This is a genomic window from Flagellimonas lutimaris (assembly GCF_051494225.1).
GTDB classification, from domain to species: Bacteria; Bacteroidota; Bacteroidia; order Flavobacteriales; family Flavobacteriaceae; genus Flagellimonas; species Flagellimonas lutimaris_A.
In genome coordinates this window covers 403700-519042 of the sequence record NZ_JBNPYE010000001.1, presented here as the reverse complement: position 1 = coordinate 519042, position 115343 = coordinate 403700, and the positions used below count along the sequence as shown (strand labels likewise).

Sequence of the window (115343 nt, the reverse complement as noted above, 5' to 3'; positions counted from 1 at the left end):
TGTAATCGTAGTCTATTTTTGCATCATCCAGAAAAACTGATGAAAACTCAAGATTTACAGCATCAAGATAAACGGAACTCACATCTTCAATTACATCAAATTGATAGACAACACTACCATTTATGCGATTTTCGGATGGTGTGGGTTCAATCAAAACTTTGGCATGCACAAAGTCGACCTTATCCTGAATTTGGGCGGACAAGAACTGTAGGAATAATAAAAAAACGATTACGGGACTCAGCTTCATACCATCATCTTATCAAAAGTCCTTCCAAATTACATATTTTAGTTCGATGAATCCCAATTTTCTGCAAACTCCCATAGCATATCTCAAAGGAGTTGGTCCAAATAGGGCCGATGTCCTAAAGGCCGAATTGGGCATTGAGACCTTTAGGGACCTGCTACATCTCTTTCCCAACCGCTATTTGGACAGAACGAATTATTATAAAATTAATCAACTACAACCCAGCGGTGCCGATGTGCAAGTGGTTGGGAAAATTGTCCATATAAAAATCGTGGAACAAAAGCGGGGCAAGCGTTTGGTGGCCACTTTTGTGGATGAAACAGGACAAATGGACCTAGTTTGGTTTCGAGGGCACAAATGGATCAAGGAAAATTTAAAACTGAACGAGCCCTACGTGGTTTTTGGTAGGGTGAACAAATACGGAAGTACCTTCTCGATGCCACACCCCGAAATGGAGACCTTACAAAAGCATCAACAAGGATTAAAAATGGTGATGCAGCCCATCTACCCTTCTACGGAAAAATTAAGCAATAAAGGTATCACCAATCGGGTCATAAATAAAATGATGCAACAGTTGTTTTTGGAGTGCAAAGGCCAATTTCCCGAATCCTTATCGCAAAACATTTTGGAAGAGTTAAGGTTGATTTCTAAGAGCTCCGCACTTTTCAACATTCACTTTCCGAAGAATCAAGAATTATTGGCAAAAGCTCAATTTCGATTAAAGTTTGAAGAGTTGTTTTTTGTGCAGTTACGATTGATATCCCAAAATTTACAACGGAAACAAAAAATAAAAGGAATGCCCTTTGAGGCCGTGGGCGAAAAGTTTACTGAATTTTTTGAAAACCACCTACCCTTTAAGCTCACAAAAGCGCAAAAAAGGGTAATCAAGGAAATTCGAAACGATTTGGGCAGCAATGCCCAAATGAACCGATTGCTACAGGGTGATGTGGGCTCAGGTAAGACCATTGTGGCCTTAATGTGCATGTTATTAGCTATTGACAATGGTTTCCAAGCCTGTTTAATGGCACCCACAGAAATTTTGGCGGCCCAACATTACAATGGACTCAAAGAGCTGTTGGAAAACATGGATATTAAAATTGCCTTGTTGACGGGCTCCACAAAAAAATCCGAGCGAACCTTACTTCACAATCAACTGGAAAATGGCAATTTGAACATATTGGTCGGCACGCATGCCGTTTTGGAGGACAAAGTACAGTTCAAAAATCTTGGTTTGGCCATTGTGGATGAACAGCACCGGTTTGGTGTGGCACAACGTTCAAAGTTGTGGCATAAGAATCAAACGCCCCCACATATTTTGGTAATGACAGCCACTCCTATCCCGAGAACCCTTGCGATGAGCCTTTATGGTGATTTGGACATCTCGGTGATTGATGAGCTGCCTCCTGGTAGAAAACCAATAAAAACAGTGCATAGGTTCGACAGCAACCGGTTAAAAGTGTTTGGATTCATTAAAGATGAAATCAAAAAAGGGAGACAAATCTACATTGTCTATCCACTGATTCAAGAATCAGAAGCACTCGATTATAAAGATTTGATGGATGGTTACGAAAGCATTGTCCGTGATTTTCCACAACCTGAATACCAGATTTCGATTGTACACGGGAAAATGAAGCCGGCTGACAAAGATTATGAAATGGAGCGGTTTGTTAAGGGCGAAACCCATATCATGATCGCCACTACGGTCATCGAAGTGGGCGTTAACGTTCCCAACGCCTCTGTAATGATCATTGAGAGTGCCGAAAGGTTCGGTCTTTCCCAATTGCACCAGCTACGCGGGCGTGTTGGCCGAGGTGCGGAACAAAGTTTTTGCATTTTAATGACCGGCAACAAACTTTCTGAGGATTCCAAAACCCGACTACAGACCATGGTACGCACCAATGATGGGTTCGAGATTGCCGAGGTCGACCTTAAGCTTCGCGGTCCAGGGGATTTAATGGGGACCCAACAAAGCGGCATGCTGAATCTCAAAATAGCGGACATCGTTAAGGACAATCAAATTTTGAAAACGGCCCGCTATCATGCCATTCAATTGCTCAAACAAGACCCAAGGCTAGAAAAAGCAGAGAATGCTCCCATTCTTAATTCATATTCCAAAATGATGGCCAATAAAACCATTTGGAATTATATTAGTTAACAAAAAACCCGGCTTTCGCCAGGCTTTCTATTAATTATCGTTTTAATTGATATCCTTACCTTCCTGTAGTTTGGTGATGCCTGCAGCAATTGCATCCTTGTTGGGCTGGTTTGGAGCCCTGCCTGCAGCAATCTTGAGATGTTTGAGGGCCGTTTTATAATTTCCAACAGCCGAATATCCTCTGGCCAAACCAAAATCTACAGGCCACGTATTTTTATTATTCTTGGCGTTCCATTTGAATATTTCCAATGCTTTATCTTTCTTGCCCTGTGCAATCAACTGTCTTCCGTAACCGTGCACTTGTAAGACGTTTGCCAATGGCAAAGCTTCTTCCATTACGGCATCGGCCTCTGCCGTTTTACCTTGTTTAGCAAGTATCTGTGATTTTATGCTCAGATTGTTAAAGGTTTTCTTACTAAAGAACTGGCCTTCAATGGCTGCATTGATCCAACCCAATGCCTCATCCAAATCACCTCCATTGTTCAATGCAAAATTAGCGGCCTGTTCCCAGCTCTGGCGGTTGAAACCTGGAGATGTTTGGAGTTGTTGTCGGATTTCAGCTAAAACATTTTGAGTAACATCAACATCAACTTTAAAAGGGATCTGTTTTTTCCCCCATTCCAATGATACAATTGCAGAATTCGCCGTAACATCATCAAAACTATAGGTAAGTTGCTCCACATGCGGAATTTCTTGGGTAGTTACATCAACCCTGAGTGCATCCTCGGATGGCTCATAAAAAAAACTCCCCCACGCCCCATTATTCGTTGAAAAGATAATGGTTGCTGTGTTATCTTCATTAACAATAATGTGCAATCCGTATTTTCCAGCAGGGAGTGTTTTCCCCCCAATATTAAGATCATGGGTGGTCTTGAAAATGGTATTTTCATTTGCTCCTGCTCTCCAAGGTGATTCGGTGGCCGTACCAAATCCCAAATTGTTCATCCCATAAGGCACCAGAGTACCCCATACTTCACGTCCATTAACACTCGGGCGTGAGTAAATAATGGTCACATCCGTATTTCCGATGCGTTGTGAAACTTTTGCTTTTTGACTGCCACGGGGTAAAAAATCAAGTTGCGCAGTAGCCGAGTTTGTAATAAAAAAGGCGACGATGAGAATCGTGACCGAAAAGCTTGAATAAAATTTCTTCATGGTTCGTTTTTTTGATTTAATTAAAGAATAAGGTTTTATTTTTCTACTCCTAAAATAGTCAGCTTCAAGACTAAGTTACGTTACAACAATGTTAAATAGCCAAGGAATAGATTAAAATTCAATTAGTTAACGCCAACACCTTCAAGTTCAGCATCTCTATTTCGTGATATATCAATAATAAGAAAGATTCAATTGTCAACATTCCTTGATTTTGATAAAAGTGAGCGTTGAACATCGTAATTTCATACCAAACGAAAATTAGTTTTACATACAAATTTTAACTTTGTATGCTTACAAATTATTGAAGACACAATGAGCAAGACACTATTTGATAAAGTTTGGGATTCCCACGTGGTGAAGCATATTGAGAATGGTCCCGATGTACTCTTCATCGATAGACATTTGGTCCACGAAGTAACCAGTCCCGTAGCTTTTTTAGGACTAAAGAACAGAGGAATTAAAGTATTGTACCCAGAGCGCACTTTTGCGACTGCAGACCACAATACCCCGACCCGTAATCAACACTTGCCGGTAAAAGACCCATTGTCCGCCAATCAGTTGAGGGCATTGGAAGAAAATGCCAACGCACACGACATTCCATATTGGGGTCTTGGACATAAGAAAAACGGAATTGTACACGTAATTGGCCCAGAAAACGGAATAACCCTACCTGGAGCCACCATTGTTTGTGGAGATTCACACACCTCTACGCATGGAGCCTTTGGCGCCATTGCCTTTGGGATAGGTACTAGCGAGGTAGAAATGGTGCTTTCCACCCAATGCATTATGCAGCCCAAACCCAAGAGTTTGCGCATCAATGTAAATGGGGAATTGAGCGAAGCCGTTACCCCCAAGGATGTAGCACTTTTCATCATTTCCAAATTGTCCACCTCTGGTGCGACTGGATATTTCGTAGAATATGCTGGAGATGTCTTCAAAAATATGTCCATGGAGGGCCGTATGACGGTTTGTAACCTTAGCATTGAAATGGGTGCCCGTGGTGGTATGATCGCTCCGGATGAGAAAACCTTTGATTATATCGAAGGAAGAGAGTACACCCCAAAAGGAAAAGATTGGGATGCCGCAATGGAATACTGGAAAACCCTTTATTCTGATGATGATGCTGAATTTGACAAAGAAATAACTTTTGATGCCAGCGAGATTGAACCCATGATCACCTTCGGCACCAATCCTGGAATGGGAATGGGAATCAGTAGTAGTATTCCGTTGGCCGAAACCATTGATGGTGCTGCCGCTACCTATAAAAAATCATTGGACTACATGGATTATAACGAAGGAGAGCCAATGGTGGGCAAACCTATCGATTTTGTGTTCTTGGGAAGTTGCACCAATGGTAGAATTGAAGATTTTAGAGCCTTTGCCTCCATCATAAAAGGACGAAAAAAGGCCGACAATGTAACCGCTTGGTTAGTTCCTGGCTCCCACAAAGTGGAAGAAGCCATTAAAGAAGAAGGTATCTTGGATATCCTGACCGAAGCTGGTTTTGAATTGAGAGAGCCTGGCTGTTCCGCTTGTTTGGCAATGAACGACGACAAAGTTCCTGCAGGAAAATATGCCGTAAGTACCTCAAACAGAAACTTTGAAGGACGGCAAGGGCCTGGCGCTCGTACATTACTTGCTAGTCCATTAGTGGCTGCTGCTGCTGCTGTTACTGGAAAAGTGACCGACCCAAGGAAGTTAATGAACGAAGAGATATTAGCATAACAATGAACAATTAGCAATGAAACAATCCATTGATAATTGACAACTGAAAATTGAAAAATAATGGCTTACGATAAATTCAACATACTAACAAGTTCAGCGGTACCATTGCCTATCGAAAATGTGGATACCGACCAGATAATCCCAGCAAGATTCCTAAAAGCTACCGAGCGTAAAGGATTTGGCGACAATTTGTTCCGCGATTGGAGATACAATTCAGACGGAACTCCAAAGGAGCAATTCGTACTGAACAACCCAATCTATTCTGGAAAAATTTTAGTGGGTGGTAAAAACTTTGGATCCGGTTCTTCAAGAGAACACGCCGCTTGGGCCGTTTATGATTACGGTTTCCGCTGTGTGGTATCCAGCTTTTTTGCGGATATTTTTAGAAACAACTGTTTGAACATCGGTGTGCTTCCCGTTCAGGTGAGTGCTGAGTTTTTGGACAAAATCTTCAAGGCGATTGAAGCTGACCCAAAAGCTGAGTTGGAAATCAACCTGCCAGAACAAAAGATTACCATTTTGGCAACTGGCGAAAACGAAAGTTTCGAAATCAACGATTACAAAAAAGACAATATGCTCAACGGTTTTGATGATATTGACTACTTGTTGAACATCCAAGATGATATTGAGAAATACGCGGAAAACACACCCCTATAACCTATTGGTCGGAACACTACGGCACTAAAAAATGAAAACACGCACCATAGAAATTATGGACACCACCCTTAGGGATGGTGAACAAACCTCTGGAGTTTCCTTTTCTGCATCGGAAAAGCTAACCTTGGCCAAATTGTTATTGGAAGAACTCCAAGTGGACCGCATTGAGGTGGCTTCTGCCCGTGTTTCAGAAGGGGAATTAGAGGCTGTGAAAAATATAGCCGACTGGGCCAAAACAGAAGGTTACCTATCCAAAGTGGAAGTGTTGACCTTTGTGGACAATGGCGTTTCCCTTAAATGGATGCAAGAAGCAGGCGCCAAGGTACAGAACCTGCTTACCAAAGGTTCGTTGAACCATTTGACCCATCAGCTAAAAAAAACTCCGGAACAGCATTTTGCAGAAATAGGAAAAGTTGTTTCCGAAGCGCAAAAGCTAGGAATTGATACCAATGTGTATCTAGAAGACTGGAGCAACGGAATGCGAAATTCCAAAGATTATGTGTTTCAGTTTTTGGATTTTTTGACGAAGCAGCCCATTAAAAGAGTTTTGTTGCCCGACACCTTAGGAGTACTTACACATACCGAAACAGGGGCTTTCCTAAAAGAAATCATTGAAAGATATCCCAATACCCATTTCGATTTCCATGGGCACAACGACTACGATTTAAGTGTCGCCAATGTAATGGAGGCTTTAAAGGCCGGCGCCCACGGATTGCACCTTACCGTTAATGGAATGGGCGAACGTGCGGGTAATGCACCCCTTGCCAGCGCCGTTGCGGTAATCAACGATTTTTTACCAGAAATCAAGATTGGTGTAAAAGAATCGTCCCTTTACAAAGTTAGTAAATTGGTGTCCGCTTTTACTGGTTTCAGCATACCTGACAACAAACCTATTGTTGGAGACAATGTATTTACTCAAACTGCTGGAATACACGCAGATGGAGATAGTAAAAAGAATCTTTACTTTAATGACTTACTGCCTGAGAGATTTGGTAGAAAACGTAAATATGCATTAGGTAAAACATCAGGAAAGGCCAATATTCAGAAGAATCTGCAAGAGCTTGGATTGACCCTGAACGACGACGAACTGAAAAAGGTTACGGAACGCATCATTGAGCTTGGTGACAAAAAAGAACGCGTCACTAAAGAAGATTTACCATACATCATTTCTGATGTTTTGGATAGTAATCTACATCAGCAAAAGGTATTTGTAAAATCTTACGTGCTCACCCATTCCAAAGGATTAAAACCCTCCACCACCCTTTCCATTGAAATTGAGGGTAAAATCTATGAGGAAAGTTCACAAGGGGATGGACAGTTTGATGCTTTTATCAATGCATTGAAAAAGGTGTACAAAAAAGAAGGACGAGAGTTGCCCAAATTGGTGGACTATGCCGTCCGAATCCCGCCAGGTAGTAACTCCGATGCACTTTGTGAGACCGTCATCACCTGGGAAACCAAGGAAAAAGATTTTACGACTCGTGGGCTGGATTCAGACCAAACGGTATCTGCCATAAAAGCCACGGAAAAAATGCTAAATCTGGTTTAACTAAAACGATTAACCGACAACGATAAAGATGAAATTAAACATAGCACTCCTGGCCGGAGATGGAATTGGCCCCGAAGTAATTGATCAAGCCGTAAAAGTATCTGATGCCGTAGCTGTAAAGTTTGGGCACGAAATTAGCTGGACCCCCGCTCTAACAGGTGCCGCGGCCATTGATGCCGTTGGTGAACCTTACCCCGACGAAACCCACGAAGCCTGTGTTGCTGCCGATGCCGTACTTTTTGGTGCCATTGGTCATCCACGTTTTGATAATGATCCATCTGCCAAGGTACGTCCAGAGCAAGGCTTATTGAAAATGCGTCAGAAATTGGGATTGTTCGCCAATGTACGACCTACGTTTACGTTTCCTTCTTTGATTGATAAGTCACCTTTGAAAAAAGAAAGAATTGAAGGTACCGACCTTGTTTTTCTTCGTGAACTGACAGGCGGAATCTATTTTGGAAAGAGAGGTCGTGAGGACAACGATAACACCGCTTACGATACTTGTACCTATACTCGCGCAGAAGTGGAGCGTTTGGCAAAAAAAGGTTTTGAAATGGCGATGCAGCGTTCCAAAAAGCTTTGCTGTGTGGACAAGGCCAACGTTTTGGAAACTTCTCGTTTGTGGAGAGAAACCGTTCAAAAATTGGAAAAAGACTATCCTGAAGTGGAGGTATCCTATGAATTTGTGGATGCCGTAGCAATGCGTTTGGTGCAATGGCCAAGTGCTTATGATGTGTTGATCACAGAAAACTTGTTCGGAGATATCTTAACCGATGAAGCTTCCGTAATTTCTGGTTCTATGGGATTGATGCCTTCTGCTTCATTAGGGGAAAAGACTTCTTTGTTCGAACCTATTCACGGTTCTTACCCGCAAGCAGCAGGAAAAAATATTGCTAATCCTTTAGCGACAGTTTTATCTGCCGCAATGATGTTCGAAACGGCATTTGGTCTTAAAGATGAAGCCGAAGCGATTCGCGAAGTGGTGAACAAATCATTGGCCGAAGGCGTGGTTACCGAAGACTTGGCCGATGGTGGAAAAGCATACAAAACTAGCGAAGTCGGTGACTGGTTGGTGGAGAACATTTAACCCACCCTGCATAAAACCAAAAAAAGCCCGAGTATATGCTCGGGCTTTTTCTTTATGGTTTATTGCAAAAGCTTTCATTCTACAAAATATAATCCGTGCTCAAGAAATTACTCACTTTAGCTTCCATTAATTGCTCCACAGTCTGAGTATTTAATTCATTGTCTTTAAAAGCAACAAAGGTTCTAATAGAGAAAGACCGCAAAGCATCGTGTACACTCAAGGTCGATTGTGCAGAGTCTTTTCTACCCGTAAATGGATATACGTCTGGTCCCCTTTGGCAGGAACTGTTCAGGTTTACACGGCACACCAAGTTGGCCAAGGTGTCGATTAGCGGAGACAAAGTATAAACATCCTTACCGAACAAACTTACTTGCTGTCCGTAGTTGGATTCTGCCATATCATCCAGAGGCTCTTCAATTTCCTTAAATGAAAGCACTGGAATTATAGGCCCAAATTGCTCCTCTTGATACACCCGCATATCTTTGGTCACAGGGTACAACACGGCGGGCCATATGTAATTATCAAAATGCTTCCCTCCTTTTTTGTTGATGATTTTAGCCCCTTTTGCCAAGGCATCATCCAACAACTCTTGAATATAGGCTGGCTTATCTGGTTCGGGAAGCGGGGTCAAGTTGACGCCGTCATCCCAAGGGTTTCCGAATTTTAATCCATCAACCTTCTCCCCGAAACGCTTCAAAAATTCATTTTTCACCTCATCGTGCACATAAACTACCTTTAATGCAGTACAACGCTGTCCATTGAATGACAAGGTTCCGGAAATACATTCATTAATAGTCAAGTCCAATTCAGCATCAGGCAATACAATGGCCGGGTTTTTTGCTTCCAAGCCTAAAACCAAACGGAGTCTGTTACTTTTTGGGTGCTGTTCTTGCAAGGCGTTGGCCGATTTACTGTTTCCAATCAATGCCAGCACATCAACCTTTCCTGTTTTCATTATGGGTGCTGCTACGGCCCTTCCCCTTCCAAAAAGTATATTTACCACTCCTTTGGGAAAACTACTCTGAAATGCCTCCAAAAGCGGCGTAATCAACAGAACTCCATGCTTTGCAGGCTTAAAAATGGTTGTATTCCCCATTATGATGGCAGGAATCAATAAAGCAAAAGTTTCGTTCAAGGGATAGTTATAAGGTCCAAGACACAACACAACACCCAATGGACCTCTTCGAATATGGGCATAAACGCCATCATGTTTTTGAAACTTGGCAGAATCACGATCCAATTGCTTGTAATCCTCAATGGTATCGTAAATATACTCAACGGTACGGTCAAATTCCTTATAGGAATCTGGTTTGGATTTACCTATTTCCCACATCAAAAGCTTCACCACCTCTTCACGTTTCTCTTCCATTTTCCCCACAAAGGACTCCATACAATCAATACGGTCCTTTACCTTCATAGTAGGCCAAAGCCCTTGCCCTTTGTCATAAGCAGCTAAAGCAGCATCCAATGCATCTATTGCTTCGGGCTCCCCCATGTCGGGTACACTTCCCAAGGTTGTGGGAGCATATTCTTCTGTTGACGAAATTGTGGAAACTACCGGACTGGTATCACCATTCCATTTACGTAGTTCTCCATGCACTAAATAGGTTTTTTGATGGATTTCTTCAGTGATTTGATATTGTTCAGGTATTCCTGTTTTAGTTGTAGCCATTAGTTGTTATTTTAAGCGATTAGTGTTGATTGAAATGGTCTTTCATCCCACACAAAACTAAGATAAAAGCAAATGAAAATAGCTTAGTTTTCGTGCAATTGGTCTTGAAAGGGATGGAAAACCGAGTTTATAATAATGATACCTAAAAATGTTGGTGGCATCACACCAAATATTGGAACAGATCAGGTTTATTGTTGAGATAATCCCCAAAGAAGTTATTCTCTTTCATCCGATGAATCAAGGGCTCCAAATCATCGGGAGATTTAAGCTCCACCCCTACAATGGCTGGTGCATTTTCCCTACTCGATTTTTTGGAGTACTCAAAATGGGTGATGTCATCATTGGGCCCCAAAATATCCGCCACAAATTCTTTCAATGCGCCTGGCCTTTGCGGGAACCTAACAATGAAATAATGCTTCAATTGGCCATATAGCAAGGCCCTTTCCTTTATTTCGGCTGTTCGTGTAATGTCGTTATTGCTTCCGCTGACCACACAGACCACATTCTTTCCCTTTATCTCTTCCTTGAAATAATCCAGAGCAGCGATTGTCAAAGCTCCTGCCGGCTCCACTACAATGGCATCTCTATTGTAAAGATCTAAGATGGTCTGGCAGACTTTACCTTCGGGAACAGTCACCATTTTGTGCAAATACGCCTTGCAAATCGGAAAAGTTAACGAACCTACTTTTTGAACCGCCGCTCCATCAATAAACTTATCTATCTTCTCCAGTTCCACCAATTCTCCCTGCTCAATGGATTTTAGCATGGATGGCGCTCCTTCGGGCTCCACGCCAATGATTTTAGTATTGGGCGACAATGCTTGAAACGTACCGCAAAGGCCCGATGCCAATCCACCACCACCAACGGCCACAAAAACGTAATCGATGGGTTCGCTGGATTGTTGCAAAATCTCCAAACCAACGGTAGCCTGCCCTTCTATGGTTTTTTCATCATCAAAAGGGTGAACAAAGGTTTTTCCTTCTTGCTCACAGAATATTTGGGCAGCTTTTTTGGAATCATCAAAAGTATCTCCTTCCAAGACGATATCAACCCATTCACCACCGAACATTTTGGTCTGGTCTATTTTTTGCTTTGGGGTCACCACTGGCATATAAATGGTTCCTTTTACCTGTAAATGACTACAAGCAAAAGCAACGCCCTGCACATGGTTTCCCGCACTGGCACAGACCACACCGCTGTCCAATTGTTTTTGGCTCAATGAGCTTATCTTGTTGTACGCACCACGAATTTTGTAGCTACGTACCCTGTGAAGGTCTTCCCGTTTGAGAAGAATATTGGCCCCATGCGATTTGGAATAGCGGATACTTTGCTGCAAAGGGGTTTCCTCCGCCACTTGGGCAATAGTCTTTGCTGCCTGATAAATATCCGCTATTTGCGGAAAATAAGTTTCCACAGTTTCACTCATAGGGCCAATGGTTTTGTGTTATCCAATTGGCTTCATGGCCGTCATCGATGCCCGCAATCTGGCACCTACAACTTCTACATCGTGCTCACGGATGGCCTTGTTCACGGCAATCAACCTAACGTTATCCACACCGGTATCTTTGCCTTCACCAAAGTGCTTTCCAATGATATCGGTATCCACTTGCTTCATAAAATCCGTCAAAAGTGGCTTACAAGCATGGTCGAACAAGTAACATCCATACTCTGCAGTATCGGAGATTACGCGGTTCATCTCGAACAATTTCTTTCTTGCAATAGTGTTGGCGATCAATGGGGTCTCGTGCAACGATTCGTAGTAAGCAGACTCGCCAATGATTCCAGATTCGGTCATGGTCTCATAGGCCAATTCCACTCCTGATTTCACAAAAGCGACCATTAACACGCCGTTATCGTAGTATTCCTGCTCAGAGATTTCCATATCTCCTGCCGGTGTTTTTTCAAAAGCAGTCTCTCCCGTGGCAGCCCTCCAATCCAAGAGGTTTTTATCCCCATTGTCCCAGTCTTCCATCATGGTTTTGGAAAAATGTCCACTCATAATATCATCCATGTGCTTTTGGAACAAGGGACGCATGATTACTTTTAATTCTTCTGCCAAATCAAAAGCTTTGATTTTTGCTGGGTTGGACAAACGATCCATCATATTGGTAATACCTCCTTGTTTCAATCCTTCGGTGATGGTTTCCCATCCGTATTGAATCAATTTGGAAGCATAAGCTTTGTCCACTCCCTTTTCAACCATTTTATTGAAAGAAAGAATGGAACCAGTTTGCAACAAACCACAAAGAATGGTCTGTTCTCCCATTAAATCAGATTTTACTTCCGCCACAAATGATGACTCCAAAACACCTGCTTTATCACCACCTGTTCCTGCCGCATACGCTTTGGCCTGTTCCAATCCTTTTCCTTCCGGGTCGTTTTCTGGGTGAACGGCAATCAAGGTAGGTACACCAAAACCTCTTTTGTACTCTTCACGCACCTCGGAACCTGGACTTTTTGGCGCTACCATAATTACGGTAAGGTCCTCGCGAACCTGCATTCCTTCTTCCACGATGTTGAAACCGTGGGAGTAAGACAATGTCGCTCCTTTTTTCATCAAAGGCATAACGGTGCTCACCACATTGGTGTGTTGCTTGTCTGGAGTAAGGTTAATCACCAAATCAGCGGTCGGAATCAACTCGTCATAGGTTCCCACCACAAAATTGTTCTCCTTAGCGTTCTTGAACGATTGTCTTTCCTCTTTGATGGCTGCTGCACGAAGCGCATAAGAAATATCCAATCCCGAATCTCGCATGTTCAACCCTTGGTTCAATCCTTGGGCGCCACACCCAACAATTACAATTTTCTTTCCTTTTAGTGCGGTAACACCATCGGCGAACTCGCTGGAATCCATAAATCTACATTTCCCCAACTGTGTCAGTTGTTCGCGAAGTGATAGTGTGTTAAAGTAATTTGCCATTTTTAATATTTGATTTTATGCTATTTAGTTTTCTTGAAATTCTTGTAATATTTCGCTTATCGGCATAGTTGCCTTTGTTACTGCGATTCTGCCCGAACGCACAAACTGCATAATGCCGTAGGGCAAAAGTGCATCGTGCATTTCGTCTATTTCGTGCCTACGACCTGTTTTGGCCAAGGCAAAAAACTCACGGTTTACAGTTACAATCTGCGCATTGCTTTCTTTGATGATGTTTTGAATCTGACGTTCATCGAACAACAAGTGCGAAGCAATCTTGAACAACGCAGATTCTTGATAAATGGTTTCATCATCGGTATGGTAATATGCCTTGATAACCTCTATTTGCTTTTCTATTTGACCAACAATCTTGCGGGTCCAATCCTCCGTAGTAAAAACTACAATAGTAAATTTTGAAACACCTTCTATCTCTGATTTAGAAACATTTAAGCTTTCTATATTAATGTGTCGCTTTAAGAATATCCCCGATATTCTATTGAGCAACCCCACATGATTTTCGGAATACACCGAGATGGTATACCATTGTTTTTCCATGTTCTCTTCTATTTTTTTACTGCAACTATAAGTCCTGTGGACCAGTTCATCTTTGTAATTGTAATATCATCCCTTTTTTCAAGCACCTTCACCAATGCATTGGCTTTTTCTTCATGTCCTTCTGACCAATTGGACTGCTTTTGCATATCGTCGATTACATAGTAACCTCCTTTGTTCAATAGTGCCAATGTCGTATCCAAATGACTGTATTTCCCAGGCCAAGCATCTGCAAAAATCAAGTCGAAAGAATCTCCCTTGTATTCATTCAGCCACTTGCCGCCATCCACACAAATAAGCTCCAATCTGTCTTTGTCCTCAAAAAACAATTTTGCCACTTCGATTAGTGCTGGGTCATTATCGATACTTGTTATTTTTGAATTCTCATCCATCCCCTGAATCAACCAGGACAAAGACAATCCAATTCCCGTACCCAACTCCAAAAACTTACCTGATGGTTTTGATGCCACCAGTGTTTTCAACAAAGTGCCAATATAAATATCGGAAGGCATGGTAAATCCCATCTCCTTGCTCTTCTCAAGCAAATTTTGATATTGCTTAGGCTTTTCTGTGATAGCGGATTGATCCATTTATTTTAACCTGATATCTGAAACGGATGCCCCTGATGGAATCATCGGAAATACATTATCCTCTTTTTCCACTTTTACCTCCAAAAAATATGGCTCTTTGGATGCCATCATTTCTTGCACCGCTTCTTGAAGATCACCTCGCTCGATTACTCTTCGTGATTTGATATGGTATCCTTCCGCGATTTTTACAAAATCTGGATTTGTCATCACTGTTGAAGCATACCTTCTATCAAAAAAGAGTTCCTGCCACTGACGCACCATTCCCAAGTGGTCATTGTTCAAAACCACAATCTTAACGGGTACGTTGTGTTGAAAGATAACACCGAGTTCTTGAATGGTCATTTGATAACCACCGTCTCCTATAATAGCAACCACTTCGCGATCCATTGCACCCATTTTGGCCCCAATAGCCGCTGGAAGCCCAAATCCCATGGTTCCCAAGCCTCCAGAAGTAATATTACTCTTGGACTGTTTGAACTTGGCATATCGACATGCTATCATTTGATGCTGTCCCACATCGGAAACAATAACAGCTTTTTGACCAGAGGCTATATTGATTTGCTCAATTACCTCACCCATTGTAAGCCCTTCTTTGGTTGGGTGAATATCATTTTTAATAAGGGTGTCGTACTCAATCTGATGCATTTTATCAAATTCAGCCTTCCATTCCTTGTGCTCTTTTTTATCCAATAAAGGCAAAATGGCACTCAACGTTTCTTTGGCATTACCCAAAACGGCAACATCTACTTTTACATTTTTGTTGACTTCTGCCGGATCAATTTCAAAATGAATGACCTTGGCCTGCTTTGCGTAGGTATTCAAATCACCGGTCACACGATCATCAAAACGCATTCCGATGGCAATGAGCAGATCGCACTTGTTGGTAAGCATATTGGGAGCGTAGTTTCCGTGCATTCCTACCATACCAACATTCAGCGGATGGTCGGTATCCATTGCGGATAATCCTAGAATAGTCCATGCCGCAGGAATTCCGGCTTTTTCAACCAAAGCTTTGAGTTCAGCTTCCGCTTCACCCAAAATCACCCCTTGTCCAAATACAATAAATGGCTTTTTGGCGCTATTGATTAGTTCTGCTGCTTTTTCAATACTACTGGGTTCGGGTTTTGGAACAGGCTTGTAGCTCCGTACCGCCGTACATTTTTCGTACACAAAGTCCAACTCATCAAATTGGGCATTTTTGGTGATGTCCACTAATACAGGGCCCGGTCTTCCTGACCTTGCAATATAGAATGCCTTCGCCATTATCTCTGGAATCTCTTCCACTCTGGTAATCTGGTAGTTCCACTTGGTCACCGGTGTAGAAATACCCACGATATCAGTTTCCTGAAATGCGTCAGAACCCAAAAGGCTTCGGGTTACCTGACCCGTGATACACACCATAGGTGTAGAATCTATCTGAGCATCGGCGATTCCTGTTACCAAGTTGGTTGCACCTGGTCCTGAAGTTGCCATAGCTACTCCTACTCTACCCGTAACTCTTGCGTAGCCTTGGGCTGCATGCGTGGCACCTTGTTCATGACGCGTCAGAATATGTGTTAATTTATCTTGAAACTTGTACAGCTCATCATAAACGGGCATAATGGCACCACCAGGGTATCCATAAATCAAATCAACCCCTTCTGCAAGCAAGCAATGGATTATGGCTTCCGCACCTGTTATCCTGATTGCCTTTTGTTTTTTACTATCTTTTTTTTGTGCCTTTAATGTCTCCATAAGCCTGTATTTAGGGAGATACCCCTATCATAATTTTTAGAACAAATCGGTAACACAGCCTTTTGCTGCCGATGATACCGTTTTGGCATATTTGTATAAGCTTCCCGACTTGATTTTTAATTCAGGTTGCTTCCATTCTTTTCTTCTTTGCTCAAACTCTTCGTCCGAAATATTGATATTGATGGTATTGTTTACAGCATCAATAGTAATTTCATCTCCATTTTTCACCAAGGCGATTCCACCACCTACTTGAGCTTCAGGAGAAACGTGACCCACCACAAATCCGTGAGAACCACCTGAGAACCTGCCATCAGTAATCAAAGCCACATCTTTTCCAAGCCCAGCTCCCATAATGGCGGAAGTAGGCTTTAACATTTCGGGCATTCCCGGAGCGCCTTTTGGCCCTTCATAACGAATGACCACTACATCGCCTTTCTGAACCTTACCGGTATGGATACCTTCGTTTACAGCAACCTCGCTATCAAAAACACGCGCTGTCCCCGTAAACTCCAATCCTTCTTTACCTGTGATTTTTGCTACGGCTCCTTCAGAGGCAAGATTTCCATATAAAATACGAATATGTCCTGTTTCCTTTATAGGCTGCTCTTTCTTTCTGATGATATCCTGACCTTCTTGCAAATCTGGGGCATCCAATAGGTTTTCCGCCAAGGTTTTCCCGGTAACGGTCATACAATCGCCGTGAAGCATGCCTTCTTTAAGCATATATTTCAATACCGCTGGAACACCCCCCACTTTGTGAAGGTCTTCCATTAAATATTTTCCACTAGGCTTTAAATCGGCCAATAGAGGTGTTGATTCACTTATTCTTGTAATGTCCTCCAAAGTAAAGTCAACCTCTGCAGCATGTGCTATGGCCATAAAGTGAAGTACTGCATTGGTAGAACCGCCAAGCACGGTCACTAACCTAAAGGCATTTTCCAATGCCTTTTTGGTAACAATATCCCTTGGTTTGATATCTTCCTTCAACAAATGGTACAAAGCAGCACCTGAAGCTTCGCAATCAGCTTGTTTTTTATCGTTTACCGCTGGAATAGAAGAATTAAAAGGCATGGACATTCCCATGGCCTCAATGGCAGATGCCATAGTATTGGCCGTGTACATACCCCCGCAGGCTCCAGCTCCCGGACACGCTTTGTGAATGACTTCCTTATATTCGGTTTCATCTATAGCGCCAGCAACCTTTTGTCCATATGCCTCAAAAGCCGAGATGATATCAAGTTTTTTATTATTGTGACACCCTGGTGCTATAGTTCCCCCATACACCAAAATGGATGGACGGTTCAAGCGCAATTGTGCCATCAAGGCACCCGGCATGTTTTTGTCACATCCTACCACGGTTACCAATCCGTCATAGCTCATAGCATGAATAACGGTTTCAATCGAATCTGCAATGATGTCCCTTGAAGGCAGGGAGTATCGCATACCCGGAGTTCCGTTGGATATTCCGTCGCTTACCCCAATGGTATTAAAGATAAGACCCACCAAATTGGAAGACTCGACCCCTTTTTTTACATCAAGGGCCAAATCATTTAAATGCATATTGCACGGGTTACCCTCGTAGCCAGTACTCGCTATTCCGATTAAAGGTTTTTGAAGATCTTCATCTGTTAATCCAATCGCATGCAACATTGCTTGTGCAGCTGGCAGCGTTGGGTCTTGTGTTACTTTTTTACTAAACTTGTTCAATTCCATTATCAAATTTCATTCAAATACAGTATTCTTCTGAATATATACCGCAATTCAAAGATAAATGTTTAAAAAGCCCTAGATTTTTAACAGTTCCTTGCTGTTTAAATCCACTGGAAACATAATAAACATAAATATCTGTATTTCAGTTTTTTAGGTTAATTAAAAATCCAACATTCAATTAATTTTATTGCAAATAAAAAAGGCCTGTATCGTATGGGATACAGGCCTTTTTAGTCAATAGCAAGTCTGTATCACCCCATTCCTGGGATAATAATGACCTCGATAATGACTAGATTATTTCTTTTCATACTTCAATGGTACGAAAAATAACGGTTCTGTTTTCGGTAAAATGAAAAATTATTTCTAAACAAGTTTAAACAGCAGTTTGTCCCCATACTTTTTCTGGGCCAAAATGGAAATGGATTCTTCCGAAAGTTGCAGGATTCTTGGATAACCTCCCGTGGTTTGACCATCTTTCATTAAAATGATCATACGACCTGCTGGAGTCAACTGGATAGTTCCTGGTAATGTTCCAGAGGTTAACATGGAATGCGAATGCCCAGTGATCAATTCAGAAAGCTGATAGGCCATTCGGTTATTCTCCTTGGAGACGGTAAAAGGTTTTGCAAATATTTCGGTAAGCTGTACGTCAGACAATAAAGAAAACTCAGGACCTTTATATACTTTCAAGGTGTTTTCCTCAAAATGCTCTTCAATCTTCACTTCCGATATTTTGGGCTTATACGTTAAAGTTTCCTTGTAAGGTATCTCTTCACCATCCTTTATCCGTGCTTTGCTGGTAACAGGGTAAAATTGGGAACGGCTATTGAGTAATTTTTCGGATTGAAATCCGCCTTTAACTGCCAAATATCCCCTGAATCCTTGTTCCAAACGCCCGTAGGACAAAATATCGCCTTTTTCCACTTTTACGACCGCATAATTATCAATGGGCTCCTTGTTCAAAGTAGCAGCAATATGCGCTCCTGATAAGCTTATATACGTATCGGCATCAAACTGTAGTGTAGGACCCGTCATAGTAATTTCCAAAACAGCATCATTCTCATCATTCTCCAATAACAGATTGGCTTTTTTAACGGATTCCACATCCATTGCCCCAGCAATAGGCACACCTATATCCCTGTACCCAAATCTACCTAGGTCTTGGATGGTTAAATAAAGGCCTGGTTTCAACACTTTAAGCATTCAACACTACTTTTTCTGGTTTGTAAATGCCCACTTCGCCTTCAATTTTATGAAGTTCGTATTCTGCTTTGGAAATACTCTCGAACTGTATCTTATCCCCCACTTTAACGAAACAAGGGTCTTTTTTGCTGGGATCGAACAAAGCTACAGGGCAATTACCAATAATGTTCCAGCCCCCTGGGGAATCTTGGGGGTAAATACCGGTTTGTTTACTGGCCAACCCCACGGAACCTTTCTGCACTTTCAATCTTGGTTCTGCCCGACGCGGAATCTCCAAAGATGATGGCAGCCCGCCCAAATACATAAAACCGGGCAAAAAACCGATTCCGTAGACTACATATTGATGTGAGGTATGCTGTTTAATCAATTCTTCCAGCGAAATGTTCAAAGTTTTGGCCGCTTCTTCGATGTCCATTCCAAACTCAAGGTCGTAGCAAACGGGAAGTGTCCATAAATGTTGAACTCGTTCTGTTTTTGACTGGGCCTGTTTTTCATGGCAAGCCTGAATCATTTCCTTGGTATCCTCAAAATCCAAATGGTCTTTGTTATAGACCATAGTTAAGGAATTATAGGCAACGGACATTTCCCAATTGGGTATTTTCAGCTCTTTAAAAGCATCCATAAAATCAAGGATATCTGCCAAAATGGATTCACTTACTTCATCGGGCCACTCCACTAAAACGGCTCGTTCTCCAAAGGGTTTGATGCTGATGGGGTAACTTTTCACTTTTGTATTTCTACCTGGTTCTTGGGTAATTCTTTTGAAAGATACATTAATATTTTTAACGCAGAAACCGTATCGCCATGTATACAAAGAGTATTCGCCCGGATATCACACAAATCACCATCCACGGACCGTACCTTTCCGTTTTTAATGATGGGCAATACATGTTTTAACACTACTTCGGGTGCTGTAATTAAAGCATTTTCTTCTTTTCTGGAGACTAGGGATAAATCAGCATTATAGTTTCTATCCGCAAAGGCTTCAAACCAGAGATTGAAACCTTGCTCCTTTGCTTTTCGTGCTATTACCGAGTCAAAAGGAATGTATAGTAGGGCTCTCTGTTTGTAATCGGCAATGGCATCCAAATACACCTCTGCCAACCTCTCATCCTTTGCCGTTTGATTATAAAGTGCTCCGTGGGCTTTGATATGATGCAAGCTGATTTGTTCCTGTTTTAGAATCTCATCAAAATCCGCCAATTGTTTTCTAATACTTTGTATTAGGTCTTGGTCTGAGATATCCATCACTTCCCTTCCAAAATTAGCTTTATCAGGGTATGATGGATGCGAACCGACCTTAAGATTATGTTTCTTGGCGAGAGAGGCAACCTTCAACATGGTTTCCTTGTCTCCCGCATGGCCACCGCAGGCAATGTTACAGGAACTTATGAATGGGAAAATATCCGCTTCATTCCCTACTCCTTCCCCTACATCACAATTAATATCAATCTTAAATTGACCCATCTATAATAATCCAACTACTTTAAAAATACTTTTTGCCCCTAAAAATATAGCGAATGCCACAATGGCAATACCGAATGTATTTTGCAACACTGTATTCTTGTTTTCGCCCATCACAGATTTTTTATTTACTATCCATAATAGCAAGAGTGCCATTACAGGAAGTAAGATTCCATTGGCCACCTGTGCAAATTGAATCACCTCGATGGGTTTTATATCAAAAGAAAGAAACACCACCCCGCATAAAAGTACTATGGCCCAAACCATTTTGAATCTTTTGTTCTGCATGCCTCCTTCCCAACCAAAGCAACTACTTGCCACATAGGCGGCAGCCAAAGGTGCGGTGATTGCAGAGGTGATACCTGCGGCCAAAAGTCCAATTGCCATAAATAAGAACGCCATTTTGCCAAACAAGGGCTCAAGGGCCTTTGCCATATCCAAAGCGTTGTTGATTTCCGAAATTGGTGCTGCCGATGCCGTTATCAGTATTGCCATGGAAACCAATCCTCCCAAACCAATGGATACGGTAGTGTCCCAATTCAGAGCATTTAAATCGGTTATGGAATTCCATTTCTCCTTAACCAAAGAGGCATGCAAAAAGAGATTATACGGTACCACCGTAGTACCCACCAAAGCGATTACCGTGAGCAATCCGTCTTCGGGCAGCTGTGGTACAAACATTCCTTTTAATATTCCAGAAATTGATGGTTGGGTGATAATGGCACAAATTACAAAGCTCACTCCCATAATGCCAACTAGGCCCACAAATATTTTCTCTAAAATCTTATAACTACTGAACCAAAGCAATAGAAATATGATGACTCCTATAATTACTGGTAAAAGAGGTTTTAATTCTGGTTGCGGCAACAACTGTTCAAGCCCCAGAGTAGCACCTCCAACATTACCTGCTTCGTAGGCCGCATTACCCACCAAAATAGCCCCCAAAACAATAGCTATTACCACATTTTTGACCCAAGGTGTTTTAAGTTCTGTTCTGACCACATCAACAAGTCCGTTTTGCGTAACAAGGCCTATTCTGCCGGCCATTCCTTGCAAAACAATGGTTGCAATAATGGACACCAACAAGGCCCATATCAAAGCATATCCAAAGCGAACTCCCGCCAAGGTACACATAGTGATTGTTCCTGGACCCACAAAAGCTGCTGCGACAAGAACGCCCGGTCCTACTTTTTTAAACATGGATTCTTTGGTTTTCGTGCGATGAAATTAAAAGTATATCTGAACAAAACATGCATTTCATCCAAAAAAATGCATTTCGTCTAAAAGTGGAATGTCGTACGTCGAATTTTTATACGATTTTAAAAAACTCAAAGTTATAATAGTCCCAAATCATACTTAGACTTAAACCTTAAAAAAACTTATGACATGTAAGGATTGCGGCAAAGACATTAGCCCTCAGCAACTTAAAGTTTCAAAAGAATCTTTAGGTGTTGAACTTTGCGAACGACATACACGGCTGATCAAAAAAGTGATACTGGACAACAACACCCCGATTGATGCTATTCATTTATTCTATGCCTTAAAAGAAGCTGGCGTTTATCCCATGTTGGAATGGTGGGATGGTAAAAAATCAGTTGATATTGCCATCTCCCGCGTTAAACTCAATATAGAGATTGACAAAAATTATAACATGATAACCCATGAACAAGCCATTAACGACCTAGAAGACGCCATGCATTCCTTTAAAAATGGATTTACCACCATTAGGATTCCCCATTTGGCCATAAAATATTATTTGGATGAAACGGTAGAAAATATTCTAGGAATCATCTCAGGGTTGAAAGCGAATATAAAGGCTATTTAGTCAGAAAACTGATACCTGTTTTCTTTCTTGGATTCTTTGTATTCCAAAATATTGATGACCAAGGTATCCTCTCCGATATTCTCCAAGTCGTTGACATAGTTTTTTCCCCTGTTTTCAAAATACTCGGTATCGCCAGGGTTAAGCTTGACCATATCAATTTTACCATTTCCATAACGGGTAATCACTAAACCTCCTGTAGTACATACCCAACCGTAATTGGTATTATGTCTTCTAAAATTTAGTCGTTCACCTGGAAGAAGCTTTAGGTCCCAAAGCTTTATTACCTCATTCTCAAAAACCAATCGATTACTCAACGATCCTTTTATTTCTTGATGTAGCAACTCATCAATCTTCTCCTGCTCCCAAGGGTCAAAATTGCCCACTGGGTTCAACTCCACAAACTGCATTCCATTTAATTTTTCAATAGCTGTGCGAAATTAGAATTTAAAATGCTAACAGGCAGTGATTTAAACCAACTTTAACGAATTAATTGAGCATCTTGGCAATTCACTGGATGTCATTATCATTTTAATTAAAATGGAAGGTTTAATTTACTTACTTACAATTATTTGTCTTAAAATGACCAAGCTATGTTTTTTTGCATAATTTGTGAGTGCCTTTTTTAGAATAAGCACAAAAGAAACATCCAAATACCAACCTTTTTAAAAAACCAACCATGAAAAAATTAATCATTGCTATTGCTGCCATTATTGTTGTTCTAGGCGGAATATTAGTTTTCAACACAGTGTCGCTAAAGTCGAAACAAGTTGATTCCGAACCATTGGCAACAATGAAGTTTCCGGAAATGGCTTTGCAAAACTTGTCCAAAGCCGTTCAATTCGAAACCATTTCCTTTAGCGAAGAGGCCATTCCCGACTCGACCGCATTTAATGGGTTTCACCAGTTTTTGAAAGATACCTACCCCATGATACACGAAAAACTAACGCTGGAAAAAATCAACGAGTACAGTCTTTTATATAAATGGAAGGGTACCGATACATCCCAAAAACCGATAATTCTACTTTCCCACCAAGATGTTGTGCCAGTGGACCAGCCGACCCTTGACGCTTGGGAGGCAGGCCCGTTTGAGGGAATCATTACTGATACACACATTATTGGAAGAGGAACCATGGATGATAAAAGTTCTTTAATGGCACTCATGGAGTCCGTAGAAGTATTACTGCAGGAGTCGTTTACACCGAAACAAACCATTTATCTCGCATTTGGACACGACGAAGAACTTGGCGGGGAACATGGAGCCCAGGCAATAGCGGCCCACTTAAAGAAAAAAGGTGTTCATGCTGCAATGACCTTGGACGAAGGTGGTTTTTTGGCCCAGGATATGGTTCCGGATTTTGACAAGACCGTGGCTATGGTAAACTTAGCAGAAAAAGGCTATGTATCCTTCAACCTTATTGTTGAAACCACCGGAGGACATAGTTCTGCCCCTCCAGAAAACAATACTCTAGGTATGTTGGCACAAGCTATTGTGGACCTTGAAGACAACCAACTACCTTATAAATTGGTAAAGCCTATCGATTATCAATTTGAATATATGGGTGCAGAAATGCCTTTTTTTAAACGAATGGCCTTTGCCAACCCTTGGCTTTTCAAAGCCCCTGTGTTAAAAGCACTTAATGCCCATACCACAACAGCGCCAACTATAATTGAAGGTGGAGTAAAGGACAATGTGATTCCAACCGTGGGGAAAGCAACCATTAATTTCAGGATTTTGCCCGGAGAGACCGTTGAATCGGTAAAAGAACACATCCAAGAAACCATTGGAGATGGCATTAAGGTTGAAATTGCCGGTTTTTCCACAAACCCCTCCCCTGTTTCTGGTATAGATTCCGATGCCTTTAAAAATCTTGAAACAACGATACGTTCGGTATTCCCCGAAGTAGTTGTAGTTCCAGGCTTAATTGGCGGTGGAACAGATGCTCGATATTTTTATGATGTTTCAGACGATGTGTACCGATTCTATCCTATACGAATAGGTCCGGATAGCATGACAAGATTCCATGGTATTGATGAAAAAATAAGTAAAGAAAACTACAAGGAAATGATAACCTTCACCTACAACTTAATCAAAAGGTTCAATTAGGGTTAGCCCAACCAACCTTCCCTATCCAAGCTTCGGTATTGGATAGCTTCGGAAATATGGTTTTCCGCCACCTGTTCGGATTGTTCGAGGTCGGCAATGGTACGGGACACCTTTAAAATTCTATCATAAGCCCTTGCAGAAAGGTTCAAACGTTGCATGGCATCTTTTAAAAGATTTTTGGAGGATTCGTTGAGCTTGCAAAATTCCCTAATGTGTTTGGTGCTCATTTGGGCATTGTAATGAATACCTTCAACTTTCTCAAATCTTTGGGTTTGAACTTCGCGTGCCGCTTCGACCCTTTTTCTTATTACAACGCTGCCTTCCCCTTTTCGCTCTTCCGATAATTTATCAAATGGAACAGGAGTAACTTCAATATGTATATCGATTCGATCTAACAATGGCCCTGAAATTTTGCCCAGATAGCGTTGCATTTCAGCAGGAGAAGATGTTACAGGAGCATCGGGATCATTAAAGTATCCTCCGGGACTGGGATTCATACTGGCCACCAACATAAAACTGCTGGGATAGGTTACTGTAAATTGTGCGCGGGCAATGGTAACCTCCCTGTCTTCCATCGGTTGTCGCATGACCTCCAATACACGGCGCTCAAATTCGGGAAGTTCATCCAAAAAGAGCACTCCATTATGGGAAAGTGATATTTCTCCAGGCTGTGGATAACTCCCTCCTCCTACTAGAGCGGCACTACTAATCGTGTGATGTGGATTTCTAAAAGGTCTTTGACTCATCAAACCCTTATTCTTTACCTTACCCACAACACTGTGTATTTTGGTGGTTTCCAAGGCCTCATGAAGCGTCATGGGAGGTAAAATAGAGGGCAATCTTTTGGCCAACATGGTCTTACCGGCTCCCGGCGGACCAATTAAAATAACGTTATGCCCACCTGCAGCTGCGATTTCCATGCATCTTTTTATACTTTCTTGTCCTTTTACATCGGCAAAATCAAACTCTGGTAAATGAAGATTTTCATAAAACTCTTGTCGGGTATCCACATGTGTCTGCTCCAAAGGGACATCTTGATCAAAAAAGTCAATAACCTCTTTAATGTTTTCGACCCCATATACCTTAAGTCCGTCCACAACAGCAGCTTCATTCGCATTTTCTTTGGGCAAGATAAAGCCTTCAAAACCTTCTTCTCTGGCTTTTATGGCAATGGGCAAAGCACCTTTTATAGGCTGTAAACTTCCATCCAAAGAAAGCTCACCCATAATCAGGTAATTGCTAATATTTACCGATTTAATCTGATTGGATGCCGCCAAAATGCCAATGGCCAAAGTAAGATCGTAGGCCGACCCTTCCTTTCTTAAATCGGCAGGTGCCATATTGATGGTTATTTTCTTTCCTGGAATTCGATAATCGTTGTTTTGGAGCGCAGCAGCAATACGGTAATTGCTTTCCTTAATAGCATTATCGGGCAAACCTACTAAATGGTATCCTATTCCTTTGTCGATATTTACCTCCACAACAATAGTGGTTGCCTCGATGCCAAAAACGGCACTCCCGTAAACTTTGATGAGCATATGGAATTTCTAATTGAATGAGACTGAAAAAGTAGCCATTCTCATCACAAAAAGATTTTCTTTTTGACGAATACCCTAATTTGAATTGATGAAAACCCTTTTTGGGTTAACGGAAGATTAAAATAGACGCTGCGGTTTCTTCTATTTCCTTTTTATTCATCATCATTTTGCGAAATTCTCCATTGACATACATTTGGGCTTGATCTTCATAGTGTTCACTTAAAGGATTTCCTGATTGCCCGGTCGGCAATATGCTGATACTGTTCTCGACATCGGAAAAATCAATGATACGCCTGGTTGATGGACCCGAACTTACTTTGTAATATCCCGTGCTATCGTAAGGAAATGAGAGGTTATTGATGACCTCTCGCGTGCCTTCAACAGGGAACGGGCCTACATTGAAATATTTTCTTAAAGATTCCACTTGGCCAAATGGATGCTGATGTTCCAACGTATGCACCTTGTCCCAAGTCCACTGACTTGAATCTTCGCCAAAATCCTTTACAAGTGATTCCCATGTTTGTGCAAAAGACATCATAACAATATCTTCCCTTGTTTCCACAACATCCGGAGTATTTATATTGTCCCACCATTTTCCACTCTGCATGCTAGATCCCCAAGCAATTTGTCTTTTGAACAAATGAGTCGATAAAAATTGTTTAAACATTTTGGGGCCCAATTCATCTTCCATGGTATTCTTGACCATATAATATAATGTCCTATGGTAAATCACTGGACTGGTTGTATTTAACGAGTATTTACCATTCCAATTCTTTAACGAATCCAAAAGTACCAATTGCTCGCTGTCCAAGTGGGTAACATCAAATAGTTTTATTAATTCGGAAACCACTTCTGTATTTACTGGAGAGGTAACGTCCAATATCATTTCGGATATTGATTCTTTATCCCAATCATCCTTGGCATCCAACAACTGTACTATTCTTTTAGCTCGATTTTCGGGAAGATAATATCCCGGATATAGCATTCCCGCAATAGAATCGGGTTGATTATTGGCGGAATACACATAGTTCCATGGCGGATTTTCAGCCATTGGATTTTCCGAAAAATCCAAATAACGTAGTGGTTCCTGCTTCCCTGTAGTTCCATCCAAAACAAACTTGGTAGAAACACTATCCGGCATCTGGTACAGTTTTGCCGTGGCCCACCATGCCACATTGCCTTCTGCATCACCATACATTACATTAAGTCCTGGCGCATGGATATTGGGCAAAGCACTTTTAAACTCCTTGATGTTTGAAGCATGGCTAATGCCATAGAGTGCATGCATCACCATGTTTTTAGGTTTTGTATAAATCCAAGACATAGCAATTGGTCGATCCCCGGAAATTTGATCCGCTATATTGTTTAAAACAGGTCCATGATGTGTTTTTTTATAGGTAAAGACCACATCATCCCCATCTTTTACTTTTATGGTCTTGTTTACAAATTCATAATCCTTCCAGCCATCTGCGGTTTTGTATTTGGTACTGTCCGATGGATTGGATTCTTCATAATAAAAGTCAATATCATCATTCTCGAACATAGTGAGGCCATAGGCTAATTTTCGGTCGTGACCAAGCAATGGAAAAGGTACACCTGCCAGATGATATCCATATTTCTCATACGTTGGAGTGCTCACATGGGCTTCGTACCATACAGAAGGTTGTGCAAAACCAATATGTGGGTCGTTTGCAAATATAACCTTGCCATTTTTTGCTTTTTGTGGTGCGATTACCCAACTATTGCTTCCCTCAAACTGTGGAATGGGGAGCTTATCCAAAGCTTCGGTTACACTTGCTGTGATATTGATTCCCAAAGTATCCGTTTTGACACCTTTGTAATTTTTGATCCAGACGGTAGAAGTGTCCGAGTTTATCGCCAAATCCTCCATGTATTCGCTTCCCAGCTTATTGCGCATACTGGTCAATAGTGGGTCCGTTTTATGTGCCATAGCAAAACTGAAAGCCATATACCCCACAGCGTTGTACACATCTTCAATGGTGAAGGGCTCCTTTTCCAGACCTGTCAAATAAAATTCGACCGGTGTCGGCCCATTTTTTATAAACTCATTAATGCCATCCAAATAGGCTTGGGCAAGCACAATGGTTTCACTTTCTTTATCTAACTCCTCTATTGTTTTTCTGGTATGATCGTCGATTCCCAAGGAAAGGAAAAATTTATCTGTTTTGATCATGTCCTGGCCAAAAACTTCAGAAAGTCTTCCTTTTGCCACCCTTCGCAACAATTCCATTTGCCACAAGCGGTCCTGGGCATGTACATAACCCAATGCCCTCATTGCATCTGGCTCGTTATCAGCATAAATATGTGGAATCCCGTAGGTATCAAAATAAGTGGTTACCTCATTGGAGATACCGGGCAGGGACTTTTCCCCTCCGTAATCTGGCTTAAGGCTGTTTACAAATATGGCTATGCCAATAATTACAAGTAGAAGTAGTCCTGCGAGTACAAGAAGTACCTTTTTGTATTTTTTCACGAAGAAGGGTTAAGTCAATTAGTCCATCCTAAGGTATAACTATTTTCTTATATGACTAAAAAAATATATTGACAAATATCAATTATTTGTTCATGGATAGATGGTGTTTTTCCAAACCTGATTTAAGCCACTCCTCGTAAGTTTCCACATCCACATACTGTACTGCTTCGTTTAAAATTTCCAAGTTAGGGGAAAGTAGCACATAATAAGGCTGTGATGCTGCATTGAAATTAACGGTTTGGAATGTCCCCCATTTTTGACCTATGGTCTCGATGGCTTTTATCCTCCCGCTATCAAATTTAAAATCGAACTGTTCTGATTCCGGGAGCTCTTTTCTATCGTCCACATAAAGGGAAATCAACACGTAGTCGTCTTTCAGTAACGAATATACGGCAGGGTCGCTCCAAACATTTTCTTCCATTTTTCTACAGTTAACACAGGCCCATCCCGTGAAATCGAGCAAAATAGGTTTGTTTGCTTCTTGTGCATAAGCTACACCCTCTTCAAAATCCTTAAAACAATCCAAACCTAAGGGACAATCGCTTTCCGTTTCCACAACACTATAAAAGCTTGGTGGTGGAAATCCACTAAGTAGTTTCAAGTTACTGATATTGAAAAGCCCCAGAATCAAATAAACCGTAAAAGCCAAGCTTGCCAATCCTGTTAATTTTCTAGCAGGTGAAAGATTTTTTTTAGGCCCATCATGTGGAAACCTGAAGATTCCGAAAAGATATAAGGTCATTAAAATAAAGAGCACCACCCAGATACCTATAAATATTTCTCTTTTAAAGATGCCCCAGTTACCAACCAAATCGGCATTGGACAAGAATTTAAAGGCCAAGGCCAGCTCCAAAAAGCCAAGTACCACTTTAACTGTGGTCATCCATCCGCCGGATTTTGGCAGGGAATTCAACCAGGCTGGGAACATAGCAAAGAGAGCAAATGGCAAGGCCAAGGCCAAACCAAAGCCAACCATCCCAGAAGTTAAATTAGTCGCCACATTACCTTCCGCAAGAGTTGTACTTCCTAAAAGTCCACCCAAAATTGGTCCAGTACACGAAAATGACACAATGGCCAAGGTCAACGCCATAAAAAAGATACCTAGTCCCCCTCCTACTTTGGATGAGGCCGAATCCATTTTATTGGCCCAAGAACTGGGCAAGGTCAATTCGTAATAGCCAAAAAACGAAAAGGCAAAGAATACAAAAATCACAAAGAAGAACACATTGAGCCAAATATTCGTGGCTATGGTGTTCAATATTTGTGAGTCCACCGAATTGAATAAATGGAAAGGTAAACTCAACAAGAAATAAATTAATACGATAAAAAATCCATATAACAGTGCATTGGCTATCCCCTTGGACTTGTTCTGTGATTGTTTGGTGAAAAAAGAAACTGTTAAAGGAATCATGGGGAAAACGCAGGGCGTCAGCAATGCAATTAGCCCACCAATGAAACCTAGACCAAAAATCACCCATAGATTGGATTTTCCTTCGGAATCCGTCACTCCGGATTGATTCAAGAGGGTTTTGTTTTTTAAATCGACCTTGAGCGATTCTCCAAGGGCCACACTTCGTTCATCCAAGGATGTCTCTTCCGCCACAAACCCACTTCCATCCAACGAAATCTGGAAAAGTTCATCAACAGGAAGACACACTTCCTTGCAAATCTGATAAAATAGATTCACCGAAATTTGATTGACTTCAGGATCTAATAATTTTATTTTCTGTGTAAAGATGGCCTCTTTCTTAAAGAACGTCTCCTCAACTTCAAAAATGTCGCTATACTCTTTTATAGTTTCACTTTCTTCTGTTTCACCGATAAGTTCATAGTCTTCGCCAGCTTTTTCAAAAGTAAATTCACTGGGGAGCGAACCTCCCTCGTCGGTGTATTGTGAATACACATGCCACCCGTCCATAATCTTTCCCTTGAACACCAGTTCATATTCGGTATCGGATAATTTATGTACTTCGTGGCTCCAAACTGCAGGATTTTCATCCGTTTGGGCAAAAGTGATCAGATTGATGAAGAATAGTCCTAAAAACAGTACTAATGATCTCATGTATGTTGTGTAATCTTTATTATTTGTTGGGTTGAATCCTCAACCTTGAATCGTTCATCGGCTCTTTTGCCCACAACCCAAACAATTTTATTGTCCGAGCAGAGCAACCATTGTTTTTCTTTGGAAATCACATCCATTTTCTCATCCTTGAAAAACTTGGAGAGTTTCTTTTTTCCTTTCATGCCGAAAGGATAAAAATAGTCGCCTTTTTCCCAATTCCTTAACACTAACGGAAAGTTTAACTTTTCCTTATCCAAAAAGACGACTTTTTGACCTTGGTTTTCAAGGTTTTTAACGTTTTCCAGTTTTAGTTTGATGGGCGACTCGGATGTAGTTCCATTTATATAGACAGGGTATGTTCGGCTTACCCTACTTTTTATTTCAGAAAGAATAAGGAAATCCCTATCCTTGAGCAATAGATGGGTTTTGGAAATTACTTGTTTTCCACTCATTGCAGTCAACAAGGCTTTTACATCTTCCCATTCCGTAAAACCGTAATCTTTAAACAATCCATACAGATAGGACTCCAAGGGCTGTAGCTGTTCCAGTTCTTCAATGTTTATTTTGATGGCTCCATCCCTCGGCTCAAACAATTTAGCCTTTAAATCATTTAAATGATTGGTGACCAAATCGTTGGTTTGCTGTAAATAATTTTGGGTGTTCAGGAAGTTTTGCAAAAAAGTAGGATGCAGTTCCTTTAAAATCGGCACAATTTGATGACGAATTTTATTCCGAAGATATTTGGAACTCGCATTGCTGCTATCTTCTCGCCACTTGATGTTTTCTGAATTCGCATAACCCAAAATCTCCTCTTGAGAAAAAGGGAGCAAAGGTCGAACTACCTTTTCGTTCACTTCTGGAATCCCAGAAAGTCCATCAATTCCAGTGCCTCGAGACAAGTTAATCAGGAAGGTCTCCAAACTGTCATCGGCATGGTGGGCGGTCAGTACATAATCAAAACCTTTGGTTTTTAAAAGTTCATCAAACCATTGGTAGCGCAGCTCTCGTGCTGCCATTTGCACTGAACCTCGATGTATTTCGGCATATTGCTTAGTATCAAAACTCTTTACATAAACCTGAACACCTAATTCAGTTGCAAGTTCACGTACAAAATTTTCATCCCCATCGCTCTCTTCACCTCGAAGGTTAAAATTGCAATGGGCCAATGCAATGTCCAAGTTAGCAGCAGCGCTTAAATGGGCCAACACCACACTATCCACACCTCCGCTGTAGGCCAATAACAGCTTTTTCCCTTTTAGGAAAGGCATTTTGTTGCTAATGTGTTCTTTGAACTTTGGGAACATGGCGCAAATTTACGAATTAACACTTAGCCTTCTTCCAATACTGTTCGCATCGCTTTAGCTTTTAGCAAACATTCTTGGTATTCATTTTCTGGATTGGATTTTGAAGTTATGGCACCTCCTACAGAAAAGGACACATACTTTTTGGTCGCATTGTACAAAATACTTCGAATCACCACATTGAAGTCGAAATTACCGTGTGGATCAAAGTACCCCACTGTACCGCTATACAAACCCCGTTTAGTTTCTTCCAATTCCTCAATAATTTTCATTGCCGAAATTTTCGGAGCTCCAGTCATACTGCCCATGGGAAAGGTTTCTTTAATAAGCTCTACTGGATTCTTATCCTTGGAAACCGTTGAAACTATGGTCGAGATCAATTGATGTACTTGCTTAAAAGTGTATGCATTACATAATTCTTTAACTTGCACTGAACCTTTCAATGCACTCTTGGACAAATCGTTGCGAACAAGGTCGGTGATCATAATATTTTCTGCTCGCTCCTTTTCATCTTTGGTCAATGCTATTTTGATTCTTTTGTCCTCATCTTCATTCATTCCTCTTGGCGCAGTACCTTTTATAGGCTGGGAAATTGTTTTCTGACCCGTTTTTTTGATATAGCGTTCCGGTGAAGCACATATCAGGTACCTATAATCTAACTTTACAAATGCAGCAAAAGGCGGTTCAGATATGGCATTGAGCTTGTTATAGGTTTCCCACGGGTCAATAGAAACGTCTTCTGCAAAAAACTCCTGACAAAAATTGGCTTCGTAAATATCCCCACGGTGAATATGTTCCAGAAATCGATTGGCCTTTTCAAAATAGGCATCCTTATGGATTCGCATTTTAATTTTGATGGGGTCGGTTACCTTTTTTGGAGCACTGGTTGACCGATACTTGATGATTTCGGCATAATCCGACTCAATTTCGTTGGCAAAGGCCTCCAAATACTTAAAATGGAGCTCTCCGTCTGCAACAATTATAATTTTATTGGGCTGAAAGAACTGTAGCACTGGAAATCCAAGAGCATCAAAGTTATTGGAGCTCAATTCTTCCAACTCATTTTTAAAATCATAGGAGAAATAACCAAAGAACCAATCCTTCTCAAGTTCCATAAAGGTTTGAAGTTCATCCACATCAGTAATTACCTGAGAAGTCCCTACGGCCAGACAAGCTTCAAAACTGGAATATGGGTCCTGGTGTGAATTACTATCTAACCAAGCAACTTCCCGATGCGCTCTCGACCATTGAAACAGTGCATTCTTACTTTGTAAAAGAGAGGTGATTTTAAATGAACGGTGTTTTCGCAATACCTACTATTTTAACGAATTTAAAAAAGTATTCAATGCTTTTTGATGTTCACTTTTTAGGTCTTCGTCTAAAATGCCATCATCACCAAAGTTATCATTAAAAGACTTTAGGGAAAATGTGGCCAAGACCTCACCCCCAAACTTCGGCAACATATTTTCCAAGACCCCCAAAGACCTAGAGCCACCATATCTTCCAGGTGAAGCGGACATTAGCAATACTTTTGTGTCTTCCAAGAAATTTCTATCCAGTCTCGAGAGCCAATCCAATACGTTTTTAAAGTAGGCTGAAGGATTTCCATTATGCTCATTTGCCGACAAGATAATCCCTTCTGATTTTTTGATATCATCTTTCAATTTCATCAAAGCATTCGAAAAGCCATGTTCCTTTTCGTAGTCTTCACTATACATGGGAAATGAGTGCTCTGCCATATTGAGTATCTGAATATCATGGTTTTGCACTAAAGCAATAGTATGTTTTACCAATTTAAAATTGATAGAAGTTGAAGAATTGCTTCCGGCAAATGCCAAAATTGCAGCCATAATATAAAATCATTGATTCTTTCGCTAAAATACCCCAATCGAAGCAGAGATGCGACTATTTTGCATATTTTTGGCTCAAAGAACATCCAAACTACCTGCAAAACAAGTATATAGGTTGAACGTGAATCAGATGACAGCCAAAAGCAATAGGTTATTTTTTATTGATGCCATGCGGGCATGGGCCATTTTGATGATGCTGCAAGGACACTTCATTGATGGTTTATTGGATCCTGTTTTTAGGGATTCCAGCAACGCTATTTACAATGTTTGGCTGTACTTTCGTGGGATTACCGCCCCTGTCTTTTTTACTGTTTCCGGTTTTATTTTCACTTACTTGTTGATTCGGGTTCCAGAAAATGGAATGGATAATCCAAGAGTTGCAAAAGGCATCCGACGCGGACTGCAACTTTTGGCGATTGGGTATTTACTTCGATTGAACCTTGGTGGACTCTTAAAAGGTGAAATTTACAACGCATTTTATTTGGTGGATGTACTTCACTGCATAGGCCTTTCTATTTTAGGATTGATCGGTGTTTATGTGCTTACCGCCAAAAGAAAAAAATATGTATTCCCACTGGTTTTAGTGAGTATCACCTTGGTACTCTTCTTGTTTGAAAGAGTTTATAAAGATTGGTCTTTTGCTTTTCTGCCCAATTTTATAGCCAACTATTTTACCAAGATCAATGGTTCAGTATTTACGATTATTCCTTGGTTTGGCTATGCCACATTAGGTGCCTTTATTTCTGTACTTTTTACGAGGTTCAAAAATTATAAGTACTTGTATCCCGCTGCTATTTCCATTGCTTTGGCGGTTGGTTACTTACTGATTTATCAATCATCCAATGCTTTTGCTGGACTTTATAAATGGACCGGGTTGGAAATGTTCAACCTAATATTATCCAACAATTATTTATTTATCCGATTAGGGAATGTATTTGTTGTTTTTGCGGTATTCATGGTACTTCGACAGTTTATGACGAACAAAACCGTTTTACAAATCGGGGCAAGTACACTTTCCATATACGTGATTCACTTTATCATACTTTATGGAAGTTTCACTGGCTTGGGATTGTATCGTTTCTTCAACCATTCCCTTTCACCGGAAATTGTGATTCCAGGTGCTCTCGCTTTTATGATTGCCTGTTCCTATTTGTCTCTACAATACAACAAGTATGAATCGAGCATCAAATCACAAATTGGTTTGGGTATTTCTTATACCAAATCCCAGTTTATTGAATTGAAAGAAATTTCTATTCCCGCACTACGAGAGATTTACATCAGAGCTCGACTATTTCTTCGAAGAGTTCTACGTACGGTTAGAAGCTAAAAAAAAGCATCCAACCTTACGATTGAATGCTTTATAATCTTTGATTATAACTTCTTTAACTATACATGCAAGGCCCTGTCATCAGTGGCGGCCAATGCCGCTTCTTTGACAGCTTCGGCAAAAGTTGGGTGGGCATGGCTCATACGCGAAATATCCTCTGCTGACGCCCTAAACTCCATGGCGGTAACACCTTCGGTGATTAAATCGGCGCATCTCGCACCTATCATATGTACTCCCAATACCTCATCTGTACTCTTATCGGCTAGAATTTTCACGAAACCATCAATGTCCATACTAGCTCTGGCTCTGCCTAAGGCACGCATCGGAAACTGACCCACTTTGTAATCAACACCTTCCTCTTTCAATTGCTCTTCTGTTTTACCAACAGCGGCAACTTCTGGCCATGTGTAAACCACTCCAGGAATCAAGTTGTAATCAATATGTGGCTTTTGCCCCGCCAAAATTTCAGCGACCATAGTCCCCTCTTCTTCCGCTTTATGTGCCAACATGGCTCCTTTTACCACATCACCTATGGCGTAAATATTAGCTACATTGGTCTGTAAATGCTTGTTCACCTCTACTCTACCCCTATCATCTAATTTCACTCCAGCAGCTTCGGCATTTAATCCTTCAGTGTAAGGTTTACGGCCAACACTTACCAAGCAGTAGTCACCTGTAATGGTTACTTCCTTGCCTTTTTTGTCATCGGCTTTCACAATTACCTCATCACCTTTACGCTCCACAGATTTTACTTTGTGAGATAGGTTGAACTTCACCTTTTGCTTTTTCATCACTTTGGTAAGTTCTTTGGACAAAGCGCCATCCATTCCTGGGATAATTCGGTCCATATACTCCACAACGGTAACATCGGAGCCCAAGCGCTTGTATACCTGACCCAATTCCAAACCAATTACGCCACCACCGATAACAATCATATGTTTTGGAACTTCTTTAAGTTTCAAGGCTTCCGTGGAGGTAATTACTCTTTCTTTATCAATTTCAATAAAAGGCAAGGATGATGGTTTAGAACCAGTAGCTATAATGGTATTCTTAGCTTCAATGGTTTCCTCACCGTCCTCTTTTGCGATATTGATATGTGTAGCATCCTTAAAACTTCCAACTCCGTGGTAGACATCGATTTTGTTTTTGCTCATCAAAAACTCGATACCCTTGGTGGTTTGGTCAACCACACCTTGTTTACGGGCAATCATTTGCTCCAAGTTCACTTTTACTTCCCCTGGAATGTCGATACCGTGCTCCTCGAAGTGCTTTACGGCATCCTCGTAATGGTGCGATGAGTCCAAAAGTGCTTTGGATGGGATACAACCTACGTTAAGGCAAGTACCTCCGAGAGTAGCATATTTTTCTATTATTGCCGTTTTCATTCCCAATTGGGCACATCGAATGGCCGCTACATAGCCTCCAGGTCCAGAGCCAATGATAGCTACATCATATTGATTCATATTATATTATTTGTAAGGATAATTGCTAAAAAGCTTTGTTCTTTAAAAACAACCGTAAAAGTACAAATGTTTTTCGGGACAGTACCAATCCATTCTGTTGGATTATTTGTTGGTTAGACTGTTGGCTTGCTGCATAACTGGATTATTAGATTATTGGACTGGTGGATTGTTAGATGGTTGGATTTAATGTTTCCTGTAAAACAAAAAAAGATTTTTCAATCAATATGGTAAATTTTATTTCGAAATGACACTAATTGGTCGCCAATCCACACATCGAAAGTCTTGCTTACTGAATCTTTTCTCTTGACTTTTGTTAGAAAGATTCTTCAAATATTAGGTGTTTTTAGAATGACAGGCACAAACTAAATATGCACAGAAGGACTATTCTTTACCTCATTGATAACAAAGGAACTTTGGGTATTTCCAATATTGGTGATGGCGGTGAGTTTAGTAACCATAAACTCCCTGTAACTTTTCATATCCTCAACAAATATTTTCAAAATATAATCGTAATCCCCTCCTACATGAAAGCATTCTGAGACTTCTTGAAGCTGTAGCACCTCGCGTTCAAATTTCAAGACATTTTCCTTGGTATGCTGCACCAGGCGTATTTGACAGAGTACCATAAAATCGCGCCCAATTTTTTCTTTATCCACCAAAGCAGCATATTGGGTAATCACCCCATTACGCTCCAGACGACGAATTCTTTCATAGACCGCAGTTTTGGACAAATGCAAAGCATCTGCATACTGCTTTGTTGTCTTTTTGCAGTCTTCTTGGAGCAATCTCAACAGCTCAATGTCCACTTTATCCAGTTTCATACCGACGATTTTTCCAACTATTACGGCTAAATTCCAATTTTATGGAACAATAACCTAATCATTTTATTATTTAGGACAAATATTCATTATTTAAACATATCTATTGATTTTAGGTCTATCAATTCATATTTTTATCAAAAACTGTACATTATGGACTATAAAGCATCAGAACACATACAAGATTTACAATATTTTGGGGAATTTGGAGGTGTAAACCCTTCTATATCAGATTCATCAACTTATACTTTCCTTTCTGCAAAAACCATGTTCGACACTTTCGAGGGGAATACTGAAGGCTGCTACCTGTATAGTAGACACTCCTCCCCTTCCAATTTATACTTGGGTGAAGCCATGGCGCAACTGGAAGGAACGGAAGCTGCCAATGTATACGCCAGCGGTATGGGTGCCATTACTGCTGTTATACTTCAGTTGTGTGATTCTGGCGACCATATTGTATGCAGCAGAACCATTTATGGGGGCACTTATGCCTTCTTAAAGAACTTTGTAAAGAAATTCAATATCTCAGTTTCCTTTATAGACATCACTGATTTGGAAACGGTTGAGAAATCCATCACACCAAAAACCAAAATGATTTACTGTGAGGCGGTGAGCAACCCTTTATTGGAGATCGCCGATATCCCTTCGCTGACCAAAATCGCCAAAAAGAACGAGATGCCATTGGTGGTCGATAACACCTTTTCTCCTTTGACCATAAATGCGGCACAATTGGGAGCTGATATTGTAGTGCACAGCCTTACCAAGTTTATCAACGGCAGTAGTGATTGCGTTGCGGGAGCCGTTTGTGGAACAACAGATTTTTGTCTCAGTTTAAAAGATGTGAATAACGGAGCTGGAATGCTCTTGGGAAGTACTTTGGACAGTTTGCGGGCCGCTTCAATCCTTAAGAATATGCGAACACTTCATATCCGCATCAAAAAACATAGTGAAAACGCCCATTATTTGGCCAAACAATTTGAGAAAGACGGTTTAAAAGTGGTGTACCCTGGTTTGGAAAGTCATTCTGGTCATGACTTGATGAAATCCCAGATGAATCACGAATATGGTTTTGGGGGCATGCTCACTCTAGATGTTGGTTCAGTGGAAAGGGCCAATGCTTTGATGGAACTTATGCAAAAAGAAAAACTGGGCTATTTAGCAGTAAGTCTTGGGTTCTATAAAACCTTGTTCAGCGCTTCGGGAACTTCAACTTCTTCCGAAATTCCAGAAGAAGAACAAAAAGAACTGGGTCTTTCCCAGGGACTTATCCGTTTCTCAATCGGATTGGACAACGATATACACAAAACATACATCACCATGCGTGAGTGCATGGATAAGCTAGGTATTTTATCTCCCGATGCAAGTTTGGCCTAAGAAGTAAACCTATGTTGTTTGCACAGCATAGTGCAAAATCGTAATATTACCTTCTAACAAACTCAGACCAAATGCCGAAAAAAGCGGAAAAGCCAAAATTTAGGGAAGATGAACACATTGTAGAAAATAAAAATTTAACTATTGCCGAAGCACTTATACCTGTTTTTGCATTGGTTGCCATGTTGGCCTATAATGTTTATGTTTTTGGAGATGATGCCCTAAGTGGTTCCAACCAATTTATTCTATTAATGGGTGGTGCGGTGGCCGCCATTGTCGGGTTCTTTAATAAAGTTTCTTATAAGCAGATGATTGCTGAAGTGGCCGAAAATGTCAAGTCCACTACAGGAGCTTTGCTTATTCTCTTGATGGTAGGTGCACTTTCGGGCACTTGGTTGGTCAGCGGTATTATTCCTGCTATGATTTATTACGGGCTTCAAATCTTGAATCCTACCATATTTTTGGCGGCCAGCGTAGTTATTTGTGCCATTATTTCCATTGCCACAGGCAGTAGCTGGACTACAGCTGCAACCGTAGGTATTGCACTTATTGGTATCGGCGATGCCTTGGGAATTTCGTTGGGAATGACGGCTGGCGCAGTGCTTTCCGGTGCTTATTTTGGAGATAAAATGTCACCTTTAAGCGATACCACTAACCTTGCTCCTGCAATGGCTGGTGGAGATTTGTTCTCCCACATTCGCTACATGACCTATACTACGGTTCCAACGATTATTGTGACCTTGATTGTTTTCATCATTCTTGGATTTACTATTGACACTTCTGGTGAAGCGGATACCGGCTCAATACTAGCAAATATCAGTTCAACCTTCAATATAAATGGCTGGTTGTTTTTGGTGCCATTGGTCGTTATTGGTTTGATTGTAAAAAAGGCCCCACCTTTATTGGCACTTTTGATAGGCACACTCTTAGGTGGTGTTTTTGCACTTATTTTTCAACCAGACATTGTGGCCAACATTGGCGGAGGCGCAGCCTTAAGTTTTGAGTCCGGCTATAAAGGTATTTTAAATGCCATTACCATTGATACATCTATTGCAACTGACGACCCAGCTCTTAACGAACTTTTCTCCTCCGGAGGGATGTCAGGAATGTTGGGCACCATTTGGTTGATAGTCTGCGCCATGGTATTTGGAGGTATTATGGATGGAATTGGAGCCTTGGAAAGAATTACAGAATCCCTTCTAAAATTGGCAAAGACCACTTTTGGATTGTTCGCCAGTACCGTAGGAAGCTGTTTGGCATTGAACGTTACCGCATCCGACCAGTATTTGGCCATTGTTGTGCCTGGAAAAATGTTTTCCAAAGCCTACGAGGAACGTGGATTGGCCCCGGAAAACCTAAGTAGAACTTTGGAAGATTCGGGTACGGTTACCTCGGTTTTGGTGCCTTGGAATACCTGTGGAGCATATCACAGTAGCGTTTTAGGTGTGGGGATCGGCGAGTATGCCCTCTATGCCGTATTCAATTGGTTAAGTCCCATAATGACATTGTTGTTTGCCGCCTTCAGCATTAAGATCAAGCAACTTGCAACAAGTACAGCTGAATAAATTTTCATTCTACTTTATAAACAAAGACAACTTCATTAAGAAGTCATTAAAATTTGGATTCAAATTTTGCTTTAACATCAAAAAACACAAGTTTTTTTTGATGCATAGTCACGGTTTATCAAACTATAAGAAATACTAATTTTCAAGTTGAAAAAAGCCGTAAATCCGCACTATTTTTGCCACTCGAAATTCTTAAAAATCCAATAAATGACTTTAGTAGGAAGAAAATTTCCAAACATTGAAGTAAACGCCATCGACGAATTGGGCGACACATTCAAAATCAACATTTTAGAGAAAGCGAAAGCCGAAAACAAGAAAGTTTTACTTTTCTGGTACCCAAAAGATTTCACTTTTGTTTGCCCAACAGAGCTATTTGCATTTCAACAAAACCTAAGTGAGTTTGAAAAGAGAAATACCATTGTTATAGGAGCTTCTTGTGATACTGCCGAAGTACATTTCGCATGGTTGAACACCGAAAAAGACAATGGTGGAATCGAAGGTGTATCCTACCCTATCGTTTCTGATAGCAATAGAAACCTAGCGACTGCCTTGGGTATTTTGGACATTATGAAGGAAGACTACAACGAGGAGACCAATTCTGTTGTAGTTGAAGGTGACAATGTAACCTACCGAGCTACATATTTGATCGATGAGGAAGGAACCGTATTCCATGAGAGTATCAACCATATGCCATTGGGAAGAAACGTAAAGGAGTTTTTGCGTTTGGTAGATGCCTACACCCACGTTCAGGAAAAAGGGGAGGTTTGTCCGGCAAACTGGGAAGAAGGAAAAGAAGCCATGAATGCTGATAGAGCCGGTGTTTCCGATTACTTGGCTAATCACGTAAACTAATCGCTATGATTGTAGAATTGGACAAAGACAACCTAAGCGAGGTTATTGCCGACAATGACAACGTAGTAGTACAGTTCAGCGCATCTTGGTGCGGAAACTGTAGAATTATGAAGCCAAAGTTCAAAAAGGAAGCCTCTTTGAACGAGAACATAACCTTTGTAATGGTAGATGCCGAAAAATTCCCGGAATCCAGAAAATTGGCAAACGTGGACAACTTGCCCACATTCGCAGCTTTTTCAAATGGATCTTTGAAGAATCAGGTGCAGACCAATAAATATGATGTTTTAAAAGACTTGATCAATGAAGTTGCCCATAATTAAACAATTGGTCAATTTTGCCGAGGAGCACGACGAGGATTATTTACAGGAAACTGCAGATACCCTTGAAAGTGTTTGTGAAGTTTCAAGTTTAAAAGAAGAAGAACTTGACATGATAGGAGAATTGATCTCCAACCTTTATGGTGCCATCGAAGTATCCAACGAAATCAAAAATGGAGCTTCAAAAAAAGAAGCCTTGAATGGTTTTATGTCCAGAGTGCTCGGCTCAATAGACAAGTAACGGACATTGTTACAAACGTTGAAATAAGAACCTTCCCGTAACACACTTCGGGAAGGTTTTTTTAGTATTTTTGACACCATGCCGCATCAAGCTTTCGGCTAGTGGATTAATGTCAAAACAAATACTTGAAGCATTAATAGATGCCTAAAGAATCTTTTCTTCAGAACAGGATAAAAAGTGTGGGATATGCCCTAAAGGGCATGCTTCTATTGCTACGCACAGAACCCAGCATCAAGATTCAGTTCGTTATAGCATTAGCGGTTACAGCACTAGGTTTTTATTTTAAAATCTCCGATACCGAGTGGATTCTTCAACTACTATCCATTGGTTTGGTAATGGGCGTAGAAGGTGTAAACACCGCTATTGAAAAAATCTGCGACTATATTCAGCCCAAATTGGACCCGAAAATTGGTTTGATAAAAGATATTTCCGCAGGAGCCGTTATGATAGTATCGGTCATAGCAAGCATTATTGGTTTGATTATCTATGTACCCAAAATCTTTTAGTAAAATCCAAGACCACGAGTAGCAACGTAAATTTGTAACTTAGCCCAGCTTAAAAACAATTAATGGCCAAAAAAAGAACAAAATCTAAATCAAAAAAAACTACTACCGCTGCCAAAAAGAAGGTATCTTTTAAACCCTCCAAGCAGAACAAAATCATTTTTGGTAGTCTTTTGATAGTTCTCAGTATTGCACTTTTCTTCTCTTTTATGTCATTTTACTTTACATGGCAAGAAGACCAGAGTATGCTTTCCCAATTTGCGGATCGAAATGCCCAAGCAAGTAACTTGTTGAACAAATTTGGGGCCAATGTAAGTCACTTTTTTATGTATAAAGGATTTGGTCTGGCTTCCTTTGTGTTTCCATTTTTACTTGCAGTAACAGGGCTTTATCTTTTTCTTGGTTTAAATGGAAAACGCCTTATTTCCAAATGGATTTGGGGCTTGGTCGGAGTAATTTGGGGTTCCGTTGCCCTAGGATTTTTCGCGGCAGACTTTCCATTATTGGGAGGACTTATCGGTTATGAAATGAACGATTTTCTTCAAGATTACACAGGTAAAATAGGCGTGTTTTTGATTCTGATATTTGTTTTGATGGTGATTTTGGTACAGCTCTTCAATTTTACGCCCGAAGGTTTTGCCAATTTCTTCCGCAAACAAAAGCAAAAAATCAAATCTGATTTTAAGGAGGAGCCATCGGTTCAAACCACGGAAACCCCAATAGAAAATGAAGAAGGAAGTATTATATTAAGTACTGATGATTCCGTTCCCGAAAAAATTGATACGTATACGCACAAAGAGGATATTCCCCCATTAAATGAGGAAGCTGGACTTGACGTTAACCTTCCACAAGAAGAAGAGTCCGATCTTGACCTAAAAGTCGAAGAAACCACTATCGAGGAAGAAACCGATGCCAAGGCGGCCAAACTGGTAGAAGATTTTGGAGAGTTCGACCCTAAACTGGAATTGGGCAACTACAAATTCCCTACACTAGATCTTTTAGAAGCCCATGGTGCTTCCGGAGGAATCACTATTAACCAAGAAGAACTTGAGGAAAACAAAAACAGAATTGTAAGCACCCTTAAAAACTACAAAATAGGGATTGCCCAGATCAAAGCGACCATTGGCCCTACGGTAACCCTATATGAAATTGTACCCGAAGCGGGAATCCGTATTTCCAAGATCAAAAACTTGGAGGACGACATAGCACTTTCCTTGGCTGCTTTAGGAATTCGTATTATCGCTCCCATTCCAGGAAAAGGAACTGTGGGTATTGAAGTGCCGAACAAAAATGCGACCATTGTTTCCATGAGATCCGTGATTGCATCCAATAAATTCCAAAAAGCGGAAATGGAACTGCCCATCGCTTTTGGGAAAACCATCAGCAATGAGACTTTTGTAGTCGACTTGGCCAAAATGCCCCACATGCTTATGGCGGGTGCCACAGGTCAGGGTAAATCGGTGGGCCTAAATGCCGTTATCACCTCCCTCCTCTATAAAAAGCATCCGGCAGAGGTTAAATTCATCTTGGTGGACCCTAAAAAGGTGGAATTGACACTCTACAACAAAATTGAACGTCATTTCTTGGCCAAACTTCCTGATTCCGAAGAAGCCATCATCACCGATAATACCAAGGTTATCAATACCTTGAATTCGCTTTGTATTGAAATGGACCACCGCTACGAGCTGTTAAAATCGGCCATGGTACGAAACATTAAAGAATATAACACCAAGTTCAAAGCCAGAAAATTGAATCCGAACGATGGACATAAGTTTTTGCCGTACATCGTTTTAGTGATAGACGAGTTTGCCGATTTGATCATGACAGCCGGTAAGGAAGTGGAAACACCCATTGCCAGATTGGCACAATTGGCACGTGCCATCGGTATTCACTTGATCATTGCTACGCAAAGGCCTTCTGTAAACGTAATTACGGGTATTATTAAAGCTAACTTCCCTGCGAGGATAGCGTTTAGGGTAACCTCAAAAATAGATTCCAGAACTATTTTGGATGCCCAAGGTGCAGACCAGCTGATTGGTCGCGGAGACATGCTCTTTACCCAAGGAAACGATGTTACAAGGCTTCAATGCGCGTTTGTGGACACCCCCGAAGTAGCTAAAATTACCGATTATATTGGCTCGCAACGTGCCTACCCTGAAGCACACGTGCTGCCAGAGTATGTAGGTGAGGAATCTGGCACAAGTCTTGATAATGATATTGCGGACAGGGATGCCATGTTCAGGGACGCTGCTGAAGTAATTGTAATCGCCCAACAAGGCTCAGCCTCCTTAATTCAACGAAAATTAAAACTGGGATATAATAGAGCGGGTAGAATTATAGATCAATTGGAAGCCGCAGGAATTGTAGGGCCATTTGAAGGAAGTAAAGCAAGGCAGGTTCTTGTGCCCGATATGTATTCTTTGGAACAACTATTAGAAAATGAAGCAAAATAAGACCATGATCAAGAAAAATATTTTTTTTATAGCATTGTTTACCGTTGGACTTTTTTCCTACGGCCAGAACTCCGATAAGGCCAAAGCACTTTTGGATGAAGTATATAACAAGGTCCAGAGTTACGACAATATTTATATTGATTTCCAATCCACCTTGGAAAACACAGAGGCCAATCTAAAACAGGAAACCAATGGTAACGTAACTTTGGATGGTGAAAAATATCTATTGAACTATTTTGGAGCCACACAATTGTATGATGGCAAAAAAGTGTACACTGTGGTCCCGGAAAATGAAGAAGTAACCATTGAGGACGTCAACGAGGACAATGACAACGTGAGTCCTTCTAAAATGTTGACATTCTATAAAACAGGTCACAACTATCAATGGGACATTCTTCAAAATGTAGGCGGGAGAAAAATTCAGTATGTAAAGTTGATTCCCATTGACTCCAATACTGAGATAAAATCGGTGCTTTTGGGAGTAGATACGCAAACGAAGCACATCTACAAACTGATTCAAACGGGAAACAATGGTACCAAAACCACCATTACCGTTAATTCTTTCAAAACCAATCAGCCCATATCGAGTACTCTGTTTACCTTTGACGAGAAAAAGTACGAGGACAAAGGGTACTACATTATAAGAAACTAGGCATTGAAAATACTTGATCAGTATATACTAAGAAGATTTCTTTACAACTTCTTCAGTTCCTTTTTCATTCTGATTGTCATATTCATTTTTCAGGGGATATGGCTGTTCATTGATGATTTAGCTGGAAAAGGACTTGGTATGGTAATTATTGGCAAGTTTATTTTCTACTTTATCCCTACCCTTATCGACAAGGTATTACCACTTACGGTACTGCTCTCCTCCATCCTTACCTTTGGTACTTTTGCAGAAAATTATGAGTTTGCAGCCATGAAAGCTTCGGGTATATCACTCCAACGGGGTATGCGAAGCCTTATAGTATTTGTACTGTTCCTAGGTTTAGTGACCTTCTTTTTTGCCAATGATGTAATTCCTAAGTCGGAACAAAAAATGTTCAACCTTAGGCGGAACATTGCCAAAGTAAAACCAGCCGCCGCCATTACCGAGGGTGTCTTTAGTGATTTCGAAGGAACCGGTGAGGGCATGAACATTAAGGTGGATAAAAAATATGGGGAACAAGATCGTTTTTTGGACAATGTCATCATCCATAAAAAAACCAAGCAGAACATCAACAATAGGGTAATCAAGGCAAAATCCGGTGAATTGATCAGTAGTGAAGAATCTGATATTATTCAATTAGTGTTGAAAGATGGTAACTACTACGAGGAGGTAATACCAAAAGATACCAAAGAAAGCAGAAAACAACCCTTTGCGAAGTCAAATTTTGAAACGTACACCATCAATATTGATATTTCCGAGCTCAACGAACAGGACTTGGAAGAAGACCAGAATATCACAACCAACAAAATGAAAAACGTAGGTCGCTTAATAAAGGATATCGACTCTCTTCGTGAAAACAATCTTGAAAAAGTAACGGCATTTTCCAAAAATGTGGTAACCCGGATGGGGGCTTTCCCTATAAAAATATCCAAAGATAGTGTTGAAAATAAATCAGTGATCACTCCCCCAGAAAAAGCAGAGGAAACCAAAATAGATTCCATTATAACTGTAGATGCGTTTTTGGGAAATTTGGAAATTTATGAACAAATCCAAGTGATGAAAAAAGCCCAGAACGAAATTTCCAGCATTCTGAACACAGTGAAGTCCAAAAAAGAGGAATTGCAAAGCAGGTACAAGTTTTATAATAGCCATATCTTGTCGCTACATCAAAAATATGCCCTTGCCCTTTCGTGTATTATTTTGTTTTTTGTGGGAGCACCGTTAGGAGCCATTATCCGAAAAGGAGGACTTGGATTGCCCATGGTAGTTGCCATTATCTTATTTTTGACTTATTACTTTATCGGGGTGTTTGCGGGCAACTATGCCAAAGAAGGAAACATTCACCCAGCCATTGGAGCCTGGCTCCCCACATTGATTATGTTGCCTTTGGGCGTTTCACTCACCAGAAGAGCAACCGCCGATAAAGGATTAATAGGATTTGGTCACTTTATAGACCGTATTAAATTATTATTTAAAAAGAAAGAAAAAGAAGCTGAGGACCAATGATCACCAAAGACAAAAAAATACAGCTAAACGCTATTGAAGAAGCCATTGCCGACATCAGACAAGGTAAGGTAATCATTGTAGTGGATGATGAGAATAGGGAAAATGAAGGTGATTTTTTGGCAGCAGCCGAATTGATCACACCCGATACCATAAATTTTATGGCCAAACACGGACGTGGACTTATTTGTGCTCCACTTACCGAAGGTCGGTGCAAAGAATTGGGACTCCATAAAATGGTAACCCACAATACCGACCCATTGGAGACCGCTTTTACAGTTTCCGTGGACTTAAGAGGAAAAGGTGTCACCACAGGGATTTCCGCTGGAGACAGGGCAAAAACAGTGCTTGCTCTTACGGATAAATCAACAAAGCCTCATGAACTGGCCAGACCTGGGCATATTTTCCCTTTGATTGCCAAAGAAGGTGGTGTTTTACGCCGAACCGGGCATACCGAAGCGGCCATTGACTTTGCCAGATTGGCGGGATTGGAACCGGCTGGTGTGATTGTGGAAATCATGAACGAAGATGGTTCCATGGCACGATTGCCACAACTTCTGAAAGTGGCGAAAAAATTTGACCTTAAAATTGTTTCCATCGAGGATTTAATAGCCTACCGCATGGAACACGATAGTTTGATCGAACTTAAGGAAGCCTTTACCATCCATACAAGATTTGGTGATTTTAGATTGCGTGCTTACAAGCAGACAACCAACGACCAAGTCCATATCGCCTTACTTAAAGGAAATTGGAAAAGTGGAGAACCGGTGTTGACCCGTATTAATTCCACCTTGGTAAACAATGATATATTGGGGACTTTAACAAACAACCCTGATGAAGGTTTGCAACGCATGTTCAATGCATTGAATGCTGAAGAAAAAAGTGCCATGATATTTATAAATCAAGGTAACCAATCAAAGAACCTTTTAACGAGGTTGTCCGAGTTTAAAAAACTTCAAGGTGAAGGCATTAGTAAAGCCCCAAAAATTGAAATGGACAACAAGGATTTTGGTATCGGTGCACAAATTCTTCATGATATCAATATTTCGAAGATTCGTTTATTGACGAATTCAAGTCAAACCAGACGTGTTGGTATGGTAGGTTATGGACTTGAGATAGTGGAATACGTGAATTACTAGCGAAGAATTTCCAGTTCAGGAATCTAGATTTTTTGCATTCCCTTCGACTGAGCTCAGGATAATCGTTTAAAATTAACACTTGCAATTGTCATTCCTACGAAAGCAGGAATCCAAATCCGTAAGGCTCTGAACCAATCCAGATAACTGTCGCAACAGTGTAGCGAGATTCTTCACTGCGTTCAGAATAACATAGAATACTTATATAGAAGATTTTACGGCTTCTACCATTGTATTGGCACGTTGAACAGCCTCTTCTTCCGACCATCCCAATTTAATCAAGCAGGAAATATTTCTGGACATCCATTTGTCGGATTCGGAAAAATCAGCCTTACTGTAGTCAGGTAACGACTCTTTTACATCTTTTGGTAAATTGCCCAACGATTTCAAATTGGTTAAATGCTCCCATTTTTTATAATAGTGCCAATTGTTGTTATACCAGTAAAAACATCCATCTACCCCATTTTCACTTAAAGCTTGATGTGATTTTTTTGAAATGTCTTCAGTGGGCAAGAAGAAATTCAGAAAAGAATAGTTCTCCTCTCCCCCATCCGGTACAGTTCTAAAAACTATTTCAGGAATGCTTGACAATGCTTCCCTAAGAATAGTGTAGTTTCTTTTCTGAATAGCTATAAACTCATCCAAACGGGACACTTGCGCTACACCAACCGCAGCATTCATTTCAGAGATTCGGAAATTATATCCTAAAAACGGATGTCCCTCTGCTCCCCTATTGTTTCCGATATGGTCGTGACCGTGGTCGGAGTATTTATGGGCATTTTCATAATACGCTTTATTGTTGGTAATGACAGCTCCGCCCTCTCCACAAGTAATCGTCTTTACATAATCAAAAGAAAAACACCCTAAATCTCCAATACTTCCCAAAGGTTTTCCATCGTAGGTTCCTCCAATGGCCTGGCAGGCGTCTTCTAACAACAATAATCCATGTTTATCACAAATAGCTTTCAAGGCATCTAAATTGGCCATGGAACCACACATATGTACGGGCATCACCACTTTGGTTCTTGGAGTGATGGCATTTTCAACAGCTTGAGGTTTCAAAGTCAAGGTATCATCAATATCAACCAAAACAGGAACAGCGCCCAATGCCAAAATAGATTCAAAACTGGCCACAAAGGTGAAAGTGGGCATAATCACTTCATCCCCTGCTCCAATACCCGCACTTGCCAAGGCCACGGTCAATGCCGCCGTACCACTACTTACGGCATGTGCGTATTTAGATTGCATTCTTTCCGCCAAACCGTTTTCAAGCTCCTTCGTTTTCCAATGTCCGTTGCGCATGGCATCAAATCCGTAGCGCATCAGCACTCCAGAGTCCATAACATCTTGCACTTCTTTTCTTTCCTTGTCCCCAAAAAGTTCAAATCCAGGCATACTACTATTTTATTTTAAAAGAACCATAGTTTGATAGCCATCAGTACAACGGCAATTACTAAAAATGTTTTTATAAATCCATCTCCTTTTTTAACGGAGAACCTGCTGGCAAACCATGCTCCCGAACCATTTCCAATGGCCAAAATAAGCCCTAGCTTCCAATCAACTTTGTCATTGAATACAAAAACCGCCAATGCCGCCAACATATAAATAAAAACCACGGCTACTTTGGTCGCATTTACCCGAACCAAATTCATTCGATTATAAAAATGCATGAACAACATCATTAAAAAACCAAGACCTGCATTAATAAAACCTCCATAAATCCCAAAGAGGAAAAACACGATCAAACTTATCCAAAGGTACTTGCCCGTTAGACGTTCCTGCATCTCCTCCACTCGCATTTTGGGCTTAAAAATAATAATAAGCACCACGGCAATCATCACAATGGCCAAGATCCGGTTAAAGGTCTCCCCATCTATATCCACAGCAATGTATGCACCAATGATAGAGCCTAAAAAGGCAGAAATCCCTAAATAAACATTAAATGGATAAGTACTGATTCCCTTGCTCTTAAAACCAGCAGTTGCCATTGCTGTTTGAATCACTATGGCTACCCTATTGGTACCGTTCGCCACAGCAGGCGGCAATCCTAAAAAGATAAGTGTGGGCAGGGATAACAAGGAACCACCTCCTGCTACCGTGTTTATAAATCCTACCGCAAAACCTACAGCGACCAAGAGCAAATAGTGGTACCATTCTAGCATTACACAAAGGTATGACCATTGTTTAAAAGGACATACTCATTTTTAGAAAGTTTGGTTTCTGTCTATTAAAAAAACATTGAGTAATTTATTTTAACAATTAATCAAAAAGGTCTTTTAGGATAAGAAAAAGCTTTATATATTTGCACCCGCTTAGGAGGAATGGCAGAGTGGTCGAATGCGGCAGTCTTGAAAACTGTTGAGGGTCACACCTCCGGGGGTTCGAATCCCTCTTCCTCCGCTGTGAGATATCATCTCAAAACATTAAACCCTGTAAATCAAGAATTTACAGGGTTTTTCATTTTTTATGGTATCAAATAATATCATTTGAAACCATATCAAAAAGTACCCCTTTCGGTGCCCCCTCCAATCTCATCAAAAAGGGGCACCTAATAACAATTAAAATGTTGTATACCAGATATTTATAATTACAATTGTTTAATATTTTTTTCCTAATTTCAAGGCAAATAATGTTAAAATCGGTGTCACTTTTATGGTATCTCTTCTATTCTATCTCAGAAAATACAAACAAGACCGCATTGGCAGGTCAACTATTTATGTCAGAATTACAATCGACGGAAAGCGTGCTGAGTTCAGTACAAGACGCAAGGTGCACCCCAGTACATGGGATGCGGCATATGGTAAGGTATTGGGGTTCTCCCAAGAAGTAAGGCAGTTAAATTCCTATTTGAGCAAGATACGCACTGACCTTTACCTCCATGCAGACAAATTGAGGGGTCGAGATCAAGCGCTCACCGCGGTGTCACTTAAAGAGTCCTATTTGGGATTGGACAGGCCCAGCAAAATGCTTTTGGAGATATTTCAGGAACACAATGACAGGGTCAATGAACTAATTGGAAAAGATTTCGCTGCCGGTACAGCAGAACGGTACAAAACCGCAAAAAGCCATCTCAGCGAATATCTCCGAAGGGAACTCAGAAAAAAGGATATTCCAATACAGCATGTAGACCATGCCTTCATTTCAGGGTTTGAATATTACTTGAAGACCAAAAGAAAATGTAGCCACAATACGGCCATTAAATATGTGGTCAACTTTAAAAAAATAATTCGGATCGCCTATGCCAATGGTTGGATTACCAAAGACCCTTTTGCCAATTGGAAAGCAAGATTGAAAAATGTTGAACGGGAATTTCTGACCAATGAAGAACTACAACAATTGATGGATCATCCTTTTACAAATGAACGCTTGGAGCATGTAAGGGATTGTTTTGTTTTCTGCTGCTTTACCGGATTGGCCTATGCGGATGTAAAAAAATTGACGCATGACGATTTTGTGATAGGGATTGACGGAGACCTTTGGATCAATACCAGACGTACCAAGACTAACACCAAAAGTAATATTCCTGTTTTGCCTACTGCCTTGATGATCCTCGAAAAGTATGAGCACAGTCCCTTACTCGTGGATAAAAAGGTATTGCCTGTATTGACCAATCAAAAAATGAATGCCTATTTAAAGGAAATAGCGGACCTCAGCGGAATCAACAAACACCTGACCACTCATTTGGCCAGACATACTTTTGCGACCACTGTAACCCTCTCCAATGGCGTCTCCATTGAATCCGTAAGCAAGATGTTGGGGCATAAATCACTCCGAACAACACAACATTACGCCAAGATTTTGAACAGAAAAGTGAGTGAGGACATGCAACTATTAAAAAAGAAACTTAACTTTCAGCAAAAGGTCTTATCCAAAAATACCTAAGCTTTTTGTCCCATAATCTTACACCTAACTTTTGCACGTGTTTTCTGTTTTTATACTATAGCGTTTAGAATATTTATTTTAAATGTTTTATGTATTTTATTTTTTCCATAAAAGCTTCAAAAAAGTGCCTGTCACGCAGGGGATCTCGGGTTCGAGTCCCGTTCAATTCTGAATTGGAATCTATTGATCAAGCTAAAGAGTTAAGAATATCAGGACGGACAAGAAAACTGAAATGAGAAGGGTTGTTGAATTGAAGGTGCCATATAACCAATTGTGAGCCAATCTACCTACAATTTTCATGGAGTGGTGATAGTAATTGTATTGGTATTTTTTAATCATAAGGTATCTGTACCCTCCTCTGATACCGCCCACCGTTAAGTGAATTAGAACGAACTTAATAATTATAGATGCCATGTTCAATTTCAATGATGATCATTTATCTGTTTTAGAATCGATAACTTACCTCTATACGGCTTAAGTTCACAGTCCAAATAAACCAATTCATTTGCCGCAGGGTTGTTTGGGATGGCACAGTAGTACACCTTACGGACGTACAACCGCACGACAAGCACGACACATGGCCTTACCTTTGCGCAAACAAGATCTCCTTTTTTGTATCTATTTATTATGATATTCCTTTTCATTGAATCTGCTTTTGTGTCGATGAAGTCTATGGGTCATTCATCTTTTATGGTGACGCATAACATCTTGAACCTTTGGTTTGCTTCAATGGAACTGAAAGCTAATGCTGGAATAAGTATGGAATCCCCGTTCTGCATAAAAGTGGAATTACCGTTTATGACGACCTCGGCCTTTCCTTCAATAATATGAAGGAATCGAATAAAAGGGGATTCTTTATGGGACAATACCTTACCAAAATCAAATGCGAATGCCTGTATGACGCAATTGTTCTGAACACTGATATTTTTGACCAATATAGCATTGGAATTGAACTCCAGTATATCCGCCAGATTAAATGTGATGGATTCTTCAAATTCACCTGTCTGCATGGTTTATGATAGGATTGTGGTATTTCTATTTCTATTCCGACCTATTTTTGGCATCCCGTTTTGCCTTTTTGGCCGCCTTTTTTTCTTTAGGTGATTTTAAAGGAGTTGTCTTGTCTGATTTTCGCTTACCTTCTTTTTCTTTGGACATAGATCTTATTTTTAGTTGATATTGATTTTACTTTTTATAACATGGTCTCTAGAAACAGCATTGCCACATAGACGGTGAAGAGGATGAAACATTTTCGCATTTGGGTATTGATTTACCATTGAATATTGATTTGAAAACCTAAAAATTATGTAGGCCATCGTCCTTTTGGGAGTTTAGCGCTTAAGGATTGAAAAGGGCAGTGTTTTTTAGTTCCTGCCCTTTTTTGAGCTTCCAAAAAAATATCAGAAGCCTTACCAACCAACCAACTAAATCAGTACTTTTTTGGCCTTAAATAAACCAGAGGCGATCCTTGTTTGGGCTATCTCCTTCTTTGGCCAGGCCGTTTCTTCCGTTGTAAAACATCGGTCTAAAGAAATCCCTGACTTTTTTAAAGGCAACTTGCGTAAAATTGTTCTTTTTCATAGGGTATAATTTACTGTTAGCATTTTGATTAAGGATGAACAACACAAAGTTGGTGTATTCCCTTCAGGGGCTCGCTACAGAAATATTCAGAAATATTACATATATCATAGGTTAACAGGGTTTGGATTACATTCTCTATAAATAGCAATCATAGCTTTCGCTTAAATCCTGTATGGTTTAAATCATACTGCTTCCCTTTTCGAAAACCCGCAGCTGCGCTTTAAGAAATTTGCAATACTCCTCAAATTCATTTTCTGATATTCCTTTGTTTTCATAGTTTAAAAAGAGTGGTGTTTCCAATAAATTGTCGTATATTACTGGGAAGTCCATTTGAAAGGAAAGGGTCAGATCAAAAATCTCTTGCAACAGTTGATTATCATTTCTTTTGTTATGTACTATTTTACTTTTCATATCATTAGAAGGTAAGCATATATCCCATCCTGGTGTTTATATAATTTCCAAAAAGAGTTGTATAAATCACATATCAACGACCATTTCGCTTCGCTTGCTCAAGAACAACTAATTCATAATTCAAGAACAATGTTCCTATATATAAAATACATGGTGAGCTTGCGTTGCAAGATGGTGGTCAAGGAAGAACTCAAAAAGCTGGGGCTCCATTATGTCAACATAGATCTTGGAACCATAGAAATTTTGGAGGACATCACTGATTTTCAAAGAGATGCTTTACGTAAGAACCTTAAGAAATATGGTCTAGAACTTCTGGATGACAAAAGGAAGATCATCATTGAAAAAATCAAGTCGTTGATCATAGAAATGATCCATTATTCGGATGAACTGCCCAAGGTGAACTACTCCGATTACATCAGCGAAAAATTAGGCTATGACTACACCTATTTGGCAAATACCTTTTCTGAAGTAAAGGGAATCACCATTCAGCAATTTATAATCATCCATAAAATAGAAAGGATAAAAGAGCTTTTGCTCTATGATGAGTTGAACCTGACCGAAATATCCTATTTGTTGCATTATAGCAGTGTCTCACATTTATCGAACCAGTTTAAAAAAATTACGGGACTAACGCCTTCATATTATAAAAAACTAAAAAAGAAGCGTCTTAAAAACCTGGAGGATCTTTGATTGCTTTGGAAAGGTAAAATTACCATTTTCAAATTTTTCGGTATGCAACCAAGAGGTTACTTCTCCAAATCTTGACCCCACGATAAATGTGGGAAAACTGCAACTATTCCTCTTTCCCATGTAATACATTATCCTTAAAGATTCCGCACCTTTATTCTGGTTGAATGGAGGGAATAAATGCCCCACTTCCTTCCTTCCCATAAAGTCTTAGCTATGGAAAATGTAGATGTCGAAAAATCAAAAGTCTTTATTATCGTCGAAATTATTGAATATGTTCCCAATGCAGTGGTCATAAAGACCATCATAAAAAAAACTACCGGAAATGTCACCGCGGTCTCCTTTGATTCAGGCGAGATCCTGACGGAAAAAACATCTCCTTTTGATACGTTCATCCAAATCATCGAAGGGAGGGCCGAAATATCGATCAATGACAATTCACAGACTCTGGAAACTGGCCAATCCATTATCATCCCTGCCCATTCAAAGAATGCCATAAAGGCGAACGAGCGGTTCAAAATGATCTCCACTATCATTAAAAGCGGTTACGAATAACCGCATTTTGGACAAACTCCGATAAAACAATTTTTAAACAGTTCGATATGTACACCTATCTTTTAGTCATTCTTCCATTCTTGATCTTCCTTTTGGTAGGGGTCAAAATCGTTCGGCCAACACAAAGGGGCTTGATTGAAAGATTGGGAAAATATTCGGGTTTCGCCGGCCCCGGCTTTCATTGGATCATCCCAATGGTTGACCGTATGTTCATCATCAACGTAACAGAACAAATGGTGGATGCCGAACCACAGGAGATCATCACCAATGATAACCTGAACGCCAGCGTGGATGCCCAGGTATATTTTAGGGTAAAGGACAACGAAGAGAGTGTCAAGGGATCCATTTACAATGTGAACAACTATAGGTATCAAATCGTAAACCTTGCCCGAACCACCCTTAGGAACATCATTGGTACATTGACCTTAAAATCGGCCAATAGTGAACGGGGCAAGATCAACGCGGAGCTGTACAAAACGCTCCATACGGAAACCATGGGTTGGGGCATTGAAATTGTAAGGACCGAGTTAAAGGAAATTGACCCGCCCAAGGATGTGCAGGAAACCATGAACAAAGTGGTAAAGGCCGAAAACGAAAAAATTGCGGCCATAGATTCGGCCACAGCGGCAGAAACGGTCGCGGATGGCATCAAAAGGGCAAAAATAAAAGAGGCCGAAGGGTACAAACGGGCCAAGATACTCCACGCCGAAGGCGAGGCTGAGGCCATAAAGCTCGTGAACGAGGCCGCAGATAAGTTCTTTATCGGCAACGCACAGATCCTCAGAAAACTGCAGGCCGTGGAAACCTCTATGGAGAAAAACTCCAAAATAGTGGTCCCCGCGGGAAGTGAACTGGTCAACATCATTGGGGAAATGGCCGGGGCCGTACTTCCAATTGCCAAAAAAATAAAAATGGAATAAAACCAAAAGCTCTATGAAAAAGCTCAAATCCATGGAGAAAAAAAACATCTTGGTCATTGTTGCACACCCCGATGATGAAACCTTGTGGTGCGGTGGAATCATGCTGATGCATCCGGAGCATCATTGGTTCATTGCCTGTTTATGCCGGAAAAATGACCCTGATCGTGGCCCAAAATTTAAAAAAGCGCTTGCCATTTATAAAGCTGAGGGCCGTATGGGCAATCTGGACGATAGCGCGGAACAAAGACCGCTCAACAAAAACGTGGTGAAAAAGGCCATTGAAAAACTGCTTCCCAGGCAGAATTTTGAACTTGTCCTCACGCACAGTCCCACTGGTGAATATACCAGGCATCTGCGTCATGAAGAAATAGGCAGGGCGGTAATCGAGTTATGGAGCGAACAAAAAATTTCCACCGATGAACTGTGGACCTTTGCTTTTGAGGATGGCTACAAAAAATACTATCCCCAAGCGATTAAAGCTGCAAACATCCATCAAACGCTTCCAAAATCCATTTGGAAGGAAAAATACCGGATAATTACTGAAGTATACGGATTTGAGAAAACAGGGTTCGAAGCGAAAACAACACCAAGGGAAGAAGCCTTTTGGAAATTTGATGACCGTATAGATGCTCAAAAATGGTTGGAACACGAGGGAATTCAACAACAACCCACCTAAGATTTAAAACATGAAAGTTCTGGTCCTTTACGATTACCCCCCTTCTCCCGGTGGTCTTGCAACCCAGGGAGACCTACTTTATCGAGGACTCTTGGAACTGGGTGTGGATGCCCATGCGGTCCATTTTGAATCGGCGCAGGAAAAAGAGTGGTACTACCGGTGGTTCGAGCCGGATGTGGTGGTGGGCATTGGGTATTGGGGCCATACCCCTCACTTGGTACTGCACCCACAGCGCTATGGAACCGTCCCTGTCCCTTGGCTGGTTGCCGATGGGTACATTGCCAACTATCAGGAAGTATTGAACGAACTGCCCCTGATCTTGGTAACGTCCAATTGGGTCAAGGAAATGTACGTAAGGGATGGCATCAAGGCCTCAACCATTGAGGTACTGCCTGTTGGGTGTGATACCACATCTTTTATCCCTTTTGACAAGAACGACCCTAAAATTGTAGCGGTACGGGAGTCATTGGGCATACCCCCACAACAATTAATGATCTTGACCGTTGGTGGTGATGCCGCTTCCAAAGGAGCCCAAGAGGTGATGCAGGCATTGGCGATCATCGACGCCAAGGCACCTGATTGGAAATATGTCTGCAAAGTATGGCCCCAACCCAGAACCAAGGCCCAGAACCTCTTAGATCTGGAAATGGCCACCCATTTAGGCATTGAAAAGAATGTCACCTACGCCACCAATACCGTTTCCAGAAATTTCATGCCGTACCTTATCGGTGCCTGTGATATTTATGCGGCCCCATCCCGTTTGGAAGGGTTCGGGATGCCACAAGTTGAGGCCGGGGCCTGTGGAAAACCCGTGATCGGCATCAAGGCCATGGGGATGCTGGATACACTGATACACCAAAAAACGGCCTTTCTTGCCGAAGTGGCCCAAAAAATCGTGGTCAAAGAAGTGGTATTGGGAAAGGAATCAGGCTTTGAAAACAAACACAAAATCGAGTTCGATATCCCTAGAACGGTTGATTACCGTGCCAATGTACAGGATATAGCCAAGTATATGTTTACGCTCATGAACAATGAAGACCTACGGATTGAAATGGGGAAGGCTGCGAGAGAACATGTGGTTGAAAGTTTTGACTACAAGGTTGTGGCCAAAAAATTCATACAGATCATACAGGATAAACTGGGAATTGATTAAATGACCTCAGAAAACCAAAAATTGATAAAATCCGCAGAAGTGGCCGCTCTGGAAGTGCTCTTGCACAATTCAAAAGGCCCGTTTCTTAATCTGCCGCGAACAGCAGGTTGGGGGTATCCCGAACCCTATACCCGTGACCTTTTGATTTCAGTCCTGGGGATTGCGACAACCAACAATGCCGAGCTATTGCAAACTGTACGCAATGTTTTGTTGATGTTGGCCCAAAACCAATCCAAAAAAGGCCATATTCCCTCTTTGGTCCATGATAAGGAAGGCCGGGGTGCCAGTGATACCACTCCTCTTTTTTTAATTGCTGTAGGAATTTTCAGAAAAGTCACCAATGAACCTCTTTTTTTAGAAAATTCAATAAAAACAGCCCTTTTATGGATGGAATACCAAAGTCCATCTGACCACTATATGGTGGCACAACTGCCCACCAGCGATTGGCGCGACGAGCAATGGGTCTTGGGTCATGGACTGTTTGTCAATACGTTGGCCTATACCTATCTAAAATTATTCGGGAAGACGAAGAGGGCTGAAAAATTACGTTTTGAAATTGAGCGGCCCATCTTCAACTCAAATCAAGCAAAAAACCAAGGCCATGAAGGACTCGTCATTCCTCATCAATCCTATTATGCGCTTTGGGCCTATAAAGTGTACAGTAGTGAACGGTTCGACCTGTTGGGCAACAGTATGGCCATTCTATCGGGGCTTGCCTCTCCATCAAAAGCGCAGGAAATAATCGATTGGGTTGAGACATCATGTAATTCGATGCAAAAAAACAAAGAGTTGTCCGTTGACCTTCCTCCGAATTTTTTCCCATTTATCTACCGGGACGATTCCGATTGGCGGCCCAGATATGCCGATTTCAACCAACCAGGGGATTACCATAATGGTGGTATATGGCCTTTTGTATTGGGATTTTACATTGCAGCATTGGTGGCCGTTAAGCAATATGATCTGGCCGAGAAAAAGCTATTGGAGTTGACCAAACTTATCACAATAGGCAAATACAAGGAACTTGGGTTTGGTTTCAATGAATGGTACAAGTCCCAAAACGGTAAACCCATGGGGCAGGACTGGCAGACCTGGAGCGCATCAAACTACTTATACGCGGCCCGATGTGTGGCAGAAAAAAGGACACCTTTTTTTGATGCTATTAGATAACAATCTTATGGAACCAGCCCATTCCGCATCATTTGCAACAGCAATCAAACCTGTGAATTATGTAACTCTATTTCTTTTTTATTCAACTTTCTTCTTTGGTTTTACAATATCTTATAGTTGTTTTCCAACTAAAATTTGGAAGAACCAATTTCATTAAAACAAAAGAACATGTCAAAAGGAAACAAGACCCCTGCAAAGTCCAATAAACCGAAACTTATCCAAAATATTAAGGAGAAACAGGCGCATAAGGAAGCCAAGGAAAGTTTCAAAAATAGAAAATATAAAGGGCGTGTCTTATAGATGGTTTCCTTGCAATTTTTAACGTATTACACCCTAAGATGAAACTAGCTTATATCGGCACCTATCCACCACGTGAATGTGGTATTGGGACGTTTACCCAAAACCTTGCCCATGCCATGTTGGAAAACGGCGAGGGAGTGAAAGAAATTATGGTTTTTGCCATGAACGACCATAACCAGAAATATCTCTACCCACCTGAAGTAAAACTGAGCATCAACCAAGAACAGCAAACCGATTATCTGGAAGCCGTCAACTATATCAATCTCAGTGGGGCGGATGCCTGTATCCTTGAGCATGAGTTTGGCATATTTGGTGGCCAGAGCGGCGTTTATATCCTGCCCCTCCTCCACCGTCTGAACATTCCGTTGATCACAACCTTGCATACCATTCTGGAAACACCTTCCTATAATGAAAAGGCCATTTTAAAGGAGATTTGTAAAATGTCCGATAAAATTGTGGTGATGAGCCACAAGGCCATTCGCTTTCTGATGGAAATATACGATGTGCCCAAGGAAAAAATAGTGCTAATAGAACACGGTGTCCCTGACATTCATTTTGATAAACAGGAGTCGAGGACGGAGTTTAAACTGAATGAAAAGAAGCTGCTCCTGACCTTTGGTTTCATCGGCAGAAACAAAGGCATCGAAACGGTGATCAATGCCTTGCCGCAAATCATTGAAAAACACCCTGAAGTTTTGTACATCGTCCTGGGAAAAACGCATCCCAATGTGTTGCGGCATTCAGGGGAAGAATATCGAAATTATCTCCAGGTCCAAATAAAAACGCTAAAACTTAATGAACATGTGCTGTTGCTCAATGAGTTTATAGACGAAAATGAACTCTTTAAATATCTTTCCGCCTGCGATATTTATATTACCCCTTACCTCAGCGAGGCACAGATTACCAGTGGCACACTTTCCTACGCCATGGGTGCGGGCTGCGCCGTAGTCTCCACTCCCTATTGGCATGCCGCAGAATTGCTGGCCGAAGACAAAGGACGCCTTTTTGATTTTAACGATTCCCACGGCCTGTCCCAGGTTTTGAATGAATTGTTGGAGCACCCAGAAATCCTTAACCAGATTCAAGATAAAGCTGAGGAATACGGGCAAAACATAACCTGGCCCAAAATCGGTAAAAAATATACTGAACTTATAACACAGGTGCTATCGATACCCAAGGAGCCCTCGCCGAAGAAAGAAAACGACATAGACCCTTTGCTGTTGCCCCCGTTTTCGTTGGCCCATATTAAAAGATTGACCGATGACACCGGTATTATCCAACATGCAAAATTTGGGATTCCCAACCTGAAGGAAGGCTATTGTTTGGATGATAATGCCCGGGCGCTTTTAATGGTCTGTATGACCTACAAACAGAAAAAAGATCCACTGGCCCTGGAGTTCATGCCCATTTATTTGAGCTATATCCATTACATGCAGAACAAGGACGGTACTTTTCGGAATTTTCTGAGCTTCAACCGAAATTTTTTGGATGAAAAAGGTTCCGAAGATTCTTTTGGGCGAACCATTTGGGCCCTGGGGTATCTTTTGGGAAATGCTCCCAACGATGCCTATTATCAAACAGGCAAACTGGTCTTTTTTGATGCAGCTCCCAACTTTGAGAACATCAAATCCATCAGGGGAATTGCCAACACCATGATCGGGATCAGCCATTATCTCAGGACCAACACCTCTGATGATGCCATGAAAGGTACCTTGCACAAATTGGCCAATATACTTGTTTCCCATTATGAACAGACCCAAACCGAAAACTGGGAATGGTTTGAATCGCTTCTGGCGTATGATAATGGCATTCTCCCCTTGGCACTGCTTCACGCAGCCGAGGTTCTTGAAGATGATACGATTTCTAAGGTTGCCTTTATCACCATGGATTTTCTCACTGAACATACACTAAAAGACGACTATTTGTCCATTATCGGAAATGCAGCTTGGTATGTAAAGGACAAGGAACGTTCCATGTTCGCGCAACAGCCCATCGATGCCGAGGCCATGGTGCTTATGTACCATCAAGCTTATGTATTGACGGGTAATCGGGATTTTCTGAAAAAATTGTTCACCTCGTTCATGTGGTTTTTGGGCGAAAACGATATGCGTATGAGCCTTTATGATTTTGAGACCAAAGGATGTTGCGATGGTTTTGAAAACTATGGAGTAAACAGAAATCAGGGGGCCGAAAGCTCATTGGCCTATCTTATTTCACATTTAACCGTATTACAGGCCTATGAGGAGTCTTTTCAATCTGAGGAAATTAAGATATTAAATACCGAAAGATTGTCCATGACTAGTTTTTAAAAGCTTCAAAAAGCGCTTCCATTTCCACCACGGCATAGGTAGCGGAATAATCCGATACGGCATAGGGGAGTATCAAACTGTCATTATGGATGATGGACCCGCAGGAATAGACCACATTGGGCACATACCCTTCCCGTTCTTCCTCCAAGGGCATTAACAAAGGTTCTTCCAAACGGCCAATCTCCTTGGATGGGTCATCCAAATCGAATAAGGAGGCTGAGATACAGTATCTTCTCATAGGCCCTACCCCATGCGTGATCACAAGCCATCCGTTTTCAGTCCATAGGGGGGAGCCACAATTTCCTATTTGTGTGAACTCCCAAGGAAACTTTGGTTTCTGGAGAAGTATGGGGTTGTTCCATAACGTGGGCCTATCCGAATACATGAGATAATTGTTCACGCCATCGATTCGGGAAAGCATTGCATATTTACCCTTAATTCTTTTAGGGAAAAGCGCCAGGTTCTTGCCTATGGCACCATTTCCATGCAAGGGCATGATCCTGAACGTATAGAAATCATCAGTGGACAGCAATTTGGGCAATATGGCATCGCCATTATAGGCGGTATAGGTGGCATACACCTTTACGCTGCCATCACTTTCGGTAAAACGTACAAAACGGGCATCTTCGATTCCCCTGCTTTCCGATGCTGAAATTGGGAATATGACGCGTTCGCTCAAGTCGGAATCATGCTCAAAGACTATGTCGTAATAGGAATCCACTAGCCAAGTAATTTCTTCGAGCGCCAACCTTTTTTCAAGACTAATGGCCGGGTCATACAATACTTTCTTTACAGCGTTTTTTAGAACATAGTACTCGAATCTGTCCGGCAGTTCTTCCATAATACTTTTTGAATACTTTAAAGGGATGCGCATCTCCCGCATCTTTTTTACAAATCGGCCTTTGTCATAAAGCTTTTTATGGGAGATTTCCGCCATGTCGATCGACTTGCCGACGCTCATTAAATGGAGCTCGTTATTTTTATCGATTATTCCCCTTCTGAAAACTATGGAAGAGATATGCCCTTCCCCTGTTGCCCGAAACGAAAGGATCACTCGCATTTCACCCTCCTCCAAATAAGACTGGTCAAAATCTTGGATAATGGAAGGATTGAAAAATGCCGCGGATTCTATGGAATATTCCATGGTAAGATAGGAACCGATAAGCATTTTTCGCTCATTGGAAATTCCATCAAAATCAACATTCATTTGCTCAATGATGCTTCTGACACTATCACAATGCTTATGGAAAAGCTTGGAAATGTTACGGTGCCTGCTTGCAAATTCCCTGAGGGTCTGCTCCAAGGAGTCTTTCACCTGACTTTCACTCATTCCGAAAATAAGGGAAAGCAAATCCATGGTGCGCTGTTCCCCGTTCATAAAGGAGCGGGCCACGACCCTACTGGCATCGGGCAGGAATTTTACGTGCTTGCGTGTTACCGAAACCCTCATGAGCCTTTAGTTTTGGAGAATGCTCGATGGATAACATAACTAGTAAATTCCAAGTTTTTTTTATCTGTCATTTTTTACTTTTTGTTTAAAACTGTCAATTTTTGTTCAGCAATGCTTATATAAGTACTGTTTTCGTGATCAAAATTCTCCTCCCATTTCTGGAAGACACCCAACAATAAAACCAAAATGTTCAAAAAAGGACTAAATGCTGTTTTTGATGTAAGTTTTCTAAAAAGTTGTGAAGTATTGATGAATAGGCGCTTACATCCTCTTTTTTGATTCAGCTATAAAGTATTGACTTAGAAAGGATTTCAATAAAATTGAATCCTCATAAAGGTAGTCATTAAACTGTTCCATTCGACCTAATGTTAATATTCTTTATAAATGTAAAGCGATGGTTTTGATACTTTGATATATTAATCCAGTGCCGTTGGAATCCGTTGTATAATGCATATCAATGACCAAAAAATAAATACGTTTTTAGATATACTGTTTACCACTAAAACTTAGGGTTTTTCCAACTGGATTTTTGGATTCCAGCACCAAGGTAACTGCTGAAATTGTCAAGAATTCCACAACTATATTCTTGTACCATCCACTCCAGGACATTCCATCATTAAAATGATTGAGGGGTATACAGAGCCTGCTACTATGCAAATGTGTGAATGATGTAACTAATATAAGTTACTACGTAACGCTTATCGATGGTTATCGAGTCACCTTTGTCCCGTGAAATGTTTCACATAAAATATTCATCATGAACTACAGAACAAAAACATCAACCCTGATTTTTGGATTGGCATCTTTTGCCACTGCCATTTTCTTTTTTAATGGCTGCAAATCGCCAACCGAAAACAAGGCTATAACAAAAACAGCTGAAGCCAAGGAAAATCTAGCTGATGCAAAAGAAACTCTTGACAAGGCCAAGAAAGAATACGTCCTTAGATACGAAGCATTCAAACTGGAATCGGACAAGAAAATTGCAGAAAACGAAAAGATCATTGCCGAGTTAAAGAAAAAGGCCAAGATGGAAAGCAATGCTGCCAAAGAGGATTTTGAAAAAGAGCTTGCCCTATTGGAGCAAAAAAACCAATCGCTGAAAGAAAAAATGAGCTACTACAAAGAAGAAGGCGATAATGAATGGGAATCTTTTAAGCTCGAGTTTGACCAAGATATGGACAACCTGGGAAAAGCATTAAAGGACCTGACTAAAAATAACACAAATTAATTTGTACTAAGACTAAAATTATGGGAAATCTACTTTACACAGTTGCCGTAATATTGATTATTGCTTGGGCCATTGGATTTCTAGGGTATAATGCGGGAGGAATCATACACGTTTTACTGGTCATTGCAATCATTGCGATTATATTACGTATAGTTCAAGGAAAAAAATCCATATAACTATGGAAATATGTCCATAAATCAAACAGAAATCCTTAAAAACAAGAACATGAAAAATTCAATACTTATTGCTAGTATGATATGCCTACTTGCCATGACACAAGTACAGGCCCAAAATGACCATACGGGCACGCTGAACTCAACCACTACAAGCACCTTCAACTACATGAAAGAAGGAGTTAAAATGCCGTATTGTGTTAAGGTACAAGAGAGCCGAAATTATAATGCAAAATTTGACATTGCGGATATCGGAAAAATTGATAAGGACAGGATAAGCACTCCTGTCAAAGTATCGAAACTCATTACCGTCACAAATAATTCCAATCCACGGGACAATAGAATTATAGCCTTAAAATATGACAAGCAGGGGGCAGACACTTTTAAACTGGTGTCCAATGAGAAAGGCTTTACAATAAATGTAGATAATAGAATAATGGAATACATTATGGGCAAGGGAATCTATTTTGCGAATAACGCGGACAGAGACTTCTTAATGGTTGACGAATTTGATAGTATCGAATAAGTTCTATTGATTTGATTTATATATGTGGAATCCCTAGAAATAGGGATTTTTCATTTGCGGTGCCCAGTAATGACCCCTAATATGGTACTAGAAAGTTAAAGGGACAATTCTCTTTCAAAATACACCTCTTCCTTATCGTCCGGAGAATCCTTAACATAGCAATAGTATATTTTATTGAGAAATGCCCGGACAATTAAAGCCTTTTTTGGGTTCTTACTGGAATAGACCGTTTGCCCTGCCTTATACAGTTTGTTTACAGTGGACTTTTTATTCAGTCGTAAACATTTCAGGGTTAAATTTAAGTCTATGAACATCATTTTGAACTTATTTGTTGCAACAATCAAATAATCCGTAAATCTTGGGATAACAACGGTGTCCCCCAATTTCAAGAGGGTCGTTTCGTCGTCCATGGTTATTTTGGCCTTACCTTCTAAGATTTCAAAAAATATAGACTTTCTAGACCCCTTACCCTCCAGTTCCATTCCCATATCAAAAGACATTGCCTTGATCTCTCCTGTTTTTTTCTTTAGCACAGAGATTGTGGATATAGCGTTGGGGGCATAGGTCATTTTTTCTGCTATGTCGTTGGAAATCATCTTTGAAAATTGTGTATCGATCACGGTATGGAATGTTAAAATCAAAAGGAGCAATTATAGCCTGAAAACCATCATGGTCTTTTATATTTTTTACTGGACGAAAATCAGAAAACCACTTTATTATACTCTTCCGTAAACGGAATGTGGATATCAAAATCGGACAGGAGGGTTCCTTATGAAGTTACGCATATTATCTGGATATCTTTGGTTTTACAACAGAATTCATAATTGTGAATTTCTCGATATAAACTTACGTAAGTCTGGATGGCCATTATGGACGACAATAGACTTACCACATTTGACCAGTCATTACGAAAAGAACATGTTCAATCTTGGTGAATGGGACGGACAATGGTAACCATCTTTGTTTTAAGTATAATCAAAGCTGATCTTTTTAAAGTAGAATAACAAGCGTCCCAAATCCTTACCCAAATTTCAGCGCATGGATCCTGTCCTATTTTTATAGCGTTCGGGAAGAAAAGCGTAAAACAAAAATAGGATAGGGCGCTGTCCTACTTTTTGCCATTTCCCTCCTTCCATTTTTGGTACAGTTCCTTTGCCTGTGGGCTCTCATCAAGGAATGTCCGAAAATGTCCCATGGCACTGTCCCGACCTTTGCCAAATGCTGCCTCTTCTTTCTTTGATATTCTTGATACCTGATAGATTGAAAAACCAAGGACCAATACGACACAGACCAACAATCCCCAGGACAGTTTTATGGCCCAACTGGGCAACAGAATTGATTTCTCCACCTTGCCAAGGATCCTTTGCATCAATTTTTGCTGTTCCTCAACGGTCTTCTCTTGATTGTTACTGTATTCTTTCAGAAGAACATTAATCTCAGTGGTGTCGGGCCTTAACGGAAGGTTCCTTAAATTTTCATGCACCTTTTCCAATCGGCCGATGCTCTTCTCAAAGCCGTTGATCTCCTCTGTCAACAGTTCTGCTATTTCATCCAGTTTTGCCATGCTGTTTTGTTTAGATTCCTATTCCAGTGTCCCTGACCACTTTTATGGCCAGCTTGATGGTTTTCTTTATGATGGTCTTGGTAAAACTTGTTGGGACATTCACTGTCCTACCCAAAAGTTCCATGCTTTTGTCCTTGACAATCTGTTGTGCCCTTTCCTTTTCAAAGTTCATTTGGCCCGCTATCCTTCCCATGGACATGGAACGGTGGACCTCGCTTCCCTTGAGGTTGGTTCCCTTGTACTCAAAACGGAAGCCCTGTAATTGGTTCTGTCTGTTGATGCTCGGTATGACCTTTACATTGTTCTGTTCCATCGACTTTATGTACTGATTAAAGTCCCTGGGTTGTTCCCTAGCCATGACCTTTTCATGGATCCGCTGTATTTCAGATCTAATCTCTTGCATCCGGTACAGTTTTTCCTGCAGTGCCTCCCTTACCGTGGTAAGGTCCATCTGTCTGGCCACCCGCTCGGCCATCTGTTGGCTACGCTTCCCGATGAAACTGTCATTGTAGGCCTTCCCCTCAAAGCTTATCCGGTTTGCATACAGGTGGACATGTACGTGTTCCTTGTCCCTGTGGACAAATGCCACGGCTTGGTGCTGCTTGAGGTTCATTTCCTTTAGGAACCTTTCGGTCATTTCCTTGAGCTGCTCCCCTTTTAGGTTCCTACCGTCCTCTATCGTGGGACTTAGCACAAAGCTGAGTGTATTCTTTTTACACAGTTCGTTCTGCTCTTGGATCACACGGAACTCCTCGGTGATCTCCCTTGGGGTCTCCCCTGCCAGAAATTGGCTGTGGACGATCTCGGATTCTTTCTCCTCGTTCATTCCATAGCTCATGGAGGCTGCAGTGTGCGATATGGATTTGCCCATGCCTATCATTTCTTGAAGTTTAAAAGGTGTTGTCGTATCTCTTTGGTCAGTTGCGCAGTTTCCTCTGCCAATCTGGGGTTCCGCTTTCGGAACATGTTGGTGATCAACTTAAAGTTACGTTGGTATTTCACCAATAGCTTATAGGCCTCTATCTGTTCGTTCGTCATACGCTCCACGATCCGGTCATCAAATGCCGCACGGCGGCAGTATTCACTGATGGAAAGACCGCTCTTTTTGGCCTTGACCTTCAGCAGTTTCTTCTCGTAGACCGAGCACCGGAACTGGACGAACTCTTTTTTCATTTTTACATCATCTTTTGCGACCTTCGGGAGCAAAAGCAAGATTTATCATGACAATGACACATCTTGAATTCGTTGCCGAACTTCATCCTTCGTGCTTTTTACCATCCATTCGTTCATGTCCTTGAATCCCACATAGAGAGAGGACATATCCTTACTGTTCGGGCACTTTTCCAATAACAGTTCCGTCATCCCCAATCCTGTGCCATCCCTGTCAAGAAATAGCATTACTTCTTTATAATCCCCTATTTCTGTGATCATCCGTTTTACAAAGGCCGTGGTGTTCAATACCAAAAGGTCATTGCCGTCCCCGATTTCTGGGATCAGCTCCGTTAGGGTAAGTATATCGAACATGCCTTCGGTAATGGCCAAATTTTTGGAATCGTTCTTGATCAATGAAACATCCTTTGGCGAGGAGGACCCCTTCCAATATCTGTTTCGCAGTTCCCAGCCTCCCGACCTGTTCTGGAGTCCAATGGCAAAGTATGTCCGACCACCTATTTTATAATGAACCTCCTTGCAGAGTTTTCTTGCTGTCTTGGTCGAAATCTTTCTGGAGCTCAGATAGGTCTGTAGTGCCCAGTGTTCGATTTCCTTTTCCTCGATGATTTCAATCGGATTGGCCCTATGTTCCGTTTTGGTTGGAATCGGCCGCCGATGAAAAGAAAAATGGTCCATGTTCCCTGACAATCGTTCCAAGGCCTCTTTTACAGAACAGTTCTCCATTTTCATGACCAGGTCTATGGTACTGCCCCCCTGGAAGGTCCCGAAGTCTATCCAATAGTTTTTCTTCAATGATACTTTGAAAGAGGCTTGGGTCTCGGTCCGGAACGGGCTCAGGAACCAAGCTTCTTTTTCCGTTTTCCGGACTGGAAAGTGCCCCGACTTGGCCAGCGTGGAAACGATGTCAATGTTGCGGGCTTTTTCGCAGTCCAATCTCTTTTCTTTCATGGTTCTGTTTTTAATCGATTTTTGATGATTTGATGACAGACCTCTGGAAGGTCCTATAAATACTGGTGGCTTCCCCGTCATCATTTTGTCATCGTTTCATCACTTTTGTTTTTTTCTTCAATGTCCCTGTCATCATTTTTTATTTTGATGACAGAATGATGACAAAGTGATGACAGCCTAAACCCTTATAAACACTGGGCTTATATCAATCTGTCATCAAATCATCAAAATTTTGGACCAAAAAATTCTTTTTTATGGTAAAGTACCTGCCCTTGGCGTCCTCGGTGTTGATCTCACCGTTGTTCCAGATGGTGATCTTTTGGTATTTGTTGGAATTGGGCTGGTTGTCCAGTTTCCAATCCTTTTTTAGCAACCGTCTCAGTTGGGTCAGGTCGGTCTTGACCCGTGTGCGGTTGAGCATGTGCAGGGCGTCGATGGGGCAAAGGTCCACGGAATCCATTTCGAACTTTTCCATGGCGCTGAGCAGTAGGCTGGCCAACTCCTTCTCTACCCGGTTCCGGTTGTTGTTCACCAACTTCTTCAGTGCAGGGGTGTAAACCTGTTTAGCCGTGAACCACATCCGTGTTCTTTGCTTTGAACTGTACTCCCTTTTTGAAAGGAAATGCAAAAAAGCGGGCACTTCCTGAGCCAACTGATCCAAGAAATCGGTGTCCTCTTTTTTAAGGGATGGGATTTTCCGTACCCAGAACCTGGTCTCATGGGCATCGATCTTGATAAAATTGTCCTCGTTGTTGCTGCAGAGAATAAATTTACCAAAGAATTCCACTTCCCGTTTGTCCTTTCCCTTGGCCTCCAGTTTGTTCCGGTTGGTGGTACTCAGATATTTGATGCGCTCGGTAAGCTCCTCTTTGTTGAACAGTACCTCGTCAACGCATATCAGCAGCTTGTTGGCCCAGTCCGCATTGAACTGGCTTGCAAAGCTGTCATTGGTCAGGTATGTCAGGTTGTTTCCGAAGATTTCCTTGAGCCATTTGAGAAAGGTGCTTTTCCCAGTGTTCCTTTCGGTGGAGACCAGACAAAGGATGGGGAGCACCTGCACGGGTCTTTGGTAAAGAAGCTTCAAATAGTCCAGTCCCAGTTCCAGCTGGTTTCCGAATATATGCTTCAAAAAGTCCCGTGTCCTTATTATACTTCCCTCTATCGGTTCGTGCGTCAAAGGGGAATAGGTATTGTAGAAACCATGGTGTTCCTTCTTGAAATCTACATGACAGGGAATACAGGCGAACCCATCATATTTGGGCACCTTTCCCAGAAAGTCCTTGCCATGGTCCTGCTTGATGATATGCTCGTTCCAAGGGACCAGCTGATCGTTGAAATGTCCCGAAATGGTAGGATACTTTACGATCTTATAGAAAGAAGTGCCAACCCTTATATATGGTATTGTTTTCATATTGGAATTTTCAAAATAATGGATTCACTATGAAGTCATGTTGAAGCGATAAACTATATATAAACTGGTCTGACTAGGAATTCGGTTTCCCTGGCGTTTCGCTTTCCAGTAATGGCTTTCGTTGGTTTTGGAGCAGCCAACGAACTATCTTTTCCCTTTCGAAGAAAATCAGCTTCCCATTGGGTTTGGAATGTGGAATCTGACCCGCAGCGGTAAGCTTATACAGATAGCTTCTTGATATGCCGGTGTAGTCACAGGTCTCATCGAAGGTCAACACTTCTTTATTGGCCATCAACAGTCTTTCCAAACGGTCGAGCCGTTCGAGTATAAAATAATTGTCCATTTTATTTCTTTTTAAAGATTTGAAATGAACAAAAGCGCTTTTGTTTTCCTTTGAAGAATTCTTGGAATAAAGGTAGAAACAAAAGAAGACGATGATTGGTGCAAACTAATATTAGTTATTCACAAAATATTGGTTTTCAATAACATATATAAATTTAACTTAAACGACATTAAATATAATTTGTAAAATTTTATATGTATCGAAATAGAACCGATTGATACTTATTGAATTTTTGGTAAAATTGAAATGATTCGAGTTATCAACAATCGAAAACTAGCTAACGAAAATTTACAAAGCTTGACTACATCAAATTTGGGTATCTAGACATGGATTGATCAATATTGATATTGAGTCCATAATTCGCAAGGAAAGTTAGGTGAATTTGAAGGAAACGGTATCTTCTCTTAGATGAGCGAGGGATTAATCTATTGAAAAGCTATTCATATCATAGTTAAAAACCTGGCCTACATAAAATTTCGATTTCGGTACTTGAAGTTCATTTTAAAATTCTGGCTTTTTAGGCTCTTTAATTTCTTTTTAATCTCATTGTACCCATTTGGTTTTGTATAGTGCCAAAAATGTTAAATTTAAGTTAAAGTGGTGTCTCTTTCGGTGTCAGTGCAAATTCCCTACCTTTCACAACCCCTGAAAACAGTGGTTTTTTAAATTTAAAGAAGACCCTCTTCCTCCGCGATCAAGCGCAACTTTGTTCAGCTTGAAAAGATAAATCCCGTCAAGTTTACTTGAACGGGATTTTGTTTTTTAAGATGTGAATTCCAAAGGAATTCAAAGTTGCATTTGCAAAATGTGGTTATAGGGAAAACCGAAAGTAATCCCTCTTCCTCCGCTGTGAGATATCATCTCAAAACATTAAACCCTGTAAATTATTGATTTACAGGGTTTTCATTTTTTATGGTTTTAAATGATACCATTTGAAATCATGTTAAAAAGTGCCCCTTTCGGTGCCCTTCCAAATCTTTCACTCGCTGAATGTTTTGGGCTGTTCTCTTAGCATATTTGGGAGTCCATAACTTCAGCCATTCATCTAATAAAACCTCAGCAGTTTTCTTATCTTTTGTGATAATGTGAAAATGTGGATTATAAGTTTTCTTTTTTGGGTTGAAATTGCACTCTAAAGAGCGTACACCTATTAATTTAAACCCTTTTCCCCTTTGATACCTTTTTCTATGTTTCGCAATAATTCGCTGAATACCTTGAATGAATTTATGGATGTAACGTGGCAGGTTATGGGCATTACAAGATTTGACAGTTAAGGTTAAAAAATGTGGTTCTTCCCACTGCTTCAATACAGGATAGTACTTATTGATCATTTCAGCTTTACGAATACTGCAACACAAAGAGCAAAATCTGTTTTTACAATATTTACCATAAAAACGTCCATCCACTGAGACGAGATGCTGCTGACAGTAATATGTATTCCAATAAGCCTTTGCCAATTCAAGCTCCCCATTTTCTTCGGTAATTTTGATGAGGTTCAGCATCATTATTTGGGTTCTGGTTTTCCGTTTTGCCCTACCCATTAAAGCATCTATATTGTACAAATCCGAACCTTCACCCAGAACATAAACTGTATTCTGTCTCGCTTTGTTTGTCTCGCTTTGTACTAATGTATTTAAATTCTTTTCTTATCATCGTAATCGTATTGAATTCGTATATTTTCGTATCATAACGTATCTTCTGCACTGTTTCAGTTATCGTATCATTTTCGTATAAAATCGTATCATATCGTATCGACATTCATTTATTTTCTTACTTTTGCGTAAATGAACAATGTACATACACTTAAGATTTCTTTAGATTGGAAGCTTATCTCTGTCATCAGTAAAATAGACAGATTCGATGCCGAATGGACTTCTATTGAAAAAAAAGAAGGCCAAAGCCTAAAACAGCTAAAAGCTATTGCAACAGTTAGAAGCGTTGGTGCATCAACAAGGATTGAAGGCTCGAAAATGAGTGATGCAGAAGTTGATGTTTTTTTGAAAAACCTATCTATTGAAAAAATAGAAAACCGAGATACTCAAGAGGTAGCGGGATATTTTGAAGTCCTAGATTTAATCTCTGAATCTTATGAAGATATTGAAATCTCAGAAAATTCACTGAAAAATCTCCATAACCTACTTCTAAAATACAGTGAAAAGGATAGGTGGCATAAAGGTGACTACAAACAGCATAGTAATAGTGTTGAGGCCACCTTTCCTGATGGCTCCAAACAAATCATTTTTGAAACCACACCTCCCGGTATAGAGACCGAAGATGCTATGAGAGCATTAATAGATTGGTTTCACAATGATACCGAAACACATGTATTGGTAAAAGCTGCCATTTTTTGCTATGAATTTGTAAGTATCCATCCTTTTCAAGATGGTAATGGGAGATTGAGTAGGCTACTATCAACTCTGTTACTATTGAAATATGGCTACAAATGGATTCAGTATGTAAGTTTTGAACATGAAATAGAACATAGGAAAGCTGAATATTATCAAGAACTAAGAAAATGCCAAGTGCAAAGGCCTAACGAAGAAGTTACTTCTTGGATCTACTTTTTCTTTGATGCCCTGTTAAACATACAAAAACAGCTGATGGAGAAATTGGCAGTTGAAGGTATTGAATCAAGTCTATCACCGAAAGAAAAATCTATTCTTGTCTTCATAACAGATCATCCCGGAACCAAATCGGGGGAAATTGCAAAAAAACTTGATATTCCGAATCCGACGGTAAAAAGGATACTATCTGATTTGGTTGACAAAAATTTGATAGAGAAATTTGGAGCTGGGCCGGGCACCAATTATAGTCTGAAATAAAATTTAGGACGAATTGGCATAAAACAAGATTCGAAACTGTTCTTTTGTTAAAGTTTAGTTAAAATAGAGCCCCTTTCGGTGCCACTGGAAATTTGACCCTCCGAAAAGCCCTAAAAACATTAGATCTCGCTTTAAAAGATAGTCTTAATGCAACTAGGCTATTTAAAAGAAAATATTTTTTAAATGGTAGTGATGGTCTTCAAGACTTTTTTGCTTCTAAAATTCAAGATGTAAATGAATTTAGTAATTATGTCTTAAAAAACAAATCATTTTATAAATCAATACAACCTACTTTAGTTAATATAAAAGATTTAAAAAAAGAAATCATAGATAATTTTGTAAAGCTAAAATCTCTATATCCTAATTCTGTATTTCCAGATATTTATTTTGTCATTGGGAAAAGAACATCTAACGGAACTGTGTCTGATAATGGTTTATTGATTGGAGCAGAAGTAATGAGTAAGACACCTGAAAATTCTAAAAACTGGAACGAAAAACTATTAAAGTGGACTATGGACTTTAATCAAATTCCTATAACTACAACCCATGAAATAATTCACTTTAATCAAAAAGGTATGAAATCAGAAAGGACACTTTTAAAGTATGCCTTGATAGAAGGTTCAGCAGAATTTATTGCTGAAATTATTACTGGACGAACAGATGGAGAATATCATTCATTTATAGGGCGTGAAAAAGCTATTTGGCAGGATTTTAAAAATGAAATGCATCAAGATATTTATAATGACTGGCTAGAAGGACAAGAGCCAAAAAGACCAAGAAACAGTATGTATTGGGCAGGGTACTTAATTTGTAAATCATATTACGAAAAAGCAAAAGATAAAAAACAAGCCATTTCGGAAATATTGAATATTAAGAATTATACAGACTTCTATATTGAAAGCGAAATTGATGAATATATTAACAATAATTTTTAGTGCTACAGATACTTTTTCTATTGTACGTCTTCAAACTGGAAACGGCGGACATAGTATACCACCTTAGCCGGATAAAATTGAGCACCCTCAAGACTAACGCAAAAGCCTGATTTTAAAATCACTAAATCCAAAAATTAGGTGGCTCACATTTTCCGTTTTTGGTGGTCTCAACCATCCGGCTCATCCACTGAACGAAAAGGTCACTATCTCAGCTACGCCTATTAAAGGGAAATTATGCAATTGTCAAATAAAGGAAGACAGGTATTTTGAACCAGTTTTTTTACCTGCTTCGGAATTTGAATTAAACCCCAAATTCTGGAATTCTGAAAATGCTGACAATGTAACGGATAGAGATTATTCTAGATTTAGAACAGATTATTGAAGAGACCTAATATAAAATACTTGTATTAAACCAAAGTTCAAATAAACGATTGGTAGAAAATAAAGGCTTATAGATTAATATAAATGAGACAAGTAGTTCCCATATCATTCACCCTATTACTGGTAATTATAACAGGGTGTAAGTCTATTGATATTTCTGACATAAACAGGCAAATTAATGATGCGAACGTATTGAGTGCGGAGAACTCACCTTTTGATTCGGCAAAGTCAATGGGCACGGAATTAAAAAGACAACTTGAATTTAGAGATCAGTATACAAGCAAATTAACTGAATTGATGGCGATGTACCCTAGCCAACCAATTATACTAAGGGAGAGCTATTCTTATATCTGCCTTGGCTGCATTGCCGAATATGTCAGCATCTTTACAGATGGGATGTTGATTGAATATACATTTTCTGATTCCCAAAAGAAATACATGGAAAAGTCGAAAAACATGACGGTGGATGATTTAATTTTTGATGGGGGTTCTCTAGATGATATTCGAGAAATATATGGTCAGTTAATTGCTGATGAAAATTGGAATGATGATCCGAAGAAGTATGGCGATGAAAATTGCTTTGATGGAGATCAAACGTTTTATACAGTATTTCATTCTAAAACAGAAATTTCAAGTATGTATATGAGGTGTTGGATGCCAACTAGATTCAGGACCCAATAAAACTGCTTGCAAAGTTCAAATAAACGATTGAATTCAGAAACAAAGTTTAAATAAATGCTACATGAAACAACTAAGAACATACTCACTATTATTTATTTTTTCAATTTTTCTTTTGTTTCTTATTTCTTGTGGTGAAAAACAAAAAAAATCAGGTGATGAAAACCTGGTTCAAATAAAATTGAAATTAGAAAATTTTGACCCATTGGAGCATAAGAGCTTCATAGATCTGACAGTAGAGAATGCGACACAACCAATAAATCAACAACTAAAAGTTTCCGATAGTGGTACTGTCAATGTGAATTTTATAACTACTACAAAAAAGGAAATCAATTTCAATTACGATGGTAGAAATTTCAATTTAATTGTGTCTCCGAATGAAAATATAGTAATCAACGTTGAAATCAATGAATTACTTGATTGGTCAAGATTTAAACAGTTCGAAGTGGATGGTGTTAATAGTGAGACAAATACCTTATTGATGGCACACTCCCATTATATGGATAGTCTGATTCAGTCTGCAACGACAGCAGGAGCTAAGGATGGCACTTACTCCGAACCTGAATACAAGAGTGTACGTTTAGGAGAGATGGAGGAACAATTGAAATTTTTCAAAAAGCTCATTTCGGATAAAAATATTACTGACAATACTTTCATCGATTGGGGAACAGCTAAAATACATTATAGTGCGGGTACAGATTTGCTTCTATATCCTTTTTACAATCCTACAAACAAAGAAATTGATGATAACAATGAATATTTCGATTTTATCTCAAAATTCCAAAATAAACATACCAGTGAAATAGCTTATCTATCTTATTTGAACTATTTAAAATACTTAGCAATGTCCTACGTTATTATTGGCAACATTTCCAATACCTACAAGGTAGAACGTTCAAAATTACCTAAAGGTCCGACTGCAAATTTTCCAATTGCTTTTGAAATGATTAAAAGGTTACCAGAAACTAAGGACCGAGAATACGTAATGACCTATGCCTATTATCACAATGACAGGGGTACTCCTGAAAAATACCGTGATAGTTTAAACAAGTATGTAGGCTCAGATATTCTGGAGCGTGTAGAAATGACTGAGGATAATGAGAACTTGAACATTCGAAATCTGCTTAAGAACTATGACATTTCCGATAAAGAAAAAAAAGAATTACTTGATTTATACGCTAATACATCAGATAAGGTCATATTTCACGATTTCTGGTTTGCCACTTGCTATCCTTGTATGTTTGAATTTCCTTACTACAATGATTTAATTTCATCTAATAACGAGGAGGAAGTAGTGTTTATTTTTTATGGAGTTTATATGGATAAGAGTGAATGGAAAAAAACCATTGAAAAGTATGAATTGAAAGGCGTCCATCATTTATTGTCCAAAGATCAATTAGCATTTTTTCAAAAATACTTTGGTGTAAAAGGCTTTCCACATCATCAATTGGTGAACGCTGAGGGAAACATAGTAAAAGGTAAGATTCCAGGCATACGTGCCGATAATCTGGAGAATATCAATAGTTATATTTCAAAGCATAAAAAGGAAAGTGAATAGACTTATTCCGATTCTGATAAGTTCAAAATTAAGTTGGTGGTAATCTGAAAATAGAAAATGAAGACCATTAAAAAACTAGAATTATTGGAGTCCTCTTGTTGTTTGTCGTAAAACTCTTTTTTTTGTTCTCCAGGATAAGGTCAAAAGAGATGGTACTATTAAAATTTACTTATTCATAAACTTTTTTCAAGTGGTTGCTTTTAATGTTTGCCAATATATGGCATAGTCAAAAAGCTCCAACCCATCAGTACAAAAGACCAAGAAGTTGCAAAAAAACAGGACATCCGCCTTTTGGTTTTCTTCCAGACGGAAAAGGGTCGACCGTAGCGTCCGACACCCTATTTAGGGGCTAAATCCAAATCATGCATCCTCAGGTTAATCTTTTTCTTTTACGATTTTTTCCTGAATGTTTCCTGGAACGGGCTCAAATGCCGAAAAGGTGGCATGGAATGTAGCTTTGCCTTGGGTAAGCGACCTTAGCTCGGTAGAATAACCGTAAAGTTCCGCTTCAGGGACGGTACACCGGAGAATCTGATACTGATCGGCACTTTCAATTCCCAAAATAACGGCCCGACGCGATTGCAGATCGGTCATGACCTGCCCAACAGCATCTTCCGGAACTTTTACGTTAAGGTTACGGATGGGTTCCAGAAGTTTGGGCCTTGCATTCAAAAAGGCGGCCTTGAAAGCGTGGGCTCCTGCAATCTTGAAAGCAATGTCATTTGAATCGACCGGGTGCATCTTGCCATCGTAGACCATGACACGAACGTCACGGATATAGGATTCGGTCAAAGGACCGGATTCCATCACTTCCAAAATTCCCTTTTTTATCGAAGGCAAAAACCGCAGATCGATAACACCTCCAACGATACAGTTATAAAAGACCAATTTACCGCCCCAGGGCAGTTCTACCTCTTCTTTGCCCCGTATATTAAAGCCCTCGGGCTCGGCAATATCCTGGTGCCAGGGTTCAATCTTCATATGTACCTGCGCAAACTGACCGGCCCCGCCTGATTGTTTCTTGTGGCGATAGCTAGCCGTAACAGGTCGGGTTATTGTCTCACGGTACGCAATACGGGGCCGTGAAAAATCTGCCTTGACTCCATATTCGTTTTCGAGGGACCATTTGATAACAGATAGTTGTAACTCGCCTTGACAGGCTAAGATCTGCTGTTTTAATTCATGAGAATAAGAAACGACGGCCGTGGGATCTTCGCTGTGTATTTTTTTAAGGGCCTCCATCATTTTTTCCTCATCATGCTTCTCAACAGCGGCCACCGCCCTCCGGATACGGGCCTCGGGATATTGAATGGGCTTAATGGTTACCGGATGCCCCTCGGTGTGCAACGTATCGTTGGTTTCGGTATGTTTTAGTTTGAGCGAGGCGCCGATATCACCTGCGTTCAATTTTAAAACGGGCCGGCGCTCCTTGCCGTCCATGATAAACAATTGATTCAATGTCTCCGTTTCACCGTTTCGTGCATTGACCAACTTGTCGTTTGCCTTAAGTTCTCCGGATTTTACTTTAAAAAACGTAATCTGGCCCACATTTGGCAAAAATTCCGTCTTAAACACGAAAAGCACTGTAGGTTCCGTAGGCAATGGCTTAACGGCTTTACCCTCTACGCTCTGCTCCGGTTTCAGATCGGCCGCAGCCGGGGCTACATTATCGATAAAGCCCATAAGTCGGCCGCTACCCATATCCTGAAGAGCGGAAACACAGAAAACGGGAAAAAGTTCATGATTGAGCATGCCTAGTTTAATGCCTTGTCGCAATTCTTCTTCGCTCAACGTTCCCTTCTCCACAAAGAGTTCCAATAGGTCCATGTCGTTTTCGGCGGCCTTTTCGACTAATTCGTTGTGCAATTGGTTTGCCAGTTCTTTTTGGTTATCGGGGATGGGCAATTTTTCGGGTTTTCCACCGTCGGGACCGAATTTGTAAAGCTTCATTTTAAGTACGTCGACGATACACTGCGCCCCATCGATGACCAAGGGATATTGAATTTTTACGGTATTGGATCCCACAAGGGAACGGATTCCTTTAAAACTATCGTCGAAATTCGCATTGGGATGATCGATCTGATTGATGACAAAGATGGTGGGTTTGTTGTAGCGGGCTATATAGTTCCAAATGATCTCTGTGCCTATCTCCACTCCATACCGGGCATTGATGACGGTTACGATAGAATCGGCCACGCGAATGGAAGAAAGGATCTCTCCGATAAAATCGTCAAGTCCAGGGGTGTCGATAATGTTGATCTTGTAGTTACGCCACTCGGTATGCAATGGGGTGGCAAGGACCGAAGTCCCGCGTTCGTGTTCTATATCATGGTGATCTGATACGGTATTCTTGTTCTCTACCGTTCCGCGGCGTTTGATCAGGCCCGCCTCGAACAACATTGTTTCTGCGAGCGTGGTTTTACCGCTTCCATGGGCACCTACAAATACCACATTTTTGATATGCTTGTCATCGTAAACTTTCATGATTGTTATTTGTTTTTTTAGTTCGTATCGTTAAAAATAAAGGTGCGGATTAAAAAAAAACATGATTTTTACCCACATTTGTCAATAAAAAAAGAATATGGTCCTATGCTTTGGTTGAACCCTGAAGGCGATATTATCTCAAAACATAGCCAATGGCCTGAGAGAAACGGGACAAAGAGCATGAACGAAGATATGGCATAGGGTGGACTAAACTTTGATTAAGGTGGTCTATGCCATCAGTTTTTTTGGTTAGGCAGGAAGAAAACCGCAAAATTATTCTTCGGCTAATATTGATTATCTTTTAAAAGTTCAATTAAACGATAGCACTTTAAATCTATGATGAAGAAGTTGAGGAAAATTGAAATCAACATTTTACCATTGGCCATTTCAATTTTACTGGTTCTTGTTTCAATTGGAATCATAATGACATCTCAGTATATTTTCGATACAAAACATTACATTGGAATAGCTTGTCTGACCCTTTCCACAATCCTTTATTTTGTAAACAAAAAGTTATATGTCATTTTCTTCACATTGACATTAACATTGGGGTTATTGGGATTGTTGGACTTTTATGTAACTACATATAGGATTGGATTTGCTGGTTCTGGAATCAATCCAATTTTCTTGGGATTGATTATATTGTTATTTGTGGTGAGCAAAGAACAGATGAGTGGCCTAAATTCCAAAGATGCTGAAAATGGTGGACCTAAAAAGAAGGAGGATTAAAGTTCAAATAAACGATTAAATCGTCGTTTACAAATACATACTAAACCCTCTACACTCATTTTGGAACATCATCAATAAAACCCATGGAATTGACTATCTTTTATCCGAAATAAGTTACTTGCTTAAACAAACCATTATGCCATTTAAAATTAACCAACCAAAAACCACACAAAAGAAAATTCTAACACTTACAAAACTTGCTTTTTGCCTAACCTTACTTATTGGCTGTAAAACAAAAGTGAAAAAAGAAGAACCTACGAGACCCAATATTGTTTTTATAATGTCGGATGACCATGCCTATCAAGCCATTTCGGCATATGATAACAGTTTAATAGAAACTCCCAATATCGATAGAATTGCCGAAATGGGCATGTTGTTCACCAACGCAACAGTCACCAATTCCATTTGTGCCCCATCCAGAGCTACCATTCTAACCGGAAAACATTCCCATGTCAATGGCAAGGTGGACAACGTATCTCCTTTCGATACGACCAATGTTACCTTTCCACAGCTCTTGCAAAAGGCAGGGTATCAAACTGCCATGTTTGGCAAGCTGCATTTTGGCAACAACCCAAAAGGGTTTGACCAGTTTAAAATTTTACCAGGACAAGGCTCATATTACAACCCGGATTTTATCACCAAAAATGAAGGAGAAATAACTGTTAAGGGCTATGTTACGGATATTGTGACGGATATGACCCTCGATTGGCTCGATAATGAACGAGAAGCTGATAAACCTTTTATGTTGATGTACTTACACAAAGCGCCTCACCGTTCTTGGTTTATGGCTGAAAGACATATGCAGGAGTATACCAATAAAACCTTTAAAGAGCCGGCCACTTTGTTCGATGACCATGAAGGGATGCCGGCAGCTAAAGTTGCCCAAATGAAAATTGATGGCAATATGGGCTGGGCCAACGATAGCAAACTGTATCCAGAAGTTATGGATCAATTAGGTTTGGAAGAAGTAATTGGTTTTGACAAGCGTAGGTTTGAAGGAGCACTAGGAAGAATGGATTCTACTCAAAGAGCCAATTATGATGCCGCATATGAAAAAGTAGCCGAGGAATTTATAAAGCAATACCCTACCATGACGGAAGAAGATATTGCCAAATGGCGTTACCAACGGTATATGCAAGATTATCTGGGCACAATAAAATCTGTTGACGAGAATGTTGGCCGGGTTTTGGATTATTTGGAAGCCAATGATATGATGGACAATACCATTATTGTTTATACTTCGGATCAAGGGTTTTATTTAGGAGAACATGGCTGGTTCGATAAGAGATTTGTTTACGACGAAAGTTTAAAGACGCCATTATTGGTTTCATGGCCGAACCGAATTAAGTCCGGAGTTGTATCAGATGAATTGGTGCAGAACTTGGATTTTGCACAGACATTTCTGGATGTGGCCGGGGCTCCCCAACCCAAGGATATGCAAGGAAAAAGTTTGGTTCCAGTGCTTACTGGCGACATGGATAATTGGGACAGGGATGCTGTTTATTACCATTATTACGAGCATCCATCGGAGCATAATGTGAATAGACACTATGCCGTTATAACCAAAGAGTACAAATTGATACACTATTATTTTGATCTTGATTATTGGGAATTGATCGACAGAAAGAAAGATCCTTTGGAACAACATAATTATTACGATGACCCTGCCTATGCACAAATTCAAAAAGACTTGCACCAAAAGCTTAATGAATTACGTGAACAATATGGTGATTCCGAAGCACTAAGTCAACAATACATTGATGAATTTATGCCCTTGGCAAAAGAAGGCAAAGTTTGGGGCGTTGAAGATGATATTTTGGAACCCATTGTTGAAAAATGGGAGAATTCTAAGAAAAAGGATTGATTGACTTTACGAATCAAATCATTCATTTGGTAATCTGGGTTACCTAAATTTTAGAAAGTACTAGGAAACATCTTCTTCTACATATCGAATAAAAAAGCCCCTGTTCAGGGGCTTTTTTATAGTGTAAATTAACTTGATCTACTTTAATTAATTGAAAGGCATTTATAGATGTCCCGAAGTTTTAAGATAATTTAATAGAGACAGTTACAGCTATTCGAATATCCCTCAGTAATTTTAAGGTAGTACAAATGTAAATTTTAAAACACTTGAAATATGAAAAAGATTCTTTTCCTTACGGGCGATTTCGCCGAAGATTACGAAACCATGGTTCCATTTCAAATGCTTTTGATGGTGGGCTATGAAGTACATGCCGTGTGCCCGGACAAGAAAAAAGGCGACACCATTAAAACGGCCATTCACGATTTTGAAGGCGACCAGACCTACACCGAAAAACCAGGGCACAATTTTGCGCTTAATTACAGTTTTTCCGACGTGGACCCATCAAACTATGCAGGATTGGTGATTGCGGGTGGGCGTGCTCCAGAATATCTCCGATTAAATCAGAAGGTATTGGACATCACGAAGCATTTCTTTGATAAAAACAAACCCGTAGCTGCCGTTTGTCATGGTATTCAAATACTTACTGCAGCTGGAGTGGTCAAAGGTCGTAAACTAACTGCCTATCCCGCTGTTGGTCCAGAAGTAACAGTAGCGGGTGGTGAATTTCAAAATATTCCAGTGGATGGAGCCTATGTGGACGGGAACTTAGTAACCTCTCCCGCTTGGCCGGCCCACCCTGCTTTTATCCGTGAGTTTTTAAAGATAATGGGGGCGGAAATATCCATTTAATCGAGTAACCCCTCAAGTATTAAAAGGATGACATCACACAGGTTTAATGCTTGGATGGTGTCATCCATTCTTTTTTTAATTTGATGGACGGTAATTATTAGAGTTTTGATTATCTTGATAAAAGCAAATAAAAGTGACGCTATGGGCACAGCCAAAGAATTGAAACTACGATGCTGGATAGATATTGATGGGAAAAAGTTTTTTGGACCCGGACGTGCTCAGTTATTGTCTATGATCGACAAAAATGGTTCGTTGTCCAAAGCTGCCAAGGAAATGGGCATGTCTTATCGAAAAGCTTGGTCCATGGTCGAAGATATGAATCAAAGAGGTCAGCAACCTTATGTGGAATTACACAAAGGAGGAACCAAAGGTGGGGGCGCCGAATTAACGGAGACTGGAAAGAAAGTGCTCTCCACTTTCCTGAAAATGAACAATAAAATTACGGCAACCGTTCAACAACATACCGATGAAATGTTGGCTCTGATTTAAATTTTTATTCCAAAACCGTGCAATAAAATCAACCGCAATCCCACGTAGAGTACCAAAATACTGGTCAGCACCCCTAAAAACTTCAAATTGAATTTTTTGTTGGACAAATAAGACCCGATACCGCCGCCGATTACCACGGCAATTACGAGTTGCAACATCAACTCACTGTTTAGTTTGAAAGTTCCTGCCACATTGAGTCCAATTAAACCAGAAATGGAATTGACCAAAATAAATACAGATGCCAACGAAGCAATTGTCCTTGGATTGGTCCATTTTAAAAGATTCAAAACCGGTGACAGAAAGATACCTCCCCCTATTCCAGAAATACCGGAAAGCAAACCTATACTTCCGCCCAGTAACAATTTTTTAGGATTGGAAAATTGCTTCGAATCCAGCTTTTTCTTGGCAAACCGAAGCAACATAAAAACGCCTGCCAAAATCAAGGCTCCTCCCAACACCATAAAAAATACCGTTTGCGATAATCGCACCTGCGTGCCAAAGTATGCAAACGGAATGCTCATCACTAAAAAAGGCCAAAACAACTTCATATCAAAAACTCGGTTCCTGATAAAAACGATGGTGCCAATGGTCACCACGCAAATATTTAAAATGAGTGCTGTGGAACGGATTTCGTAAAAATCGGTTAAAAACAAACTGAGTATCGCCAAATAACTGGAACCTCCCCCAAACCCGACCGAGCTATAAAAAAGTGCAATCAGAAAAAAGACAATGGGCAAATATTCAACGCTCATTGGTTAGGAGATTAGTTTGCATTTCATCAGGTCGCCTTTGTTAAATTTTTCTCCATCTTCCACAAAAGCAAGTGCATTGCCCATGGCCATAGATTGAATCATGGAGGAACCTTGACCGTCCAAAATCTCCACTTTTCCATCAGAAACAGCTGCTTTTAAAAAAGAAGGACGTCCAAAACGATTCTCGTAAGCGTGTTTTATCGGGAATTGATACGTAGTTAAACCAGCTCTGGGATACCCAGATAATTTTTGAAGCAGCGGAAGGACATACACATAAAAACAGGTAAGTGAAGAAGCCGGGTTTCCAGGCAAGGCAAATACAAACTGATTTTCCTTTCGCCCAAAATACAATGGTTTCCCAGGCTTTTGAAACACCTTGTAAAACAATTCATTAACTCCATTTTCTTCGAGGGATTGTTTTACAAAATCATAATCACCTACCGAAATTCCTCCAGAGATAATCAGTACGTCGCAGGATTCCAAAGCGGTTTTAATGCCCGCTTTCGTGGCTTTAAAATCATCTTGTATTTGTGTTTTCTGATGGTAATTAAAGCCAAATTGTTGTAGTGCACCCGAAATCGCATAGCTGTTGGATTCATATATCTGCCCCTCGGTCTTGGGTTGACCAGGTTTTACCAATTCATTTCCTGTAGTGATGATGTTGACTTTTGGTTTGGAAAAAACTTCCAGTTGTTCCAATCCCAAACTTCCCATCAACGCCAAAGAAGGTGGATTTAAAATGTGGCCTTCTATAAATGCCTCCTGCCCTTCGGTCAACTGACCACCTTTTTTACGGACATTTTGTCCAGCTTTGGGCATTTCATCGAGATAAAGGTTGTTCTCCTTAACAGAAGTTTTCTCCTGCATCATCACAGCGGAAGTGTTGTTGGGCACCTTCGCACCCGTAAAAATCCTAACGGCTTCGCCATCTTGCAACGAAACTTCTTTGGAATCACCAGCAGCTACCTCCCCTACCAGTTGGTACTCCTGATAAAGTCCGCAGAGAGCATAACCATCCATCGCGGAATTGTCAAACTCAGGCACATCAAAAGGGGATACCGTATTTGTGGCAAGGGCATAACCCAGCGACTCTTCAAGCAGCTTTGTTTCACTTTTCAAAGTGATTTTTTGGTCTTCAATAATGTGAAGCGCTTCTTCAATCGTAACCATTAGCCTCCTATTGAAATCATTGAACGGTTTTGCTCGTAGTGTTCAGCATCCATCTTTACATCCATACCATCTCTGGAATGCTTTTTGGATTTTATGGCTTCCAAAATGGTGTTTTCAATGGGCTCTCCATTGCGAAAAGGGGTCAACAAATCGGTTTCGGATGTGGCAAATAAACAATTTTTCATCTTACCATCAGCCGTCAAACGAATACGATTGCACTCATCACAAAAAGGATTGGTAATCGTGCTCACAATGCCAAAACTGCCCTTGTGACCCTTTACCCTAAAGTTGGTGGAAGTGCTGTGTTTTGGATTTTGCAAGGTCTCGATTTCCCCAAACTTGTCGCCAACGGTCTTTAAAATTTCATCCTTGGAAACTCCCCTGCTCCAGTCCCATTTATTGCCCTTGAACGGCATAAACTCAATAAACTTAACGCTTAAATTTTTGTGTTGGGTCAAAGCGATAAAATCGTTGATCTCCTTATCATTGACACCTTTGATCAATACCACGTTCAACTTAATATCCATATTCATTTCAAGTGCCATTTCAAGATTTCGCATAATGCGCTCATAATAATCCCGCTTGGTGATGAAAATGGATTTGGCCTTGTCCAGCGTATCCAAGCTAAAATTGATTTTACGCAGTCCAATTTTTTCGAAAAGATCCAAGTATTTGTCGAGAACAATTCCGTTGGTGGTCAATTTGAGAGTAACGCCCAGTTTGGACAGTTCTTCGACCAAATAGCCGAAGTTCTTCCGAACCAAAGGTTCACCGCCCGTTAACCGCACCGTATCCACGCCTAAATCACGAAATGTTCGTGTCATTTCAATAATTTCCTCCAAGGTCATTATGCTGGACTTTTCCATCAACTCAATACCTTCTTCGGGCATACAGTAAAAACACCTCAAGTTGCATCTATCCGTCAACGAAATGCGGAGATAGGTATGTGGTCTACCGAAATTATCGATTATTTGTGGTTTCTTTTCAATCATGTCTTTTTCCTTCTATCACTTTAAATGCGTGCAGCACGTGGGGGAAAATCGCATCCATGGATTCTGCCGCTCCTTTGGTGGAACCTGGCAGCGCCAAAATCAATTTACCATCTTTGATGCCCGCGATGGAACGCGAGAACATCGCATACGGCATTCGTTCCTGTCCGTAGCTTCGCATTTGTTCTTCTACTCCTTTTAGTTTGATGTCCAACAAGGGCTCCAAGGTCTGTGGGGTGACATCTCGTGGACCTACGCCCGTTCCTCCCGTAAAAATCACCATATCTGCGGTGGTGTTTTCAACTTTTTTGATGATTTCCTCAGCTTTATCGGGAATGATACTTTTTTGGGATTCAACTCCCAGTGCTTTTAGTTTTTCAACAACGGCTTCTCCTGCCCTGTCCTCTCCTTTCCCTTTGGAAATGGTATCGGAACACACGACAACATCGGCGGTTAGCCCCTCAGAATTAATTTTGTAAGAGGATTTTCCTCCTTTTTTCGACTTGAGGCGAATGGTACCGATTTCCACATTTTTGTCAATCGGTTTAAGCATATCGTACATTGTAAGTGCAACAACGCTTGCTCCGTGCATCGCTTCTACTTCTACCCCTGTTTTATAAATGGTTTTTACAGTCATCGAAATGATGATTTCCAAACCATCAATCGCGTAATCTATTCCAGTATATTCGATGGGCAACGGATGGCAATCGGGTAACAAATCAGGTGTTTTCTTCACTCCCAACAACCCAGCCGCTTTTGCCATTTCAAACACATTCCCTTTGGGAACTTTGTTGTTTTGGATAGCGTCTATCGTAGTTTGACTGCTCGTTTTCACAATGGCTTCCGCGGTGGCTTCCCGCAAAGTGGTTGCTTTATGTGTAATGTCTACCATTTACTTGTTTACTTTCCATTGATGGGTTTCGTCCTCAAAAATTTCCTTACCAAACACAGGGACCTTCGACTTGATTTCTTCCACAAAAAAATTGGTGGCTTCTATCGCGATCTTTCGATGTGCCGATGATGTTAACACGAACAGACAAAGTTCTCCAACATTCACCTTGCCCAAACTTTGATAAACATGGGCGCAAGTGATATCGAACCTGGCAAAAGCTGCTTCACGTATTTCGTGAAACACTTTTTCGGCCATTTCCTCATAAGCCGTGTAATCGATTGCGGCCACGGTTTTGCCGTTCACTTCGTCGGCCCTGATTTGCCCCAAGAAAATGCTGTGGGCGCCAATATTGGCCTTACTTTGGTGGTTGGCCACCGAATTGGCTATTTTCTCGGGTGGAATCGCTCCTTGTACAAACACTTTTTTTGGTTTATTCTTATCCATCAATAATTGTTTCTATTCCGCCTTCCACATTTTTAAGGTTGTGAAAGCCAAATTCATTTTTAAGGATCTCTATGGCGTTTTTGCTTCGTTTTCCTGACTGACAGAACACAAAAACTTCCTGATTGTTCGGTATTTCTCGGTATCGCGAGGTCAAATCGTTCATGGGAATACTCAGAACCTTTTTGCCTTTCGGTTTAGGCTGTTCGAACACTTCGCGAACATCGAGGTACCATTGTTCCTTGTTTTTTAAATCGCAATCAACATAAACGGGGACTATCCCTTCTTTCCTTATTCTTTCTATTTCTTCTGGGCGTTTATTTATTTTGATGGTCTGCTCACTGGCTTGCATCATATTGATAAGCTTTATTTTGCCCGACAGCACCTCACCTACTTCCAAAATAATTTTAAGAACTTCTGCAGCCTGAAGGGTTCCCAAGATGCCCGGTAGCACGCCCAAAACACCCGTGGCCTCGCAACTAATGTTCTGTCGAGTACTTTTTGGGAACACGCAACGGTAGGTTGGTCCGTTGTTATAATTGAAGACCGACAGTTGGCCTTCATTTTTATAAATCGATGCAAAAACCCAAGGTTTGTCCACTAGTACGCAAGCATCATTAAGCAAGTATTTGGTTTCAAAATTGTCGGTTCCGTCCAGAACAACATCGTATTGGTTGATGATTTTTTCGGCATTGTCCACAGTCAACGGCTCTTCATAAATCTCAAATTGCACCTCACTGTTCTGTTTTTCCAATCGTTCTTTGGCAACAACCGCTTTGGGTTTTCCCTTGTCCAATTCTTGAAAAAGTACTTGCCTATGTAAATTCGACATATCGACTTTGTCGTGATCCATTAAGCCAATTTTACCCACTCCTGCTCCTACCAAATACATTGCAGCGGGACAGCCCAAACCTCCAACACCAACAATCAATACTTTGGCATTGCGAAGTTTCTCTTGCCCTTCCGGCCCAACTTCCGTAAGTTTTATTTGTCTATCGTATCTGCTCATCCTCCTGCGAACGGTGGCAACAAAGCCACTTCGTCCCCATCTTTTAGGGTTGTTTTATCATCTAAATTTTGATTGACCGCAATCTGCACGGAATCTTTATCCTCAATCAAAAGTCCGTTTAGGCATTGTTCTTTTAGCTCCAAAGCGGTAAGTTGTCCATTGAGTTCCATAACCTCTTCGAACTTCTCGGCAGCTTCGGCCACCAAACCAAAATATTTCACTGTCACTTTCATACGTCTATTTGCTTTAGTTGCTGTACATCTTCTTCGGTATCCACATCAAATCCTCCATTTTTGAAGGTTTCCGTACAGAAATTAAAATCCTCCAAGAGTGTTAGTTTTTTAGCCCCTTCGTCGCCTTCCAATTGCATCAACAATGGAAATGCTGCTTTACCAAAAATGGCCGGCACTCCAATATTATCTCCATACTTTGAATACGTCGCTTTAGGATTCTTGGTCAACTGGGTGTGCACCAACTGGATTAAATTGGCGCGCTCCAAAAAGGGTTGGTCGGATACCAAAAACAATACATGCTCCAGTCCATTTTCTTCTGCCAGTGCAGCTTCTAGCCCAATTTTAATACTAGAGGCCATACCTTGTTCCCAATTGGGATTGACTACCACTTTAAAACCATCTGAGCTTATCCTTTGCTGAATTTTGTCTTGATTGGCACCCAACACCAAAATCTTGGTCTGAAATCCCAACATATCCACTTTGGCCATGGTATGTTCCAAGAGGGTATTCCCTTTGAATTCCACCAATTGTTTGGGTCTACCCAATCTTGATGAGCCTCCTGCTGCCAAAACAACGACCGCTATGTTTTCTTCTGCGCTCAAATGGATATCTTTTGAAATTGATTTACTTCTTTATCGTGAATGGGTTCCGTTTTCTGCTTTAATGGTCGGGCATTTTTATTCTTCAATACACTTTGAATTTCTGCGAGAATGGACAATCCAATCTCTGCGGGGGTCTCTGCTCCTATTTCCAGCCCTACGGGTGCGTGAATTTTGTTCAAATCGTCCTTGGAGACTTCCAAACCTTCATCTGCAAGCTCGTTGAGCATACGGTTATATTTTTTTAATGGACCTAATATACCTATGTATGGTATCTCAGATCTTCCTAGCAAGAGTTTGAGCACCGCCAAATCATAATTGTAATTGTGGCTCATCAGCACAAAACAAGTCCGGTTATCTATCTTGATATTTTCCAAGGTTTCCTCAGGCTTTGCGACAATTACTTGACACGAGCCCACAAAACGTTCTTTGTTCGCGTGGGTGGGGCGACCATCGGTCACAGTGACCTTCCAGCCCAAAAGTTCGGCTTGTTGTGCAAGAATTTGAGCATCGTTCCCCGCTCCTACCAAAACCAAGTTAACAGGTGGTTGATGCTTTTGAATAAATACATACTGCCTGTGATCACCGATCTCCAGCTCTCCAAAACAGGAGTTACCTTCATTGATGACCTCTTTGCTTTTTTGAAGCAAAGCTTTGTGCAAATTATCGGGGGTTTGTTTGCCTGCAACTGCACCTTTTATACCAGCAATCAAAATGGTTCCGAGTTGTTTCTGGCTTTTATCCAAATTAAAAAGTACGGAGATGGCCATGGGAACTTCCTGTTCGGCAACGGTTCTCAAAAGCTCACAGGAATTATTGGCATCGGTATAATCCATTGGCTCAAAAAGCACCTGAATGATTCCATTACAGCCCAATTGTGCTCCAATCACTGCATCATCTTCATCACTGGTATCATAAGTGACCAGTTTGTTTTCCTTCCTGTCCAAGCTAAAAAGCGCCTTTCTTAGTGCATCTCCTTCCAAACAACCTCCGCTAATGGCTCCTATGATGTTTCCGTATTCGTCCACCAACATCCGTGCACCTGCTCTACGATAAGAAGAACCATCAACGTGCACAACGGTAGCCAAAATACACCGAATATCCTGTAATTTCAGCTTGGCATAATGTGTTGTAATGACGTCCAGCTCCCTCATATACTCACGATTTTTAGTTGATTAACCGCTTTTTTGATTTCTAAAACCGCTTTTTGAATGTCTTCCAAAGCAGTATTTTGTCCTGTACTAATTCGTAAACTTGCCAAAGCAAGTTCATCACCAAATCCCATAGCTTTCAAAACGTGTGATGGATTCACTTGATTGGCAGTACAGGCAGAACCTCGAGATACGGCCAAATTATTTAAATAGCGAAGTAGTTTGGTGCCATCCACTCCTTTAAATGAAACATTGGTAGTATTGGGCAAACGAATTTCATTTACACAATTGATGACTGTCCCCTCTATGGTTAAAAGTTCCTGTTCCAGTTGATTTCGTAAGTTCAATTGCTTTTGATGGTTTTCGTCAAGGCTTTGCTGAGCAATGCTACAAGCTTCGCCAAACCCAACAATGCCTGGCACGTTCAAGGTCCCTGGACGAATCCCTTTTTCGTGATTACCTCCATATAAATGTTTTTCGATAGAGATGTTATTTTTTTTATTTAAATAAAGTGCACCAACTCCTTTGGGACCATATAGTTTATGGGATGAAAAAATAGCTATGTCAATTCCCAAATCCTTCAGGTCTACTGGAATTTTGCCAACAGCCTGTGTAATATCGGACATCACCGCTACTCCTTTGGAATGCGCTAATTCGGTTATACTTTTTATAGGATGAATCAAGCCTGTTTCATTGTTGGCCAGCATCAGACAAATCAAAATTGTAGACGATTTTATGGATTCTTCCAACTCATTCAAATCAACATTGCCATCTGCGTCAACATCCGAATAGGTGACTTCAAATCCATTGGCTTCCAAAGCCTCCAATGTTTCAAGAATCGCTTTGTGCTCTGTTTTGCAAGTAATAATATGGTTTCCTGTTCTCCTATTCTTTTTACAGAACCCGAACAGCGCTAAATTGGCCGCCTCCGTGGCGCCAGAGGTAAAGATTAATCCAACAGGCCTGCAGTTTACAAGATTAGCAACCTGATTCCTGGCAATTTCAACGGCTTCGTCTGCATACCACCCAAAGGAATGGTCGCTACTGGCATTACCAAAGTTTTCAGTAAAATAGGGTAGCATAGCCTCCACCACCCGAGGCTCTGTCGGTGTAGTCGCATTGTAATCCAGATATATTTTTTGGTTAAGGGACAAATTATTATCGTTATGTATTGCTGTGCATAACGCAATTTAATAAGAATAACAGTGAATTGTATACGTTTTTCAATTCATTGTGAAATAAATTTCAAAAATTCTTTGTCCATTATTCCTTTAATCGTAATATTGCAATGAATAAATAATTATTATGGGCTTAGCCAAAACCGAAATATTCACCGACAAGCAAAATCAAATTGCGCAGTATGCCAAGGTGTTTGGTCACCCTGCGCGTGTTGCCATATTACAGCATTTGTTTAAGTTGAACGCCTGTGTTTGTGGGGATTTGGTGGATGAGATAGGTTTGGCGCAACCCACTATCTCTCAACATTTAAAAGAATTAAAAAATTTAGGATTAATCAAAGGAAATGTTGAAGGAACAAGCGTCTGCTATTGTATTGATGTAGAAAACTGGAAAAAGATGAAGTCTGTGATGTCCAACTTTCTGGATCAAGACCTGAATCAAAAAGATTGCTGCTAAAAAAATTTGAACCCATTAATCGTGATATTACAATAAATAGATACAATTATGAAGTTAGAAGAAGTGAAATCAGCTTTAAATCAATTAGAAACCATAGCATTTCAATTACCCAATGGGGAATTGGTGCCAAACCATTTCCACGTGACCGAGGTAGGTAAAATAAATAAGCATTTTATCGATTGCGGTGGAACCGTGCGTAATGAAGAAGTAGTGAATTTCCAACTGTGGAACGCCAATGATTATGACCATAGACTTCATCCTGAAAAACTGGTACACATTATTGAGCTGTCCCAAAAAACATTAGGTATTGGAGATTTGGAGGTAGAGGTGGAATATCAAGGTGATACTATAGGAAAATTTGGACTTGACTTTGACGGAACTAACTTCTTATTGACTACCAAGCAAACGGATTGTTTGGCAAGGGAAAAATGCGGGCTGCCTACCGAAAAGCCAAAAATAAAGTTATCCGAAGTACAAACTTCTCAATGCTGTACTCCGGGTAGCGGATGCTGCTAATTCAAAATAGAAAACATGTCTCATTACACGGTATTGAACGATTTTATCTCCAATTTGGATACGCAGTCCATTGCGGCGGAGCGGAAACAGACCTTGTTACTGCTTGTTGATTACATTCAGGAAAAGGTTAATAACAAAAGGCCTATCCGCCTTAATTTTATTTGCACCCATAATTCCCGAAGGAGTCATTTATCGCAAGTTTGGGCGCAAACTATGTCGCATAATTTTGGGATAAAAAATGTGGCTTGCTACTCTGGTGGAACAGAGGCCACTGCCCTATTTCCCATGGTTGCGGCTACCTTGGCCAATACAGGTTTTGAGGTGAAGATGCTTTCCGAAGGAAAAAACCCGGTATACTGCATCAATTTCCATGAAAACGAACACCCAGTGATAGGCTTTTCTAAAACAATGGATGACGATTTCAACCCAAAATCAGATTTCGCGGCCATCATGACTTGCTCCCAAGCCGATGAAGGTTGTCCGTTTGTTCCTGGGGCAGAAAAACGAATTCCAATCACTTATGAAGATCCCAAAGTCTTTGACAACACTCCTCAACAAGCAGAAAAATATAACGAACGAAGCAAACAAATCGCTACGGAAATGTTTTATGTCTTTTCCCAAATAAAGAAATAATGGCAACCAAAAAATTAAGGTTTTTAGATAGAAACTTGACCCTTTGGATTTTTGTGGCGATGGCCGTGGGGGTCGGAATCGGTTACTTTTTTCCAAATTTTCCCGATTTTGTGAATTCATTCAGCAGTGGGACCACCAATATTCCCATTGCAATCGGGTTAATATTGATGATGTACCCGCCTTTGGCCAAGGTAAAATATTCCTTGTTGCCCAAAGTATTCAAGAACACCAAAATCCTATCCATTTCCCTTCTTTTAAACTGGATTATAGGACCAATTTTAATGTTTGCGCTTGCTATTATCTTTCTTAGGGATTATCCCGAATATATGGTTGGACTTATTTTAATTGGTTTGGCTCGGTGCATCGCCATGGTGTTGGTTTGGAACGACTTGGCCGAAGGCAGTAGCGAATATGGTGCTGGGTTGGTAGCCTTAAATAGTATTTTTCAAGTTTTCGCCTATAGTTTTTATGCTTGGATTTTCATAACCATACTTCCACCCTATTTTGGTTTCGAAGGTGCCATTGTGGACATTTCTATCGGAACCATTGCCGAGAGCGTAGCCATCTATCTTGGAATTCCATTTTTAATGGGAATTTTGAGCCGACAAATTCTTGTAAAATCAAAAGGCGAAGCTTGGTACACCGAAAAATTTATTCCCACTATTTCACCCATAACCTTGATTGCTCTACTATTCACCATTGTGATCATGTTTTCATTAAAAGGAGAATTAATAGTTGAAATACCCATGGATGTTTTGATTATTGCGGTGCCGTTATTGATCTATTTTGCATTGATGTTCATCATCGGTTTTTTCACCACCAAAGCTATGGGAGCCGAATATGATAAAACTGCTTCGGTTGCTTTTACAGCTGCAGGAAATAATTTTGAACTTGCCATTGCTGTTGCCATTGCCGTATTCGGTTTAAACTCGGGTCAGGCTTTTGCCGGGGTAATCGGACCTTTAGTGGAAGTACCTGCTCTCATCTTGTTGGTCAAATTTTCATTCTGGTTACGGCAAAAATATTACGGGCGCACCAAGGCAAAAGCTTAAAAACCATACTCAAATTTTAAAATTTCGGAGAGTTTAGTAAATTCAACCTTGCAAAAAATTCAAAACAAACTAAACACATCATGGTAAGAGGAATTACTATTCTTGGACTTTTGACGTTACTGCTATCCTGTAATTCAAAAGAGAACACTTCCCAACACGAACTGGGATTGGTTTACAATGTTTTAAGGGACCTTGATATTGATAATTACGAGGTGTACTCAATGGATCTTGATGGTTCCAATAAGAAAAACATCACAGACCTATATAACGTAGAGTGGACCTATTATTCGTACCAAGACACGCTTTATTTTATTTCTGATAGAGGAGCGTGCAAGCGATGTTATTTCTTATACAAAAGCAATTTTAAAGGAGAAAACCCACAGAAAGTTACGGATTTGGAATTGGCGGATAGTTGGATGAGCAGTAGAAAAGATGGAGATGAACTTATTGTGAAGCCAAAACTAATTACTGAAAACACATTTTACATCCTTAACAGAAGTGGCAAAATTGTCAATCGAATAGAAACAGGGTTAAAGTTTGCTGCAGACCCCCTATTTGTAAACGAGGGAAAGCAAATCGTGTTTCGAGGGGGTAAAACCACGGGGAAAAATATTGATGGGTTTGACGAGGAACTCTATATTATGGATGTCAATGGGGAAAACAGAAAACAGTTGACCCATTATCCCGAAAAAGATACTACAGCCGGAAAATATGGGTATAGAGCTGGTGCACCTAAACTGCATCCTACTGAAAACTATATAACCTACCAAAGTAAGCAAAATGGCAAATACAGTTTGTATGCCGTTAGCCTTGATGGCAGCAAAAGATGGAAATTGACTAATAACACTGAGAATGAAGGATGGCATGATTGGAGCCCCGATGGCAAATGGTTGGCCATTGAATTATTTGATGATGAACAATCTCAGTTTCATATTGGTTTAATGAATTGGGAAACCAAGGAAATGGAAATTTTGACCGACGACACCTTTAAATATCAACAGGCTCCAAATTTTATCTTTAAGAATTAATTTTTGTAAGAAAAAGGCTTCTTTTTGGAATACAAAAATGCATTTCATCGATTAAATTGGTTTTTTTATGGAATTAAGTAGGGTTTTTTAAACTTTGATTGTTGAGTACACATAAAGTCAAAGCAGGGATATCTATGCCCTAAAATAAAACCCCATACTATGAGAACAAAGTTTATTTTCAGTTTATTAATGGCAATGGCACTCATTATAATGAGTTGTTCAGACGGTGAAGGATCAAGAAGTGCTGAAGGTACCGGAACTTTATCGGTACGGTTGACAGATGCTCCTTTTCCTTATGAGCTAGTGGCCGAAGCCAATGTTACCGTCTACAAGGTTGAAGCTCGTCTAGTTGACAACGATGATGACATGAATGATGACTCCAGTGATGGCACGGATGACAGCTCAGATGATGATAATTATCCTTACATCACTTTAATGGAAGAAGAAATGGATGTGAATCTATTAGAGCTTACCAATGGTTTAACACAACAATTAGCAGAGATTGATGTTCCGGAAGGGTCTTACGATTTAATCCGAATTCATGTAAAAGGAGTAAATGTGGTATTGACCGATGGAACTGTTTTCGATTTAATAGTTCCAAGTGGTGATGCTTCTGGCATTAAAGTTTTTATTGACCCGGCCATAACAGTTACTGGAGGTCTTTCTTCCGATCTGTTATTGGATTTTGATGTAAGCCGATCCTTTGTTGCAAAAGGAAACCTTAGTACTCCCGCTGGAGTAAATGGATTCAATTTCAAACCTGTAATCAAAGCAAGTAACCTATCAACGGCAGGAACCCTTTCGGGCAATGTTACCACAGTTGAGGAAGAAGTCCCAATCGCTTTGGAAGGTGCCCAGATTTCTGTATTCGCTGCCGATACCTTAAACACCACTTCCTTTTCGGATGTAGATGGCAACTATGCCATTTTAGGTCTTGAAGCAGGTATGTATGAGGTGGTAGCAGAATTAGACGGTTATCTAGTTAGTGACACCTTAGATGTACAAATCGATGCTGCCAATATTACTACACAGGATTTTGTACTCGAAGTGGACCCAGATGCCACTGAAGAGGAAACCACAGAAGGTGGCAACTAATATATTGTAAGTATATATTAAAAAGCCGGGAAAAATCCCGGCTTTTTTTATTCCCCAAAGATTTTAAAATTTAAAACGAATTACTGTTTACCCATATAATCTTGCACAAAGTGGATTAAATCCTGCCCATGGAGGTTCTTCGCCAGCACTTTGCCCTCTTGATTCAATAGGAAGTTAGCTGGAATGGTCTTTAAACGAAGTGTTTCCATAAAAGGATTTTGGTCACCTTGCAAGTGTGAGGCGTGCAACCAACGGAAGGCACCGTCCTTTTCAATGGCATTGTCCCATGCCTTTTGGCTACTTTCCAAACCATAGGCAACAATCTGAAAGTTCTCGGAATTATATTTTTCCCAAAGAGGTACTAAAACATTTCTGTTCTCAAGTCTACATGGAGCACACCAAGACGCCCAAACATCTAACAGTACTAACTTTTTATCTTTAAGTATTGCTTGTAGGGAAACCTTTTCTCCGCTCTTCATTGGAAATTGCAAGTTGGTAATTACATCCCCCGTCAATATGGGAAGGTTCTGCTTATCCGCCATAGCAACCAGTTCCTTGACCCAGGGGTGTTCAGGATATAGTTTACTCCATTTGGTAGATTGTGCATAAACAAGTTCCGCAATGCGTTCGTAATCGCCTTCGGGACTGGCCCATCTTAGAGCCATCAACCCAGGAAGCAATTCCGAGGTGCGGTCTGAAAAGTCAACCAATAGCTCTTGATAAACATGGAGGCTCTTTTCAAATTCCAATAAATCTTCATCCATTCCCTGTTCTTTCGTTTGGCTTTTTAAGTTTTTAAAAGCCAACATCCTCATATCCCTTAATTCCAACATTGCTTTATTGGCAATGGACGGATTTTCTATAGAAAAAGAGCTTTGGAAATTAGACACTTTGGCTTTAACTATCATATTTACCCCCTCTTCATAAATAAAAGGAAAATAATTATCTGTTTCAGGGTTTTCATTTATCAGCCTATTGGGATATTTTTCACCCTTCTTCTGCACCACAACTTCCAACAACATCGGTTCTTCAAACTCAGGCAAAGTATCAAATTGAAAGTGACCATTGGCACCCACTGTAACCGAATCCAACGCTAAGCCCACAAAACTTTGGGCTACTTCATTAAATTTTTGAGGCTGCACCAAATAAACTATCGGTTTCCATGCATCACTTTCGGACATATCCAATTTTCCTGATAGCCACGGTTCCCCAGAACAGGATTGAAAAAGGAATACAGTTGATAACGACAGTGCGAGGCAATATTTCATGCATGTAAAATTAACTATTTCATTGGAAGATAAATGGTTGAAATACTTGTTTGTTATTCCATAAATTGGGATTTAAGAATACTTATTTGTTGCCAAACAGTTATTTGAGCAGAATTATTTCGACCAAATTATCATTCAACGTAATCACTAACATTATGACAACAAAATCTATTTTAAACCTAGCTTTGAGGATTGTTCCAGCAGTTATATTGTTGCAAACCCTCTATTTTAAATTTTCTGCAGCTCCAGAATCGGTCTATATTTTTGAAACTTTAGGATTAGAACCGTATGGACGAATAGGATTGGGAATCGTAGAACTTATTGTGTCCATTTTAATTCTTATCCCGAAAACCACGTGGCTTGGGGCTTTAATGGGGGTGGCCATTATGTGTGGTGCTATCTTTTCCCATGTTACCAAATTGGGTATTGTAGTACAGAATGATGGAGGCACCTTGTTCATTTTGGCTCTGGTCACTTTTATTTTTTGCACAATTCTAGTATGGATCAACCGAAATCGAATCCCATATTTGAACAAATAGAAGGCGAAAATTCGGATTAATCCAAAAGCTGTGTATCTTGTAGGAGTATGGGATGTCACACTGTTACTGGACCTACAAACAATCGCCTAAGAGGAGGTGTTATGCTTCTCCTTACTGTTTTTTTGTTTTAAATTAAATGCGCAAAAAGGTACCACTGCCATTGTTAACTACACGGACAAAATAATTATCAAAGCCAATATTGACACCCAAACCGATGCATTTTTCTATAGAAATAAAGAGGAGGATACACGACTTCATTTAAAACCCAATAATAGATATCGACTTTTTCTATCCTTGGATTACGAGTTTATCGGGGTTAGTGTGGGTTTGGTGCCAAAGTTTCTGGGAGCAAACAGTGATGAGAACCTAAAAGGGGAATCTTCTTTTACGGACTATCAGTTCAGTTTTTTTTAGGGAGATGGTTACAAGGACTATACTACAGCAAAGTTTCTGGATATTATGTGAGGAACACGAAGGATTTTGCGCAGAACTGGATAGAGGGCTCAAACCCTTACATTCAGTTCAATAATTTATTTAGTAAAGTGTACGGAATGTCCACCTCCTATGTTTTTAATCCAAATTTCTCGTACAGGAACATTGTCTACCAAAATGAGTGGCAAAAAATTAGTAGCGGGAGTTTAATTGGTTCTTTATATTATGATTACAATATTTTTGATTTAAACGAAGTGGATGTCGTAAATAAAGAAAAGTTTTTTAACATACGATTGGCGCCAATGTATTATTACACCTTTGTACTTCACGATAATTGGTTTTTGTCCGCGAACCTATCCCCCTCCCTAGGATTGCGCTTCTCCAAAACTGAATCTGGAGTGGATGATAATATAGAAATTGAAAACAACACTTATGTTACACGACGTTTAGGGGGTGGAATTAATTTAGGGTACAGTTCAAAAAGGGTAATTTATGGGCTAAACATCAGTTTTAGTGCTGACTGGCACAACGAGGACGATGTTTCCACTACTGAAAACGACCAATTCTACGGTGTGCCTTACTTTGGATATCGATTTGGCCCTCCCAAAGTCCTTGATAAAATTTTTCATCCGAACAGGTATTAACAAGAGTATACTTTTACGATAACATCTTAGTTTTTAGCTAATTCCTAACCTAAAAATAGAATTTACTTCCTTTTCATTAATATTTATACAAAAAACAAAGGGCAGTTAAATGGCGCAAAATAAACGTTTAAGTGCATTTTTATCATAAGAGATGTGTTAATCACCTAAAAAAAATTCGATAAACTGCACTTTTTAGTCGTTAAAAGTAAAAACCTATGAAAAATTCATAAGTATTCACTCCAATTGTTTTTGATCTTTGTCATGTATTAACCCCCAAATCTATACATCATGACACGATCTATTATTTACAGCCTACTTATTTCAGGAACAATACTAGCCAGTCAAAATACTTTTGCACAGGCAGACAAAAAAATGATTAACGATACCATGGACGGAAGTGTATCCACTGTTGATGGATACGTACCTAACATGTCGATCACCGAAGATGGAAAAACGGCCTACTTTAGCAAAGGCACCTACGAAAAACCCCTTTATGGTGTCTTCTCCAAAAAAGAATTGGTGTACCATGTTTACCGCGCTGAAAATGTAAACGGTGAATGGACCAATGTTACTAAGTTGGATGTATGTCCAAAACATTATTCGGCCAAACACCCTACCGTTACTGCTGATGGATCACGTTTGTTCTTTGCATCAAACATGAAAGGAACTTTTGGCAAGTATGATATTTATGTTGCTGATATCGCTGCAGACGGAACTCCAGGTGTATCCAAGAATCTGGGGCCCAAAGTAAACACCAAAGAAGACGAGCTATACCCAAGCATATATAACGAGACCTTATTGTTCTTTGCCTCCGAAGGCAGAGATGGTTTTGGCGGATTGGATCTTTATGCCTCCCAAGTAGTGAAAAACACACTTACCACATCTGTTAACCTTGGTGGACACATCAATAGCAACAGCGATGAGTACGCCATTCAACTTAGCCCAGAGAAAAAATTAGGATTTGTAGTATCCAATAGAGGATTCAACAACACCATATCACAATATACGGTAGCTTATGGACGTTCAAGTAAGCAGGATCAGTATAACGATGTTGCCGAAAGAGATGCAGGACTCCAAACCGTTATGAATGAAGATACCTACGAATATGTAGATACTTCTTTTCAAGACGAACAATAGAATTACTGATTACCAAAAAACTTATTGAGTCGGTCAATAAACCTGAAGTGTCTTATGAAGTTGTTTCATAGCCGAAACTCGAAACACTCATAAGGATGATAAGAAAGACAGGGGGAAACTGAAAGACTATCATAGAAAGCGGGTTGTATTATTTCAATCTGACCGATTTACACCAAGAATAGGATGCTGATGGGACGGCATCCTATTTTTTTATGCAATTATTTGAAATACAATAATTTACACGAAGCACAATTATTACGCCCCTCCTCTATTTTAAGCTTTTGGGTATTTCCAAAAGTGCATTTGAACGAAAATAACTACAAAAGTTCCTCTCAATTGTTAAAAAATTCTAATTTAACTCTTGAAATAATACAATCCCAAATCTATTAAGTCATGAACAAAAACTACTTTACTCGAAAAAAAGGCGTCCCAAAACCTCTTTTCACCTTACTTTTTTGACGAGGCAAAACCTCAACTAAACAAAAATTTTAGCGCTTAATCCCTAAAGGGATTACACCCATTTTGAAGCAAACCGGAAATGGAGCTATTATTGTGGTTGTCCCACCTGGCAATTCAATTCATTTTCATTGGCTTATCCCAACTTCAAAATTGTGGAAGAGGGCAATTATGCCCAAAACTTAACCTACGAAATAAAATATGTAACAGTATTAATCCCCCTAATCTTTCTTATCATGAAAACAAATACTTTAAAAATTGCCATCATCGATAATGATGATGCTATCGGCGGCATTTACAAGCAATACTTTCAGGAAAATGAGCAGTACGAACTACATGGAGTTTATAGCTCCGTCCATAGGCTCTTATCCGATTTTGGTCGTTCCCATCCAGATATTATTATCTGCGAGGCCATGCTCAATGGAATTTCGGGCATTGACGGTCTAGAGTACTTTTACCGTAAGAACAAAGACCTTAAAGTACTGATGATGAGCCATAAAAATGACTTCAAACTCATCAAAGAAGCTTTTAAAAAGGGGGCGAGCGGCTATCTTATTAAACCTATTACCAAGGAAAGATTGTTCAGTGCTTTGGATGCACTTAACCAACATGGTATTGCTTTGGAACTGGATGTGGCAAAAAAAATCATTGATTCGTTCCAAACTAAGTCGTTTGATGTGTTTTCGAAAAAGGAAAATGAGATCATTGAACTTCTTACCCAGGGCTTCACCTATAAAATGATTGCTGACAAGCTTTTTGTTACCCCAAGTGCAGTGAATTTTCACATACAAAACATTTATGTAAAACTCAACGTAAACTCAAAATCGGAAGCTTTGCGAAAACTCAAGGAAATGGAAATGCAACAATTGAACGCGGCGTAAACCGGAAACTTCTTCTAAACAAAAAACCCTGACGAAATCGTCAGGGTTTTTCTATTTATATAACCGAATTAAGTTTATTTCACTTCTTCGAAGTCAACATCTTCTACGTTATCTCCTTCAGAGGCACTTCCGTCAGCTGTATCCTCTGCACCTGCAGCTCCTGCTCCACCGCCCTGTGCTTCCGCTTGGGCTTTGTACATCTCTTCGGAAGCTACTTTCCAAGCTTCGTTGATTTTATCCAAAGCAGGTGTAATAACTGCCAGGTCTTTACCTTCGTAAGCCTTTTTCAATTCTTCCAAAGCATCTTCGATTGGCTTTTTCTTGTCATCGGACAATTTATCGCCAAACTCGCTCAATTGTTTTTCCGTTTGGAAGATCATAGCATCGGCCTCGTTCAACTTATCAGCTGTTTCCTTAGCTTTCTTATCGGCATCGGCATTAGCTTCTGCCTCTGCTTTCATCTTTTTGATCTCTTCCTCGGTCAATCCAGAAGAAGCCTCAATTCGAATGTCTTGCGACTTGCCAGTGGCCTTGTCAGTGGCAGAAACTTTGATGATTCCGTTGGCATCAATATCAAAGGTCACTTCAATTTGAGGTGTACCTCTTGGTGCTGGTGGAATACCATCCAAGTGGAATCTGCCGATAGTTTTGTTATCCGCTGCCATAGGTCTTTCCCCTTGCAACACATGGATTTCAACAGAAGGTTGATTATCCGCTGCAGTAGAGAATACCTGTGATTTCTTGGTCGGAATGGTAGTGTTCGCTTCAATTAATTTAGTGAACACGCTTCCCATAGTTTCGATACCCAATGAAAGTGGGGTAACGTCCAACAAGAGTACGTCTTTTACATCTCCCGTTAATACACCACCTTGGATAGCTGCACCTACGGCCACAACCTCATCTGGGTTTACACCTTTAGATGGTTTTTTGCCGAAGAATTTCTCCACAGCTTCCTGTACCGCAGGGATACGGGTAGAACCACCTACCAAAATAATCTCATCAATATCGCTTTTTGAAAGTCCTGCAGATTTCAATGCAGTCTCACAAGGAGCGATTGTTCTTTTTACCAAATCAGCGATCAATTGCTCAAACTTGGATCTGGACAATGTTCTTACCAAGTGTTTTGGTCCTGAAGCTGTTGCTGTAACGTAAGGCAAGTTGATCTCTGTCTGTGCAGAAGATGATAACTCAATTTTAGCCTTTTCAGCGGCTTCTCTCAAACGTTGAAGCGCCATTGGGTCCTCACGAAGGTCCATATCTTCATCCTTCTTGAACTCTTCGGCCAACCAATCAATAATTTTTTGGTCAACATCGTCACCCCCCAAGTGGGTATCACCATCCGTGGCCAAAACTTCAAAAACACCATCTCCCAATTCAAGAATGGAAACATCGTGCGTACCTCCACCAAAGTCAAATACCACAATTTTTTGCTCGGTGTCTTTTTTATCAAGACCATATGCCAAAGAAGCGGCAGTTGGCTCGTTAATGATTCGTTCCACAGTAAGTCCTGCAATTTCACCTGCCTCTTTAGTGGCCTGTCTTTGTGAATCGTTAAAATATGCCGGAACGGTAATTACCGCTCTGGTTACATCTTGTCCCAAGTAATCCTCAGCGGTCTTCTTCATTTTTTGAAGAATCATAGCAGACAATTCTTGTGGTGTGTACAAACGACCGTCCACATCTACACGTGGGGTATCGTTGTCCCCTTTTACCACTTTATAAGGAACTCTATTTGCTTCCTTACTGGATTCAGAGTATTTGTTACCCATAAATCGTTTAATGGAATAAATCGTTTTGTGAGGGTTGGTCACGGCTTGTCTTTTTGCAGGGTCACCGACCTTAATCTCCCCACCTTCAACAAATGCAATCATCGATGGAGTAGTACGTTTACCTTCGGCATTTGGAATTACCACCGGCTCGTTACCTTCCATTACAGAGACGCAGGAGTTGGTCGTACCTAAGTCTATACCTATAATCTTGCTCATCGTATCTAAAGTTATATCTGTTTAAAAATTCGTTTTCGTTTCGTTCAGTAAAATGTCAATGATTATGCCACGAGCAAGAATATGACAAGGTGTCAGATAATTGTCAAAACCCCATAAAATCCCCGCATAATTACAAGTGTCATAATGATTTTTTAAAAAGGAGCTTCGATATTTAAATATTCTCATTTTAATCTCGTTTAGCTTACTATATTTGACACTGTAAATTGATTTTATGGAATGCATTAGTGTGTTTGATATGCTTAAGATCGGTGTGGGACCTTCCAGCTCCCATACACTTGGGCCTTGGCGAGCCGCCGAACGTTGGATAGCCGAGCTTGAAGAGCAAGAGGTTTTTAACCAAGTGAAGCATATTAAAGCATACCTATATGGTTCACTCAGCCTTACGGGAAAGGGACACGCAACAGATATTGCCGTGGTGATGGGTTTGTTGGGGACCGACCCGGAAACCGTGGACATTGACAGCATTTCAGGAAGTGTTGACAGGATTAAAACCGAAAATAAGCTGAATTTTGGTGGAAAAAGAGAAGTTTCCTTCAGTTTTGTGAATGATATTATATTCAAGAAAGAGTTTTTACCATTTCACGCCAATGGGATTCAGTTTGAAGCAGAACTGACCAATGGCGAGTCCATTACCGAAACTTATTACTCTATTGGTGGTGGATTTGTGGTTAAAGAAGAACTCACACATGCCAAGGAAAACAAAGAGACCTTTAAAACTTTCCCCCATCCCGTAAAAACGGGTAACGAACTCCTTGAACATTGCAACGCCCAAAACAAATCCATCTCCAAAATTGTAATGGAGAACGAACTTTCCCTTAGAACTGCATTGGAAATTGATGAAGGTATTGCCCGTATCTGGGATACAATGCTAGAAAGCATCTATGTTGGATGCCACACCGAAGGCAAACTGCCAGGAGGCCTAAATGTGAAACGACGTGCATACGAAATGCATCAAAAATTAAAAGGTAACGTCCCCTACTCCAATCCACAGGAATGGTTGGAAAGTATCCGCGACACAGAAGTCAAATTCCGCCAGATAATTAAATGGGTGAGTTGTTTTGCGCTCAGCGTCAACGAGGTGAACGCCTCTTTGGGACGAGTTGTAACCGCTCCCACCAACGGAAGCGCCGGAGTTATTCCTGCTGTTTTGATGTACTATATGGTGATTGAAAACCACGATGCCAATTTTGACGACGTAAAACAGTTTTTATTGGTGGCCAGCGAAGTGGGAAGCATCTTTAAAAAAGGAGCCACCATTTCTGCAGCTATGGGTGGTTGCCAAGCAGAAATCGGAGTTTCCTCGGCCATGGCCGCTGCGGGTTTAACAGAACTAATGGGAGGCTCTCCCGAACAAGTATTGATTGCAGCCGAAATTGCGATGGAGCATCACCTTGGCCTCACCTGTGACCCTATTGGAGGATTGGTACAAGTACCCTGTATTGAACGTAACGCTATGGGTGCCATAAAAGCCATCAACGCGGCCGAACTGGCATTGGACACCAACCCAAATGATGCAAAAGTACCTTTGGATAAAGTGGTAAATACCATGTGGGAAACCGCAAAGGATATGAGCTCCAAATACAAAGAAACTTCCGAGGGTGGACTGGCCGTAGGTGTATTTTTAAGCGACTGCTAAATTCAGAGTTATTGACAGGCTCAATTCCTTCTATTTTATTGAAAGATTACCATTGTACCATGATAGAATACAAAAAAGAAGAAAATATCAGTGTTGAAGAGTTTAAAGAAGTACTTATAAACTCAACTTTGGGCAAAAGAAGGCCAATACATGAACTTGAAAGGCTCTCAAAAATGATCGAGTTTGGGAACTTGATCATCACCGCAAGACATAATAATAAATTAATAGGTGTTGCACGCTCTTTAACCGATTTCGCATTCTGCACATATCTTTCCGATATAGCTGTTGATGAAAAGTATCAGAAAAAGGGAATCGGGAAAGAACTGATTCGAAGAACCAAATTGGAAGCCCCTATGGCAAAACTTATACTCCTTGCCGCACCTGAAGCCATCCCATACTATCCCAAAATTGGAATGCAGCAGTATGAATATTGTTATTATTTAAACGATGTCCAAGACCTATTGTAAACATCCCTCCTTGCCTCTGGTGTCAATTAGGTAGATGATTTTCCATTCGCCATCAAAATTGATAAGCTGGAACGAATTAATGCCACAATGACTAAACTCACCGTTCAACCAAAACTCATAACCCACCCACGCATTGGCCATGGTTCTATCCACCTGAATAGAAAATGAGGTGAGTTTTTCCTCAAACTTTGTCGTTTCCGGAATACCGACAATGGATTTTAAAAATTCTGAAAATTCTTCCGTTTTAAAAAGTGTCTTACCTTCTGGGTTTCTCCCAGTCGTTTGCAGTACAATCTGGTCGGCAACGGTGTTTTTGATAATAGTTGAATCTTGCTTATGAAATCCATCAAAAAAAGTTTCTATAACCTGCTTAACTTGATTTTCGACTTCTTCGTTTGAAGGATTTGGGCCTTGAGCATATCCTAAAGTACCCAAAGCAAACAGTACTATACAACTTAACAGTTTTCTCATTTTATTAGTTTTTGATTGGAGTCTAAATTAAACAAATCTGCTTACTTTTAGCCTTCAAATAAAATTACGATGTCTACAGCTAAAAAAGAATATAAAAGGGTAACTGTAAAATCGTTGGTGGATATGAAAAAGCGTGGGGAGAAAATCAGCATGCTCACCTCCTACGATTATTCCATGGCCAAAATTGTGGATGGCGCCAATGTAGATGCCATTTTGGTCGGCGATTCCGCCAGTAACGTGATGGCCGGTCATGAAACTACATTGCCCATTACCCTAGACCAAATGATCTATCATGCCACCTCGGTGGTTAGGGCCGCTAAAAGGGCCTTGGTGGTGGTGGACATTCCTTTTGGAAGCTACCAAGGGGATTCCAAGGAAGCTTTGCGTTCGGCTATTCGAATCATGAAAGAAAGTGGTGCACACGCCGTAAAAGTTGAAGGTGGGGAGGAGATTAGAATTTCCATCAGCCGAATTTTGGAAGCAGGGATTCCTGTAATGGGTCATTTAGGACTTACGCCACAATCCATTTATAAATTTGGGACCTACACCGTTCGTGCCAAAGAAGAAGAAGAGGCCGAAAAACTAAAATCCGATGCCAAATTATTGGAAGAGCTAGGTTGCTTTGCCATTGTTTTGGAAAAAATTCCTGCAAAACTTGCTAAAGAGGTAGCCGAAAGTGTCTCCATACCTGTTATTGGTATCGGCGCAGGTGGAAATGTTGATGGCCAAGTTTTGGTAGTTCATGATATGTTGGGTATGACCCATGAATTCAACCCTAGGTTTTTGAGAAGATATCTCAACCTTTATGATGAAATGAGCAATGCCATATCACAATATGTGGAGGATGTGAAAAGTCAGGATTTTCCGAGCGAAGACGAATCGTATTAAATTATAACCTTTAACCCGTAAAAAAACCGTCAGTTCGAGTTTTTTCAGAATGAAAAAGTATCGAGAACATGGTTTATGCTTATAAAAATGCACCGCGGAAAATCAACAGTTGAGATGAGCATGAAAAAGCACTTTTCGAAAATATTTATACTCCTTTTGATATTCAGTAATATCAGCTGTGACCAAGTTTCGAAAAAAATAGTTAGAAAAAATGTTACTCAAGGTGAGTATATCCAATTGATTAGCGATAACCTCATTTTAACAAATGTTGAAAACACAGGGGCAGCACTAGGTTTTGGACAAAACTTTCCTCCTTTGATCAAAACAATTTTATTAAAAGGATTTCCTTTAATTGTTCTTCTAGTTCTTGCCGTAAGAATTTTGACTAAAAATAACTTAAATAAATGGCTCATAATTTCCTTTGCCTTTGTAATTGGGGGAGGAATTGGTAATTTAATTGACCGAATTTTATATGGCTCCGTCACAGATTTCTTCCACATTCGACTAGGCTTTTTGAAAACCGGAATTTTCAATATGGCCGATGTTTCTGTTACCATTGGTGTTTTGATGGTACTTGTTTTCTCTTTGAGAAATAAAAAGTATGAAGTCCAATGAGTCAACATTCCACCTCCAGCAACCTTCAAGTGCTCTTTGAAGACAACCACCTAATTGTAATTAATAAGCGAATTGGTGATATCGTTCAGGGCGATAAAACCGGGGACGATCCTTTGAGCGAGGTCGTAAAGCAATATTTGAAGGAGAAATACAATAAGCCCGGTAACGTTTATATGGGCGTGGTGCACCGATTGGACCGCCCAACTTCGGGCATTGTGCTTTTTGCAAAAACATCCAAGGCCCTCCCCCGTCTCAATAAAATGTTCGCACATGGAGAAACCAGAAAATTGTATTGGGCCGTTGTTAAAAATCCACCTCCCCAAGAAAGTGGCACCTTGATCCATTGGCTAGTGCGAAACCCAAAACAAAACAAATCGTACGCACACAACAAGGAAGTCCCAAATAGTAAAAAAGCTGAAATGGATTATAAAATTCTCAGAAAGCTGGATAACTATTACCTGTTGGAAATTGATTTAAAAACGGGCAGACACCATCAAATTAGGGCGCAATTGGCCGCTATCGGCTGTACCATAAAAGGGGATCTAAAATATGGAGCCGACCGCAGCAATAAAGATGGTGGCATCCACCTTCACGCTAGAAGTTTGACTATTATGCACCCCGTAAAAAAGGAACCTATTACGTTTTTGGCTCCTCCACCCGAAGACCCTGTTTGGAATGCTTGTATTAGCGAGTAAGCGCCAAAGCTTTTTCTCTAATTATTTGTCCTACCGGCTTGTTCTGTAAATGACTTTCTAGCCACGAAAGGATGTCCAAATATAAAAATGCTCTCTTCTCGTATGGGTGATTTTCGTATTTCTTCAACTCGTTGTACAACTTCTGGAATTCCCCTTTTAAATCCGTTGGGTAAATATCACCAAGATTTCTCAAGAATTTGATCATCTCTTTTTGAACCTCATGTAAGTCGTTCATTTTCAACAAGAATTTATAGGTACTCTTAAGCTGCACTTCTAAATGATAATCCATTCCTGCTTCATAATGCGCCACCAGGCTTAGCACTCGAGCAAAGCACATTAAGTCCTCCCGCATCTTTAACTTCTTATTTGAAATTATCCTTTTGAGGTAGGCAATACAGTTTTTATTGTCTCCATTACCAAAGTATAAACACGCAATTTTATAATAGAGCAACATAATGTGATGCTCATCTATTTGCTGTCTATGTTTTTTGATGCCGTATTCAATAATGTTCACCAAGTATATCCCTTTATCAAAAGTCCCTTCCAAAAAGTGAAGATTCAATTTATTGGTGTTGATGTATAAAAAGGCCAGTGAACTAATATTGTCGTTTTTGGGGAATTTTGGATCCTGCACCTGATGCTCCAGTCGCTCCAAAGTCTCCCTAAACTGAGATGCATACTTCACAAAGAACAGTGACTCCAATAAGTAATGGTTCCCTTTTAGAAAAAACACAGGGTTTAAGGGAATCATATGCTTGTTTTCATAAAATAGGTCCACCCATTTACTGGCGTATTTGTAGGCTGACAAAAAGTCTTGAATTAAAAGACTGTACCATAAATGTGCCTTATAAAGCCAAAGTTTTTCCCGAAACCCAAGTTTATCAATGTCGTACTTGGGCATATGCTCATCAAAGTAACTTTTTACTTTTTGAAGGTCCTCATCACTTCTCACATAGCCTACTTTCAACATCATTCCATAAAGTTGAAGCGAGAGATTGGACAGCTTGCTGGTCATTACATTTTGAGCGGAAAGCTCTTTTGCTTCAATGGAAAGTTCATCCGCTCTGTCCGGAATACTTCGAGTAATATATTGGGTTTCAATAACCTTTTCCAACTCTACAATTTCGTAGGCAACATTTTTCTCCTCATTTTCAATGGCGAAACTTTTTGCCTTCTCCAATATCTTTAAGCTTTGCTTGTACAATCCTTTTTGATATAGAATGGTAGCAAAATCCAGTTGTTCCCGTATCTGAATTCGAACATTTTGGTTCACCGGGTTCAAACGTAAACTCACTAAAATCTGCTTATACAAATGCGCTTTTAAATTGGAAAGTTGTGATTTTTTGACAATGCCGCTATCTAAAATCTGCCGTTCATCGTACTTCCGCATCTTATCCAAGAGATTAAAAAGAGCCAAAAATTTAGCATCCGTGTTGACACCCAATCGACCAACATAGAGCTTAAATTGACGTTTTTCTGATTTGGAAAGCGATTTTACCAGTACAAACAAAGCATCCTTATGGGCATTTGTCATCGTAAAAAATATTGTTTAAACTATTGTTTTTCAGTTATTTAAACTTCACTAAAAGCAATTAAGCATTGTAACATACTCTTAGCTGCTTTTCGTCTTCAGCCTGCCTTCCCTATTTTCGTAAGTCATAGAAAAAAACAGGTTGATATAATGGGTAAAGATAAGGTAGAAATTTTTGACACAACACTAAGAGATGGAGAACAGGTGCCTGGTTGTAAACTGGATACCGAACAAAAATTAATCATTGCCGAACGATTGGATGAACTGGGAGTTGATGTAATCGAGGCAGGGTTTCCCATATCTAGCCCAGGTGATTTCAAATCGGTAAACGAAATTGCCAAGTTGGTCAAAAATGCAAGAGTTTGTGGGTTGACCAGAGCAGTTAAAAAGGATATCGAAGTTGCAGCAGAAGCCATCAAGGATGCCAAAAGGCCAAGAATACATACCGGAATCGGAACTTCAGAATCCCATATTAAATATAAATTCAACTCTACCCAAGATAAAATTATCGAGCGTGCCGTTGAAGCTGTAACATATGCCAAAACTTTCGTTGAAGATGTTGAGTTCTATGCTGAGGATGCCGGAAGAACAGATAACGAGTATTTGGCAAGGATTTGCGAAGCAGTCATAAAGGCCGGGGCAACCGTGCTCAACATTCCGGATACAACGGGTTATTGTCTACCAGAAGAATACGGTGCAAAAATGAAGTACCTGAGAGAAAATGTCAAAGGGATAGATAAAGCTATTCTTTCTTGTCACTGTCACAACGATTTAGGTTTGGCCACAGCCAACTCCATTGCCGGAGTAGTCAACGGAGCCAGACAAATTGAGTGTACCATTAACGGTATTGGCGAAAGAGCCGGAAACACTTCCTTGGAAGAGGTAGTGATGATTCTGAGACAACATCCATATTTAAACTTGGATACCGACATAAATAGCAAACTGCTTTGGGACACCAGTACAATGGTTTCACAAAAAATGGGCATGCCTGTGCAGCCCAACAAAGCTATTGTGGGATCCAATGCATTCGCACACAGTTCAGGAATTCACCAGGATGGGGTAATCAAACAAAGAGAAACCTACGAGATCATTGACCCTAAAGATGTTGGGGTAAGTGAATCTTCCATTGTTTTAACAGCTAGAAGTGGACGTGCAGCATTGGCATACCGCGCGAAAAACGTAGGCTATGAGCTTACAAAGATTCAATTGGATGCGGTTTACCAAAACTTCTTGAAGTATGCTGATGTTAAAAAAGAAATTTTGGATGAGGACATCCACGAGATTGTTGAAACCAGCAATATCGGTATGAAAAGCTTGGCTTAAATCAAAAAAACGTATGGCATTAAAAATAGCATTGCTTCCTGGAGATGGAGTCGGACCTGAAGTGTTGGCCCAGGCAGTAAAATGTTTAAAGGCAGTTGAAGAAACCTTTAATCAGCATTTTATCTTTAAAGAAGCTCCCGTGGGTGCTATCGCCATGGACAAAACCGGAGCTCCCCTACCCGATGCCACTTTAAAGTTATGCAAAGAATCCGATGCCGTGCTTTTTGGAGCCATTGGCGACCCAAAATACGACAATGACCCAGATGCAAAGGTACGACCTGAACAAGGATTGCTTCAGTTGCGAAAAGAACTTGGGTTATTTGCGAACATTAGACCTGTTTTATCCCATCCAACTTTATTGGATAAATCTCCTTTGAAAAAGAAGGTGATCAACGGAACCGATTTTGTAATCTACCGCGAACTGACCGGAGGAATTTATTTCGGGGAGAAAAAATTAAATCCAGAAGGTACCGTAGCTTCCGACCTCTGCGAATACTCTGAAAATGAAATAAGCCGCATTGCCCATTTGGCATTCAAAGCGGCTAAAGGTCGAAAAAAGAAGCTCACTTTGGTAGATAAGGCCAATGTATTGGAATCTTCCAGACTCTGGCGCAAGGTCGTCACTAAAATAGGTGAAAGTTATCCCGAAGTAGCTTTGGACTTTTTATTTGTGGACAATGCTGCCATGCAAATCATCCTCAACCCTAAACAGTTTGATGTTATTTTGACGGAAAATATGTTTGGTGATATTATTTCGGATGAAGGTAGTGTTATTGGTGGTTCCATTGGATTGTTGGCTTCGGCCTCCATTGGAGAGGAAAACGCCCTCTTTGAGCCTATCCACGGTTCGTATCCACAAGCTAAGGGCAAAGATATTGCCAACCCTATTGCGTCCATTCTTTCAGCAGCGATGCTGCTGGAGCATTTTGGATTGGTCGAAGAGGCCTGGGCCGTAAAAAAGGCAGTGGACAAATCCTTGAAAAAAGGAATTGTTACCCCTGATTTAAAAGAAAACAGTCAATACGGCACCAATCAAGTTGGCGACTTTATTGCCCATAACATTGTAGATATTGAAGATGATTCTCTTATGAACGATGAGAATATAGATTTGGGCAAATCAACCATTATCTAAAATCAGCTACTACTTTCAGATTTTTCCGATGTCAACTCTTCGATAGTTTTACTGAACTCTTCTTTGAATTCAACAAATTTATCTCCGGTTGCAGGACCATTAAAGCCTGTATGTATTTTGTGTACCTCCCCTTTTTTATCAATATAAATAGTAGTTGGATAAGAAAGTATATGATTGAGCATCGGCAACTTTTCATTGGCCTTTTGTTTGTTGGAGGTTCCATATTGTGCCAATAATATGGGGTAAGGCACTTCCTCACGTTCCTTAAGTCTATTTATTCCTTCGAAAGCCTTCTCCTCTGTTTTGGCATATTCGAAGGCCAAGCCCACTAACGCTAAATCCACATCTGGGTTGTTCTTCATGAAATCTACATAAAATCGAGTTTCATCCAAACAATTTGTACACCATGTCCCCATAATCTGTACAAGTACAGCTTTATCCTTAAACATTGGATCTTGCAAATCAACCATTTTGCCCTCTGTATTTGGAAAAGAAAAATTAAACTTATCGTATCCCTCCCTCAAATAAGTAAGTTCATTGGAGTCTGGAAGTTTAAATGCCTCGTTCCTAGCACCCAAAAATTCCTGTACGGAATGTTGACCGGAATAAAATTTACCATTCAATGTGCTATCTGTAACTTGTGCCAAAAACAAGAATACATGAGAGCCATCAAATGCAGAAAGTTTTAAACTATCACCAGTTACCACACCATCGAGATAGCGGTAATCTCCAGTTTTGGTCCTAAATGTGCCTTTAACTTTATTTCCACTTTGCATAAAAATACCCTTTGCCGGATATTCATCTTCCGTATTAACATTGAAGTAAGTTTCCCAAATACCTGAAATATTCACAGCGGCATCCTGTTTTACCTTAAAACGTTCACTGATTCCGTGAGCCGCCCTAAAAGGAACCCTCCTTTCTTTGCCCTCTTCAATAAATTCCCCGTTTATTTCGCTTGATGTATAGGTGCCCGATATATGGCCTTCAAAAATGGGCATTCGAATATTTATGGAATCCCCTTTAAAAGTAAACTCGTCTATAGTGACAACTTCTTCCGCATTAAACACCTTCATCTCGTACCCTCCCTCTTCATTTTGGGAAAGTGTAAACTCAAAAGGCAACTGTTGTGATTCGGAAACTTCGATTTTGGCCAGCCAATCACCGGTTGCCAATTCAATTTTTTCTTCTTTTTTACAAGAGGTCAATACCACAATAAGCCCCACTATAACTATCCCTATCTTATTCATTTAGTGAAAGATTTTTCCTAAAATAAGTAAATACAATTTAAAACAAAACATCACTTACGCTCTAAGGTCATTATTATCGTTGAATCTGTTCCCCTATTGTTATATATTTGTCCCCTCTAAAAATGGGGTATGAAGATTTCTTACAACTGGTTGAAGCAATTTGTGCAAATTGATTGGGACGCTCAAAAAACAGGCGAGCTTTTAACAGATTTAGGTCTGGAAGTTGAGGGTATATCACAATTTGAATCAGTTAAGGGCGGTTTAAAAGGTATTGTTGTGGGCCATGTGCTCACTTGTGAAAAACATCCAAATGCCGATAGGCTTAAATTAACCACTGTTGATGTTGGACAGGAAGTACCACTTCAAATTGTATGTGGGGCGCCTAATGTAGCGGCAGGACAAAAAGTACCTGTAGCCACTATTGGAACCACTCTTTATACCAAAGAAGGGGAAGCCTGGGTAATAAAGAAGGGGAAAATCCGTGGAGAGGCCAGTCAAGGTATGATTTGTGCCGAGGATGAAATTGGCGTTGGCGAAAGCCACGACGGAATTATGGTATTGAATGAAGAATTGGTGCCTGGGACACCCTGTTCCAAAGTATTCGAAATAGAAAATGATGAGGTCTTTGAAATAGGTCTTACCCCTAACCGTGCTGATGCCATGAGCCATTTTGGTGTGGCACGTGACCTAAAAGCTGGTTTGGAACAACAAGAAATCCAAAAGGAGTTTGTAACTCCTTCCGTTAGCAATTTTTCCATCGACAATCGCTCGTTGAAAGTTGACGTGGAGGTTCTAGAAAGTGAACTTGCGCCAAGATATTGTGGCGTTACCATCAGTAACCTTGTAGTACAAGATTCTCCAGATTGGTTAAAAAACAGACTGAAGGCCATTGGATTAACTCCAATAAATAATGTAGTGGATGTTACCAACTACGTGCTCCACGAATTAGGTCAACCTTTGCACGCTTTTGATGCAACCAAAATAAAAGGAAGCAAGGTTGAAGTTAAAACCTTGCCAGCAGGTACTAAATTCACAACCTTGGATGAGGTGGAGCGAGAGCTACATGAAGATGACCTTATGATCTGTGATGCGGATGGTCCCATGTGTATAGCAGGGGTTTTTGGAGGTATACATTCCGGTGTTACAGAACACACAACTTCTATTTTTTTAGAAAGTGCCTACTTTGACCCAGTTTCTATTAGAAAAACAGCCAAAAGACATGGGTTGAATACCGACGCTTCTTTTAGGTTTGAGCGTGGTATCGACATCAATATGACGAAATATGCCCTTAAAAGGGCAGCACTTTTGCTCCGGGAAATCGCAGGTGGTTATATTACTTCTGAAATTGTTGACCTATTTCCTAAGAAACCACAGGATAGACAAGTATTCCTAACTTTCAACAAAATAAACTCCTTAATTGGACAGGAAATTCCCCAGGATACTATTAAATCCATTCTTTCCTCTCTGGAAATCCGCATCAACAATGTAACGGAATCAGGTCTTGGGCTTACTATTCCCACCTATAGGGTAGATGTAACCCGCGAAGTTGATGTTATTGAAGAAATTTTAAGGGTATACGGGTATAATAATATTGATTTCAAAGAAAAATTAAACGCATCGATTGCCAAATCATCACGGTTTGAAAACCACAGAATTCAGGATGTGATTGGGGATACACTTGCTGCAAAAGGCTTTTTTGAGATTATGACCAACAGTTTGGTCTCCTCCGATATTACCTTGGATGATGA

The 115343-nt window shown here is 40.4% G+C and carries 108 protein-coding genes and 1 tRNA gene (2 of these 109 running past the window's edge); 57 read left to right on the top strand and 52 right to left on the bottom strand.

Annotated features, from left to right (window positions below; genetic code table 11):
- On the bottom strand, positions 1-247 hold the 5' portion of the coding sequence (locus ACQQ5U_RS02340; protein WP_437395329.1) for a M1 family metallopeptidase. Its footprint begins 1844 nt before the window's first position; 247 of the gene's 2091 nt are visible here — the first part of the coding sequence; it begins with the start codon at positions 245-247; its stop codon lies beyond the left edge, outside the window.
- 46 nt (positions 248-293) lie between these two features.
- Between ACQQ5U_RS02340 and recG the strand changes: the two genes are divergently transcribed.
- A complete protein-coding gene (recG, locus tag ACQQ5U_RS02335; RefSeq protein WP_437395328.1) occupies positions 294-2399 on the top strand; it encodes an ATP-dependent DNA helicase RecG in 2106 nt (701 codons plus the stop codon).
- A gap of 42 nt (positions 2400-2441) precedes the next feature.
- On the opposite strand, the gene ACQQ5U_RS02330 is transcribed toward recG, so the two are convergent.
- Positions 2442-3554, bottom strand: coding sequence for a DUF2911 domain-containing protein (locus ACQQ5U_RS02330; protein ID WP_437395327.1), 1113 nt, complete (start codon positions 3552-3554; stop codon positions 2442-2444).
- 312 nt (positions 3555-3866) lie between these two features.
- Between ACQQ5U_RS02330 and leuC the strand changes: the two genes are divergently transcribed.
- Genes leuC through leuB (ACQQ5U_RS02310) form a run of 4 tightly spaced genes read left to right on the top strand, consistent with a single transcriptional unit; the run spans position 3867 to position 8572 of the window.
- The gene (leuC, locus tag ACQQ5U_RS02325; RefSeq protein WP_437395326.1) at positions 3867-5279 is read left to right on the top strand and encodes a 3-isopropylmalate dehydratase large subunit; all 1413 of its coding nucleotides are present in this window, start codon (positions 3867-3869) and stop codon (positions 5277-5279) included.
- A 60-nt stretch (positions 5280-5339) separates the two neighbouring features.
- Positions 5340-5936, top strand: a complete 597-nt coding sequence (gene leuD, locus ACQQ5U_RS02320; protein WP_437395325.1) for a 3-isopropylmalate dehydratase small subunit — start codon at positions 5340-5342, stop codon at positions 5934-5936.
- A gap of 31 nt (positions 5937-5967) precedes the next feature.
- Positions 5968-7485 carry an alpha-isopropylmalate synthase regulatory domain-containing protein gene (locus ACQQ5U_RS02315; RefSeq protein ID WP_437395324.1) on the top strand — a complete coding sequence of 506 codons (1518 nt, stop codon included), beginning with the start codon at positions 5968-5970 and terminating at the stop codon, positions 7483-7485.
- A 28-nt stretch (positions 7486-7513) separates the two neighbouring features.
- Positions 7514-8572 carry a 3-isopropylmalate dehydrogenase gene (leuB, locus tag ACQQ5U_RS02310; protein WP_437395323.1) on the top strand — a complete coding sequence of 353 codons (1059 nt, stop codon included), beginning with the start codon at positions 7514-7516 and terminating at the stop codon, positions 8570-8572.
- Between the two features lie 79 nt (positions 8573-8651).
- Here leuB (ACQQ5U_RS02310) and ACQQ5U_RS02305 read toward each other — a convergent pair whose 3' ends face one another.
- From ACQQ5U_RS02305 to ACQQ5U_RS02255, 11 genes are all read right to left on the bottom strand, one after another.
- Positions 8652-10244: an NADP-dependent glyceraldehyde-3-phosphate dehydrogenase gene (locus tag ACQQ5U_RS02305; RefSeq protein ID WP_437395322.1), complete on the bottom strand. Its 1593-nt coding sequence runs from the start codon at positions 10242-10244 to the stop codon at positions 8652-8654.
- Between the two features lie 160 nt (positions 10245-10404).
- Positions 10405-11670, bottom strand: coding sequence for a threonine ammonia-lyase (gene ilvA / locus ACQQ5U_RS02300; RefSeq protein WP_437395321.1), 1266 nt, complete (start codon positions 11668-11670; stop codon positions 10405-10407).
- An 18-nt stretch (positions 11671-11688) separates the two neighbouring features.
- Entirely contained in the window at positions 11689-13164 is a 1476-nt protein-coding gene (ilvC, locus tag ACQQ5U_RS02295) for a ketol-acid reductoisomerase (RefSeq protein WP_437395320.1), read from the bottom strand.
- 24 nt (positions 13165-13188) lie between these two features.
- Positions 13189-13716 carry an acetolactate synthase small subunit gene (ilvN, locus tag ACQQ5U_RS02290; RefSeq protein WP_437395319.1) on the bottom strand — a complete coding sequence of 176 codons (528 nt, stop codon included), beginning with the start codon at positions 13714-13716 and terminating at the stop codon, positions 13189-13191.
- Positions 13717-13724: 8 nt separating this feature from the next.
- The gene (locus tag ACQQ5U_RS02285) at positions 13725-14303 is read right to left on the bottom strand and encodes an O-methyltransferase (protein WP_437395318.1); all 579 of its coding nucleotides are present in this window, start codon (positions 14301-14303) and stop codon (positions 13725-13727) included.
- Positions 14304-16037, bottom strand: coding sequence for a biosynthetic-type acetolactate synthase large subunit (ilvB, locus tag ACQQ5U_RS02280; protein WP_437395317.1), 1734 nt, complete (start codon positions 16035-16037; stop codon positions 14304-14306).
- 36 nt (positions 16038-16073) lie between these two features.
- Positions 16074-17750 carry a dihydroxy-acid dehydratase gene (ilvD, locus tag ACQQ5U_RS02275; RefSeq protein WP_437395316.1) on the bottom strand — a complete coding sequence of 559 codons (1677 nt, stop codon included), beginning with the start codon at positions 17748-17750 and terminating at the stop codon, positions 16074-16076.
- Positions 17751-18110: 360 nt separating this feature from the next.
- The gene (locus tag ACQQ5U_RS02270; RefSeq protein WP_437395315.1) at positions 18111-18950 is read right to left on the bottom strand and encodes a biotin-dependent carboxyltransferase family protein; all 840 of its coding nucleotides are present in this window, start codon (positions 18948-18950) and stop codon (positions 18111-18113) included.
- Positions 18943-19677: a 5-oxoprolinase subunit PxpB gene (gene pxpB, locus ACQQ5U_RS02265; protein WP_437395314.1), complete on the bottom strand. Its 735-nt coding sequence runs from the start codon at positions 19675-19677 to the stop codon at positions 18943-18945. Before pxpB ends, ACQQ5U_RS02270 begins: the two co-directional genes overlap by 8 nt.
- Positions 19674-20417 carry a 5-oxoprolinase subunit PxpA gene (pxpA, locus tag ACQQ5U_RS02260; protein WP_437395313.1) on the bottom strand — a complete coding sequence of 248 codons (744 nt, stop codon included), beginning with the start codon at positions 20415-20417 and terminating at the stop codon, positions 19674-19676. Before pxpA ends, pxpB begins: the two co-directional genes overlap by 4 nt.
- Positions 20418-21614, bottom strand: coding sequence for an Nramp family divalent metal transporter (locus tag ACQQ5U_RS02255; RefSeq protein WP_437395312.1), 1197 nt, complete (start codon positions 21612-21614; stop codon positions 20418-20420).
- Between the two features lie 181 nt (positions 21615-21795).
- Between ACQQ5U_RS02255 and ACQQ5U_RS02250 the strand changes: the two genes are divergently transcribed.
- Positions 21796-22239: a hypothetical protein gene (locus tag ACQQ5U_RS02250; protein ID WP_437395311.1), complete on the top strand. Its 444-nt coding sequence runs from the start codon at positions 21796-21798 to the stop codon at positions 22237-22239.
- Here ACQQ5U_RS02250 and ACQQ5U_RS02245 read toward each other — a convergent pair.
- The gene (locus tag ACQQ5U_RS02245) at positions 22236-22646 is read right to left on the bottom strand and encodes a hypothetical protein (protein WP_437395310.1); all 411 of its coding nucleotides are present in this window, start codon (positions 22644-22646) and stop codon (positions 22236-22238) included. The genes ACQQ5U_RS02250 and ACQQ5U_RS02245 overlap by 4 nt on opposite strands.
- Positions 22647-22915: 269 nt before the next feature.
- On the opposite strand from ACQQ5U_RS02245, the gene ACQQ5U_RS02240 reads away from it, so the two are divergent.
- Positions 22916-24343 carry a M20 family peptidase gene (locus ACQQ5U_RS02240; RefSeq protein WP_437395309.1) on the top strand — a complete coding sequence of 476 codons (1428 nt, stop codon included), beginning with the start codon at positions 22916-22918 and terminating at the stop codon, positions 24341-24343.
- Between the two features lie 2 nt (positions 24344-24345).
- Here ACQQ5U_RS02240 and ACQQ5U_RS02235 read toward each other — a convergent pair whose 3' ends face one another.
- The 6 genes from ACQQ5U_RS02235 to ACQQ5U_RS02210 all read right to left on the bottom strand — a co-directional run bounded on the left by ACQQ5U_RS02235 (position 24346) and on the right by ACQQ5U_RS02210 (position 33588).
- A complete protein-coding gene (locus ACQQ5U_RS02235; protein WP_437395308.1) occupies positions 24346-25881 on the bottom strand; it encodes a YifB family Mg chelatase-like AAA ATPase in 1536 nt (511 codons plus the stop codon).
- Positions 25882-25987: 106 nt separating this feature from the next.
- Positions 25988-28375 carry a penicillin acylase family protein gene (locus tag ACQQ5U_RS02230; RefSeq protein ID WP_437395307.1) on the bottom strand — a complete coding sequence of 796 codons (2388 nt, stop codon included), beginning with the start codon at positions 28373-28375 and terminating at the stop codon, positions 25988-25990.
- Between the two features lie 82 nt (positions 28376-28457).
- Positions 28458-30437, bottom strand: coding sequence for a cytochrome c biogenesis protein CcdA (locus ACQQ5U_RS02225; RefSeq protein ID WP_437395306.1), 1980 nt, complete (start codon positions 30435-30437; stop codon positions 28458-28460).
- Positions 30434-31741 carry a tRNA lysidine(34) synthetase TilS gene (tilS, locus tag ACQQ5U_RS02220; protein ID WP_437395305.1) on the bottom strand — a complete coding sequence of 436 codons (1308 nt, stop codon included), beginning with the start codon at positions 31739-31741 and terminating at the stop codon, positions 30434-30436. Before tilS ends, ACQQ5U_RS02225 begins: the two co-directional genes overlap by 4 nt.
- A 23-nt stretch (positions 31742-31764) precedes the next feature.
- The gene (locus tag ACQQ5U_RS02215; RefSeq protein ID WP_437395304.1) at positions 31765-33048 is read right to left on the bottom strand and encodes an anthranilate synthase component I family protein; all 1284 of its coding nucleotides are present in this window, start codon (positions 33046-33048) and stop codon (positions 31765-31767) included.
- A gap of 6 nt (positions 33049-33054) precedes the next feature.
- Positions 33055-33588, bottom strand: coding sequence for an NADPH-dependent FMN reductase (locus tag ACQQ5U_RS02210; RefSeq protein ID WP_437395303.1), 534 nt, complete (start codon positions 33586-33588; stop codon positions 33055-33057).
- Positions 33589-33718: 130 nt separating this feature from the next.
- Here ACQQ5U_RS02210 and ACQQ5U_RS02205 point away from each other — a divergent pair, with 130 nt between their 5' ends.
- The gene (locus tag ACQQ5U_RS02205) at positions 33719-34915 is read left to right on the top strand and encodes a heparan-alpha-glucosaminide N-acetyltransferase domain-containing protein (RefSeq protein WP_437395891.1); all 1197 of its coding nucleotides are present in this window, start codon (positions 33719-33721) and stop codon (positions 34913-34915) included.
- Between the two features lie 59 nt (positions 34916-34974).
- Here the strand turns inward: ACQQ5U_RS02205 and lpdA are convergent, their stop codons facing one another.
- Both lpdA and ACQQ5U_RS02195 read right to left on the bottom strand, forming a co-directional pair.
- The gene (gene lpdA, locus ACQQ5U_RS02200; RefSeq protein WP_437395302.1) at positions 34975-36378 is read right to left on the bottom strand and encodes a dihydrolipoyl dehydrogenase; all 1404 of its coding nucleotides are present in this window, start codon (positions 36376-36378) and stop codon (positions 34975-34977) included.
- 362 nt (positions 36379-36740) lie between these two features.
- Entirely contained in the window at positions 36741-37199 is a 459-nt protein-coding gene (locus tag ACQQ5U_RS02195) for an Lrp/AsnC family transcriptional regulator (protein WP_437395301.1), read from the bottom strand.
- Positions 37200-37349: 150 nt separating this feature from the next.
- Between ACQQ5U_RS02195 and ACQQ5U_RS02190 the strand changes: the two genes are divergently transcribed.
- From ACQQ5U_RS02190 to ribB, 10 genes are all read left to right on the top strand, one after another.
- Positions 37350-38570, top strand: a complete 1221-nt coding sequence (locus tag ACQQ5U_RS02190; RefSeq protein WP_437395300.1) for an aminotransferase class I/II-fold pyridoxal phosphate-dependent enzyme — start codon at positions 37350-37352, stop codon at positions 38568-38570.
- Between the two features lie 71 nt (positions 38571-38641).
- Positions 38642-40132, top strand: coding sequence for a Na+/H+ antiporter NhaC (gene nhaC / locus ACQQ5U_RS02185; RefSeq protein ID WP_437395299.1), 1491 nt, complete (start codon positions 38642-38644; stop codon positions 40130-40132).
- A 207-nt stretch (positions 40133-40339) separates the two neighbouring features.
- Positions 40340-40984, top strand: a complete 645-nt coding sequence (locus ACQQ5U_RS02180) for a peroxiredoxin (protein ID WP_119608266.1) — start codon at positions 40340-40342, stop codon at positions 40982-40984.
- Positions 40985-40989: 5 nt separating this feature from the next.
- The gene (locus ACQQ5U_RS02175) at positions 40990-41304 is read left to right on the top strand and encodes a thioredoxin family protein (RefSeq protein ID WP_437395298.1); all 315 of its coding nucleotides are present in this window, start codon (positions 40990-40992) and stop codon (positions 41302-41304) included.
- Positions 41285-41542 (top strand): DUF6952 family protein, encoded by a 258-nt coding sequence (locus tag ACQQ5U_RS02170; protein ID WP_437395297.1) that lies wholly within the window; start codon positions 41285-41287, stop codon positions 41540-41542. The genes ACQQ5U_RS02175 and ACQQ5U_RS02170 overlap by 20 nt, the downstream gene beginning before the upstream one ends.
- Positions 41543-41682: 140 nt before the next feature.
- Positions 41683-42048, top strand: a complete 366-nt coding sequence (locus tag ACQQ5U_RS02165) for a diacylglycerol kinase family protein (protein WP_437395296.1) — start codon at positions 41683-41685, stop codon at positions 42046-42048.
- A gap of 62 nt (positions 42049-42110) precedes the next feature.
- Positions 42111-44498 carry a DNA translocase FtsK gene (locus ACQQ5U_RS02160; RefSeq protein WP_437395295.1) on the top strand — a complete coding sequence of 796 codons (2388 nt, stop codon included), beginning with the start codon at positions 42111-42113 and terminating at the stop codon, positions 44496-44498.
- A 4-nt stretch (positions 44499-44502) separates the two neighbouring features.
- The gene (locus tag ACQQ5U_RS02155) at positions 44503-45150 is read left to right on the top strand and encodes a LolA family protein (RefSeq protein ID WP_437395890.1); all 648 of its coding nucleotides are present in this window, start codon (positions 44503-44505) and stop codon (positions 45148-45150) included.
- A 3-nt stretch (positions 45151-45153) separates the two neighbouring features.
- On the top strand, positions 45154-46653 hold the full coding sequence (locus ACQQ5U_RS02150; RefSeq protein WP_437395294.1) for an LptF/LptG family permease: 1500 nt from the start codon (positions 45154-45156) through the stop codon (positions 46651-46653).
- Positions 46650-47789 (top strand): 3,4-dihydroxy-2-butanone-4-phosphate synthase, encoded by a 1140-nt coding sequence (gene ribB / locus ACQQ5U_RS02145; protein ID WP_437395293.1) that lies wholly within the window; start codon positions 46650-46652, stop codon positions 47787-47789. The genes ACQQ5U_RS02150 and ribB overlap by 4 nt, the downstream gene beginning before the upstream one ends.
- A 198-nt stretch (positions 47790-47987) precedes the next feature.
- On the opposite strand, the gene ACQQ5U_RS02140 is transcribed toward ribB, so the two are convergent.
- On the bottom strand, positions 47988-49181 hold the full coding sequence (locus tag ACQQ5U_RS02140; protein ID WP_437395292.1) for a DegT/DnrJ/EryC1/StrS family aminotransferase: 1194 nt from the start codon (positions 49179-49181) through the stop codon (positions 47988-47990).
- A gap of 14 nt (positions 49182-49195) precedes the next feature.
- A complete protein-coding gene (locus ACQQ5U_RS02135) occupies positions 49196-49948 on the bottom strand; it encodes a sulfite exporter TauE/SafE family protein (RefSeq protein ID WP_437395291.1) in 753 nt (250 codons plus the stop codon).
- Positions 49949-50101: 153 nt separating this feature from the next.
- Between ACQQ5U_RS02135 and ACQQ5U_RS02130 the strand changes: the two genes are divergently transcribed.
- Positions 50102-50186: transfer RNA gene (locus tag ACQQ5U_RS02130), tRNA-Ser, on the top strand.
- 252 nt (positions 50187-50438) lie between these two features.
- Entirely contained in the window at positions 50439-51668 is a 1230-nt protein-coding gene (locus tag ACQQ5U_RS02125; RefSeq protein ID WP_437395290.1) for a site-specific integrase, read from the top strand.
- Between the two features lie 677 nt (positions 51669-52345).
- Here ACQQ5U_RS02125 and ACQQ5U_RS02120 read toward each other — a convergent pair.
- From ACQQ5U_RS02120 to ACQQ5U_RS02110, 3 genes are all read right to left on the bottom strand, one after another.
- A complete protein-coding gene (locus ACQQ5U_RS02120; protein ID WP_437395289.1) occupies positions 52346-52678 on the bottom strand; it encodes a cupin domain-containing protein in 333 nt (110 codons plus the stop codon).
- 436 nt (positions 52679-53114) lie between these two features.
- Positions 53115-53249 (bottom strand): hypothetical protein, encoded by a 135-nt coding sequence (locus ACQQ5U_RS02115; RefSeq protein ID WP_437395288.1) that lies wholly within the window; start codon positions 53247-53249, stop codon positions 53115-53117.
- 177 nt (positions 53250-53426) lie between these two features.
- Entirely contained in the window at positions 53427-53660 is a 234-nt protein-coding gene (locus ACQQ5U_RS02110) for a hypothetical protein (RefSeq protein WP_437395287.1), read from the bottom strand.
- A 129-nt stretch (positions 53661-53789) separates the two neighbouring features.
- Between ACQQ5U_RS02110 and ACQQ5U_RS02105 the strand changes: the two genes are divergently transcribed.
- The 7 genes from ACQQ5U_RS02105 to ACQQ5U_RS02075 all read left to right on the top strand — a co-directional run bounded on the left by ACQQ5U_RS02105 (position 53790) and on the right by ACQQ5U_RS02075 (position 61427).
- Positions 53790-54350 (top strand): helix-turn-helix transcriptional regulator, encoded by a 561-nt coding sequence (locus ACQQ5U_RS02105; protein ID WP_321413687.1) that lies wholly within the window; start codon positions 53790-53792, stop codon positions 54348-54350.
- Positions 54351-54563: 213 nt separating this feature from the next.
- Complete coding sequence (locus tag ACQQ5U_RS02100; RefSeq protein WP_321413689.1) at positions 54564-54902, top strand: cupin domain-containing protein; 339 nt, start codon at positions 54564-54566, stop codon at positions 54900-54902.
- 47 nt (positions 54903-54949) lie between these two features.
- Positions 54950-55822, top strand: a complete 873-nt coding sequence (locus tag ACQQ5U_RS02095; protein WP_321413691.1) for an SPFH domain-containing protein — start codon at positions 54950-54952, stop codon at positions 55820-55822.
- A gap of 13 nt (positions 55823-55835) precedes the next feature.
- Positions 55836-56498: a PIG-L family deacetylase gene (locus ACQQ5U_RS02090; protein WP_437395286.1), complete on the top strand. Its 663-nt coding sequence runs from the start codon at positions 55836-55838 to the stop codon at positions 56496-56498.
- Between the two features lie 10 nt (positions 56499-56508).
- Entirely contained in the window at positions 56509-57651 is a 1143-nt protein-coding gene (locus ACQQ5U_RS02085) for a glycosyltransferase family 4 protein (protein WP_321413695.1), read from the top strand.
- Positions 57652-58818, top strand: a complete 1167-nt coding sequence (locus tag ACQQ5U_RS02080) for a glycoside hydrolase 100 family protein (RefSeq protein WP_437395285.1) — start codon at positions 57652-57654, stop codon at positions 58816-58818.
- Between the two features lie 338 nt (positions 58819-59156).
- Complete coding sequence (locus ACQQ5U_RS02075; RefSeq protein ID WP_437395284.1) at positions 59157-61427, top strand: glycosyltransferase family 4 protein; 2271 nt, start codon at positions 59157-59159, stop codon at positions 61425-61427.
- Here the strand turns inward: ACQQ5U_RS02075 and ACQQ5U_RS02070 are convergent.
- Positions 61417-62877, bottom strand: a complete 1461-nt coding sequence (locus ACQQ5U_RS02070; RefSeq protein WP_437395283.1) for a glycoside hydrolase family 130 protein — start codon at positions 62875-62877, stop codon at positions 61417-61419. The two genes, ACQQ5U_RS02075 and ACQQ5U_RS02070, sit on opposite strands and share 11 nt — an antisense overlap.
- Before the next feature lie 757 nt (positions 62878-63634).
- On the opposite strand from ACQQ5U_RS02070, the gene ACQQ5U_RS02065 reads away from it, so the two are divergent.
- The 3 genes from ACQQ5U_RS02065 to ACQQ5U_RS02055 are packed head-to-tail and all read left to right on the top strand — an operon-like array spanning position 63635 to position 64804.
- Positions 63635-64105 carry a hypothetical protein gene (locus ACQQ5U_RS02065; protein ID WP_437395282.1) on the top strand — a complete coding sequence of 157 codons (471 nt, stop codon included), beginning with the start codon at positions 63635-63637 and terminating at the stop codon, positions 64103-64105.
- Positions 64106-64125: 20 nt separating this feature from the next.
- Positions 64126-64281 (top strand): lmo0937 family membrane protein, encoded by a 156-nt coding sequence (locus ACQQ5U_RS02060; protein WP_437395281.1) that lies wholly within the window; start codon positions 64126-64128, stop codon positions 64279-64281.
- A gap of 49 nt (positions 64282-64330) precedes the next feature.
- Complete coding sequence (locus ACQQ5U_RS02055; RefSeq protein WP_437395280.1) at positions 64331-64804, top strand: hypothetical protein; 474 nt, start codon at positions 64331-64333, stop codon at positions 64802-64804.
- A gap of 95 nt (positions 64805-64899) precedes the next feature.
- Here the strand turns inward: ACQQ5U_RS02055 and ACQQ5U_RS02050 are convergent, their stop codons facing one another.
- The 8 genes from ACQQ5U_RS02050 to ACQQ5U_RS02015 all read right to left on the bottom strand — a co-directional run bounded on the left by ACQQ5U_RS02050 (position 64900) and on the right by ACQQ5U_RS02015 (position 71748).
- Entirely contained in the window at positions 64900-65400 is a 501-nt protein-coding gene (locus ACQQ5U_RS02050) for a hypothetical protein (RefSeq protein ID WP_437395279.1), read from the bottom strand.
- Positions 65401-65912: 512 nt separating this feature from the next.
- A complete protein-coding gene (locus tag ACQQ5U_RS02045; RefSeq protein ID WP_437395278.1) occupies positions 65913-66368 on the bottom strand; it encodes a DUF6730 family protein in 456 nt (151 codons plus the stop codon).
- Positions 66369-66378: 10 nt separating this feature from the next.
- On the bottom strand, positions 66379-67239 hold the full coding sequence (locus ACQQ5U_RS02040; RefSeq protein WP_437395277.1) for a relaxase/mobilization nuclease domain-containing protein: 861 nt from the start codon (positions 67237-67239) through the stop codon (positions 66379-66381).
- A 5-nt stretch (positions 67240-67244) separates the two neighbouring features.
- Positions 67245-67541, bottom strand: coding sequence for a mobilization protein MbpA (gene mbpA, locus ACQQ5U_RS02035; RefSeq protein ID WP_437395276.1), 297 nt, complete (start codon positions 67539-67541; stop codon positions 67245-67247).
- A 45-nt stretch (positions 67542-67586) separates the two neighbouring features.
- A complete protein-coding gene (locus ACQQ5U_RS02030) occupies positions 67587-68489 on the bottom strand; it encodes a CHC2 zinc finger domain-containing protein (RefSeq protein WP_437395275.1) in 903 nt (300 codons plus the stop codon).
- Positions 68490-68694: 205 nt separating this feature from the next.
- Complete coding sequence (locus ACQQ5U_RS02025) at positions 68695-69900, bottom strand: primase-helicase family protein (RefSeq protein ID WP_437395274.1); 1206 nt, start codon at positions 69898-69900, stop codon at positions 68695-68697.
- Positions 69901-69973: 73 nt separating this feature from the next.
- Positions 69974-70243, bottom strand: a complete 270-nt coding sequence (locus ACQQ5U_RS02020) for a helix-turn-helix transcriptional regulator (RefSeq protein WP_437395273.1) — start codon at positions 70241-70243, stop codon at positions 69974-69976.
- 938 nt (positions 70244-71181) lie between these two features.
- Positions 71182-71748, bottom strand: a complete 567-nt coding sequence (locus ACQQ5U_RS02015; RefSeq protein WP_437395272.1) for a protein rep — start codon at positions 71746-71748, stop codon at positions 71182-71184.
- A gap of 279 nt (positions 71749-72027) precedes the next feature.
- Here ACQQ5U_RS02015 and ACQQ5U_RS02010 point away from each other — a divergent pair, with 279 nt between their 5' ends.
- From ACQQ5U_RS02010 to ACQQ5U_RS01995, 4 genes are all read left to right on the top strand, one after another.
- Complete coding sequence (locus ACQQ5U_RS02010) at positions 72028-73065, top strand: Fic family protein (RefSeq protein WP_437395271.1); 1038 nt, start codon at positions 72028-72030, stop codon at positions 73063-73065.
- Between the two features lie 92 nt (positions 73066-73157).
- On the top strand, positions 73158-74000 hold the full coding sequence (locus tag ACQQ5U_RS02005; protein WP_437395270.1) for a DUF2268 domain-containing putative Zn-dependent protease: 843 nt from the start codon (positions 73158-73160) through the stop codon (positions 73998-74000).
- A gap of 465 nt (positions 74001-74465) precedes the next feature.
- The gene (locus ACQQ5U_RS02000) at positions 74466-75062 is read left to right on the top strand and encodes a hypothetical protein (protein WP_437395269.1); all 597 of its coding nucleotides are present in this window, start codon (positions 74466-74468) and stop codon (positions 75060-75062) included.
- 61 nt (positions 75063-75123) lie between these two features.
- Complete coding sequence (locus ACQQ5U_RS01995) at positions 75124-76617, top strand: TlpA family protein disulfide reductase (protein WP_437395268.1); 1494 nt, start codon at positions 75124-75126, stop codon at positions 76615-76617.
- 375 nt (positions 76618-76992) lie between these two features.
- On the opposite strand, the gene ACQQ5U_RS01990 is transcribed toward ACQQ5U_RS01995, so the two are convergent.
- A complete protein-coding gene (locus ACQQ5U_RS01990; RefSeq protein WP_437395267.1) occupies positions 76993-79101 on the bottom strand; it encodes an elongation factor G in 2109 nt (702 codons plus the stop codon).
- A gap of 336 nt (positions 79102-79437) precedes the next feature.
- Here ACQQ5U_RS01990 and ACQQ5U_RS01985 point away from each other — a divergent pair, with 336 nt between their 5' ends.
- The 4 genes from ACQQ5U_RS01985 to ACQQ5U_RS01970 all read left to right on the top strand — a co-directional run bounded on the left by ACQQ5U_RS01985 (position 79438) and on the right by ACQQ5U_RS01970 (position 83032).
- A complete protein-coding gene (locus tag ACQQ5U_RS01985) occupies positions 79438-79830 on the top strand; it encodes a hypothetical protein (RefSeq protein WP_437395266.1) in 393 nt (130 codons plus the stop codon).
- A 238-nt stretch (positions 79831-80068) separates the two neighbouring features.
- Positions 80069-81694 carry a sulfatase family protein gene (locus ACQQ5U_RS01980; RefSeq protein WP_437395265.1) on the top strand — a complete coding sequence of 542 codons (1626 nt, stop codon included), beginning with the start codon at positions 80069-80071 and terminating at the stop codon, positions 81692-81694.
- A 273-nt stretch (positions 81695-81967) separates the two neighbouring features.
- Positions 81968-82543 (top strand): DJ-1/PfpI family protein, encoded by a 576-nt coding sequence (locus ACQQ5U_RS01975; protein WP_437395264.1) that lies wholly within the window; start codon positions 81968-81970, stop codon positions 82541-82543.
- A 141-nt stretch (positions 82544-82684) separates the two neighbouring features.
- On the top strand, positions 82685-83032 hold the full coding sequence (locus tag ACQQ5U_RS01970) for a winged helix-turn-helix domain-containing protein (protein WP_437395263.1): 348 nt from the start codon (positions 82685-82687) through the stop codon (positions 83030-83032).
- On the opposite strand, the gene ACQQ5U_RS01965 is transcribed toward ACQQ5U_RS01970, so the two are convergent.
- The 10 genes from ACQQ5U_RS01965 to ACQQ5U_RS01920 are packed head-to-tail and all read right to left on the bottom strand — an operon-like array spanning position 83029 to position 91422.
- Entirely contained in the window at positions 83029-83784 is a 756-nt protein-coding gene (locus tag ACQQ5U_RS01965; protein WP_437395262.1) for a TSUP family transporter, read from the bottom strand. The two genes, ACQQ5U_RS01970 and ACQQ5U_RS01965, sit on opposite strands and share 4 nt — an antisense overlap.
- A 3-nt stretch (positions 83785-83787) precedes the next feature.
- Positions 83788-84954, bottom strand: a complete 1167-nt coding sequence (locus tag ACQQ5U_RS01960) for a molybdopterin molybdotransferase MoeA (protein ID WP_437395261.1) — start codon at positions 84952-84954, stop codon at positions 83788-83790.
- Positions 84954-85946 (bottom strand): GTP 3',8-cyclase MoaA, encoded by a 993-nt coding sequence (gene moaA, locus ACQQ5U_RS01955; protein WP_437395260.1) that lies wholly within the window; start codon positions 85944-85946, stop codon positions 84954-84956. Before moaA ends, ACQQ5U_RS01960 begins: the two co-directional genes overlap by 1 nt.
- Entirely contained in the window at positions 85939-86835 is an 897-nt protein-coding gene (gene moaCB / locus ACQQ5U_RS01950; RefSeq protein ID WP_437395259.1) for a bifunctional molybdenum cofactor biosynthesis protein MoaC/MoaB, read from the bottom strand. The genes moaA and moaCB overlap by 8 nt, the downstream gene beginning before the upstream one ends.
- On the bottom strand, positions 86836-87279 hold the full coding sequence (locus tag ACQQ5U_RS01945; RefSeq protein WP_437395258.1) for a molybdenum cofactor biosynthesis protein MoaE: 444 nt from the start codon (positions 87277-87279) through the stop codon (positions 86836-86838). It lies immediately after the preceding gene.
- Positions 87272-88285, bottom strand: coding sequence for a ThiF family adenylyltransferase (locus tag ACQQ5U_RS01940; protein ID WP_437395257.1), 1014 nt, complete (start codon positions 88283-88285; stop codon positions 87272-87274). The genes ACQQ5U_RS01945 and ACQQ5U_RS01940 overlap by 8 nt, the downstream gene beginning before the upstream one ends.
- A complete protein-coding gene (locus tag ACQQ5U_RS01935; RefSeq protein ID WP_437395256.1) occupies positions 88282-88518 on the bottom strand; it encodes a MoaD/ThiS family protein in 237 nt (78 codons plus the stop codon). The genes ACQQ5U_RS01940 and ACQQ5U_RS01935 overlap by 4 nt, the downstream gene beginning before the upstream one ends.
- The gene (locus tag ACQQ5U_RS01930; protein ID WP_437395255.1) at positions 88515-89120 is read right to left on the bottom strand and encodes a nucleotidyltransferase family protein; all 606 of its coding nucleotides are present in this window, start codon (positions 89118-89120) and stop codon (positions 88515-88517) included. The genes ACQQ5U_RS01935 and ACQQ5U_RS01930 overlap by 4 nt, the downstream gene beginning before the upstream one ends.
- On the bottom strand, positions 89117-90271 hold the full coding sequence (locus tag ACQQ5U_RS01925; RefSeq protein WP_437395254.1) for an XdhC family protein: 1155 nt from the start codon (positions 90269-90271) through the stop codon (positions 89117-89119). Before ACQQ5U_RS01925 ends, ACQQ5U_RS01930 begins: the two co-directional genes overlap by 4 nt.
- Positions 90268-91422 (bottom strand): cysteine desulfurase family protein, encoded by a 1155-nt coding sequence (locus ACQQ5U_RS01920; protein ID WP_437395253.1) that lies wholly within the window; start codon positions 91420-91422, stop codon positions 90268-90270. Before ACQQ5U_RS01920 ends, ACQQ5U_RS01925 begins: the two co-directional genes overlap by 4 nt.
- Before the next feature lie 151 nt (positions 91423-91573).
- On the opposite strand from ACQQ5U_RS01920, the gene ACQQ5U_RS01915 reads away from it, so the two are divergent.
- The 6 genes from ACQQ5U_RS01915 (at position 91574) to ACQQ5U_RS01890 (ending at position 96227) form a co-directional block, all read left to right on the top strand.
- Positions 91574-91903 carry an ArsR/SmtB family transcription factor gene (locus ACQQ5U_RS01915; protein ID WP_437395252.1) on the top strand — a complete coding sequence of 110 codons (330 nt, stop codon included), beginning with the start codon at positions 91574-91576 and terminating at the stop codon, positions 91901-91903.
- A 48-nt stretch (positions 91904-91951) separates the two neighbouring features.
- The gene (locus ACQQ5U_RS01910) at positions 91952-92419 is read left to right on the top strand and encodes a DUF6428 family protein (protein ID WP_437395251.1); all 468 of its coding nucleotides are present in this window, start codon (positions 91952-91954) and stop codon (positions 92417-92419) included.
- 15 nt (positions 92420-92434) lie between these two features.
- On the top strand, positions 92435-93052 hold the full coding sequence (locus tag ACQQ5U_RS01905; protein WP_437395250.1) for a low molecular weight phosphatase family protein: 618 nt from the start codon (positions 92435-92437) through the stop codon (positions 93050-93052).
- A complete protein-coding gene (arsB, locus tag ACQQ5U_RS01900; protein ID WP_437395249.1) occupies positions 93052-94104 on the top strand; it encodes an ACR3 family arsenite efflux transporter in 1053 nt (350 codons plus the stop codon). The genes ACQQ5U_RS01905 and arsB overlap by 1 nt, the downstream gene beginning before the upstream one ends.
- 80 nt (positions 94105-94184) lie before the next feature.
- Positions 94185-95132, top strand: a complete 948-nt coding sequence (locus ACQQ5U_RS01895) for a TolB family protein (protein WP_437395248.1) — start codon at positions 94185-94187, stop codon at positions 95130-95132.
- 159 nt (positions 95133-95291) lie between these two features.
- Complete coding sequence (locus tag ACQQ5U_RS01890) at positions 95292-96227, top strand: DUF4382 domain-containing protein (protein ID WP_437395247.1); 936 nt, start codon at positions 95292-95294, stop codon at positions 96225-96227.
- Positions 96228-96307: 80 nt separating this feature from the next.
- Here ACQQ5U_RS01890 and ACQQ5U_RS01885 read toward each other — a convergent pair whose 3' ends face one another.
- Complete coding sequence (locus tag ACQQ5U_RS01885) at positions 96308-97495, bottom strand: TlpA family protein disulfide reductase (protein WP_437395246.1); 1188 nt, start codon at positions 97493-97495, stop codon at positions 96308-96310.
- A gap of 155 nt (positions 97496-97650) precedes the next feature.
- Here ACQQ5U_RS01885 and ACQQ5U_RS01880 point away from each other — a divergent pair, with 155 nt between their 5' ends.
- The 5 genes from ACQQ5U_RS01880 (at position 97651) to ACQQ5U_RS01860 (ending at position 101584) form a co-directional block, all read left to right on the top strand.
- Positions 97651-98034, top strand: coding sequence for a DoxX family membrane protein (locus tag ACQQ5U_RS01880; RefSeq protein ID WP_437395245.1), 384 nt, complete (start codon positions 97651-97653; stop codon positions 98032-98034).
- 96 nt (positions 98035-98130) lie between these two features.
- Positions 98131-98448, top strand: coding sequence for a hypothetical protein (locus ACQQ5U_RS01875; RefSeq protein ID WP_437395244.1), 318 nt, complete (start codon positions 98131-98133; stop codon positions 98446-98448).
- Positions 98412-99110, top strand: coding sequence for a DUF4421 family protein (locus ACQQ5U_RS01870; RefSeq protein ID WP_437395889.1), 699 nt, complete (start codon positions 98412-98414; stop codon positions 99108-99110). Before ACQQ5U_RS01875 ends, ACQQ5U_RS01870 begins: the two co-directional genes overlap by 37 nt.
- Before the next feature lie 288 nt (positions 99111-99398).
- On the top strand, positions 99399-100247 hold the full coding sequence (locus ACQQ5U_RS01865; protein WP_437395243.1) for a hypothetical protein: 849 nt from the start codon (positions 99399-99401) through the stop codon (positions 100245-100247).
- Between the two features lie 692 nt (positions 100248-100939).
- Complete coding sequence (locus tag ACQQ5U_RS01860) at positions 100940-101584, top strand: response regulator (protein ID WP_437395242.1); 645 nt, start codon at positions 100940-100942, stop codon at positions 101582-101584.
- Positions 101585-101658: 74 nt separating this feature from the next.
- Here the strand turns inward: ACQQ5U_RS01860 and dnaK are convergent, their stop codons facing one another.
- The gene (gene dnaK, locus ACQQ5U_RS01855) at positions 101659-103569 is read right to left on the bottom strand and encodes a molecular chaperone DnaK (protein ID WP_437395241.1); all 1911 of its coding nucleotides are present in this window, start codon (positions 103567-103569) and stop codon (positions 101659-101661) included.
- A gap of 232 nt (positions 103570-103801) precedes the next feature.
- Between dnaK and ACQQ5U_RS01850 the strand changes: the two genes are divergently transcribed.
- Entirely contained in the window at positions 103802-105226 is a 1425-nt protein-coding gene (locus tag ACQQ5U_RS01850; protein ID WP_437395240.1) for an L-serine ammonia-lyase, read from the top strand.
- Positions 105227-105285: 59 nt separating this feature from the next.
- Positions 105286-105693, top strand: a complete 408-nt coding sequence (locus ACQQ5U_RS01845; RefSeq protein ID WP_437395239.1) for a GNAT family N-acetyltransferase — start codon at positions 105286-105288, stop codon at positions 105691-105693.
- Here the strand turns inward: ACQQ5U_RS01845 and ACQQ5U_RS01840 are convergent.
- Positions 105685-106164 (bottom strand): nuclear transport factor 2 family protein, encoded by a 480-nt coding sequence (locus ACQQ5U_RS01840; RefSeq protein WP_437395238.1) that lies wholly within the window; start codon positions 106162-106164, stop codon positions 105685-105687. The two genes, ACQQ5U_RS01845 and ACQQ5U_RS01840, sit on opposite strands and share 9 nt — an antisense overlap.
- A 69-nt stretch (positions 106165-106233) precedes the next feature.
- Here ACQQ5U_RS01840 and panB point away from each other — a divergent pair, with 69 nt between their 5' ends.
- The 3 genes from panB to ACQQ5U_RS01825 all read left to right on the top strand — a co-directional run bounded on the left by panB (position 106234) and on the right by ACQQ5U_RS01825 (position 108362).
- Positions 106234-107052, top strand: a complete 819-nt coding sequence (gene panB, locus ACQQ5U_RS01835; RefSeq protein ID WP_437395237.1) for a 3-methyl-2-oxobutanoate hydroxymethyltransferase — start codon at positions 106234-106236, stop codon at positions 107050-107052.
- Positions 107053-107172: 120 nt separating this feature from the next.
- Positions 107173-107667, top strand: coding sequence for a signal peptidase II (gene lspA, locus ACQQ5U_RS01830; protein WP_437395236.1), 495 nt, complete (start codon positions 107173-107175; stop codon positions 107665-107667).
- Complete coding sequence (locus tag ACQQ5U_RS01825; RefSeq protein WP_437395235.1) at positions 107664-108362, top strand: RluA family pseudouridine synthase; 699 nt, start codon at positions 107664-107666, stop codon at positions 108360-108362. Before lspA ends, ACQQ5U_RS01825 begins: the two co-directional genes overlap by 4 nt.
- On the opposite strand, the gene ACQQ5U_RS01820 is transcribed toward ACQQ5U_RS01825, so the two are convergent.
- A complete protein-coding gene (locus ACQQ5U_RS01820) occupies positions 108352-109896 on the bottom strand; it encodes a hypothetical protein (protein WP_437395234.1) in 1545 nt (514 codons plus the stop codon). The two genes, ACQQ5U_RS01825 and ACQQ5U_RS01820, sit on opposite strands and share 11 nt — an antisense overlap.
- 147 nt (positions 109897-110043) lie before the next feature.
- Between ACQQ5U_RS01820 and ACQQ5U_RS01815 the strand changes: the two genes are divergently transcribed.
- On the top strand, positions 110044-111216 hold the full coding sequence (locus ACQQ5U_RS01815; protein ID WP_437395233.1) for a 2-isopropylmalate synthase: 1173 nt from the start codon (positions 110044-110046) through the stop codon (positions 111214-111216).
- A 13-nt stretch (positions 111217-111229) separates the two neighbouring features.
- The gene (gene leuB, locus ACQQ5U_RS01810; RefSeq protein ID WP_437395232.1) at positions 111230-112348 is read left to right on the top strand and encodes a 3-isopropylmalate dehydrogenase; all 1119 of its coding nucleotides are present in this window, start codon (positions 111230-111232) and stop codon (positions 112346-112348) included.
- A gap of 2 nt (positions 112349-112350) precedes the next feature.
- On the opposite strand, the gene ACQQ5U_RS01805 is transcribed toward leuB (ACQQ5U_RS01810), so the two are convergent.
- Positions 112351-113595 (bottom strand): peroxiredoxin family protein, encoded by a 1245-nt coding sequence (locus ACQQ5U_RS01805; RefSeq protein ID WP_437395231.1) that lies wholly within the window; start codon positions 113593-113595, stop codon positions 112351-112353.
- A 129-nt stretch (positions 113596-113724) separates the two neighbouring features.
- Between ACQQ5U_RS01805 and pheT the strand changes: the two genes are divergently transcribed.
- Positions 113725-115343, top strand: partial view of a phenylalanine--tRNA ligase subunit beta gene (gene pheT, locus ACQQ5U_RS01800; protein WP_437395230.1) — the 5' portion only. The gene runs 796 nt beyond the window's last position; the window shows 1619 of its 2415 coding nt (coding positions 1-1619); the start codon lies at positions 113725-113727; its stop codon lies off the right edge, out of view.

What these genes read in the sequence shown, in the direction of transcription:
- ACQQ5U_RS01910 (WP_437395251.1), top strand. Translation starts at nt 91,952, where the DNA reads ATGAAGTTAGAAGAAGTGAAATCAGCTTTAAATCAATTAGAAACCATA.
- ACQQ5U_RS02315 (WP_437395324.1), top strand. Translation starts at nt 5,968, where the DNA reads ATGAAAACACGCACCATAGAAATTATGGACACCACCCTTAGGGATGGT.
- recG (WP_437395328.1), top strand. Translation starts at nt 294, where the DNA reads ATGAATCCCAATTTTCTGCAAACTCCCATAGCATATCTCAAAGGAGTT.
- ACQQ5U_RS02065 (WP_437395282.1), top strand. Translation starts at nt 63,635, where the DNA reads ATGAACTACAGAACAAAAACATCAACCCTGATTTTTGGATTGGCATCT.
- ACQQ5U_RS02015 (WP_437395272.1), bottom strand. Translation starts at nt 71,748, where the DNA reads ATGATGCTGAACCTCATCAAAATTACCGAAGAAAATGGGGAGCTTGAA.
- mbpA (WP_437395276.1), bottom strand. Translation starts at nt 67,541, where the DNA reads ATGAAAAAAGAGTTCGTCCAGTTCCGGTGCTCGGTCTACGAGAAGAAA.
- ACQQ5U_RS01805 (WP_437395231.1), bottom strand. Translation starts at nt 113,595, where the DNA reads ATGAATAAGATAGGGATAGTTATAGTGGGGCTTATTGTGGTATTGACC.
- ACQQ5U_RS02125 (WP_437395290.1), top strand. Translation starts at nt 50,439, where the DNA reads ATGGTATCTCTTCTATTCTATCTCAGAAAATACAAACAAGACCGCATT.
- ACQQ5U_RS02175 (WP_437395298.1), top strand. Translation starts at nt 40,990, where the DNA reads ATGATTGTAGAATTGGACAAAGACAACCTAAGCGAGGTTATTGCCGAC.
- ACQQ5U_RS02000 (WP_437395269.1), top strand. Translation starts at nt 74,466, where the DNA reads ATGAGACAAGTAGTTCCCATATCATTCACCCTATTACTGGTAATTATA.
- ACQQ5U_RS02235 (WP_437395308.1), bottom strand. Translation starts at nt 25,881, where the DNA reads ATGCTCATCAAAGTTTACGGGAGTGCCGTTTTTGGCATCGAGGCAACC.
- moaCB (WP_437395259.1), bottom strand. Translation starts at nt 86,835, where the DNA reads ATGGTAGACATTACACATAAAGCAACCACTTTGCGGGAAGCCACCGCG.
- ACQQ5U_RS01935 (WP_437395256.1), bottom strand. Translation starts at nt 88,518, where the DNA reads ATGAAAGTGACAGTGAAATATTTTGGTTTGGTGGCCGAAGCTGCCGAG.
- ACQQ5U_RS01970 (WP_437395263.1), top strand. Translation starts at nt 82,685, where the DNA reads ATGGGCACAGCCAAAGAATTGAAACTACGATGCTGGATAGATATTGAT.
- ACQQ5U_RS02170 (WP_437395297.1), top strand. Translation starts at nt 41,285, where the DNA reads ATGAAGTTGCCCATAATTAAACAATTGGTCAATTTTGCCGAGGAGCAC.
- ACQQ5U_RS02240 (WP_437395309.1), top strand. Translation starts at nt 22,916, where the DNA reads ATGAAAAAATTAATCATTGCTATTGCTGCCATTATTGTTGTTCTAGGC.
- dnaK (WP_437395241.1), bottom strand. Translation starts at nt 103,569, where the DNA reads ATGAGCAAGATTATAGGTATAGACTTAGGTACGACCAACTCCTGCGTC.
- leuB (WP_437395323.1), top strand. Translation starts at nt 7,514, where the DNA reads ATGAAATTAAACATAGCACTCCTGGCCGGAGATGGAATTGGCCCCGAA.
- ACQQ5U_RS02205 (WP_437395891.1), top strand. Translation starts at nt 33,719, where the DNA reads ATGACAGCCAAAAGCAATAGGTTATTTTTTATTGATGCCATGCGGGCA.
- ACQQ5U_RS02060 (WP_437395281.1), top strand. Translation starts at nt 64,126, where the DNA reads ATGGGAAATCTACTTTACACAGTTGCCGTAATATTGATTATTGCTTGG.
- ilvA (WP_437395321.1), bottom strand. Translation starts at nt 11,670, where the DNA reads ATGAGTGAAACTGTGGAAACTTATTTTCCGCAAATAGCGGATATTTAT.
- ilvN (WP_437395319.1), bottom strand. Translation starts at nt 13,716, where the DNA reads ATGGAAAAACAATGGTATACCATCTCGGTGTATTCCGAAAATCATGTG.
- ACQQ5U_RS01965 (WP_437395262.1), bottom strand. Translation starts at nt 83,784, where the DNA reads ATGAGCGTTGAATATTTGCCCATTGTCTTTTTTCTGATTGCACTTTTT.
- pxpA (WP_437395313.1), bottom strand. Translation starts at nt 20,417, where the DNA reads ATGGGTCAATTTAAGATTGATATTAATTGTGATGTAGGGGAAGGAGTA.
- ACQQ5U_RS02270 (WP_437395315.1), bottom strand. Translation starts at nt 18,950, where the DNA reads ATGCTTAAAGTGTTGAAACCAGGCCTTTATTTAACCATCCAAGACCTA.
- ACQQ5U_RS01945 (WP_437395258.1), bottom strand. Translation starts at nt 87,279, where the DNA reads ATGGATAAGAATAAACCAAAAAAAGTGTTTGTACAAGGAGCGATTCCA.
- lpdA (WP_437395302.1), bottom strand. Translation starts at nt 36,378, where the DNA reads ATGAATCAATATGATGTAGCTATCATTGGCTCTGGACCTGGAGGCTAT.
- ACQQ5U_RS02105 (WP_321413687.1), top strand. Translation starts at nt 53,790, where the DNA reads ATGTTCCTATATATAAAATACATGGTGAGCTTGCGTTGCAAGATGGTG.
- ACQQ5U_RS02050 (WP_437395279.1), bottom strand. Translation starts at nt 65,400, where the DNA reads ATGATTTCCAACGACATAGCAGAAAAAATGACCTATGCCCCCAACGCT.
- moaA (WP_437395260.1), bottom strand. Translation starts at nt 85,946, where the DNA reads ATGATTGAAAAGAAACCACAAATAATCGATAATTTCGGTAGACCACAT.
- ACQQ5U_RS02255 (WP_437395312.1), bottom strand. Translation starts at nt 21,614, where the DNA reads ATGTTTAAAAAAGTAGGACCGGGCGTTCTTGTCGCAGCAGCTTTTGTG.
- ACQQ5U_RS01940 (WP_437395257.1), bottom strand. Translation starts at nt 88,285, where the DNA reads ATGAGCAGATACGATAGACAAATAAAACTTACGGAAGTTGGGCCGGAA.
- ACQQ5U_RS02210 (WP_437395303.1), bottom strand. Translation starts at nt 33,588, where the DNA reads ATGGCTGCAATTTTGGCATTTGCCGGAAGCAATTCTTCAACTTCTATC.
- leuB (WP_437395232.1), top strand. Translation starts at nt 111,230, where the DNA reads ATGGCATTAAAAATAGCATTGCTTCCTGGAGATGGAGTCGGACCTGAA.
- ACQQ5U_RS01815 (WP_437395233.1), top strand. Translation starts at nt 110,044, where the DNA reads ATGGGTAAAGATAAGGTAGAAATTTTTGACACAACACTAAGAGATGGA.
- ACQQ5U_RS02305 (WP_437395322.1), bottom strand. Translation starts at nt 10,244, where the DNA reads ATGGCTACAACTAAAACAGGAATACCTGAACAATATCAAATCACTGAA.
- ACQQ5U_RS01985 (WP_437395266.1), top strand. Translation starts at nt 79,438, where the DNA reads ATGATGAAGAAGTTGAGGAAAATTGAAATCAACATTTTACCATTGGCC.
- ACQQ5U_RS01860 (WP_437395242.1), top strand. Translation starts at nt 100,940, where the DNA reads ATGAAAACAAATACTTTAAAAATTGCCATCATCGATAATGATGATGCT.
- ACQQ5U_RS02140 (WP_437395292.1), bottom strand. Translation starts at nt 49,181, where the DNA reads ATGCCTGGATTTGAACTTTTTGGGGACAAGGAAAGAAAAGAAGTGCAA.
- ACQQ5U_RS01905 (WP_437395250.1), top strand. Translation starts at nt 92,435, where the DNA reads ATGTCTCATTACACGGTATTGAACGATTTTATCTCCAATTTGGATACG.
- ACQQ5U_RS02045 (WP_437395278.1), bottom strand. Translation starts at nt 66,368, where the DNA reads ATGGCAAAACTGGATGAAATAGCAGAACTGTTGACAGAGGAGATCAAC.
- ACQQ5U_RS01885 (WP_437395246.1), bottom strand. Translation starts at nt 97,495, where the DNA reads ATGAAATATTGCCTCGCACTGTCGTTATCAACTGTATTCCTTTTTCAA.
- ACQQ5U_RS02285 (WP_437395318.1), bottom strand. Translation starts at nt 14,303, where the DNA reads ATGGATCAATCCGCTATCACAGAAAAGCCTAAGCAATATCAAAATTTG.
- ACQQ5U_RS02095 (WP_321413691.1), top strand. Translation starts at nt 54,950, where the DNA reads ATGTACACCTATCTTTTAGTCATTCTTCCATTCTTGATCTTCCTTTTG.
- ACQQ5U_RS02070 (WP_437395283.1), bottom strand. Translation starts at nt 62,877, where the DNA reads ATGAGGGTTTCGGTAACACGCAAGCACGTAAAATTCCTGCCCGATGCC.
- leuC (WP_437395326.1), top strand. Translation starts at nt 3,867, where the DNA reads ATGAGCAAGACACTATTTGATAAAGTTTGGGATTCCCACGTGGTGAAG.
- ACQQ5U_RS02190 (WP_437395300.1), top strand. Translation starts at nt 37,350, where the DNA reads ATGGACTATAAAGCATCAGAACACATACAAGATTTACAATATTTTGGG.
- ACQQ5U_RS02160 (WP_437395295.1), top strand. Translation starts at nt 42,111, where the DNA reads ATGGCCAAAAAAAGAACAAAATCTAAATCAAAAAAAACTACTACCGCT.
- ACQQ5U_RS02195 (WP_437395301.1), bottom strand. Translation starts at nt 37,199, where the DNA reads ATGAAACTGGATAAAGTGGACATTGAGCTGTTGAGATTGCTCCAAGAA.
- leuD (WP_437395325.1), top strand. Translation starts at nt 5,340, where the DNA reads ATGGCTTACGATAAATTCAACATACTAACAAGTTCAGCGGTACCATTG.
- ilvD (WP_437395316.1), bottom strand. Translation starts at nt 17,750, where the DNA reads ATGGAATTGAACAAGTTTAGTAAAAAAGTAACACAAGACCCAACGCTG.
- ACQQ5U_RS02040 (WP_437395277.1), bottom strand. Translation starts at nt 67,239, where the DNA reads ATGGGCAAATCCATATCGCACACTGCAGCCTCCATGAGCTATGGAATG.
- ACQQ5U_RS01820 (WP_437395234.1), bottom strand. Translation starts at nt 109,896, where the DNA reads ATGACAAATGCCCATAAGGATGCTTTGTTTGTACTGGTAAAATCGCTT.
- ACQQ5U_RS02100 (WP_321413689.1), top strand. Translation starts at nt 54,564, where the DNA reads ATGGAAAATGTAGATGTCGAAAAATCAAAAGTCTTTATTATCGTCGAA.
- ACQQ5U_RS02330 (WP_437395327.1), bottom strand. Translation starts at nt 3,554, where the DNA reads ATGAAGAAATTTTATTCAAGCTTTTCGGTCACGATTCTCATCGTCGCC.
- lspA (WP_437395236.1), top strand. Translation starts at nt 107,173, where the DNA reads ATGAAAAAGCACTTTTCGAAAATATTTATACTCCTTTTGATATTCAGT.
- panB (WP_437395237.1), top strand. Translation starts at nt 106,234, where the DNA reads ATGTCTACAGCTAAAAAAGAATATAAAAGGGTAACTGTAAAATCGTTG.
- ACQQ5U_RS02155 (WP_437395890.1), top strand. Translation starts at nt 44,503, where the DNA reads ATGATCAAGAAAAATATTTTTTTTATAGCATTGTTTACCGTTGGACTT.
- ACQQ5U_RS02030 (WP_437395275.1), bottom strand. Translation starts at nt 68,489, where the DNA reads ATGAAAGAAAAGAGATTGGACTGCGAAAAAGCCCGCAACATTGACATC.
- ACQQ5U_RS02090 (WP_437395286.1), top strand. Translation starts at nt 55,836, where the DNA reads ATGAAAAAGCTCAAATCCATGGAGAAAAAAAACATCTTGGTCATTGTT.
- ACQQ5U_RS01990 (WP_437395267.1), bottom strand. Translation starts at nt 79,101, where the DNA reads ATGAAAGTTTACGATGACAAGCATATCAAAAATGTGGTATTTGTAGGT.
- ACQQ5U_RS01890 (WP_437395247.1), top strand. Translation starts at nt 95,292, where the DNA reads ATGAGAACAAAGTTTATTTTCAGTTTATTAATGGCAATGGCACTCATT.
- tilS (WP_437395305.1), bottom strand. Translation starts at nt 31,741, where the DNA reads ATGTTCCCAAAGTTCAAAGAACACATTAGCAACAAAATGCCTTTCCTA.
- nhaC (WP_437395299.1), top strand. Translation starts at nt 38,642, where the DNA reads ATGCCGAAAAAAGCGGAAAAGCCAAAATTTAGGGAAGATGAACACATT.
- ilvB (WP_437395317.1), bottom strand. Translation starts at nt 16,037, where the DNA reads ATGGAGACATTAAAGGCACAAAAAAAAGATAGTAAAAAACAAAAGGCA.
- ACQQ5U_RS02250 (WP_437395311.1), top strand. Translation starts at nt 21,796, where the DNA reads ATGACATGTAAGGATTGCGGCAAAGACATTAGCCCTCAGCAACTTAAA.
- ACQQ5U_RS02245 (WP_437395310.1), bottom strand. Translation starts at nt 22,646, where the DNA reads ATGCAGTTTGTGGAGTTGAACCCAGTGGGCAATTTTGACCCTTGGGAG.
- ACQQ5U_RS02180 (WP_119608266.1), top strand. Translation starts at nt 40,340, where the DNA reads ATGACTTTAGTAGGAAGAAAATTTCCAAACATTGAAGTAAACGCCATC.
- ACQQ5U_RS02020 (WP_437395273.1), bottom strand. Translation starts at nt 70,243, where the DNA reads ATGGACAATTATTTTATACTCGAACGGCTCGACCGTTTGGAAAGACTG.
- ACQQ5U_RS02120 (WP_437395289.1), bottom strand. Translation starts at nt 52,678, where the DNA reads ATGCAGACAGGTGAATTTGAAGAATCCATCACATTTAATCTGGCGGAT.
- ACQQ5U_RS01915 (WP_437395252.1), top strand. Translation starts at nt 91,574, where the DNA reads ATGGGCTTAGCCAAAACCGAAATATTCACCGACAAGCAAAATCAAATT.
- ACQQ5U_RS02075 (WP_437395284.1), top strand. Translation starts at nt 59,157, where the DNA reads ATGAAACTAGCTTATATCGGCACCTATCCACCACGTGAATGTGGTATT.
- ACQQ5U_RS02165 (WP_437395296.1), top strand. Translation starts at nt 41,683, where the DNA reads ATGCCTAAAGAATCTTTTCTTCAGAACAGGATAAAAAGTGTGGGATAT.
- ACQQ5U_RS02085 (WP_321413695.1), top strand. Translation starts at nt 56,509, where the DNA reads ATGAAAGTTCTGGTCCTTTACGATTACCCCCCTTCTCCCGGTGGTCTT.
- ACQQ5U_RS01995 (WP_437395268.1), top strand. Translation starts at nt 75,124, where the DNA reads ATGAAACAACTAAGAACATACTCACTATTATTTATTTTTTCAATTTTT.
- ACQQ5U_RS01825 (WP_437395235.1), top strand. Translation starts at nt 107,664, where the DNA reads ATGAGTCAACATTCCACCTCCAGCAACCTTCAAGTGCTCTTTGAAGAC.
- ACQQ5U_RS01975 (WP_437395264.1), top strand. Translation starts at nt 81,968, where the DNA reads ATGAAAAAGATTCTTTTCCTTACGGGCGATTTCGCCGAAGATTACGAA.
- ilvC (WP_437395320.1), bottom strand. Translation starts at nt 13,164, where the DNA reads ATGGCAAATTACTTTAACACACTATCACTTCGCGAACAACTGACACAG.
- ACQQ5U_RS02110 (WP_437395287.1), bottom strand. Translation starts at nt 53,660, where the DNA reads ATGAAAAGTAAAATAGTACATAACAAAAGAAATGATAATCAACTGTTG.
- ACQQ5U_RS01895 (WP_437395248.1), top strand. Translation starts at nt 94,185, where the DNA reads ATGGTAAGAGGAATTACTATTCTTGGACTTTTGACGTTACTGCTATCC.
- ACQQ5U_RS01845 (WP_437395239.1), top strand. Translation starts at nt 105,286, where the DNA reads ATGATAGAATACAAAAAAGAAGAAAATATCAGTGTTGAAGAGTTTAAA.
- ACQQ5U_RS02055 (WP_437395280.1), top strand. Translation starts at nt 64,331, where the DNA reads ATGAAAAATTCAATACTTATTGCTAGTATGATATGCCTACTTGCCATG.
- ACQQ5U_RS02010 (WP_437395271.1), top strand. Translation starts at nt 72,028, where the DNA reads ATGAACAATGTACATACACTTAAGATTTCTTTAGATTGGAAGCTTATC.
- ACQQ5U_RS01960 (WP_437395261.1), bottom strand. Translation starts at nt 84,954, where the DNA reads ATGGTTACGATTGAAGAAGCGCTTCACATTATTGAAGACCAAAAAATC.
- arsB (WP_437395249.1), top strand. Translation starts at nt 93,052, where the DNA reads ATGGCAACCAAAAAATTAAGGTTTTTAGATAGAAACTTGACCCTTTGG.
- ribB (WP_437395293.1), top strand. Translation starts at nt 46,650, where the DNA reads ATGATCACCAAAGACAAAAAAATACAGCTAAACGCTATTGAAGAAGCC.
- ACQQ5U_RS01925 (WP_437395254.1), bottom strand. Translation starts at nt 90,271, where the DNA reads ATGAGGGAGCTGGACGTCATTACAACACATTATGCCAAGCTGAAATTA.
- ACQQ5U_RS02135 (WP_437395291.1), bottom strand. Translation starts at nt 49,948, where the DNA reads ATGCTAGAATGGTACCACTATTTGCTCTTGGTCGCTGTAGGTTTTGCG.
- ACQQ5U_RS02225 (WP_437395306.1), bottom strand. Translation starts at nt 30,437, where the DNA reads ATGAGATCATTAGTACTGTTTTTAGGACTATTCTTCATCAATCTGATC.
- ACQQ5U_RS02115 (WP_437395288.1), bottom strand. Translation starts at nt 53,249, where the DNA reads ATGAAAAAGAACAATTTTACGCAAGTTGCCTTTAAAAAAGTCAGGGAT.
- ACQQ5U_RS01865 (WP_437395243.1), top strand. Translation starts at nt 99,399, where the DNA reads ATGACACGATCTATTATTTACAGCCTACTTATTTCAGGAACAATACTA.
- ACQQ5U_RS02025 (WP_437395274.1), bottom strand. Translation starts at nt 69,900, where the DNA reads ATGAAAACAATACCATATATAAGGGTTGGCACTTCTTTCTATAAGATC.
- ACQQ5U_RS01840 (WP_437395238.1), bottom strand. Translation starts at nt 106,164, where the DNA reads ATGAGAAAACTGTTAAGTTGTATAGTACTGTTTGCTTTGGGTACTTTA.
- ACQQ5U_RS01880 (WP_437395245.1), top strand. Translation starts at nt 97,651, where the DNA reads ATGACAACAAAATCTATTTTAAACCTAGCTTTGAGGATTGTTCCAGCA.
- ACQQ5U_RS01850 (WP_437395240.1), top strand. Translation starts at nt 103,802, where the DNA reads ATGGAATGCATTAGTGTGTTTGATATGCTTAAGATCGGTGTGGGACCT.
- ACQQ5U_RS02080 (WP_437395285.1), top strand. Translation starts at nt 57,652, where the DNA reads ATGACCTCAGAAAACCAAAAATTGATAAAATCCGCAGAAGTGGCCGCT.